This window comes from Bradyrhizobium iriomotense, assembly GCF_030160715.1.
Taxonomy (GTDB): domain Bacteria; phylum Pseudomonadota; class Alphaproteobacteria; order Rhizobiales; family Xanthobacteraceae; genus Bradyrhizobium; species Bradyrhizobium iriomotense.
The window spans coordinates 1-107,950 of record NZ_BSOW01000024.1 but is presented as its reverse complement, the minus strand read 5'-3'; the positions used below and the strand labels follow the sequence as shown (position 1 = coordinate 107,950).

120 protein-coding genes, 3 tRNA genes and 1 pseudogene (1 of these 124 cut by a window edge) are annotated in these 107,950 nt (G+C 64.9%); 39 read left to right on the top strand and 85 right to left on the bottom strand.

All coding sequences use genetic code 11. The annotated features are described in order from the left end of the window. The 3 genes from QQL28_RS30120 to QQL28_RS30110 all read right to left on the bottom strand — a co-directional run. Window positions 1-162 carry the start of a DsbA family protein gene (locus tag QQL28_RS30120; protein ID WP_284271341.1) on the bottom strand. Its footprint begins 501 nt before the window's first position, so only the first 162 of its 663 coding nucleotides appear in the window; it begins with the start codon at window positions 160-162; its stop codon lies off the left edge, out of view. Window positions 163-297: 135 nt separating this feature from the next. Beyond that, window positions 298-765: a PaaI family thioesterase gene (locus tag QQL28_RS30115; RefSeq protein ID WP_284271339.1), complete on the bottom strand. Its 468-nt coding sequence runs from the start codon at window positions 763-765 to the stop codon at window positions 298-300. 4 nt (window positions 766-769) lie between these two features. Beyond that, window positions 770-1,195 carry an acyl-CoA thioesterase gene (locus tag QQL28_RS30110; protein ID WP_284271338.1) on the bottom strand — a complete coding sequence of 142 codons (426 nt, stop codon included), beginning with the start codon at window positions 1,193-1,195 and terminating at the stop codon, window positions 770-772. 98 nt (window positions 1,196-1,293) lie between these two features. On the opposite strand from QQL28_RS30110, the gene QQL28_RS30105 reads away from it, so the two are divergent. Further along, window positions 1,294-1,848 carry a TetR/AcrR family transcriptional regulator gene (locus tag QQL28_RS30105; protein ID WP_284271337.1) on the top strand — a complete coding sequence of 185 codons (555 nt, stop codon included), beginning with the start codon at window positions 1,294-1,296 and terminating at the stop codon, window positions 1,846-1,848. Window positions 1,849-1,889: 41 nt separating this feature from the next. On the opposite strand, the gene QQL28_RS30100 is transcribed toward QQL28_RS30105, so the two are convergent. Then, complete coding sequence (locus QQL28_RS30100; protein WP_284271335.1) at window positions 1,890-2,384, bottom strand: hypothetical protein; 495 nt, start codon at window positions 2,382-2,384, stop codon at window positions 1,890-1,892. Window positions 2,385-2,582: 198 nt separating this feature from the next. Here QQL28_RS30100 and QQL28_RS30095 point away from each other — a divergent pair, with 198 nt between their 5' ends. Then, entirely contained in the window at window positions 2,583-2,852 is a 270-nt protein-coding gene (locus QQL28_RS30095) for a PsiF family protein (protein ID WP_284271333.1), read from the top strand. An 88-nt stretch (window positions 2,853-2,940) separates the two neighbouring features. After that, window positions 2,941-4,026, top strand: a complete 1,086-nt coding sequence (locus QQL28_RS30090; protein WP_284271331.1) for an AbrB family transcriptional regulator — start codon at window positions 2,941-2,943, stop codon at window positions 4,024-4,026. Window positions 4,027-4,162: 136 nt separating this feature from the next. On the opposite strand, the gene QQL28_RS30085 is transcribed toward QQL28_RS30090, so the two are convergent. Continuing rightward, complete coding sequence (locus QQL28_RS30085; RefSeq protein ID WP_284271329.1) at window positions 4,163-4,705, bottom strand: disulfide bond formation protein B; 543 nt, start codon at window positions 4,703-4,705, stop codon at window positions 4,163-4,165. A gap of 154 nt (window positions 4,706-4,859) precedes the next feature. On the opposite strand from QQL28_RS30085, the gene QQL28_RS30080 reads away from it, so the two are divergent. The 3 genes from QQL28_RS30080 (at window position 4,860) to QQL28_RS30070 (ending at window position 5,638) form a co-directional block, all read left to right on the top strand. Then, window positions 4,860-4,944 (top strand) — tRNA-Leu (locus QQL28_RS30080). A 174-nt stretch (window positions 4,945-5,118) separates the two neighbouring features. After that, on the top strand, window positions 5,119-5,352 hold the full coding sequence (locus tag QQL28_RS30075; RefSeq protein WP_284271327.1) for a hypothetical protein: 234 nt from the start codon (window positions 5,119-5,121) through the stop codon (window positions 5,350-5,352). 94 nt (window positions 5,353-5,446) lie between these two features. Continuing rightward, window positions 5,447-5,638 carry a helix-turn-helix domain-containing protein gene (locus tag QQL28_RS30070; RefSeq protein WP_284271325.1) on the top strand — a complete coding sequence of 64 codons (192 nt, stop codon included), beginning with the start codon at window positions 5,447-5,449 and terminating at the stop codon, window positions 5,636-5,638. Between the two features lie 38 nt (window positions 5,639-5,676). Here QQL28_RS30070 and QQL28_RS30065 read toward each other — a convergent pair whose 3' ends face one another. Then, entirely contained in the window at window positions 5,677-6,636 is a 960-nt protein-coding gene (locus QQL28_RS30065; protein ID WP_284271323.1) for an AraC family transcriptional regulator, read from the bottom strand. Window positions 6,637-6,926: 290 nt separating this feature from the next. On the opposite strand from QQL28_RS30065, the gene QQL28_RS30060 reads away from it, so the two are divergent. Further along, window positions 6,927-7,169: a hypothetical protein gene (locus QQL28_RS30060; RefSeq protein WP_284271321.1), complete on the top strand. Its 243-nt coding sequence runs from the start codon at window positions 6,927-6,929 to the stop codon at window positions 7,167-7,169. A 22-nt stretch (window positions 7,170-7,191) separates the two neighbouring features. Further along, complete coding sequence (locus QQL28_RS30055; protein WP_284271320.1) at window positions 7,192-7,443, top strand: GCG_CRPN prefix-to-repeats domain-containing protein; 252 nt, start codon at window positions 7,192-7,194, stop codon at window positions 7,441-7,443. A gap of 66 nt (window positions 7,444-7,509) precedes the next feature. Here QQL28_RS30055 and QQL28_RS30050 read toward each other — a convergent pair whose 3' ends face one another. Then, a complete protein-coding gene (locus QQL28_RS30050; protein ID WP_284271317.1) occupies window positions 7,510-8,475 on the bottom strand; it encodes an alpha/beta hydrolase in 966 nt (321 codons plus the stop codon). Between the two features lie 308 nt (window positions 8,476-8,783). Between QQL28_RS30050 and QQL28_RS30045 the strand changes: the two genes are divergently transcribed. Both QQL28_RS30045 and QQL28_RS30040 read left to right on the top strand, forming a co-directional pair. After that, window positions 8,784-9,467 carry a response regulator gene (locus QQL28_RS30045; RefSeq protein ID WP_284271315.1) on the top strand — a complete coding sequence of 228 codons (684 nt, stop codon included), beginning with the start codon at window positions 8,784-8,786 and terminating at the stop codon, window positions 9,465-9,467. After that, window positions 9,464-11,395 (top strand): sensor histidine kinase, encoded by a 1,932-nt coding sequence (locus QQL28_RS30040; RefSeq protein ID WP_284271313.1) that lies wholly within the window; start codon window positions 9,464-9,466, stop codon window positions 11,393-11,395. Before QQL28_RS30045 ends, QQL28_RS30040 begins: the two co-directional genes overlap by 4 nt. A 178-nt stretch (window positions 11,396-11,573) precedes the next feature. Here QQL28_RS30040 and QQL28_RS30035 read toward each other — a convergent pair whose 3' ends face one another. Continuing rightward, complete coding sequence (locus tag QQL28_RS30035; protein ID WP_284271312.1) at window positions 11,574-11,864, bottom strand: hypothetical protein; 291 nt, start codon at window positions 11,862-11,864, stop codon at window positions 11,574-11,576. Between the two features lie 238 nt (window positions 11,865-12,102). On the opposite strand from QQL28_RS30035, the gene QQL28_RS30030 reads away from it, so the two are divergent. Continuing rightward, a complete protein-coding gene (locus QQL28_RS30030) occupies window positions 12,103-12,348 on the top strand; it encodes a cysteine rich repeat-containing protein (protein WP_284271310.1) in 246 nt (81 codons plus the stop codon). 11 nt (window positions 12,349-12,359) lie between these two features. On the opposite strand, the gene QQL28_RS30025 is transcribed toward QQL28_RS30030, so the two are convergent. The 10 genes from QQL28_RS30025 to QQL28_RS29980 all read right to left on the bottom strand — a co-directional run bounded on the left by QQL28_RS30025 (window position 12,360) and on the right by QQL28_RS29980 (window position 20,036). Continuing rightward, window positions 12,360-12,953 (bottom strand): hypothetical protein, encoded by a 594-nt coding sequence (locus QQL28_RS30025; protein ID WP_284271308.1) that lies wholly within the window; start codon window positions 12,951-12,953, stop codon window positions 12,360-12,362. A gap of 116 nt (window positions 12,954-13,069) precedes the next feature. Then, window positions 13,070-13,741: a hypothetical protein gene (locus tag QQL28_RS30020; RefSeq protein ID WP_284271306.1), complete on the bottom strand. Its 672-nt coding sequence runs from the start codon at window positions 13,739-13,741 to the stop codon at window positions 13,070-13,072. A gap of 138 nt (window positions 13,742-13,879) precedes the next feature. Further along, window positions 13,880-14,128, bottom strand: coding sequence for a hypothetical protein (locus tag QQL28_RS30015; protein WP_284271304.1), 249 nt, complete (start codon window positions 14,126-14,128; stop codon window positions 13,880-13,882). Window positions 14,129-14,265: 137 nt separating this feature from the next. Next, on the bottom strand, window positions 14,266-15,039 hold the full coding sequence (locus tag QQL28_RS30010; protein ID WP_284271302.1) for a thioesterase family protein: 774 nt from the start codon (window positions 15,037-15,039) through the stop codon (window positions 14,266-14,268). Window positions 15,040-15,219: 180 nt separating this feature from the next. Beyond that, a complete protein-coding gene (locus tag QQL28_RS30005) occupies window positions 15,220-16,188 on the bottom strand; it encodes an NAD(P)H-dependent flavin oxidoreductase (protein WP_284271300.1) in 969 nt (322 codons plus the stop codon). A gap of 263 nt (window positions 16,189-16,451) precedes the next feature. Continuing rightward, complete coding sequence (locus tag QQL28_RS30000; protein WP_284271298.1) at window positions 16,452-17,852, bottom strand: aspartate ammonia-lyase; 1,401 nt, start codon at window positions 17,850-17,852, stop codon at window positions 16,452-16,454. Window positions 17,853-17,891: 39 nt separating this feature from the next. Continuing rightward, complete coding sequence (locus QQL28_RS29995) at window positions 17,892-18,431, bottom strand: hypothetical protein (protein WP_284271295.1); 540 nt, start codon at window positions 18,429-18,431, stop codon at window positions 17,892-17,894. Between the two features lie 64 nt (window positions 18,432-18,495). After that, window positions 18,496-19,098, bottom strand: coding sequence for a YqaA family protein (locus QQL28_RS29990; protein WP_284271293.1), 603 nt, complete (start codon window positions 19,096-19,098; stop codon window positions 18,496-18,498). Between the two features lie 60 nt (window positions 19,099-19,158). After that, entirely contained in the window at window positions 19,159-19,563 is a 405-nt protein-coding gene (hisE, locus tag QQL28_RS29985) for a phosphoribosyl-ATP diphosphatase (protein ID WP_284271290.1), read from the bottom strand. 119 nt (window positions 19,564-19,682) lie between these two features. Further along, complete coding sequence (locus QQL28_RS29980) at window positions 19,683-20,036, bottom strand: hypothetical protein (RefSeq protein WP_284271288.1); 354 nt, start codon at window positions 20,034-20,036, stop codon at window positions 19,683-19,685. 232 nt (window positions 20,037-20,268) lie between these two features. Here QQL28_RS29980 and QQL28_RS29975 point away from each other — a divergent pair, with 232 nt between their 5' ends. The 6 genes from QQL28_RS29975 (at window position 20,269) to QQL28_RS29950 (ending at window position 27,912) form a co-directional block, all read left to right on the top strand. Next, window positions 20,269-21,327 (top strand): ABC transporter substrate-binding protein, encoded by a 1,059-nt coding sequence (locus QQL28_RS29975; protein ID WP_284271287.1) that lies wholly within the window; start codon window positions 20,269-20,271, stop codon window positions 21,325-21,327. Between the two features lie 91 nt (window positions 21,328-21,418). Next, complete coding sequence (locus QQL28_RS29970; protein ID WP_284271286.1) at window positions 21,419-23,215, top strand: glucan ABC transporter ATP-binding protein/ permease; 1,797 nt, start codon at window positions 21,419-21,421, stop codon at window positions 23,213-23,215. A gap of 181 nt (window positions 23,216-23,396) precedes the next feature. Further along, window positions 23,397-24,869, top strand: coding sequence for a serine hydrolase (locus QQL28_RS29965; protein ID WP_284271285.1), 1,473 nt, complete (start codon window positions 23,397-23,399; stop codon window positions 24,867-24,869). A gap of 190 nt (window positions 24,870-25,059) precedes the next feature. Next, a complete protein-coding gene (locus QQL28_RS29960) occupies window positions 25,060-26,745 on the top strand; it encodes a long-chain fatty acid--CoA ligase (RefSeq protein WP_284271283.1) in 1,686 nt (561 codons plus the stop codon). A gap of 17 nt (window positions 26,746-26,762) precedes the next feature. Then, window positions 26,763-27,317 (top strand): DUF924 family protein, encoded by a 555-nt coding sequence (locus tag QQL28_RS29955; protein WP_284271281.1) that lies wholly within the window; start codon window positions 26,763-26,765, stop codon window positions 27,315-27,317. A gap of 109 nt (window positions 27,318-27,426) precedes the next feature. Continuing rightward, a complete protein-coding gene (locus QQL28_RS29950; RefSeq protein ID WP_284271280.1) occupies window positions 27,427-27,912 on the top strand; it encodes a peroxiredoxin in 486 nt (161 codons plus the stop codon). Window positions 27,913-28,076: 164 nt separating this feature from the next. On the opposite strand, the gene rnhA is transcribed toward QQL28_RS29950, so the two are convergent. The 3 genes from rnhA to ispH are packed head-to-tail and all read right to left on the bottom strand — an operon-like array spanning window position 28,077 to window position 30,496. Further along, window positions 28,077-28,541 (bottom strand): ribonuclease HI, encoded by a 465-nt coding sequence (gene rnhA / locus QQL28_RS29945; RefSeq protein ID WP_284271279.1) that lies wholly within the window; start codon window positions 28,539-28,541, stop codon window positions 28,077-28,079. Further along, on the bottom strand, window positions 28,538-29,521 hold the full coding sequence (locus QQL28_RS29940; protein ID WP_284271278.1) for a homoserine kinase: 984 nt from the start codon (window positions 29,519-29,521) through the stop codon (window positions 28,538-28,540). The genes rnhA and QQL28_RS29940 overlap by 4 nt, the downstream gene beginning before the upstream one ends. A gap of 6 nt (window positions 29,522-29,527) precedes the next feature. After that, window positions 29,528-30,496: a 4-hydroxy-3-methylbut-2-enyl diphosphate reductase gene (gene ispH / locus QQL28_RS29935; protein ID WP_284271277.1), complete on the bottom strand. Its 969-nt coding sequence runs from the start codon at window positions 30,494-30,496 to the stop codon at window positions 29,528-29,530. Between the two features lie 256 nt (window positions 30,497-30,752). Between ispH and QQL28_RS29930 the strand changes: the two genes are divergently transcribed. Then, window positions 30,753-31,445, top strand: a complete 693-nt coding sequence (locus tag QQL28_RS29930; protein ID WP_284271275.1) for a DUF1013 domain-containing protein — start codon at window positions 30,753-30,755, stop codon at window positions 31,443-31,445. Between the two features lie 343 nt (window positions 31,446-31,788). Here QQL28_RS29930 and QQL28_RS29925 read toward each other — a convergent pair whose 3' ends face one another. The 5 genes from QQL28_RS29925 to QQL28_RS29905 all read right to left on the bottom strand — a co-directional run bounded on the left by QQL28_RS29925 (window position 31,789) and on the right by QQL28_RS29905 (window position 37,006). After that, window positions 31,789-31,995: a DUF6494 family protein gene (locus tag QQL28_RS29925; protein WP_284271273.1), complete on the bottom strand. Its 207-nt coding sequence runs from the start codon at window positions 31,993-31,995 to the stop codon at window positions 31,789-31,791. 25 nt (window positions 31,996-32,020) lie between these two features. Then, window positions 32,021-32,290, bottom strand: coding sequence for a hypothetical protein (locus QQL28_RS29920; RefSeq protein ID WP_284271272.1), 270 nt, complete (start codon window positions 32,288-32,290; stop codon window positions 32,021-32,023). Window positions 32,291-32,519: 229 nt separating this feature from the next. After that, complete coding sequence (locus tag QQL28_RS29915) at window positions 32,520-34,442, bottom strand: propionyl-CoA synthetase (protein ID WP_284271271.1); 1,923 nt, start codon at window positions 34,440-34,442, stop codon at window positions 32,520-32,522. A 327-nt stretch (window positions 34,443-34,769) separates the two neighbouring features. Beyond that, window positions 34,770-36,167, bottom strand: coding sequence for a tetratricopeptide repeat protein (locus QQL28_RS29910; protein WP_284271270.1), 1,398 nt, complete (start codon window positions 36,165-36,167; stop codon window positions 34,770-34,772). A gap of 110 nt (window positions 36,168-36,277) precedes the next feature. Continuing rightward, on the bottom strand, window positions 36,278-37,006 hold the full coding sequence (locus tag QQL28_RS29905; RefSeq protein ID WP_284271454.1) for a tetratricopeptide repeat protein: 729 nt from the start codon (window positions 37,004-37,006) through the stop codon (window positions 36,278-36,280). A gap of 145 nt (window positions 37,007-37,151) precedes the next feature. Between QQL28_RS29905 and QQL28_RS29900 the strand changes: the two genes are divergently transcribed. Next, window positions 37,152-38,696: a cation:proton antiporter gene (locus tag QQL28_RS29900; RefSeq protein ID WP_284271269.1), complete on the top strand. Its 1,545-nt coding sequence runs from the start codon at window positions 37,152-37,154 to the stop codon at window positions 38,694-38,696. A 71-nt stretch (window positions 38,697-38,767) separates the two neighbouring features. On the opposite strand, the gene QQL28_RS29895 is transcribed toward QQL28_RS29900, so the two are convergent. From QQL28_RS29895 to QQL28_RS29875, 5 genes are all read right to left on the bottom strand, one after another. Then, the gene (locus QQL28_RS29895) at window positions 38,768-39,574 is read right to left on the bottom strand and encodes an SDR family NAD(P)-dependent oxidoreductase (protein WP_284271268.1); all 807 of its coding nucleotides are present in this window, start codon (window positions 39,572-39,574) and stop codon (window positions 38,768-38,770) included. A gap of 94 nt (window positions 39,575-39,668) precedes the next feature. Beyond that, window positions 39,669-40,082, bottom strand: a complete 414-nt coding sequence (locus tag QQL28_RS29890) for a DUF1850 domain-containing protein (protein ID WP_284271267.1) — start codon at window positions 40,080-40,082, stop codon at window positions 39,669-39,671. After that, window positions 40,043-42,151: a TRAP transporter permease gene (locus QQL28_RS29885; protein ID WP_284271266.1), complete on the bottom strand. Its 2,109-nt coding sequence runs from the start codon at window positions 42,149-42,151 to the stop codon at window positions 40,043-40,045. The genes QQL28_RS29890 and QQL28_RS29885 overlap by 40 nt, the downstream gene beginning before the upstream one ends. Before the next feature lie 112 nt (window positions 42,152-42,263). Further along, window positions 42,264-43,211 carry a TAXI family TRAP transporter solute-binding subunit gene (locus tag QQL28_RS29880; protein ID WP_284271265.1) on the bottom strand — a complete coding sequence of 316 codons (948 nt, stop codon included), beginning with the start codon at window positions 43,209-43,211 and terminating at the stop codon, window positions 42,264-42,266. A 211-nt stretch (window positions 43,212-43,422) separates the two neighbouring features. Then, window positions 43,423-43,899, bottom strand: a complete 477-nt coding sequence (locus QQL28_RS29875) for a hypothetical protein (RefSeq protein ID WP_284271264.1) — start codon at window positions 43,897-43,899, stop codon at window positions 43,423-43,425. Window positions 43,900-44,131: 232 nt separating this feature from the next. Between QQL28_RS29875 and QQL28_RS29870 the strand changes: the two genes are divergently transcribed. Next, entirely contained in the window at window positions 44,132-44,437 is a 306-nt protein-coding gene (locus QQL28_RS29870; RefSeq protein WP_431309662.1) for a hypothetical protein, read from the top strand. 178 nt (window positions 44,438-44,615) lie between these two features. On the opposite strand, the gene QQL28_RS29865 is transcribed toward QQL28_RS29870, so the two are convergent. Together QQL28_RS29865 and QQL28_RS29860 are read right to left on the bottom strand one after the other, a co-directional pair. Further along, the gene (locus tag QQL28_RS29865) at window positions 44,616-45,815 is read right to left on the bottom strand and encodes a hypothetical protein (protein ID WP_284271263.1); all 1,200 of its coding nucleotides are present in this window, start codon (window positions 45,813-45,815) and stop codon (window positions 44,616-44,618) included. Window positions 45,816-45,874: 59 nt separating this feature from the next. Next, window positions 45,875-46,502 (bottom strand): annotated as a pseudogene (locus QQL28_RS29860) (NUDIX hydrolase). A 75-nt stretch (window positions 46,503-46,577) separates the two neighbouring features. On the opposite strand from QQL28_RS29860, the gene QQL28_RS29855 reads away from it, so the two are divergent. From QQL28_RS29855 to QQL28_RS29845, 3 genes are all read left to right on the top strand, one after another. Continuing rightward, a complete protein-coding gene (locus tag QQL28_RS29855; protein ID WP_284271450.1) occupies window positions 46,578-47,003 on the top strand; it encodes a PaaI family thioesterase in 426 nt (141 codons plus the stop codon). A 217-nt stretch (window positions 47,004-47,220) separates the two neighbouring features. Continuing rightward, the gene (locus tag QQL28_RS29850) at window positions 47,221-48,231 is read left to right on the top strand and encodes an aldo/keto reductase (RefSeq protein WP_284271262.1); all 1,011 of its coding nucleotides are present in this window, start codon (window positions 47,221-47,223) and stop codon (window positions 48,229-48,231) included. 11 nt (window positions 48,232-48,242) lie between these two features. After that, window positions 48,243-49,556 carry a tetratricopeptide repeat protein gene (locus QQL28_RS29845; RefSeq protein ID WP_284271261.1) on the top strand — a complete coding sequence of 438 codons (1,314 nt, stop codon included), beginning with the start codon at window positions 48,243-48,245 and terminating at the stop codon, window positions 49,554-49,556. A gap of 10 nt (window positions 49,557-49,566) precedes the next feature. On the opposite strand, the gene QQL28_RS29840 is transcribed toward QQL28_RS29845, so the two are convergent. Continuing rightward, window positions 49,567-50,040: a DUF4188 domain-containing protein gene (locus tag QQL28_RS29840; RefSeq protein ID WP_284271259.1), complete on the bottom strand. Its 474-nt coding sequence runs from the start codon at window positions 50,038-50,040 to the stop codon at window positions 49,567-49,569. Window positions 50,041-50,414: 374 nt separating this feature from the next. On the opposite strand from QQL28_RS29840, the gene QQL28_RS29835 reads away from it, so the two are divergent. Beyond that, window positions 50,415-50,990, top strand: coding sequence for a hypothetical protein (locus QQL28_RS29835; protein WP_284271448.1), 576 nt, complete (start codon window positions 50,415-50,417; stop codon window positions 50,988-50,990). Window positions 50,991-50,994: 4 nt separating this feature from the next. On the opposite strand, the gene QQL28_RS29830 is transcribed toward QQL28_RS29835, so the two are convergent. The 3 genes from QQL28_RS29830 to QQL28_RS29820 all read right to left on the bottom strand — a co-directional run bounded on the left by QQL28_RS29830 (window position 50,995) and on the right by QQL28_RS29820 (window position 54,516). Continuing rightward, on the bottom strand, window positions 50,995-52,842 hold the full coding sequence (locus tag QQL28_RS29830) for an AMP-dependent synthetase/ligase (RefSeq protein WP_284271257.1): 1,848 nt from the start codon (window positions 52,840-52,842) through the stop codon (window positions 50,995-50,997). Window positions 52,843-53,019: 177 nt separating this feature from the next. Beyond that, window positions 53,020-54,138 carry a tetratricopeptide repeat protein gene (locus QQL28_RS29825; protein WP_284271256.1) on the bottom strand — a complete coding sequence of 373 codons (1,119 nt, stop codon included), beginning with the start codon at window positions 54,136-54,138 and terminating at the stop codon, window positions 53,020-53,022. Window positions 54,139-54,150: 12 nt separating this feature from the next. Then, on the bottom strand, window positions 54,151-54,516 hold the full coding sequence (locus tag QQL28_RS29820; protein ID WP_284271255.1) for a hypothetical protein: 366 nt from the start codon (window positions 54,514-54,516) through the stop codon (window positions 54,151-54,153). Between the two features lie 375 nt (window positions 54,517-54,891). On the opposite strand from QQL28_RS29820, the gene QQL28_RS29815 reads away from it, so the two are divergent. Next, window positions 54,892-55,185, top strand: coding sequence for a hypothetical protein (locus QQL28_RS29815; RefSeq protein WP_284271254.1), 294 nt, complete (start codon window positions 54,892-54,894; stop codon window positions 55,183-55,185). A 56-nt stretch (window positions 55,186-55,241) separates the two neighbouring features. Here QQL28_RS29815 and QQL28_RS29810 read toward each other — a convergent pair whose 3' ends face one another. The 4 genes from QQL28_RS29810 to QQL28_RS29795 form a co-directional block, all read right to left on the bottom strand. Beyond that, entirely contained in the window at window positions 55,242-55,676 is a 435-nt protein-coding gene (locus QQL28_RS29810; protein WP_284271253.1) for an EVE domain-containing protein, read from the bottom strand. 109 nt (window positions 55,677-55,785) lie between these two features. Continuing rightward, window positions 55,786-57,069 (bottom strand): flavin monoamine oxidase family protein, encoded by a 1,284-nt coding sequence (locus QQL28_RS29805; protein WP_284271252.1) that lies wholly within the window; start codon window positions 57,067-57,069, stop codon window positions 55,786-55,788. A gap of 8 nt (window positions 57,070-57,077) precedes the next feature. Beyond that, the gene (locus tag QQL28_RS29800; RefSeq protein ID WP_284271250.1) at window positions 57,078-57,803 is read right to left on the bottom strand and encodes a RibD family protein; all 726 of its coding nucleotides are present in this window, start codon (window positions 57,801-57,803) and stop codon (window positions 57,078-57,080) included. Window positions 57,804-57,822: 19 nt separating this feature from the next. After that, window positions 57,823-58,485 carry an FABP family protein gene (locus QQL28_RS29795; protein WP_284271249.1) on the bottom strand — a complete coding sequence of 221 codons (663 nt, stop codon included), beginning with the start codon at window positions 58,483-58,485 and terminating at the stop codon, window positions 57,823-57,825. A gap of 207 nt (window positions 58,486-58,692) precedes the next feature. Here QQL28_RS29795 and QQL28_RS46215 point away from each other — a divergent pair, with 207 nt between their 5' ends. Both QQL28_RS46215 and QQL28_RS46210 read left to right on the top strand, forming a co-directional pair. Then, window positions 58,693-58,923 carry a hypothetical protein gene (locus QQL28_RS46215; RefSeq protein ID WP_431309661.1) on the top strand — a complete coding sequence of 77 codons (231 nt, stop codon included), beginning with the start codon at window positions 58,693-58,695 and terminating at the stop codon, window positions 58,921-58,923. A 4-nt stretch (window positions 58,924-58,927) separates the two neighbouring features. After that, window positions 58,928-59,137: a PaaI family thioesterase gene (locus tag QQL28_RS46210; protein WP_431309660.1), complete on the top strand. Its 210-nt coding sequence runs from the start codon at window positions 58,928-58,930 to the stop codon at window positions 59,135-59,137. A gap of 193 nt (window positions 59,138-59,330) precedes the next feature. On the opposite strand, the gene QQL28_RS29785 is transcribed toward QQL28_RS46210, so the two are convergent. From QQL28_RS29785 to QQL28_RS29720, 14 genes are all read right to left on the bottom strand, one after another. Then, the gene (locus QQL28_RS29785; protein ID WP_284271248.1) at window positions 59,331-59,756 is read right to left on the bottom strand and encodes a hypothetical protein; all 426 of its coding nucleotides are present in this window, start codon (window positions 59,754-59,756) and stop codon (window positions 59,331-59,333) included. 519 nt (window positions 59,757-60,275) lie between these two features. Continuing rightward, entirely contained in the window at window positions 60,276-60,488 is a 213-nt protein-coding gene (locus tag QQL28_RS29780; protein ID WP_284271247.1) for a hypothetical protein, read from the bottom strand. Between the two features lie 434 nt (window positions 60,489-60,922). Then, window positions 60,923-61,321, bottom strand: coding sequence for a nuclear transport factor 2 family protein (locus tag QQL28_RS29775; RefSeq protein ID WP_284271246.1), 399 nt, complete (start codon window positions 61,319-61,321; stop codon window positions 60,923-60,925). Window positions 61,322-61,460: 139 nt separating this feature from the next. Next, window positions 61,461-62,270 (bottom strand): DUF2182 domain-containing protein, encoded by an 810-nt coding sequence (locus tag QQL28_RS29770; protein WP_284271245.1) that lies wholly within the window; start codon window positions 62,268-62,270, stop codon window positions 61,461-61,463. Window positions 62,271-62,318: 48 nt separating this feature from the next. Further along, window positions 62,319-62,951 carry a DUF1326 domain-containing protein gene (locus tag QQL28_RS29765; RefSeq protein WP_284271244.1) on the bottom strand — a complete coding sequence of 211 codons (633 nt, stop codon included), beginning with the start codon at window positions 62,949-62,951 and terminating at the stop codon, window positions 62,319-62,321. A 380-nt stretch (window positions 62,952-63,331) separates the two neighbouring features. Further along, a tRNA-Phe gene (locus QQL28_RS29760) sits at window positions 63,332-63,407 on the bottom strand. 185 nt (window positions 63,408-63,592) lie between these two features. Then, window positions 63,593-63,775 carry a DNA gyrase inhibitor YacG gene (yacG, locus tag QQL28_RS29755; RefSeq protein ID WP_284271243.1) on the bottom strand — a complete coding sequence of 61 codons (183 nt, stop codon included), beginning with the start codon at window positions 63,773-63,775 and terminating at the stop codon, window positions 63,593-63,595. A 181-nt stretch (window positions 63,776-63,956) separates the two neighbouring features. Further along, complete coding sequence (locus QQL28_RS29750) at window positions 63,957-64,586, bottom strand: Maf-like protein (RefSeq protein ID WP_284271242.1); 630 nt, start codon at window positions 64,584-64,586, stop codon at window positions 63,957-63,959. A 164-nt stretch (window positions 64,587-64,750) separates the two neighbouring features. Beyond that, window positions 64,751-65,221, bottom strand: coding sequence for an arsenate-mycothiol transferase ArsC (locus tag QQL28_RS29745; protein WP_284271241.1), 471 nt, complete (start codon window positions 65,219-65,221; stop codon window positions 64,751-64,753). A 6-nt stretch (window positions 65,222-65,227) separates the two neighbouring features. Next, window positions 65,228-65,722 carry a UPF0262 family protein gene (locus tag QQL28_RS29740; protein ID WP_284271240.1) on the bottom strand — a complete coding sequence of 165 codons (495 nt, stop codon included), beginning with the start codon at window positions 65,720-65,722 and terminating at the stop codon, window positions 65,228-65,230. Then, window positions 65,719-67,014 (bottom strand): histidinol dehydrogenase, encoded by a 1,296-nt coding sequence (hisD, locus tag QQL28_RS29735; RefSeq protein ID WP_284271239.1) that lies wholly within the window; start codon window positions 67,012-67,014, stop codon window positions 65,719-65,721. Before hisD ends, QQL28_RS29740 begins: the two co-directional genes overlap by 4 nt. 83 nt (window positions 67,015-67,097) lie before the next feature. Continuing rightward, on the bottom strand, window positions 67,098-67,541 hold the full coding sequence (locus QQL28_RS29730) for a DUF2948 family protein (protein WP_284271238.1): 444 nt from the start codon (window positions 67,539-67,541) through the stop codon (window positions 67,098-67,100). Window positions 67,542-67,629: 88 nt separating this feature from the next. Next, the gene (locus tag QQL28_RS29725) at window positions 67,630-68,289 is read right to left on the bottom strand and encodes a Rossmann-fold NAD(P)-binding domain-containing protein (protein WP_284271237.1); all 660 of its coding nucleotides are present in this window, start codon (window positions 68,287-68,289) and stop codon (window positions 67,630-67,632) included. A 26-nt stretch (window positions 68,290-68,315) separates the two neighbouring features. Continuing rightward, window positions 68,316-69,254, bottom strand: a complete 939-nt coding sequence (locus QQL28_RS29720) for an SDR family oxidoreductase (RefSeq protein ID WP_284271236.1) — start codon at window positions 69,252-69,254, stop codon at window positions 68,316-68,318. 86 nt (window positions 69,255-69,340) lie between these two features. Here QQL28_RS29720 and QQL28_RS29715 point away from each other — a divergent pair, with 86 nt between their 5' ends. Further along, window positions 69,341-69,982: a TetR/AcrR family transcriptional regulator gene (locus tag QQL28_RS29715; RefSeq protein WP_284271235.1), complete on the top strand. Its 642-nt coding sequence runs from the start codon at window positions 69,341-69,343 to the stop codon at window positions 69,980-69,982. Window positions 69,983-69,988: 6 nt separating this feature from the next. Here the strand turns inward: QQL28_RS29715 and QQL28_RS29710 are convergent, their stop codons facing one another. The 5 genes from QQL28_RS29710 to QQL28_RS29690 form a co-directional block, all read right to left on the bottom strand. Beyond that, entirely contained in the window at window positions 69,989-70,813 is an 825-nt protein-coding gene (locus tag QQL28_RS29710) for an alpha/beta fold hydrolase (RefSeq protein WP_284271233.1), read from the bottom strand. 109 nt (window positions 70,814-70,922) lie between these two features. Next, entirely contained in the window at window positions 70,923-71,432 is a 510-nt protein-coding gene (locus QQL28_RS29705) for a hypothetical protein (protein ID WP_284271232.1), read from the bottom strand. Between the two features lie 216 nt (window positions 71,433-71,648). Further along, a complete protein-coding gene (locus tag QQL28_RS29700; protein WP_254110112.1) occupies window positions 71,649-71,957 on the bottom strand; it encodes an EthD family reductase in 309 nt (102 codons plus the stop codon). Between the two features lie 229 nt (window positions 71,958-72,186). Beyond that, window positions 72,187-73,893: an FAD-dependent oxidoreductase gene (locus tag QQL28_RS29695; protein WP_284271231.1), complete on the bottom strand. Its 1,707-nt coding sequence runs from the start codon at window positions 73,891-73,893 to the stop codon at window positions 72,187-72,189. 24 nt (window positions 73,894-73,917) lie between these two features. Beyond that, window positions 73,918-74,115: a hypothetical protein gene (locus tag QQL28_RS29690; RefSeq protein WP_284271447.1), complete on the bottom strand. Its 198-nt coding sequence runs from the start codon at window positions 74,113-74,115 to the stop codon at window positions 73,918-73,920. 321 nt (window positions 74,116-74,436) lie between these two features. Here QQL28_RS29690 and QQL28_RS29685 point away from each other — a divergent pair. Both QQL28_RS29685 and QQL28_RS29680 read left to right on the top strand, forming a co-directional pair. Then, window positions 74,437-74,511, top strand: a tRNA-Thr gene (locus QQL28_RS29685). A gap of 47 nt (window positions 74,512-74,558) precedes the next feature. Next, entirely contained in the window at window positions 74,559-74,909 is a 351-nt protein-coding gene (locus QQL28_RS29680) for a RidA family protein (protein ID WP_284271230.1), read from the top strand. A gap of 20 nt (window positions 74,910-74,929) precedes the next feature. On the opposite strand, the gene QQL28_RS29675 is transcribed toward QQL28_RS29680, so the two are convergent. Both QQL28_RS29675 and QQL28_RS29670 read right to left on the bottom strand, forming a co-directional pair. Beyond that, window positions 74,930-75,142: a hypothetical protein gene (locus tag QQL28_RS29675; protein ID WP_284271229.1), complete on the bottom strand. Its 213-nt coding sequence runs from the start codon at window positions 75,140-75,142 to the stop codon at window positions 74,930-74,932. Between the two features lie 171 nt (window positions 75,143-75,313). Further along, window positions 75,314-76,201, bottom strand: coding sequence for a dienelactone hydrolase family protein (locus QQL28_RS29670; RefSeq protein ID WP_284271228.1), 888 nt, complete (start codon window positions 76,199-76,201; stop codon window positions 75,314-75,316). A 196-nt stretch (window positions 76,202-76,397) separates the two neighbouring features. Here QQL28_RS29670 and QQL28_RS29665 point away from each other — a divergent pair, with 196 nt between their 5' ends. After that, window positions 76,398-77,126, top strand: coding sequence for a helix-turn-helix transcriptional regulator (locus QQL28_RS29665; protein WP_284271227.1), 729 nt, complete (start codon window positions 76,398-76,400; stop codon window positions 77,124-77,126). A gap of 57 nt (window positions 77,127-77,183) precedes the next feature. Here QQL28_RS29665 and QQL28_RS29660 read toward each other — a convergent pair whose 3' ends face one another. Then, on the bottom strand, window positions 77,184-78,893 hold the full coding sequence (locus tag QQL28_RS29660; RefSeq protein WP_284271226.1) for a methyl-accepting chemotaxis protein: 1,710 nt from the start codon (window positions 78,891-78,893) through the stop codon (window positions 77,184-77,186). A gap of 260 nt (window positions 78,894-79,153) precedes the next feature. Here QQL28_RS29660 and QQL28_RS29655 point away from each other — a divergent pair, with 260 nt between their 5' ends. Both QQL28_RS29655 and QQL28_RS29650 read left to right on the top strand, forming a co-directional pair. Next, window positions 79,154-80,449 carry an O-acetylhomoserine aminocarboxypropyltransferase gene (locus QQL28_RS29655; protein WP_284271225.1) on the top strand — a complete coding sequence of 432 codons (1,296 nt, stop codon included), beginning with the start codon at window positions 79,154-79,156 and terminating at the stop codon, window positions 80,447-80,449. Window positions 80,450-80,468: 19 nt separating this feature from the next. After that, entirely contained in the window at window positions 80,469-81,251 is a 783-nt protein-coding gene (locus QQL28_RS29650; protein WP_284271224.1) for an alpha/beta fold hydrolase, read from the top strand. A 7-nt stretch (window positions 81,252-81,258) separates the two neighbouring features. Here QQL28_RS29650 and QQL28_RS29645 read toward each other — a convergent pair whose 3' ends face one another. The 11 genes from QQL28_RS29645 to phnG all read right to left on the bottom strand — a co-directional run bounded on the left by QQL28_RS29645 (window position 81,259) and on the right by phnG (window position 89,833). Next, window positions 81,259-82,212 (bottom strand): aliphatic sulfonate ABC transporter substrate-binding protein, encoded by a 954-nt coding sequence (locus QQL28_RS29645; protein WP_284271223.1) that lies wholly within the window; start codon window positions 82,210-82,212, stop codon window positions 81,259-81,261. Window positions 82,213-82,239: 27 nt separating this feature from the next. Next, the gene (locus tag QQL28_RS29640; protein ID WP_284271222.1) at window positions 82,240-82,449 is read right to left on the bottom strand and encodes a hypothetical protein; all 210 of its coding nucleotides are present in this window, start codon (window positions 82,447-82,449) and stop codon (window positions 82,240-82,242) included. 484 nt (window positions 82,450-82,933) lie between these two features. Next, entirely contained in the window at window positions 82,934-83,545 is a 612-nt protein-coding gene (locus QQL28_RS29635; protein WP_284271221.1) for a pyridoxamine 5'-phosphate oxidase family protein, read from the bottom strand. Window positions 83,546-83,561: 16 nt separating this feature from the next. After that, the gene (gene phnN, locus QQL28_RS29630) at window positions 83,562-84,158 is read right to left on the bottom strand and encodes a phosphonate metabolism protein/1,5-bisphosphokinase (PRPP-forming) PhnN (RefSeq protein WP_284271220.1); all 597 of its coding nucleotides are present in this window, start codon (window positions 84,156-84,158) and stop codon (window positions 83,562-83,564) included. Continuing rightward, window positions 84,155-85,312, bottom strand: coding sequence for an alpha-D-ribose 1-methylphosphonate 5-triphosphate diphosphatase (locus QQL28_RS29625; protein WP_284271218.1), 1,158 nt, complete (start codon window positions 85,310-85,312; stop codon window positions 84,155-84,157). The genes phnN and QQL28_RS29625 overlap by 4 nt, the downstream gene beginning before the upstream one ends. 11 nt (window positions 85,313-85,323) lie before the next feature. Continuing rightward, window positions 85,324-86,022 carry a phosphonate C-P lyase system protein PhnL gene (gene phnL / locus QQL28_RS29620; RefSeq protein WP_284271217.1) on the bottom strand — a complete coding sequence of 233 codons (699 nt, stop codon included), beginning with the start codon at window positions 86,020-86,022 and terminating at the stop codon, window positions 85,324-85,326. A gap of 8 nt (window positions 86,023-86,030) precedes the next feature. Continuing rightward, a complete protein-coding gene (gene phnK, locus QQL28_RS29615; protein WP_284271215.1) occupies window positions 86,031-86,825 on the bottom strand; it encodes a phosphonate C-P lyase system protein PhnK in 795 nt (264 codons plus the stop codon). Further along, entirely contained in the window at window positions 86,818-87,702 is an 885-nt protein-coding gene (locus QQL28_RS29610) for an alpha-D-ribose 1-methylphosphonate 5-phosphate C-P-lyase PhnJ (RefSeq protein WP_284271214.1), read from the bottom strand. The genes phnK and QQL28_RS29610 overlap by 8 nt, the downstream gene beginning before the upstream one ends. Beyond that, window positions 87,699-88,802, bottom strand: coding sequence for a carbon-phosphorus lyase complex subunit (locus QQL28_RS29605; RefSeq protein ID WP_284271213.1), 1,104 nt, complete (start codon window positions 88,800-88,802; stop codon window positions 87,699-87,701). Before QQL28_RS29605 ends, QQL28_RS29610 begins: the two co-directional genes overlap by 4 nt. 1 nt (window position 88,803) lies before the next feature. Continuing rightward, window positions 88,804-89,415 carry a phosphonate C-P lyase system protein PhnH gene (gene phnH, locus QQL28_RS29600; protein ID WP_284271212.1) on the bottom strand — a complete coding sequence of 204 codons (612 nt, stop codon included), beginning with the start codon at window positions 89,413-89,415 and terminating at the stop codon, window positions 88,804-88,806. Between the two features lie 4 nt (window positions 89,416-89,419). After that, window positions 89,420-89,833: a phosphonate C-P lyase system protein PhnG gene (phnG, locus tag QQL28_RS29595; protein ID WP_431309665.1), complete on the bottom strand. Its 414-nt coding sequence runs from the start codon at window positions 89,831-89,833 to the stop codon at window positions 89,420-89,422. Window positions 89,834-89,991: 158 nt separating this feature from the next. Here phnG and phnF point away from each other — a divergent pair, with 158 nt between their 5' ends. Continuing rightward, window positions 89,992-90,723: a phosphonate metabolism transcriptional regulator PhnF gene (gene phnF / locus QQL28_RS29590; protein ID WP_284271210.1), complete on the top strand. Its 732-nt coding sequence runs from the start codon at window positions 89,992-89,994 to the stop codon at window positions 90,721-90,723. 50 nt (window positions 90,724-90,773) lie between these two features. Here phnF and phnE (QQL28_RS29585) read toward each other — a convergent pair whose 3' ends face one another. The 4 genes from phnE (QQL28_RS29585) to phnC all read right to left on the bottom strand — a co-directional run bounded on the left by phnE (QQL28_RS29585) (window position 90,774) and on the right by phnC (window position 94,369). After that, window positions 90,774-91,622 carry a phosphonate ABC transporter, permease protein PhnE gene (gene phnE, locus QQL28_RS29585; RefSeq protein ID WP_284271209.1) on the bottom strand — a complete coding sequence of 283 codons (849 nt, stop codon included), beginning with the start codon at window positions 91,620-91,622 and terminating at the stop codon, window positions 90,774-90,776. Continuing rightward, window positions 91,619-92,503, bottom strand: a complete 885-nt coding sequence (gene phnE / locus QQL28_RS29580) for a phosphonate ABC transporter, permease protein PhnE (protein WP_284271208.1) — start codon at window positions 92,501-92,503, stop codon at window positions 91,619-91,621. Before phnE (QQL28_RS29580) ends, phnE (QQL28_RS29585) begins: the two co-directional genes overlap by 4 nt. Before the next feature lie 76 nt (window positions 92,504-92,579). Continuing rightward, the gene (gene phnD, locus QQL28_RS29575; protein ID WP_284271207.1) at window positions 92,580-93,509 is read right to left on the bottom strand and encodes a phosphonate ABC transporter substrate-binding protein; all 930 of its coding nucleotides are present in this window, start codon (window positions 93,507-93,509) and stop codon (window positions 92,580-92,582) included. A 50-nt stretch (window positions 93,510-93,559) separates the two neighbouring features. After that, window positions 93,560-94,369: a phosphonate ABC transporter ATP-binding protein gene (gene phnC / locus QQL28_RS29570; RefSeq protein ID WP_284271206.1), complete on the bottom strand. Its 810-nt coding sequence runs from the start codon at window positions 94,367-94,369 to the stop codon at window positions 93,560-93,562. 177 nt (window positions 94,370-94,546) lie between these two features. Between phnC and QQL28_RS29565 the strand changes: the two genes are divergently transcribed. The 3 genes from QQL28_RS29565 to QQL28_RS29555 are packed head-to-tail and all read left to right on the top strand — an operon-like array spanning window position 94,547 to window position 97,123. Continuing rightward, window positions 94,547-95,215: a transferase hexapeptide repeat family protein gene (locus tag QQL28_RS29565; RefSeq protein WP_284271446.1), complete on the top strand. Its 669-nt coding sequence runs from the start codon at window positions 94,547-94,549 to the stop codon at window positions 95,213-95,215. Next, complete coding sequence (locus QQL28_RS29560) at window positions 95,212-96,405, top strand: alpha-D-ribose 1-methylphosphonate 5-triphosphate diphosphatase (RefSeq protein ID WP_284271205.1); 1,194 nt, start codon at window positions 95,212-95,214, stop codon at window positions 96,403-96,405. Before QQL28_RS29565 ends, QQL28_RS29560 begins: the two co-directional genes overlap by 4 nt. A gap of 19 nt (window positions 96,406-96,424) precedes the next feature. After that, a complete protein-coding gene (locus QQL28_RS29555) occupies window positions 96,425-97,123 on the top strand; it encodes a DUF1045 domain-containing protein (protein ID WP_284271204.1) in 699 nt (232 codons plus the stop codon). A 226-nt stretch (window positions 97,124-97,349) separates the two neighbouring features. On the opposite strand, the gene QQL28_RS29550 is transcribed toward QQL28_RS29555, so the two are convergent. The 7 genes from QQL28_RS29550 to QQL28_RS29520 form a co-directional block, all read right to left on the bottom strand. After that, on the bottom strand, window positions 97,350-97,937 hold the full coding sequence (locus QQL28_RS29550; RefSeq protein ID WP_284271445.1) for a hypothetical protein: 588 nt from the start codon (window positions 97,935-97,937) through the stop codon (window positions 97,350-97,352). 83 nt (window positions 97,938-98,020) lie between these two features. Continuing rightward, window positions 98,021-99,421, bottom strand: a complete 1,401-nt coding sequence (locus QQL28_RS29545; protein WP_284271203.1) for a selenium-binding protein SBP56-related protein — start codon at window positions 99,419-99,421, stop codon at window positions 98,021-98,023. Window positions 99,422-99,689: 268 nt separating this feature from the next. After that, window positions 99,690-100,631 (bottom strand): dihydrodipicolinate synthase family protein, encoded by a 942-nt coding sequence (locus tag QQL28_RS29540; protein WP_284271201.1) that lies wholly within the window; start codon window positions 100,629-100,631, stop codon window positions 99,690-99,692. 128 nt (window positions 100,632-100,759) lie between these two features. Beyond that, a complete protein-coding gene (locus tag QQL28_RS29535) occupies window positions 100,760-102,841 on the bottom strand; it encodes a methyl-accepting chemotaxis protein (RefSeq protein WP_284271199.1) in 2,082 nt (693 codons plus the stop codon). 158 nt (window positions 102,842-102,999) lie between these two features. Further along, entirely contained in the window at window positions 103,000-103,770 is a 771-nt protein-coding gene (locus QQL28_RS29530; protein WP_284271196.1) for an enoyl-CoA hydratase, read from the bottom strand. 13 nt (window positions 103,771-103,783) lie between these two features. Next, complete coding sequence (locus QQL28_RS29525; protein WP_431309664.1) at window positions 103,784-104,152, bottom strand: MarR family winged helix-turn-helix transcriptional regulator; 369 nt, start codon at window positions 104,150-104,152, stop codon at window positions 103,784-103,786. 139 nt (window positions 104,153-104,291) lie between these two features. After that, on the bottom strand, window positions 104,292-104,951 hold the full coding sequence (locus tag QQL28_RS29520) for a TetR/AcrR family transcriptional regulator (RefSeq protein WP_284271194.1): 660 nt from the start codon (window positions 104,949-104,951) through the stop codon (window positions 104,292-104,294). 90 nt (window positions 104,952-105,041) lie between these two features. Here QQL28_RS29520 and QQL28_RS29515 point away from each other — a divergent pair, with 90 nt between their 5' ends. Then, window positions 105,042-106,292 (top strand): HlyD family secretion protein, encoded by a 1,251-nt coding sequence (locus tag QQL28_RS29515; RefSeq protein ID WP_284271191.1) that lies wholly within the window; start codon window positions 105,042-105,044, stop codon window positions 106,290-106,292. Further along, window positions 106,234-107,859 carry an MDR family MFS transporter gene (locus QQL28_RS29510; RefSeq protein ID WP_284271189.1) on the top strand — a complete coding sequence of 542 codons (1,626 nt, stop codon included), beginning with the start codon at window positions 106,234-106,236 and terminating at the stop codon, window positions 107,857-107,859. The genes QQL28_RS29515 and QQL28_RS29510 overlap by 59 nt, the downstream gene beginning before the upstream one ends. Window positions 107,860-107,950: the final 91 nt, after the last annotated feature.

The window sequence follows — 107,950 nt, the reverse complement described above, 5'->3', positions numbered from 1 at the left end:
CACGGGCACGTCGGGATCGCGCAGCACGGCGGCTTCGGTCAGAATGGTATCGTCATCGGCCGTCGCCGCGCAGCTGGTGCGGAGGCCGCCTGCGAGCACCGCGCCAGCCCCGATCAGCGTCAGCGCCACGCGCCGCGTTGGTTTGTCTTCAAGTCCGATCATAAACCCGTCCCAGTTCGGCCCCGTCGGTGCTTCTACGGCCTGAGGCGCAGAAGCGTTACGCACCAGCATATAGAGTGCGGCGCCGGTAATGACAGCCGAAAAAACGGTATACGGGCTATCCCAGCCGCATTTGGCTCAGGCAGGAGAGCTGGCTTGCGCCGCGTCGCGGCGGACCAGCGCCACCAGCGTGGCGGTCATGGTCGCAACCAGCGTCGTCGCACCGTCCTGCCGCGCGAAGGCCTTGGCCTCGCAGAAAGTGAGCGTGCGGCCCGGCTTGACCACCTCGGCCCTGAAGACGAAGCCCTCGCCCCGCGCCGGCGCGAGCAGGTTGGTCTTGAACTCGACGGTGAGGATGTCGGCTTGGCGTGGCATCAGCGTGAAAGCGGCAACGCCGCAGGCATTGTCGAGGCCTGCGGTGATGATGCCGGCATGCACGAAGCCGTTCTGCTGGGTGAAGCCGGCCGCATAATCCATCGCCAGCTCCGCCTCGCCCGGCGCAAGGCGCGCGAGCGAGATGCCGAGTGTGCGCATCACCGGCTGGCCGTCGAACAGTCGGGTTGCGGCCGCGCGAAAATCGGGATTCCTGGGCTCGAAGGTGGTCATCGCGTCACGCCATGACCGGCTCGGCGAGATGCCGCATTGCGGTCTCGCGGATGACGGCTTCGAACGGCGTCGACTTGCGCGCCGCTCGGTCCATGTGCACCGCGGTGATCTCGCAAGTTGCGGCGATCTCGCCGGTCTCGGCGTTGCTCATCTCGTGGCGGAAGCGGATCGATTTCTCGCGGAGCTCGAGCACAATGCTGCGAATCGCGATGATGTCGCCGGCGAGCAGCTCGCGCTTGTAGGTGATGTTCTGCTGCACCGCGGCCATACCGCGGCCTGAGCTGCGCAGATAGCTCGGCGTCAGCCCGAGGCGCGCGAACAGATTCCAGTTGGCCTCGTCGAACTTGCCGACATACCACATGATGTTCATGTGGCCGACATGGTCGCATTGCCACGGATAGACCGTGCCGCGATAGGTCGCCTCCTGCATCGCCGTTTCCCGCCTTTTGATTTTGATACGGTAGCGTATCAGGCCCATGGCGGGTTAGCAATACGGCACCGTATCAAACCTCGGTGAGAGGCGAATTCATGAGTGATGCCAAAGGCGATGTCTGGGTCGAGGCGGCCTTCGCGGAGCTTGCCCGCACCGGGGTCGAGGGCGTGCGGGTCGAGGTGCTCGCGAAAAATCTCGGCGTCACCAAGGGCGGCTTCTACCGCCGCTTCGCCGACCGCGCCGCGCTGCTGGGCGCGATGCTGGAACGCTGGCGCGAGGGACGCACGGAAGCGATCGCGCAGCAGACGAGCCTCGACGGACAAAGCCCGCGCGAGCGGCTGAAGGCGGTGATCCAGCTTTATTCCGAACGCATGAACCCGGCCGCCATGGCTATCGAGCTCGCGATCCGGCAGTGGGCGAGAGCCGACGAGACTGCGGCGTCAGCGGTGGCAAGCGTCGACGCGGCGCGTCTCAAACATGTCGCGGAGCTCTATCGAGCGACGGGCCTCGGCACCGATGAGGCCGATGCGCAGGCCTTCCTGTTCTACTGCTTCGTGTTCGGCCAAAGCCTGCTCTTCGTCGAGCGCGGCCCGCGCAAGCGAGCGCAGATGATTGCAAGGTCGGCAGAGAAGCTGCTCGCGAACGACTGAGCGGCCGGAGCGTTGCCCCGGCCGCCGATACGTTTCAAGCCTTACGCGGCGCCCTTCAGCCGCTTGTTGCATTCGCTGTAGTAGCCGCCGCCCTTCTCGATCCACTTCATGCCGCCATTGGCGTTGGTCGTCTTGTTGGAATTGTACTGGTCGACGCAGGTGTGCAGGCGGGCCTTGCCCGCGGTCTCCTTGGCATATTTCGGATCAACCGCGTTCGGGAAGATCGCGTTGCCGACCGGCATCGTCGGTGCGGGGGCCGCAGCGGGCGCGGCTTCCTTCTTCGCCTGTTTCGGCTCGGCCGGAGCAGCCGGCGCCGGTGCGGCGGCCGCGGGAGCCGCGGCGGGAGTTGCGTCCGCACCGCACTGCGCTTTGCGGAAATCATTCCACTTCATGCTGCCAAGCGTGCCCTCCTTCTTGGCCGCTTGATACTTGGCGCTGCATTCCTGCGTGGTCAGCGCCTTCGCCGGAGCCGTCGCGAGCAACGCCGCGACGCTCGATGCTGCAATTGCGCAGAACAATTTTGTCTGAATGGTCATCCTTCGTCTCCTCCTTTGACCTGCCCCGGGGAAGCAAATTGGGATCACTATCCTAGCGTGTCGGCGGCGTCCGACAAGGAAGCGATGCTTTTCGCGGCCAAAATTTAGTGATCGCGGCGCGCAGTCCATTCATGTGGCGTTCAGCAATGCGGGCCGACGTTCTCCGCCCTTCTCAATTTACAACCAAGAGTGCAACACATGACCCTCGCCTCGCGCCTCGCCGTCGTCGCCCTCGCCTCCCTGTTCGCCACCGGTACCGCCTTCGCGCAGACCGCCGCGCCGGCAGCCAAGAGCGATGCCGCGACCACCACGACCGACAAGAAGGCCCCGAAGGAGCGCTCGGCCGAATCGCAGGAATGCTCCAAGCAGGCCGATGCCAAGGGCCTGCACGGCAAGGAGCGCAAGAAATTCCGCTCCGACTGCATCAAGACCGCGAAGGCCGGCACCGCCGCCCCCGCCGCGAAGTAATTCCGTCACATTCGCTCTGAGAGGCGCGCGCATTGCGGCATGACATGGCTGCAATTGTGCGCGTCTTTCCGATTTGCCATAAGGCGGTGTGAAGCAAATCACCGCCTCCCTGCCCTTTCAGCTGCCGTCCCGCGCCAAGGTTTTGAGCGCCGTCGAGGCGCTGGTCATCGGCACAGTCGGCGGACTGGTCTTCCTGTTCGCTAACCTGCCGGGCGGACTGATCTCGGGCGCCATGATCGCGGTCGGGATCGCCGCAATCGCCGGCCGCCCGCTCGCGGTGCCGCCGATCCTGACGCAGACCGTGCTGGTGCTGCTCGGCATCTCCCTGGGGTCCGTCGTTTCGCGTCATCTGATCCAGCAGGTCAGCGCCTATCCGCTGACGATCGGACTGCTCGCGCTTGCGACCTTCTGCTCGACCTTCGGCTCGAGCTATTACCTGCAACGCATCCATGGCTGGGACCGCACCTCGGCCTTTCTCGCCGGAAGCCCCGGCGCGCTGTCGCAGATCACGATTCTGGCGGTCGAGCGCGGCGCCGATCTGCCGGGGATCGCAGTGGTGCAGACCATGCGCGTGATCATCCTCACCGCGGCGCTGCCGCTGGTGCTGGCGATCGCGGGCGTCGCGCCCTCGGCGGCGCCGTCGCTGACGACCACGATCGCCTCGCCGTTCGAGCTCCTGATTCTCGTCGTCGCCTCGCTCGCGCTATCGCTGCTGTTGCGGCTCGCCAAATTCCCCGCGAGCTGGATGTTCGGCGCGATGATCGCCTCAAGCGTGCTGCACGGGGCGGGATGGGTCGAAGGCGGCCTGCCGAACTGGGTGCGCGGCGTGGCGCTGGTCGGCATCGGCGCGCTGATCGGCAGCCGCTTTGCGCGGATGAAGATCAAGACCCTCGCCGGCCACATCAACGCGGCGCTCGGCTCGTTTGCGATCGCGATCGCGATCTCCGGCATCTTCGTCGCGATCGTCGTGCTGACGACCCATGTGAAGTTTTCCGACGTCATCGTCGCCTTCGCGCCGGGCGCGATGGACGCCATGCTGGCGCTGGCGCTGACCCTGCACATCGACCCGATCTTCGTCGGCGCGCATCATCTGTCACGCTTCGTGTTCGTGACCATCGCAACCCCCGGCATCGTGCACCTGTTCGGGCGCACGCAGGACGATGTGGATGATTGACAGCTTCGTAGGGCGGGCAAAGCGACTTGTCCGCCGTAGCTCGAAGAGCGAAGGCGGAAGCGTGCCCGCCACGTCTGCCATGCTCGGGGAAAGATGGTGGGCACGGCGCTGACGCGCCTTTGCCCCCTTACGGCAGCTACGCCCGCTTTGCCGTCGCCACAAATCCCCATGCCGCGATCGCCGCCATCGCGAGCGAGATCAGCACGTTGTAGCCGGCGAGGGAGAGGCCGAGAAAGCGCCATTGCACCTCGTCGCAGCGGATCACCTTCACCGTGTCGAGCCGCGACAACAGATCCTTGGCGCTGCCGAGATTGACGACGGGACCGGAGCAATCGGTCGGGCCCTTCCAAAAGCCCCATTCGACCCCGGCGTGGTAGGTGCCGAGGCCGACATTGGCCAGTGTCGCCAGCGCGAGCACGGCAAGCCCGACAAGCAGCAGCGGCCGCGACGCGCCACCTCTCGCGGCAAGCGCCGTGAGCGCACCGAGCGGGATCGCCAGATAGTAGGCGTAGCGCTGCTCCAGGCACAGCGGACAGGGCAGGATCTCAAGCACGAGCTGGAAGAACCAGGCGCCCGCAATCGTCGCGGCCGCGATCAGGGTGACGGCCGCCGAGGCCGTGAGCGCCGGATTGGCGGCGGCCGGGCGGGAGGCTGGTATTGCAGCACTATTCGTCGTCACGACGGCCTCAGAGGTGAAGGATTGGGTCTAGCCTCTAGCCTCCGCCGACGGCCCTGTCGAGAACGCCCGACATCACTTTGGCGCGGGTTGACCCCGTCTTTTCCATGGCTATAGTCCGCCGGCTTCGCGACGCCCAGCCACGGGCCGACCGAGGGCCCCTGTGGCGGAACTGGTAGACGCGCTCGACTCAAAATCGAGTTCCGCAAGGAGTGCTGGTTCGATTCCGGCCAGGGGCACCAGCCTTCGCTCGCTGCGCGAGCTACGGCTTGGCGAGCCGATGCCGCCTCTCGTAGCGAAGCGACGAAGCTTGCCCGGCGAAGCCTCTTGGCAAGACGGGCCATGGCCCCTCCCCTAGCAATCATCTCGCCCGCCTATATTCTCCCGCGATTGGTCTCCACCCAGCGAGCAGCTTGATGGCCAGACGACGCGCGACCGAAGGAGAAGCCGGCGACCTTCCCCGCTATTTCGTCTGGGTGCGCGGGCTCGAAGGCCCCGAGCCGCAGAAATGGATGACGATGGATTTTGGCGTCGACGGCTGGAAGCGGGCGCAGGTGCTGGCCTATCTCGAGCTGCCGCAGGAAGAGCGGCATCTGTCGCTGTCGATGCTGGCAAGGCGCTATCCGCCGCCGCGGGTGGAGGCGTCGTAGGGTGGGTTAACTTTGCTGTCTCAGGAGGTTGTCCATCTGGTCTGAACCGAGGAAGCTGAGGTTACGAAGCTTCAGTGTTCCAAGGAAAGACCAGATGAACGTCCACAAGAATGCGCCTTTGACGCCCAAAGGTCGAGAGGCGATGGTGCGAAGCGTGGTCGATGGCGGGCTGAGTAAGGCGGACGCGGCCGACCAGTTCAACACGACACCGAAGACCGTTGCCAAATGGGTCAAGCGGTTCCGCGCGGAAGGTGTCGAAGGGTTGCGTGATCGCTCCTCGAGCTGAGTTGCGCCTACGCCAACCCACGCGACGAAGCTCCCCGCTCACCTCCCCCTTGCCGCCGTCGGCGTCAGGCCAAAGCGGCGGCGGAAGCTGCGGTTGAAATAGGACAGATCATTGAAGCCACAGGCGAACACAATGTCGCTGATGCGCCCCTCGCTCCGGGCCAGCAGATCGGCGGCCTTGCGCAGGCGCAGCTCGTTCAAGCGCGTGGTGAAGCTGGCGCCGGCCTCAAAGAGCAGCTCGTTGACGTAGCGCTCGGAAAGACCGGCGGCCGCGGCGAGCTTGTGCGCGGAAAAATCCGGCTCATGGAAACGCGCTTGCAGGATCGCTAATACGGCCTGGAGCCGCACGGCGCGCAGGCCGCGCCGCCTTGCGGCGGACGCGACATCGGCACGTGCGCCGAGCCCGAGCGCCGCGAGATCGAGCAGATGAGCCGCAATCGCCATGCCGGCCTCGTCGACGGCGGCGGGATGGCGCAGGAGAAGATCGCTGTAGTCCATCGCCAGCGACAGCGCGCCGCCGGGCGCCAGCTCCTGTCCGACCAGCTCATCGACGTCGGCGACCATCGCGCGCAGCGTCGCGACCGGCAGATGCACGTTGGTGAAGCGCTTGTGGTTCGTGCCGTCAGCGGCGAAGAACGGCTCGTCGAGCTTGAGCAGCACCATCGACCCCGGCCGCAAGCTGATCTCGCGGCCGCGGTGGCCCACATAGGAGGCGCGATCGCCGGTGTTGCGCACGAGGCAGAAGCGGTCGTCGCCGGTCTCGATCACCTGCCGCTTCTCGCGCCGCACGGTGACGAAGCTGCCGTCGCAGCGGCCGAGCATGGTAGTGCCGATGTGGATCGAGTTCATCGCGGCGCGAAACGGCACGTCGGACGCGGGATCGAGCTCACCGGTGTTGGAGAAATGCTCGAACAATTCCGCAAAGCGGATGAAGCGCTGCCGCTCGGACAGGCCCTGCGGCAGCATATCGGTCGATAACGCTTTCCGGACGACGGGCATCGGGGAAGGAATTTTGGGGAAAGGACTTTGAAGAGATACTTGGCAAGAAACGAAGCAAGAAAGGGCACGAATTTGCCGGGCGCGGACTGAATGCCCGGTGAACAGCCCCGTCAGGCTATCAGCACGATGACGTGATTTAAACAGCGCCGGTCAGTCCAAACCCGGAATCGTTCGACGCCGGACAGTCCAAGACGGCGCGCTGGCTAGCGCCTTATTCAGGCCGCGGATGCGCCGGCGCATCCCGGCATCCGGGCGGCCGCCGCCTGACGCCCGCTGGAGGAGACAACGACATGCGAACTTCTCTACCCCGCAGCCTCACGCTCGGCGCGGCGATCGCCGCAAGCCTCGGCATCGGCTACGCAATCGGCGCCCAGCCGCATATGGACGAGAGCGTCACGATCCTGCAACAGGCCCGCGTCGAGCTAGCCAAGGCTCAACCGAACAAGGGCGGCCACCGCGAGAAGGCGCTCGGCCTGATCGACCAGGCGATCGCCGAAGTGCGCGCCGGCATCGCCTTTGCCGCCACGCATTGAGGCGCCGGACGGAGAACAGCACATGATGCGACACATCCTTGCCGCCGCCTTCGCGCTCGCCGCGATCACCGGCTCCGCCGAGGCCGTGCCCCTTGCGCCGGTCAGGGCCCTCGCGACGAGCGACATCGTCGCGGTCGCCGGCGGCTGCGGCGCGGGCTGGCATCGCGGCCCCTATGGTGGCTGCCTGAAGAACTACGCCAACCCCGCCGCCCACGCCTGCCCGCGCGGCTACCACGTCGGCCCCAATGGCGGCTGCCGCGGGAACGGAAGGTAAGTTGTCTGACGGACGCCCGGAGCATCTCGCCCGGGCGTCTGCCGGCCTGCCGCCGAAAGACGTCGCCTATGACGTCAGCGCCTGCGCGCCGGTCAGCGGCGCGATGTTGCGGGTCGGGATCAACGTGCGGTCGATCGCGCCTTTTAGCGTGGTCGCGAGATCACGGTGAAAGGTGGAGTCGGAGAAGTACCACGAATGCGAGGTCACTGCGTCGAGAGTGACGTTGCCGGTCGGGGGGTAGGTCGCGTGAAAGTGGTCCGAGCAATTGACGTTGACCGCCTTCGTCGGCGCATCGGCCGGCAATCCGACGCGACCGACGCGCGGCGACAGGCCGACGCGCTTCACGTTGGATATTTGCAGTATCTGATCATAGCCATTGAAGAAGTTGGTCAGACGGTAGCAGTGCCGGTAAGTGCTCTCGGTTTCCGGATTTCCTGCGGAGAACGACGACGCCGACACGTCGCCGGCGATCAGCACGAGCTGGCCGGCCGTCCACGCCGTCGCGGTGGCCTGTCCATCGTCGGCATGATCAAACGCCTCGCGAATGAGATAGGCCCCCGTTGAATGACCGAGAACGTGGACATTGATGTCGCACTTCTCCTTCTGGGTCCGTACGAACAGCTTAATCCCGGCGCTGACCAGCCGCACGGCGGTGATACGTGCGTGGTCGCGGTCCCTGAGATAGGCGAGCGCCAGATCACCTGAAGGCCAGTCGAAGCTGATCACCTGGCAGGCGAACTGGTTCGCCGTCAGCCCGGCCTGGATCTGCTTGTGACGCTGGTCGACAGTGGCAACGGTGTTGTTGTAGCCGTGCACGAAGAAGAGAACATCGCCGCTCGGCCCATCGTCGGGATAGTTCGGATCGGGTGGAAAGAGCGCCATGATCTGGCGAATCCACTGCGTCTGCGTGATCTGATGCTGGGGCCCGGGCGTTTCGTTGTCGGGCACTGCGAGATAGCGAGCCGGGCCGAGCTCGATCTCATCGGTGAATACGCCGCCGGACACCTTTCGCAAACTGATCCAGTACTTCATTGGACCCGTCTCACATGGTTGACGCTTTCCGGGAGAGCATCGATCAGGACGCAACGTCGAAGCAAAAAGCCCGAACGCCCGACGCGGCCCCGCGGTCGGTCTCGATCAAAGAGCTGACGGCCTTGCCGCCACAGAAACTTATCGCGCGCCGATCCGCGCCGTCAATTAAAACGTGTATCTTTCGTCTCGCACGCCCTGCGCGGCCCGCGCCGGTTTGCCTCCGCCCCATGATTATGGGTGTCGCAACTGGCACGGCGCGGCTAAGCTCGGTTTTGCGCCGCGGGGGACACGCGGTCGGGGTTTTTGCCATGACGGAACAGGACGAGGCTCCTGCAGGGATCACCATCCTCCTCGTCGAGGATGATGCACCGACCTGTTGGCGCTTGCAGGATGCGCTGATCAAGGCGGAGTACGAGGTGCGCACGGCCGGCACGCTCGGTGAAGCGCGCCAGGCCCTGAACTCACGCGCGCCGCGGGTGCTCCTGACCGACCTCCGCCTGCCGGACGGCCACGGCATCGAGCTGATCCGCGAGACGCGGCAGCGCTTTCCCGACACCGAGATCATGGTGATCTCCGCGCTCGGCGACGAGGAAAGCGTGATCTCCGCGATCACGGTCGGCGCCACCGGCTATCTGCTGAAGGACGCCTTCCCGACCGATATCGCCACCACCGTGCGCGAGCTCGTCGCCGGGCATTCGCCGATCTCGGCCTCGATCGCACGCTTCATCGTGCGCAGAACGCAAGGTACTGCGCAAACCACCGCCGAGCCGCCACCGGGGCCGGTGCTCAACACCGCAAGGCTCACCCCGCGCGAGATCGACATCCTCTGGGGCATTGCCAAGGGATTCAGCTACGCCGAGATCGCGAGCCATCTGGGCCTGTCGCGCCAGACCGTGCCCGGCCACATCAAGAACATCTATCGCAAGCTCGAGGTGCATACGCGCAGCGAGGCGGTGTTCGAGGCGGTGCAGCAGGGCCTGATCAAACTGTGAGCGAGGTCGCCGTAAAGCCGCTCGTGACGCCAAAAGCGCGCCGGCGGCTACAACTGGCGCGGCTCGTGCCCTATCTCCTGCTTCAGGCGCTGATCGTCATTGCCTGCATCCTGGTGCTGCGGCTATTGCAGCCCAGCGATCCCGACGATTTCGCGTTGAGCGAGTTCAGCTTGCAGGAAGACGGCGTGACGAGGGCGGTGACGTTGCCGCATTTCACCGCGTCGCGCTACTCGCTCGCGGATCCGCCGCTCTACAGCGGCAGCTTCACCTTCAGGACCGTCGACGCGTCGGCGGCGTGGTCGGTGTTCCTGCCACGCTTCAGCAACGCCGTGGAGGTCGCGGTCAACGGCGTGGTGATCCTCGATTCCCGGCGCGACCCTACCGCCAACCGGCCCGACCGCAATACGCCGGAGATCGCGCCGATCCCGTCATCGCTGCTCCGCGACGGCACCAACACCATCACGGTGCGGCTGTTCGTGTGGGGGCCGTTGAAGGGCTTTCTGGACACCGTCTATGTCGGGCCGGATGAGAACCTGCGAGGCGCCTACGAGACGCGCACGTTGCTGTTCGTCACGTTGCCCGTGGTGTTCTCCGCCTGGCAATCCATCCTGGCGGTCATCCTCGCGATCATGTGGCTGATGCGGCGCCACGAACCGGTCTATGGCGTGCTGGCGATCGCGATGGTCCTCGGCGTCATCCAGGCGTTCCTGCCGCCGCCGGTGCCACCCGCCCACTCGTCGCGACTCGCCGCCGTGCTGCTGGCCTCCGCCCCGATCGAGAGCGCGCTCATCGTGGTGTTCGCCGTGCTGTTCTTCGGCTGGCGCTGGCCGCGCTACGGCACGCTGCTGTTCGCGCCGGGCCTTGCCGTGTTCGTGGTCGGGCTGGTCGCAGGCCAGCCGCTGCCGCGCATCCTTTTCCTGTTCCTCGGCATCCCGACGGTCGGCATCTGCCTGCTGCTGATGGCCGGCGTCACGGCAGCGGCGGTGGTGCGGCGCCAGGATGCGGCGAGCTTCACGCTCGGCTGCGCGGTCACCATCGTGCTGACCTGCTGGGGCCACGACATGCTGTCGGTGTTCGAGATCCTGCCCAACGAACGCACCTTCATCTCGCGGCTGTCCTATTCGGCGATGCTGGTGGCGATCGGCGCGGGCCTGACCTGGCGCTTTGCCCGCGCGCTGAACCAGGTCGACAGTTTCGCAGGCCAGCTGATCGCCCGCGTGCGCGAGGCCGAGGAGCGATTGAAGGCAAGCTTTGCCCGCGAGGAAGAGCGCGCGCGGGCCGCAGCCCTCGCCAACGAGCGCACCCGGCTGATGCGCGACCTGCATGACGGCCTCGGCGGCCAGCTCGTCAGCATCGTCGCGCTCTCCGAACGCGGCAGCAACGGCGCGCCCATTGCGGACGCCGCGCGCGCCGCGCTGAAGGATCTGCGGCTCGTGATCGATTCGATGGACGACATCGGCGGCGATCTGATGCTGGCGCTCGGCTCATGGCGCGAGCGCGCCGCGGCACAGTTGCGCCCACACGACATCGCGCTCGACTGGCACGTGACGACGCCGCAGGGCCTGCCGCTGCACCCGGAGCTCAGGCCATGGCACGTCATCCAGATCGTGCGCATCCTGGACGAAGCCGTGACCAACGCTGTCAAGCACGCGAAGGCACGCAAGATCGCGGTAAGGATCGAGACGCTCGGCGGAGCGCCGCAAGATCGGCGCGGCGTGATCAGTATCGCGGACGATGGCCAGGGCTTTGCACTGGCCGGCAATGGCGAGGCGACGGGGGCGAGCCAGACCGCGCGAGGCCTGCGCAACATGAAGAGCCGCGCCTGCCGTTGTGGTGCCGAGCTCGAACTCGGCTCCTCCCCCTCGGGCACATCCGTGCGGCTGCAACTCCCGCGGCGCTTTCCCGACAGCGACGCGGCCTCAGGCTGAAAAAAGCCCCCTCCCCGAATGTGTGGGCGACGCGCGGAGAGAGGGGCGGGCGGGATTTATCCTGCGGAGGACGGGGGGTGCGCTCGCAAGCATACCTGCGCCCGAAATCTTCTTCCTTCCCCGCGTCCGCCTTCGCTAAAGCTTCGGCGCAAGAGCGGGGCGAGGTGAAGGAGCGCGCTCAGCGCACGCCGACGCGATTGACCGGGCCGCCGCGGGTCATCGGCGTGCCGGCACGGACACCGACCCCGGGTGCGCCGACGCCGGGGGCCGCCAGCGCGGCAGCCGCGACCGGCTCGGCCGGTACAACCACCACCGCCGCGGCCGGCCGCACCACGCAGCCCTTGGGCACGCCGACCGTCTTGCAATAGACCACCGCCTGCGCCGGACTCGTGCCCAGCGACACCATTGCTGCGCCCGCCAGCGCCGCAATTGCCAAGCCGATGCTCAGCGTTCCTGCTTTCCTTGCCATCTCAGCTCTCCTGCTTCCCGTTCGGCCTGTCGATGCAACCAGCGATTCTCGCAGCCGACGTGCAGGCTAGATGGCAAAGGATGGCGGGCCGATACATGCCATGAAGATGGGGGGCGCATCGGTGCCGCAGGCACTGAGGCATTCCGGCTGCCATGAACATGGCATGGACCCGCAGGCCGGCTGCACAGATGGTCGCGCCGCCTGGTTTCAAGCCGGACAACGAAACCCGAAGAGGTGAATGATGAAGACTTCAGCTATTGCCGCGCTCGTGCTCGCATCGATCGTCGTGCTCGCATCGACCGTTCTGCCCGTATCGGCGCAATCCGGCCCGACGCCGCAGGAGCAGATGGCCTGCCGCGGCGACGCCAGCAAGTTCTGCGCCGAACACATCGGCAAGCCGCCGCAGATGAACGCATGCCTGCGCGACAACAAGGCCAAGCTGTCGGACGCCTGCCGCAAGGTCATCGAGTCGCACGGAGGTTGATGCGGCGCGCGCTAATCGTCGTCGTCAGATCCGAACAGTCTGATCTGAGGGAAGCCGCGATTCTGCGGATAGCCACGGCGCGGGCCTGAGCCAAATTCGCGGGCATCGGCATCTTCGCGAACGTTGCGCCCGACGTCGTCCCAGTCGGGGCGATCGCGCATATCGTAGCGACGGCGCTCGGCCCAGCGCTGCCGCCGGTCGGCGCGATGCCGTTCCGACGCCGCGCGTTTCACATCGGTGTCCTTCGCTTTCGCATAGGCGTTCTCCGGTGAGACCGCCTGTTCGGTCGAGGCCTGCTGCTCCGCAGGCTTGGCCGGCGGCGCGGATGGCTCGGCATTGGCCGTGGCGGCCATCGCCGCGGCCTGGACTGGCAGCGCGACCACGGCGCCGAAGGCCTGCGATCCCATGAGATATTGCACGCGCTCGGATGGCGCATTGGTCGTCGCCGTCGACTCTGCACGCCGCTCCAGCCTGGCCGTATCGGGGCCGTGCTTGGGCGCGACGGGATTCATGATGTTGCCGGCGACGATGCCGCCGCCAAGACCGACGGCGACGGCTGCGACGATGGTTCCGCCGCCGACGAAATAGGCTGTCAAAACGCGCATCGGTCCACTCCCTCTTTCGAGCGAGCAACGCATCGCGCAATTTGATGTTCCGGGAACGAGGCGACGTTCGGGAAAATGCCGTAGTTCCGCCGCCAGGCGCGCGGAACTGCTACGCGTCAGATCTGCTGAGCGACCTTCTCGAGCCCGATGATGCGGGCGAGCTTGCGCACTTCCTCTTTCTGGTCGTCGCGCAGCTGGAACAGCAGCGGCATCGCGGCCGACTTCAGCTGCTGGACCTCATCGCAGTTCGGATCGATCGGCACGCCCTGCACCTGCGGATTGGAGAGCTTGTTCGCCTGAATCTTGCGCGCGACGTTGCGCAGCGCTGTCTCGACCGAGGGCCAGTAATATTCCTGCGACGACGACAGCTTCAGCCGGTCCTTGATGCCCGCGATCTGCACGTCGGACAGCAGCGAGTAGGATTTCTGCGGTTGCGGCTTGGCGACCGCCTTTGGCTTCGCGTCGGTTGCTGCGGCCGGTGCCTCGGATGCGCTCGCCTTGGGCGCCGGGGGGAAATCGGATGGCGTGGCGGCGGCGAAAGCCTGGCGCAGCTGCTCGGTGAGAACAGGCCTGTCGACCGGCTCGACGGCAGCGGAGGCCAGAGCGAGCGTAGGAACGTTCAGACGGTCGGCCTTGCTGGCGCGGTTGGCGGCGACCGGCTTTGGGGCGACCTGCGAGACCATGTCGCTGCCCGCGGCCGGCACGCTGTCACGGCCGAAAATGGCAGCTGCGGCGGCGCCGAGAACCAGGAAGCAAGTCAGCACGACGATGGTGATGGCTTTCGACAAACGTCTCTCCGCGTCCGGCTCTCGACCGCTCAATGCCCTGAAACTGAGCAGGAATTAAGGCCTAACCGTGCCACCGTAGCGGAAAACGCTGGGAAAACGTTGGGACGACGGCGACATCGACTGGAAAATTCAACGAAATCAGGCGGCTAGCGCCAGGTCGTAGGCGTCCTGGATGTCGGCGACGATCTCGGAGGCCTCCCACACCGCGCGCGGCTCGATCGCCTGGAGCGTCACGGTCCAGTTGCCGCCACGTCGCGTGCGGGGCACGCTGACGATGTCGAAGCGCACGTTGCGGCAGAGCGGGTGACGGGCGAGCGCATGCGCCACGCGGACGCGGATTTCATCCAGCGACGCCGACGTCTTGGCATTGAGAAATTCGTAGTCCATCGCCTGTCCCCTCTTCGTGCCCCATTGGCGGCTTTCGAAGGGGATTCTGGGAGCGCGATGGTTAATGCCGCGTTAAATGGCGGGTTGTTTCGGGGTTGCGCACGCGGCATGCGGCACCCGCCGATTTGCCGAGACCTTCAGCGCTTCTCGATCACGAGGCTTTGCACCGCGCGGCCGAAATAACCTTGCCGGTCGGCGAGTCGCGACATCGCGAGGCCGGTGCCATCTGCACCGATCCAGGATTCGCCGTCGAGCAGGATCCAGTCGCCGACCGGCTGCCGTGCAAAGCTCACGGTGAGGTCGGCGTTGATGTAGGTCCAGGCGCGAAAATCGAGCGTCGAGGCGGTGCCGTTGGAGAAGTCGGCGGCGACGACCGCGCGCGTGGCCTGCGAGACGGCCTGTCCCTCGATCAGCGGCTTGTCGACGCGAAACCAGATCGCGCCGGCGCCGGCCTGGCCGAAGCGGCCGCGCGCCGCGCGCATCGAGACCGAGCGCACGAACGGACTCGTGGCAGCGTGCCCGTCCTCGAGCAGCGACTGCTCCGGCGCCGGCAGGTCGACCTGAAGCTCCTTGACGTCGCCAGGCAGCGTCAGCGCCTGCCGCCTGATCTTCAGCACGGTCGCGCCGACCACGACCACGCCGTCTGCCAGCAGCTTGATGCCGCAGAGCTGGATCTTGCGACCTTCGCGCAAGACCTCGGTCGCGATCGTGAGGGACGCCACCGGAACCGGACGCATCAAATCAATCGTGACGCGCGCGATGTCCATCGGCACGGACGTCGCCATCCGCTCGGCCGCCCATACCACGAGCGAAGCCGGCGCCGAGCCGTGCTGCATGCGCGGGTCCCATGGTCCCGCGGCATCAGGGCTGGTGACGACGCTGTTGCCGTCGACGCGGTAGATGGCGGTCATGCTTACCCGATCTCCGTTGGAGTCCCCCGGACGCAGCGCAGCGCGCAAGCGGTGCGCTGCCGATCCGGGGTCCAGTTGCTGCAGCAATGGGTCCCGGCTCTGCGGAGCGGCACCATAGCGCGTCGAAGACGCGCGTAAGTGCGCTGGTGGCGCCGCACCGCGTCCGGGACACGAGAGCGATCACAACGGCGGATCTACCGCTTCGTCGTATTCCTTCTTGAAGCGCGCGATCAGCTCGGCGGCGGGCAGGATTCCCTCGACGCTGCCGATGCCCTGGCCCGAGCCCCAGATCTCCTTCCACGCCTTCGGCTTGGCGCGCTCGCCGGAAGCATCGGTGCCGAAATTCATCTTGGAGGGATCGGACGTCGGCAGGTTCTCCGGATCCATGCCGGCGGCGAGGATCGACGGCTTCAGATAGTTGCCATGCACGCCGGTGAAGAGATTCGAATAGACGATGTCGTCGGCGGTCGAAGACGCGATCATCTCCTTGTACTTCTCGACGGCGTTGGCTTCCTTGGTCGCGATGAAGGCCGAGCCGACATAGGCGAAGTCGGCGCCGAGGATGCGCGCGGCGCGGATCGCCTTGCCGTTGCCGATCGCACCCGACAGCGCGATCGGGCCGTCGAACCATTTGCGCGTCTCCGCGACGAAGGCCAGCGGCGAGATCGTGCCGGCGTGACCGCCGGCGCCGGCCGCGACCAGGATCAGGCCGTCGGCGCCCTTCTCGATCGCCTTGTGCGCGAACTTCTGGTTGATCACATCGTGGAAGACGATACCGCCCCAGCCGTGCACGGCCTGATTGAGCTCCTCGCGCGCACCGAGCGAGGAGATGATCATCGGCACCTTGTACTTGGCGCAGAGCTGCATGTCGTGATCGAGCCGGTTGTTCGACTTGTGCACGATCTGGTTGACCGCAAACGGCGCGGAAGGCCGCTCGGGATGGGCGCGGTCATAGGCCGCGAGCTCCTCGGTGATCCGTGCCAGCCACTCGTCGAGCAGCTCCGGCGGCCGCGCGTTCAGCGCCGGGAACGAGCCGACCACACCCGCCTTGCACTGCGCGATCACGAGATCTGGCACCGAGATGATGAAGAGCGGCGAGCCGATCACGGGGATCGACAGGCGCCCTTTGAACAAGGCAGGCATGGACATTGCGAAACGATCCTCTATTGGCGGACAAGTTGAAGGCTTGACGCCATACCAACAAGGCAATCTTTCCACTGTCAAGTATTGCGTTTTCACGCCGCCCGGCGGACGCCATACCGCAATTCCAACCCGCGGAATTCCTTCTCCCATCATTCCGGGCGACACGCAGCGTCGAGCCCCGAATCCATCGCGCCTCAGCGCGAATGGTGGAATGGATTCCGGGTTCGCGCTTTCGCGCGCCCCGGAATGACGAGGGGAGAGACCAGTGCCTACTCGCTCAAATCAGGGTTGATCAGCCGCTCGAAGGAGAACATCTCGTCCCACTTCTCCTGCGTCAGCAGCTTGCGCTCGACCACCACGATCTGGTGCAGCGACTTGCCGCTCTTGTAGCCCTCGCGCGCGATCTCGGCGCATTGCTTGTAGCCGAGCAGCGGCTTCAGCACGGTGACGATGCCGAGCGAGTTGAGCACCATATTGCGGGTGTGCTCCTCGTTGGCGGTGATGCCGACGATGCAGTTCTCGCGCAGGCTGTTGACGGCGCGCTCCATGGTGCGGATCGAGAAGAACAGCGCGAACGAGATCACCGGCTCCATGACGTTGAGCTGGAGCTGGCCGGCGGAGGCCGCGAGCGTCACCGTGGTGTCGAGGCCGATGACGAGGAAGCTGGTCTGGTTGACGACCTCGGGGATCACCGGATTGACCTTGCCGGGCATGATGGACGAGCCCGGCTGAAGCTGCGGCAGATTGATCTCGTTGAAGCCGGCACGCGGGCCGGAGGCCAGCAGGCGAATGTCGTTGCAGATCTTGGTGAGCTTGCTCGCGGTACGCTTGAGCACGCCGGACAGCTGCACATAGGCGCCGGTGTCCGACGTCGCCTCGACGAGATCGCCGGCGAGCACGAAGTCGACGCCGGTCAGAGCGCTCAGATGCCGGACTGCAAGTTTTGGATAGCCGACGGCCGCGGTGACGGAGGTGCCGATCGCGGTGGCGCCGAGATTGATCTCGCGTAGCAGCGCGCGAGCTTCCGAGATGCGATCGACCTCCTCGCCGATCGTGGTGCCCCAGCCGCGGAATTCGGCCCCTAACGACATCGGCACGGCGTCCTGCAGATGGGTGCGGCCCATCTTCAGCACGCGATCGAACTCGCGCCCCTTGGCGAAGAATGCCTCCTGCAACTGCCGCAGCGCCGTCATGTAGCTTTCGAGCCGCAGGATCAGCGCCAGGCGGAAGGCGGTCGGATAGGTGTCGTTGGTCGACTGGCCGTAATTGACGTGGTCGTTCGGGCTGACGTGCTGGTAGTCGCCCTTGCCGAAGCCGAGCGATTCCAGCGCGAGGTTGGCGATCACCTCGTTGGCGTTCATGTTGGTCGAGGTGCCGGCGCCGCCCTGGATGAAGTCGGTGACGAACTGATCCATCATGTCGCCGGCGATGACGCGGTCGCAGCCGAGGATGATCGCGTCCGCGACCTTGGCGTCGATCGCGCCGAGGTCGCGATTGGCCATCGCGGCGGCCTTCTTCACGTAGCCAAGCGCCTTCACGAAGTAAGGCTCCTGGTTCATCGGAATGCCGGTGATGTGGAAGTTCTCCTTCCCGCGGATGGTCTGGACGCCGTAGTAGATGTCGTCGGCGATCTCACGCTGTCCGAGGAAGTCCTGCTCCGTGCGGCTCATGGGCGCTCCTTTGGTTTGCTCGCGCGCGGTGTCATCGCCTCAGTTCTGGCACAGCGCGCTGGTGACGAACGTATCGGTGCGGCAGTCATCCGGCTTGCGGGGCCGACCGGGAATCAGGACCTTTGCCGAGCAGCTTTGCGCGGAGTCCGCGTTCAGGCTTTTGCCTTCCTTGTAGCCTTGGCCCTGGCAGAGCCTGTCGGCAGCCTGCTTGCAATCGGGCGCGCCGTTTGACGAGGCCGGACAGGCTACGCGCCCGGACACCATGGTCGATGGCTTTGCCATGCGCGACAGATCGTCGATGGTTTCGCTCGGACTTTTGATCGGCGGCAGGATCGAGGGCAGCTTGTCGAACAGCTTGCCCATTTCGTTGATCAGCCCGGGATTCTCCTCGCGTGCCGGTGGCGCGGACGATGGAGGCGTCGATTGTGGCGGCGGCGCCTGCGGTCCCGGCTCCTGAAGGCCGAGCGACGGCGCCGTTGATTGCGCCCGTCCCGGCCCCGCGGTGCCAGGCAGGACGAGAAGCACCGCTGACACAAGCATCCGGATGAGTATGACCGGGTTTCCGGATCGAACCATCATGTCGGAACCGTAGCCGAAGCTGGCGCGGCGGCAAAGCGCCTCGCGCGACGCTAGCTAAGCTTGATCAGATCAGCTTGATCGCGACCACGAAGCCGAGCACCAGCAGCGCGGCGCCGATCGCCACCCACAATCCGAGACGCTCCTCGAGCCTGTCCCGGATCCAGTCGCCGTAACGGTTGAGCAGCACCGCGGCGACGAAGAAGCGCCCGCCGCGCGCGACGATGGAGCAGAGGATGAACAGGCCGATATTGTAACCGGCGAAGCCCGACGTGATGGTGACCAGCTTGTAGGGGATCGGTGTGAGGCCCTTGAGCAGGATGATCACCGCGCCCCATTCCGCGTAGGAGGAACGGAACGCGTCGACCTTGTCACCGAGACCGTAGACCTGGATCAGCCAGTGGCCGACCGAGTCGTAGAGCAGCGCGCCGATGGCATAGCCCAAAATGCCACCCAGCACCGAGGTCGCAGTGCAGACGGCGGCGTAGACCCAGGCGCGCTGCGGGCGCGCCAACGACATCGGGATCAGCATCACGTCCGGAGGGATGGGAAAGAACGAGCTTTCTGCGAAAGCCACGGCGCCCATGATCCAGAGCGCATAAGGCTTGTGGGCGGCGTCGATGCACCAGTCGTAGATACGTTTCAGCATGGCGCCGCGATGAAGCACCATGGGAGGGATTTGTCCATGCCGAGATTGGATATGGCGAGATGGGGCCGATTTGTAGCGCTTCTAGTGGCGCTTGCGCGCCGTGCGGCCCTCGAGCGCGACAATTGGCCGCCGGGCTGCGACACGGGGCGAGGTGACTTTGGGCAACTTCATCGGCGATTTCGGCAGCTTCTCGGCGATGCCGAGCATGTCTTCCCGCCGCGCCATCTCGCGCCACACGTCCTCAGGCCGCACACCCGCCGAGGCCCAGAGCACGGTGAGATTGTAGAGCAGGTCGGCGCTTTCCCGGATCACGGCTTCGCTGTCGCCATGAACGGCGTCGATGACCACCTCGATGGCTTCCTCAGCCAGTTTTTTCGCCATTTTGGCCGGGCCGCGCTGAAACAGCCGGGCGGTACGCGATGTTGCCGGATCAAGATCCCTGGCCGCGAGCACAGCCAGATATAGCCGCTCAAGCGAATCACTCATGGTACTCAAAGTTACTCTAAACCAATGGCAGACGCGTTAACGTCCGACAATAAAAGCAAAAAACAGACCGGCGCGGCAAGCGCGACGGCCTGTTTTGGTCAACGTTTGGTGGCCGAAGGCTAGTAGGCTGGCGGCGGATTGGTGTAGCCGCCGTAGCGCGGCTCCTCGTAGCCGTAATAGCCCCTGCCGTAGTAGGCCGGGCCTCCGTAATAGACCGGGCCCCTGTAGTAGGCCGGCCCACCGTAGTAGGCGGGTCCACCGTAGTCATAGGCGTACGAATCGCGGGCGGCGGCAATCGCCAGGCCCGTGCCAACGATGCCGGCGAAGGCAGCGGCCGCAGCCGCCCCGCCGCCGCCATGCCAATGGCGGCCGCCCGCGAACGATGCCGAGGGTGCGGCAGTCGTCAGCGCCAGCACGGCGGCGGTGGCAAGGATGGCCTTGCGGCCAACAAATTTCGAAGCTCGGTCGAACATGACAAAAGGGCCTCCAACGGGTGCCTGCGGGCAGGCTTATTCCTAAAACCCCGGCATCCCATGTTGGGTTCCCCAACCCCAACACAAGCTGAACGGCGACAAATTCGCGCGGAGATTGCGAAATCGTGACGCATTCCGCTCATCAACCGTTCAGGTTTGATCGGCCAGGATGACCGCTGCCGGCGCTTTGCAGGCGTCACCAAAAAGAAACAACGCAGTCCGGCGTGAATTCATGCGCGCATGCCCGACATTCCTCTCCCGCGGCCTGTTGGCTCTCTGGATCGGGCTCACGGTACTGGCGTGTTCGCACCCGGGCGCGGCGAGCGCCGCGGATGACGCCGCGCGGCATGTCGCGATCCAGTTCAGTTTCGACCGCCCGATTGAAGCGAGCATGGCGCCGTTCTTCATGGCGGCCAAGGACGGGCTGTTCGGCGCCGAGCATCTTGTCGTGTCGTTCAATAGCGCCGCAGGCTCGCCGGACGCGCTTGCGCGCATCGCTAGGGGCGACATCGATCTCGCCCTCGTCGACATCAACGAATTGATCCGCTTTCGTGACAGAACGGACGCCGCGCCGATCAAGGCGGTGTTCGTTCTGTTCAACCGCGCGCCCTACGCGATCGTCGCGCGCAGGAGCCGCGGCATCCATACGCTGTCCGATCTCGAGGGCAAGACGGTCGGCGTTGCCGACAGCGATCTCTCGATCCGGCTGTGGCCGGCGCTCGCACATCAGAACGGGGTCAACGCGGCGCATGTGAGATTCTACAAGATGAGTGCCGCCGTGCGCGAGCCGATCCTGTCCGCCGGACAGGTCGATGCCGTCGCCGGCTTCAGCTATCTGTCGGCGGTGAATTTGCGCGACCGCGGCGTGCCGGCCGACGATCTCGCGGTGCTGCGCTATGCCGATTATGGCTGCGAGGCCTATGGCTTTGCCGTGGTCGTGAACCCGTCCTTTGCCGCGTCGAAGCCGGACGCCGTGAAAGGATTCGTGCGCGCGCTGATCGGCGGGCTCAATGCAACGGTCAAAGAGCCGGAGCGCGCAGTCGACGAGGTCGTCAGCCGGATGGAAGACGGCGTGCGCGATCTCGAACTCGCGCGGCTGTCCACCGTGCTGGCCGACAACATCCTGACCGACGAGGTCCGGCGCAACGGCCTCGGCGGCGTCGATCCCGTCCGCTTCGATCGTGCGATCGCCCAGATCGCGCAGGATTTCAAGTTCCGCAGGCGCCCCGCCACGAGCGATATTTTCGACGAACAGTTCCTGCCGCCGATGGCTGGCCGGTTGATCAATTGAATAAAACTGACGGCTTCGACTGTATCTTGCGGCCCATCCCAGATTAGAATGCCGCCTCGTTCGATCCCGCCTGTCCGAGTGCCGTGCGTTCATGTCGATCCTTCGTCTCTATACCCGCGTTCTCGAGCTGCTCGGCAAGGAGGCGCGGCTGGGCTGGCTGCTGGCGGTCGCCAATCTGCTGCTCGCGGCGGCGCAGTTCGCCGAGCCCGTGCTGTTCGGCAGGATCGTCGACGTGCTCTCCGGCAAGACCGTCGCCGGCTCGAACTCGGCATGGCCGTTCCTGCTCGCCTGGGTCGCGTTCGGGCTGTTCACGATCGGCTGTAGCGCGCTGGTGGCGCTGCATGCCGACCGGCTCGCCCATCGCCAGCGCCAGGCGGTGCTGACGAGCTATTTCGAGCACATTCTGCAATTGCCGCTGACCTTCCATTCCGGCACCCATTCCGGGCGGCTGATGAAGGTGATGCTCAACGGCACCGACGCGCTGTGGCGGCTGTGGCTCGGCTTCTTCCGCGAGCATTTTGCCGCGATCCTGTCGGTGATCGTGCTGCTGCCGCTGTCGCTCTATCTGAACTGGCGTCTCGCGATCCTGCTGTTCGCGCTCTGCGTCGTGTTCACGGCGCTGACGACCTTCGTCGTGCGCAGGACCTACGGCATGCAGATGACGGTCGAGGAGCACTATAGCGACCTTTCCGCGCGCGCCTCCGACGCGCTCGGCAACGTCGCGCTGGTACAGAGTTTCGTGCGCGTCGAAGCCGAGGTGCAGGGACTGCGCTTCGTTGCCGATCAGTTGCTCGCCGCGCAAATGCCGGTGCTGTCCTGGTGGGCACTCGTCACCGTGATCACGCGCGCCTCCACCACCATCACGGTGCTCGCGATCTTCACGCTTGGCATCGCGCTGCACGACCAGGGGCTGACGACGGTCGGCGAGATCGTGATGTTCGTGAGCTTTGCAACGCTGCTGATCCAGAAGCTCGAGCAGGTCGTGAGCTTCGTCAACAACGTCTTCATGGAAGCGCCGCGCCTGCGCGAATTCTTCAACGTGCTCGACGCCGTGCCTGCCGTACACGACGGGCCCAATGCGATCGACACCGGTCGCCTCTCGGGCCTCGTCGAATTCCACGACGTCACCTTCTCCTATGACGGCAAGCGGCCGGCGGTCGAGGACCTCTCCTTCACCGCACTGCCCGGACAGACCATCGCGCTGGTCGGCGCGACCGGCGCCGGCAAGTCGACCGCGATCGCGCTTCTGCACCGCGCGTTCGATCCGCAGTCCGGCTTCATCAAGATCGACGGCATGGACGTGCGCGGGCTGAAGCTCACGGCGCTGCGGCGGAACATCGGCGTGGTGTTCCAGGAGGCGCTGCTGTTCAACCGCTCGATCGCGGAAAACTTGCGCGTCGGCAAGCCGGACGCAACCGACGCGGACATGCGCCTCGCGGCCGAACGCGCGCAGGCGCTCGACTTCATCGAGCGCAGCGGCGGGTTCGAGACCAATGCCGGCGAGCGCGGGCGCATGCTGTCCGGCGGCGAGCGGCAGCGGCTGTCGATCGCACGTGCGCTGCTGAAGGACCCGCCGATCCTGATCCTAGACGAGGCCACCAGCGCGCTCGATGCCGTCACCGAAACCAAGGTGAATGCAGCTCTCGATGAAGTGATGCGAGGTCGCACCACGTTCGTGATCGCGCATCGCCTGTCGACCATCCGCCATGCCACCAAAATCCTGGTGTTCGACAGCGGCCGCGTGATCGAAAGCGGAACTTTCGATGAACTCGTGGCCAAAGGCGGCCATTTCGCCGCGCTCGCCAAGGCCCAGTTCATGGTGCAGGAAAATGCACGGGCGAGCGTCAGTGCCGCCGAGGCCGCTCCAACGGCCGTGAAGTCCCAGTAAGGACTGCCGAAATTCGGCCTATTTCATCGCTGAATACACGGCTTGGCCCCTGTTCTCGGTGAACGAGCCGGTATAGGTTTGCATCCGCCGCAAGCGGCGGCGCTGACATACGCTTCAAACCCGAACCTCAGATCATGAGAATCGCATTTTCGAGCGGCTCTCCAAGGACCGGAATCGGATAGTGCACTTCTTTCGCCCGCTGCTTCGCCTTGCCCCGTTGAACCTGGCCGTCGTAGCCGCCGCGCTGGTGTTGCTTGCGCCGCGTGATGCGCGCGCCGAGGCGCTGCTGCTGATCGAGGCCGAGAGCGGCAAGGTCCTGCAGGCCGACAATGCAACCATCCCCTGGTATCCGGCGTCCGTCACCAAGATCATGACCGCCTATGTCACGCTGAAGGCGGTGAAGGACGGCAAGCTCACGCTCGACTCGCTGCTGACGGTCTCACCGACAGCCGCTTCGCAATCGCCCTCGAAGATGGGCTTTCGTCCCGGCACGCAGGTCACCGTCGACAACGCGCTGAAGATGATGATGGTCAAGTCGGCGAACGACATGGCCGTGGTGCTCGCCGAAGGCGTCGGCGGTTCGATCGACGGCTTCTCCGCGATGATGAACCAGACCGCGCAGAAGCTCGGCATGACGCAGACGAGCTACGTCAATCCGAACGGCCTGCCCGCCGACGGCCAGATCACCTCGGCGCGCGATCTCGGAATCCTGGCGCGCTCGTTCCTGCGCGACCTGCCGGAATACGAATATTTCGTGCACATTCCGGCGATCCGCTTCGGCAAGCGCATCACGCCGAACTTCAACAAGCTGATCGGCCGCTATCCCGGCGCCGACGGTTTCAAGACCGGCTTCATCTGCGCCTCCGGCTACAACCTCGTGGCCTCGGCGTCCCGCAACGGACGGCGGCTGATCGCGGTGGTGCTCGGCGCCAATTCGGGCACCGCGCGTGCGATCAAGGCGGCGCAGCTTCTCGAGCGCGGCTTCTCGCAGGACAATCTGTCGTGGCTGCGTCCCTCGCTCGGCACGGTCGACAGCCTCGCGCCGGTCGACGCCTCGCCGCCGAACCTGCGCGACGAGATGTGCGGCGGCCACCGCAAGCGCCCGGCGAGCGACGACGACGATGCGCTGATCGCAACCAACGGCGGCAATGCCGACTCGGCATCCCCGACCGCCGGTGCAGCGCAGGTCACGTTCTTCACGGCAGGCCTCCAGCCGCCCCTCATGAAGGCCTCCGACCTGCTTGCCTCGGCGGCGACGCCGGCCGAGCCCGTCCCCGTCTATACCGGCCCGACCCGAAGCGGCGCCGCCCTGATTGCGGCGGTCGCGGCCGATGCCGACCAGCAGGTAACGCCGCGGGCGCGTGGCAAGAAGTCGCGCGTTGCGGCGAAGAAGCCTGAGGCGACCGACAAGCCGAAAGATGCGGGCAAGGACGCCAAGTCGAGCGCCAAGCTCAATGCCAAGCCGGATGCCAAGCCCGATGCGAAGGGCGAAGCCAAACCCGCAGCCAAGCCGGTCAAGCACGCCAATGCCAAGCCCGACACGGCTGCGAAGCCCGCGGAAAAGCCGGCGGCGAACAGCGATTCCGCTGCCAAACCGACCAAGCCGAAGGCGACCACCAAGCCCGCGGCCAAGCCTGCGCCCAATAACAGTTAACGGCGCGCCGGCCGACGGCCTCACCCGCACTTCGCAACTGCGGCAGCGCCGTTTGCGAGGATTCCAGTAGCCACTTCCGGACCTTTGTCCTAAGCCTCAACAGCTTGCCACCGGTTGCGGCAGGCTCGATACTGCGTGCAACGAGGCAAGCCTGAGACACATCGGGCTCTGGTTTAGGAGGGGAGTACCTATGGAGCGCATCTGGCTCAAACAATATCCGCCCGGCGTGCCCGCCGATATCGAGCCGACGCAATACGCATCGCTGGTCGATCTCCTGGAGGAGAGCTGTGCGAAGTTCGCCGACCGCAAGGCCTTCATCTGCATGGACAAGGCGATCAGCTATCGCGACCTCGACCAGATGTCGCTCGCGCTTGCTTCGTATCTGCAAAGCCGCGGCCTGCAACGCGGCGCGCGCGTCGCGATCATGATGCCGAACGTGCTGCAATATCCGGTCGCGACCGCGGCCGTGCTGCGCGCGGGCTTCGCGGTCGTCAACGTCAACCCGCTGTATACGCCGCGCGAACTCGAGCACCAGCTCAAGGATTCCGGCGCCGAAGCCATCATCGTGCTGGAGAATTTTGCCCATACCGTCGAGCAGGTGATCGCCAAGACGTCCGTCAAGCACGTCATCATGGCGAGCATGGGCGACCTGCTCGGCTTCAAGGGCGTGATCGTCAACCTCGTCGTTCGCCGCGTGAAGAAGATGGTGCCGGCCTATTCGCTGCCGGGCGCGATCGCCTTCAACGATGCGCTGGCGGCGGGCCGCGGCGCGACCTTCAACAAGCCGAAACTGTCGCCCGGCGACGTCGCCTTCCTGCAATATACCGGCGGCACGACCGGCGTCTCCAAGGGCGCTACGCTGCTTCACCGCAACATCGTCGCCAACGTGCTCCAGAACGACGCCTGGCTCCAGCCGGCGCTTGCCGCGCCGCCGCAGGTCGACCAGCTCCTGATCGTCTGCGCGCTGCCGCTCTATCATATCTTCGCGCTGACGGCCTGCTACCTGCTCGCGGTGCGCGCCGGCGGCTGCAATCTGCTGATCCCCAACCCGCGCGACATCGCCGGCTTCGTCAAGGAGCTGGCGAAGTACCAGGTCAACAGCTTCCCGGCGGTCAACACGCTCTACAACGGCCTGATGCACCATCCCGACTTCAGGAAGCTCGACTTCTCCAAGCTGAAGATCTCCAACGGCGGCGGCATGGCCGTGCAGCGCCCGGTCGCAGAGCAGTGGAAGGCGGTGACCGGCTGCTTCATCGCGGAAGGCTACGGCCTGTCGGAGACCGCGCCGACCCTCACCTGCAATCCGGCGACCACGACCGAGTTCTCCGGCTCGATCGGCATTCCCGTGCCCTCGACCTTGATCTCGATCCGCGACGACGACGGCAACGAGGTCGCGCTGGGACAGCCCGGCGAAATCTGCGCCAAGGGCCCGCAGGTGATGTCGGGCTACTGGAACAGGCCCGAGGAGACCGCCAAGGTCATGACCGCGGACGGCTATTTCCGCACCGGCGACATCGGCGTGATGGACGAGAAGGGCTACATCAAGATCGTCGATCGCAAGAAGGACATGATCCTGGTTTCGGGCTTCAACGTCTATCCGAACGAGATCGAGGAAGTGATCGCGAGCCATCCGGGCGTGCTCGAATGCGCGGTGATCGGCATTCCCGATGCGAAGTCGGGCGAGGCGGTGAAGGCGTTCGTGGTGAAGAAGGACCCGAACCTGACGGCCGAGGACGTGATCAAGTTCTGTCACGAGCAGCTCACCGGCTACAAGGTGCCCAAGCACATCGAGTTCCGGACCGATCTGCCGAAGACCAATGTCGGCAAGATCTTGCGCCGGCAGCTCCGGGACGAGAAGAAGGCCGAGGCGGCGTAAGCCACGGCTGTTTCGCTGTGACCGACGTCAGCGACATCACGCCAGGAGGCGTTCTCGCCTTCTGGCGCGAGGCCGGCGACGAGCGCTGGTACAAGCGCGACGATGCTTTCGATGCCGAAATCCGGAGCCGCTTTCTCGAACTGTGGCGGCGCGCGGCGAATGGGGACTTGTCGTCGTGGGAAGCGAGCGATGACGGCGCGCTGGCGCTCGTCATCGTGCTCGACCAGTTTCCCCGCAACATGTTCCGCGGCGACGCGCTGACCTATGCGAGCGATGAGCAGGCCCGCGAGGTGGCAGGCCGGGCGCTCGCCCGCGGCGCCGACGGGCGGGTCGATTCCGTCTTGCGCGAATTCTTCTACCTGCCTTTCATGCATTCGGAGCATCTGCCCGACCAGTTGCACTGCGTCGCGCTGTTCCGGAAAATCGACGACAGCGACAACCTGAAATACGCCGAGGAGCACGCCGACATCATCCGCCGGTTCGGACGCTTCCCTCACCGCAATCGCATCCTCGGCCGCGCGACCACGGCGGAGGAGCAGACGTTCCTGGATGAGGGCGGTTTTTCCGGCTGATGACATCACGGTGAAGGGCCTGCAAGTCCTGCCGCATTGGGCATCGGAAATATTGTGCGTCGCGGCCGCACGGTCTACAAAGCGGAACCGATTTTCAGGGAGACTGACGATGGCGATCCAAGTTGGCGACAAGCTGCCGGAGGCGAAATTCCGCGTGATGACGGCGGAGGGTCCGCAGGTCAAATCGACCGACGACATCTTCAAGGGCAAGAAAGTGGCGCTGTTCGCGGTGCCCGGCGCCTACACCGGCACCTGCCACAAGATGCATCTGCCGAGCATCTTCCTCAACGCCTATGCCATGAAGGACAAGGGCGTGAACACGATCGCCATCGTCTCCGTCAACGACGCCTTCGTGATGAACGCCTGGAAGCGCGACACCGACCAGCGCGACGAGGCCATCTTCCTCGCCGACGGCAATGCCGACTTCGCCAAGGCGATCGGCATGGAGCTTGACGCCTCCGCCAACGGCCTCGGCATCCGCTCCAAGCGCTACTCGATGCTGGTCGAGGACGGCGTGGTGAAGAAGCTCAACCTCGAGGCAATGCCTGGCAAGGTCGAGGTCTCCGGCGGCGATACGCTGCTCGGGCAGCTCTGAGCTTTACGCGCCGCTCTTAGCCACAAACGACACTGTCATGCCCCGCGAAAGTGGGGCATCCAGTATTCCAGAGGCCGCGAGATTCACAACGACCGCCGCGGCGTACTGGATCGCCCGCCTTCGCGGGCGATGACAGTTGAGAATGAGGCGGGTACGTCAACGCCCTACTCCCTAACCCGCGTCTGCAACCTTGCCTTCGCGATCCCGTCACGCGCCAATTGATCGGCGCGCTCGTTTTCGGGGTGGCCGGCGTGGCCCTTGACCCAGTGCCAGCGCACCTCATGCGCCTTCAACGCGGCGTCGAGGCGCTGCCATAGCTCGACGTTCTTCACCGGCTTCTTGTCGGCGGTGCGCCAGCCGTTGCGCTTCCAGCCGTGGATCCAGCCGGTGATGCCTTGCCGGACATATTGGCTGTCGGTGTAGAGATCGACGGTGCAGGGCTTCTTCAAGGCTTCGAGCGCCGAGATCGCCGCCATCAGCTCCATCTGGTTGTTGGTGGTGTGGCGCTCGCCGCCGTTCAGCTCTTTCTCCTTGTCGCCGAACTTCAGGATCGCGCCCCAGCCGCCGGGCCCGGGATTGCCCGAGCACGCGCCGTCCGTGAAGATCGTGACATTGGGCAGCTCGCTCACGCGACCAGTCCCGACGGCAAGAGGCCATAGTCGCGCACGCTCGAAACGCTCTGATGGAAGCGCAGCTTGCGGACATATTCCAGCGGGTCCTTGGGCTTGACCAGCGCGCCCGGCGGGACGTTGAGCCAGTCGACCAGCCGCGTCAGCAGGAAGCGGATCGCCGCCCCCCGCGCCAGCAGCGGCAGCGCGGCTTCCTCCGCCTCGGTCAACTTTCGCACGCGCCCATAGGCATTGAGGAAGGCGCGCGCCTTGGTGACGTTGAAGGAATGATCCGGCTCGAAGCACCAGGCGTTGAGACAGATCGCGATGTCATAGGCGAACATGTCGTTGCAGGCGAAGGTGAAGTCGATGATCCCGGAGAGCCGGTCGCCGAGGAAGAAGACGTTGTCGTTGAACAGGTCGGCGTGAATCACGCCCTCGGGCAGGTTGTTGGGCCAGACACCGCTCGAGAGATGGTCTAGCTCGGCTTCGAGGAACGCACGCAGACCCGGCTGCACCTCGTCGGCGCGGGCGGCAGCAGAATCGAACAGCGGCCGCCAGCCGGACACCGAGAGCGCGTTGGGGCGCCGGACCGCGAAATTGGCGCCGGCCACATGCATCTTCGCCAGCGCGTCGCCGACGCCCACGCAATGCGTGGCGTTCGGCTTGCGCGGCCAGACGCCTTCGAGAAAGGTGATGATCGCCGCAGGCCGTCCCGCAAGCTCGTGCAGCGCCTCGCCGTCCTTCGCCCTCACCGGCAAGGGACAGTTGATGCCGTGCTCGGCGAGATGCGTCATCAGCGCGAGGAAGAACGGCAGGTCGTTCTTCGCCACGCGCTTCTCATAGAGCGTGAGGATGAACGAGCCCTTGCTGGTGTGCAGCAGGAAGTTGGAATTCTCGACGCCCTCGGCGATGCCCTTGTAGGAGAGCAATTCGCCGAGATCGTATTGGCTCAGGTAATCCGCAAGCTCGTCGGCGGCGACGTCGGTGTAGACCGCCATACAAGACTACTCGGCAGCGGCTTCGGGGCGCAGCGAGCGCGGCAGCGGGAAGAACTCGTTCTCTTCCGCGGCCGACACCGTCTCCACATGCAGCGTGTAGCGCTCGGCAAAGGCGTCCATGATCTCCTCGACGATCACTTCCGGCGCCGAGGCGCCCGCGGTGATGCCGAGGCTCTCGATGTTGCCGAAGCGATCCCAGTCGATGTCGGCGGCACGCTGCGCCAGCACGGCGATCCTGCAGCCCTCACGCTCGGCAACCTCGCGCAGGCGCTGCGAGTTCGATGAGTTCGGCGCACCGACCACGATCAGCGCATCGACCACAGGAGCCACCTTCTTCACCGCGAGCTGCCGGTTGGTGGTGGCGTAGCAGATGTCTTCCTTGTGCGGCCCGTTGATGTTCGGGAAGCGCTCCTTCAGGAGCGCCACGATCTCCGCGGTGTCGTCGATCGACAGCGTGGTCTGGGTCACGAAGGCGAGGTTGTTCGGATCCTTCGGCGCGATGGTCTTGGCATCCTCGGCGGTCTCGATCAGGGTCACGGCGCCGACCGGGAGCTGGCCAAGGGTGCCGACCACCTCGGGATGATGGGAATGGCCGATCAGGAAGATCTCGCGGCCACGCTTGAAGTGGATCGCGGCCTCGCGGTGCACCTTGGTCACCAGCGGGCAGGTCGCATCCAGCGAGAACAGGTTGCGGGATTGCGCGTCGGCCGGAACCGATTTCGGCACGCCATGGGCCGAAAACACCACGGGAGCGGTGGTATTTTCCGGAATTTCGGCCAGCTCCTCGACGAAGATCGCGCCCTTCTTCTTCAACCCGTCGACGACATATTTGTTGTGCACAATTTCATGGCGAACATAGACCGGGGCACCATACATGGTGAGCGCCCGCTCAACGGTGTCGATGGCCCGCACCACCCCCGCGCAGAAGCCGCGGGGAGAACAAAGCACGATCTTGAGGTCTGGTTTGGCTGACATGAAGCGATCTCGAGACCGAATCACCCTCGGCCGACGGGCCCGGGAACGGTCGATGGATGGAATAAGCTTAGGTACGGACTGCTAGGGACTTCACAGGGACTTGGGCCCCCTTTCGGGCCCTGTCAAGGCACTATCTATAGCAGAACCATTGCGTGAGTGGCCCCTCACGGCGTATATAGGGGTTAATTCCCGTCATCGCTGATGACCCCCGGTTTCGCCTCCAAAGAGGTGGGCGAAGCACAAAGGAGATTTGCCCATGAGCAACGCACCTCTGATGCCCAAGGCGACCGCCGTCTGGCTGCTCGACAACACGGCGCTGACCTTCGATCAGGTCGCCGATTTCACCAAGATGCACCCCCTGGAGGTGCGCGCGATCGCCGACGGCGACGCCGCCCAGGGCATCAAGGGCATGGATCCCCTCTCCAACGGCCAGTTGACCCGCGAGGAGATCGAGAAGGGCGAGAACAACCCCGACTACCGGCTCCGCCTCCAGGAGAGCAAGGTGGTGCTGCCGCCCCAGCCCAAGCGCAAGGGGCCGCGCTACACCCCGGTCTCGCGCCGCCACGAGCGCCCGAGCGCCATCCTCTGGCTGCTGCGTAACCACGCCGAGTTGAAGGACGCCCAGATCATGCGCCTGGTCGGCACGACCAAGAGCACGATCGCGAGCGTGCGCGACCGCACCCACTGGAACACCTCGGCGCTGACGCCGATCGACCCCGTCACCCTCGGCCTCTGCTCGCAGATCGAGCTCGATTTCGAGGTGGCGCGCGCCGCCAAGGAAAAGCCGATCGACGCAGCCTATGGCGGCGCCACCCTGCTGCCGGCCTCCGAGACCACGAAGAAGGACGAATACGAGTCGGCCGAGAAGAGCAGCGACGATCTCAACGTCGACGCCGTGTTCGCCAAGCTGAAGACGCTCGGCGGCAAGAAGCAGGACGACGAGGAGTAGGTTTCGCTCCTCGGCTGAACGTCGAAGATCATTTCAACGCGGCGGGCCAACCCGCCGCGTTTTTGTTGGGCGCCCTCAGCCAAGCGCATCGGCGGTCTTGTGACAGCAACACGCCCCTGCTGTCGTCCTGGCGAAAGCCAGGGACCCATTACCTCGACTGCACGTTGTTGCGGCCAGCCGGGGCCAAAGGGTGTGTAGCAACATAGCCCTGGGATTATGGTCCTGGCTTTCGCCAGGACGACACTGGTGGAGACAGTGTGCCTCCACGTCGTCATGGCGAGCGCAACGTTGTGCTGGCATCTCGTCGGGATCTCAAACAGCGAACGCGCGCTCGCCCGTCAGATCAGCCCAGCTCGATCGCGTCGTTGACCTCGTGGACGAGCCCGACGCCATCGATGGTCAGCACCATCTTCGCGTTGAGCTTCTCGTGGCCTTTAATCCTGCCCGCCGCGATCGCATCGCGCACGGCCTTCTCGATCTCACGCTGCGAGGTGACGCCGACTTGCTTGAGGAATTTACGCAAGGACGTGTTGAACTGGTCTTCGTTCATGACCGCCTCCCTTGACCGGGACGGCTTACGGCCGTTCCGGATGGTTGAGCATGTACTCGCCGAGATCGCGCTGGCGGCGATCGGCACGGGCAGTCGCGGCGCTGCGCTGGACATCGCGGTCCTTGCGGCAGGCAACGTATTCGGGCGAGCCCTGCGCATAGCCGCGGCTCTGGCAGACGGCGTCGTCATCGTCGTTGCCCATCGCCACCGGCGCCTGGTTGCGCGCGGCGCAGGCGGAAAGGGCCAGCGCAAGCAGAGCAACAGTGAGAAGGCGCGACGCGGTCGTGATCGGCATAAGGGGTCCTCGATGTGCCGGCACTCTGTAGCGCGGAATGAGGAAAATGTAAGTCCCGCAGCACACTTTCGTCATTCCCCGCGAAAGCGGGGAATCCAGTATTCCAGAGACGTCCGAGATTCTCACAGCCGCCGCGGCGTACTGGATCACCCGCTTTCGCGGGTGATGACAGCGGGGATGAGGGCCGCGCCGCCGCGCCCCACTTGGCGCGCGCAGGACGCACTTCGCCTCACACCCTCCCCTTCAACGCATCCCCGATTTCATCCAGCACCTTGGGATCCTCGATGGTGGCCGGCATGGTCCAGGGCTCGCCATCGGCAATCTTCTTGATGGTGCCGCGCAGGATCTTGCCGGAGCGCGTCTTGGGCAGGCGGCCGACGGTGATGGCGAGCTTGAAGGCCGCCACGGGGCCGAGCTTGTCGCGCACCAGCGCGATGATCTCCTTCTCGATCTCCGCCGGCGCGCGCTTGACGCCCGCTTTCAGCACCAGGAAGCCGCAGGGCACCTCGCCCTTGATCGCGTCCTTGATGCCGAGCACGGCGCATTCGGCGACATCGGGATGCGAGGCGAGAATCTCCTCCATGCCGCCGGTCGACAGCCTGTGGCCGGCGACGTTGATGATGTCGTCGGTGCGGCCCATGACCCAGACATAGCCGTCCTCGTCCTTGTAGCCGGCATCCGAGGTTTTGTAGTAGCCGGGGAATTCGGTGAGATAGGCTTCCTTGAAGCGCGCGTCCTGATTCCACAGCGTCGGCAGGCAGCCCGGCGGCATCGGCAGCTTGATGACGATCGAGCCCATGGTGTTGGCGGCAACGGGCTTGGCCGCTTCATCGACAACGTCGACCTGGTAGCCCGGCATCGGCACGGTCGGCGAGCCGTGCTTCACCGGCAGCATGCCGACGCCCACCGGATTGCCGGCGATGCACCAGCCGGTCTCGGTCTGCCACCAATGGTCGATGACAGGCACCTTCAGCTGCGCTTCCGCCCATTCCACCGTCGGCGGATCGGCGCGCTCGCCGGCGAGGAACAGGGTGCGGAATTTCGACAGGTCGTATTGCCGGATGAATTGTCCGTCCGGATCCTCCTTGCGGATCGCACGGAAGGCGGTCGGCGCGGTGAACAGCGCCACCGCCTTGTGCTCCGATATCACGCGCCAGAACGCGCCCGCATCGGGCGTGCCGACCGGCTTGCCTTCATACATGACCGTGGTCGCGCCATGGATCAGCGGGCCGTAGACGATGTAGCTGTGGCCGACCACCCAGCCGATGTCGGAGCCGCACCACCACACCTCGCCCGGCTTGACGCCATAGAGGTTGAACATCGACCATTTCACCGCGACCAGATGCCCGCCATTGTCGCGCACCACGCCCTTGGGAATGCCGGTCGTGCCCGACGTATAGAGGATGTAGAGCGGATCGGTGGCCGCCACCGGCACGCAAGGCGCGCGCTTGCCGTCGTTCAGCGCCTTGCGGCGCAGGCTCGCCCAGTCATAGTCGCGGCTCGGCGTCAGCGCGCAGACGTGCTGCGGACGTTGCAGGATGATGCAGGCTTTTGGCTTCGCTGTCGCGAGCTTGATCGCCTCGTCGAGCAGCGGCTTGTACTGCACGATGCGACCCGGCTCGATGCCGCAGCTTGCGGAGAGGATCAGCTTGGGCTCCGCATCGTCGATGCGGGTGGCGAGCTCCTTGGCGGCAAAGCCGCCGAACACCACCGAATGCACCGCGCCGATGCGCGCGCAGGCGAGCATGGCGACCACGGCCTCCGGCACCATCGGCATATAGAGGAGGACGCGGTCGCCTTTCGCGACGCCGAAATCCTGCATGATGGCGCCGAGCGCCTGCACCTCTTTCAGGAGCTCGGCATAGGTAAATTTCGTGATGCTGTTCGTGAGCGGTGAATCGTGGATCAGCGCGAGCTGGTCGGCGCGGCCGCGTTCGACGTGGCGGTCGAGCGCGTTGTAGCAGGTGTTGACGACGGCACCGGTGAACCAGCGGCCATAGGTACCCTGGGTGGGGTCGAAAATCTTCTTCGCCGGCTCGATCCAGTCGATCTCCTGCGCGGCTTCGGCCCAGAAGCTCTCGGGATCGGCCAGCGAGCGCGCATGGACCTCGTGATATCGGCGCTTTCCTTCGAGGCTTCCTTGGACGTTCATAGCCGGCTCCCGTTTCCTCTTATTCGCTGGCTTTGACCTGACGGCGAAAGCGCTGTTCCGCCATGATCAGGGTCAATCGCCCGCGCTGTTTGGCGGGTATTTTCCCGGGAACGGGCCACGGTTCAAGCTGAAAAGGATGGGTCTTTTGGGCGAACGTGTGACGGCCGTGGGCTCCCTCTCCCCGTTCTTACGGGGAGAGGGTTGGGGTGAGGGGCAGCTTCCGCGAAAACGGTGACAGCTGTACTTGCGGAAGCTCCCCTCACCCGGAATCCGCGCTTCGCGCGCATTGCGGCCTCCCCCCGCACGCGGGGCGAGGTGAAGAGAACCTCAACTGTCCATCCCGTTCAGCCGCTGCAAACGTTCCTGCATGGCCTTCTTCAGATCGTAACCCGGCCGGCCGAAGCTCGTGTTGCGGGCACTCAGGAAATCGCGCTGGGTGCGGCGGAGATCGGCGGCGGTTCGGCCGCTCGACGATTTCAGCACGCGCGCATAGGTGTCGGCGATGTGGCGGTCGAGCACGCCCAGCTGCGGATCGGCGCAGATCACCTTCTCGACCTCGCGCTTGGCCGTGGCGCAATCGAAGGACGGGCCGCTGTCGTCGGCGGACCGCGCATGCAGCGGGCGCGCCGGCTGAGCGCCGAACTTGGCGATCTCCGCGATCATGGTGCGGCGACCGTCAGCCGCATTCTCGTTGCCGGGATCGAGCCGCAGCGCCGTCTCGTAATCGGCCAGCGCCTTCTTGCGCTCGCCCATCTTGCCGTAGAGCACGGCGCGGTTGTTGTAGGTGAGCGCGAAGTTCGGATCGAGCTTGAGCGCGGCATCATAGTCGCTGAGCGCAGCACCGAGCTCGCCTTTGAACTGGTAGGAATCGCCGCGGTTGGTGAAGAAGTTCGGGCGATGCTCCAGCTTGAGCGCCTGGTCGTAATCGGCGATCGCCTTGTCGTATTCGCCCTTTTCCGCATAGGACAGGCCGCGATTGTCGTAGAATTCCGCGTCCGTGGGATCGAGCTGGATCGCCTCGCTGTCGTCGGCAATGGCCTTGTCGAGCTGGCCGAGCTTCTTGTAGGCGGCGCCGCGGTTGGCGTAGCTGCGCGCGTGGTTCGGATCGAGACGAAGCGCTTCGCTGAGATCCCGTATCGCCTTCTCATGGTCGCCGCGCAGATACCAGGTCGCGCCGCGATCGGACCAGGCCTGGGCATCGTCGGGCTTCAGCTTGATCGCCTGGTCGTAATCGGCAATGGCGCGGTCGAGCCGGCGCTGATTGGTATAGACCACGCCGCGCAGCTCGTAGGCTTCGGCATCCTGCGGATCGAGCTCGATCGCCTTGCTGAGATCAGCCGCCGCGCGGTTGAGATCACCGCCGGCCTCGCGCAGGAGATCGCCGCGCAGGCGATAAGCTCGGGCGTTCCTGCCATCGAGCGCGACGGCACGGTCGAGATCCATCAGTGCGTCCGACGAGCCGCCGGAGGTTTTCGCATTGGCATCGGCGCGCACCACCAGCGCGGCGGCGCGGTCGACGGCCGGATTTGCGGTCTGGTCGATGATGGCGGTGCAGGCCGCGATCAGCCGCGGAATGGGCTCCTTGCTGCCGAGCACGCAATCGACCGCGCTACCGCCCGCCGCGGCGGGGCCGGCAGCAAGGGCGAGGCCGAGCGCAAGGCTGGCGCCAAGCAGCGCGGATCTGGCAAGGAACGAGAGTTGCGCGCAATGATGCGGACCGCACATGGCGATGGCTCCGTGACGACGGCTTTCTCCGTTGTCGCAGTCGCGCGGAGACAGGTTCAAGCGCGCGGGTTTTCTCCCTCTCCCCGTTCTTACGGGGAAAGGGGCGACCCTCAATACCCATCCACTCCGTTCAGCCGCTGCAGGCGATCCTTCATCGCCTTCTTCAGATCATAGCCCGCCCGGCCGAATTCAGTGTTGCGGCGGGCGATGAAATCGTCCTGCTCGCGCTGGAGGGTTTTGGCTTCCACAGGACTACGGGCCTCGCGCAAGACGCGCGCATTGGCAGCAAAGATCTCGCGGTCGAGATCGGCAAGCTCGGGACTGCCGCAGATCGCCTTCTCCACGGCACGGCGGGCGCGCGCGCAGTTGAAGCTCGGCTTGCCCGCGATCGCCATCTGCGCGCCGAGGCGCTCGAGCTCCTGCGCCATCGCCTTGTGGTTGGCCCTGGCCTTCCCGTGATTGGGATTGATCCGCAGCGCCGCGCCAAAATCCTGCACGGCCTTGGGCCGGTCGCCCTTCTTCAGCCAAAGCTCGCCGCGGGCGTTGAAGACGTCGGCGAGCGAGGGATCGAGCAAAAGCGCGCGGCTGTAATCGGCAATGGCGCGATCGATCTGGTCGTGCAGCGCAAGCAGCGCGCCGCGCGCGACCAGCGCCTTGACCAGATCGGGCTTGCCCGTCTTCTCGTTGTCGATCACGTCAGCGCAGGCGGATGTCGCCTTCTCGACGTCGTCGGCGCTCGTTGCAGCGAGGCACGGCGCAACGTCGACCTGCCCGACCGCAGCCGGCTCGCCGCCGGTCGCGGCCCGGCCTTGATGGGCCGACAGCGCGCACAGGATCATGGCGGCGCAAAGGCTCGGAATCAGAACGGGTGGACGCATCGTGGTTGTGGTCGGAAATGCTCGCTTGGTGAAGAGTTTGTCCATTATACATCCGGATAGATGCTAGCTTATCGCATCGCTCCGTTGAGGTTTTCAGGGATATCTCGTGTCGACCTTCGAATGGATCATCGCATTGCTGCTCGGCGCCGTTGCCTTATCGGCGCTGGCGCGGCGGATCAAGGTCCCCTACCCGACCTTTCTCGCCATCGGCGGTGCGGCGATCGCCTTCGTGCCGGCGAGCCCGAGCTGGACGCTCGAGCCTGACCTCGCTCTGGCTCTTTTTGTCGCACCGGTGCTGCTCGATGCCGCCTACGACACCTCGCTGCGCGATCTTCGCAACAACTGGGTTCCGGTCTCGACGCTGGTCGTGGCGGCGGTCGGCCTGACCACGGCCGGCGTGGCATTTGTCGCGCACCGGCTGATCCCGGACATGCCCTGGGCCGCCGCGGTTGCGCTTGGCGCGATCGTGGCGCCGCCGGACGCCGCCGCCGCAGTCGCGATCCTGAGCCAGGTGCGACTGCCCTACCGCATGGTGAAGGTGTTGGAGGGCGAAAGCCTGCTCAACGACGCAAGCTCGCTGCTCATCTATCGCATCGCGGTCGGCGCGGTCGCGATGGAGCATCTGAAGTGGAGCCAGATCGGGCCGACGGTCGCACTGGCGCTCGGCGGCAGCGTCGTCGCGGGCCTTCTCGCCGCGCGCGTAATGCCGCTGTTCATCACGCGGATCACGGAAGCGCCGAGCGCGATCATCGTGCAGTTCGCCACCACCTTCATGATCTGGATCGGCGCCGAGCATCTCGGCCTCTCCGGCATTTTGACCATTGTCGTCTACGCCATGACCATCGCGCGCATGGCGCCGGCGCGCATGCCGGCGCGGCTGCGCGTGCCCTCCTACGCGGTGTGGGAGACGACGGTGTTTGTGCTCAACGTGCTCGCCTTCATGCTGATCGGGTTGCAGGTGCAGCCGATCTGGTCGCGCCTCGCGCAGGAGGTGCGCTGGGAGTATTGCGTGGCCGCAGGCTGGATCCTGCTCACGATAATCCTGGTGCGGCTCGGCTGGGTGATGACCTATCGCACGATCCTGCGCGTGCTGATCGCGCACGGCATCTATCACCCGAAGGACCCGAACGCGGTGGCTTCGCCCAAGGGCGGCATCATCATCGCCTGGTGCGGCATGCGCGGGCTCGTGACGCTCGCCACCGCGTTCGCGCTGCCGGAACACTTTCCCTATCGCGACTTCATCGTCTTCAGCGCTTTTGCAGTGGTGCTGGGATCGCTGGTGATCCAGGGCCTGACGCTGCGGCCGCTGATCCTGGCCTTCGGGCTCAAGGACGACGATCCCGTCGGCGTCGAGGTCGCGCGCGCACGCGCGTTTGCCTATCGCGCGGCGCTGGATGCGATCGAGAGCGATCCGTCGGAGGAAGCGGAAATCCTGCGGCTGGAATATCGCGCCATCCTGATGCAGGCCGAGAACGATCCCGATGGCGGCGTCGCCAGCGGCGAGCTGCCCGCTGACCCCTTGCGCCGCCGCGCCATCGACGCGGCCCGCAAGACCATCTTCGACCTGCGCGCCACCGAGGTGATCGGCGACGATGCGTTTCACAAGCTCGAGGAGGAGCTCGACCGCGCGGAGCTGAGCGCTGGGGGATGATGCGCGCGGTGCTGCCGCATTCTCGTCGTCCTGGCGAAAGCCAGGACGACGGCGGAGTGTACGTCCGCCGCCTACGCCCCCGACTTGCAGGTGATACCGCCGTCGACGATGAGTTCGATGCCCGTCACGTATTTGGACTCATCGGATGCCAGGAACAGCGCGGCGTTGGCGACGTCCCAGGCATCGCCCATGTGGCCCATCGGCACCTGGGCATCACGGGCGCGCCACATCGCTTCAACGTCGCCCTTGGCGTAGCTGGCGGCGAGACCCGCGGAATGCTCGACCATCGGCGTCTTCATCAGGCCGGGCAGGATCGCGTTGACGCGGACATGGTGGCGCGCGAACTCGACCGCCGTGGTGCGCGTCATCATGTTCATGGCGGCCTTCGAAGTGCCGTAGGTGACGTAGGACAGGCCCATGTGGCGGATCGAGGCGATCGAGGAGATGTTGATGATCGAGCCGCCGCCCTGCTTTGCCATCACCGGGATCACCTGCTTCATCGTGAGATAGGCGCTCTTGAGGTTGACGGTGAAGACGCGGTCCCAGCTCTCCTCGGTCACCTCGACCACGCTGCCCATCTCGGCGATGCCGACATTGTTGTCGAGCACGTCGATGCGGTCATAGGCCTTGAGGCACGCCGCGACCATCACCTCGATGTCGCCCGCGCGCGAAACGTCGGCGGTGAAGGCGGCCGCCTTGCCGCCCTCGCTCGTGATGATCTTCGCCGTCTCCTCGGCAGCAGTGCCGCTGCGGTCGACGCAAAACACCGACGCGCCCTCGCGCGCAAAGGTCACCGCGGTCGCCTTGCCGTTGCCCCAGCCCGGGCCAATCGAGCCGGCGCCGACCACCATCGCAACCTTGCCCTTGAGCCGATCCATCGCGTCTGTCTCCCGTGTTGTTGTTTGTCGTAGCCCGGATGAGCGAAGCGATATCCGGGGCGACTGTTCCCGGATATCGCTTCGCTCATCCGGGCTACGGATCCTTGCAGACACTCATTTTTGTGACGTTAGCACCAATGGAATGCCCGACAATCTCCGAAAGAGTCTGGCAGGCACCATCATGGCACAACCGCCACTCGCCGGCCGCGCCGGAATTGCCGAGCACGACCTCCTGCATCGGCGGACGCTTCGGCTGCCACTGAAACCAGCCATCGACGAGCCGCGCCTCGGGCGGCGGCTCCATGCCGGCGCCGGAGCCCTTGACGCGCGCCTGTACCAGTTCGAGGCCAGCCGGCGTGACGCGCCAGTCTTCCTGCCAGTCGATCTTCTCGATCGAATGCGTCCACACCAGCGTGAATGCCGTGAGCGCCAGCGCCTTCACAGCTCCTGCGGATGCGAGGCAGAGGCTCACACCGCCTCGACCGCAGCCGGCGGGCGCTGCCGCCATTGCCAGAGCACGATCATTGCCGTCAGCACGAAGCCGATGGTGTCGCTAAGCGGAAACTCCCCGAGCAGGCAGAGCGCCGCGCCGAGCGCGAGCGCGCGCTCGACGAGCGTGAGGCGCGTGAACAAGAAGCCGATCGCGACCATGCCGAACAGGCCGATCGCCACCAGCGCCTTGAAGGTCGCGAGCGCCACCGCGCCGTAGAAGCCGAGCTTTGCCGCCATGGGATCGCCGGCCTGGAGCATCAAGGCCGGCGAATAGACGAAGATGAAGGGGATGACGTAGCCGGCGAGCGCGATGCGCATGGCCTCCCAACCGATCTTGTCGGGGTTCTCCTTCGCGATGGGCGCAGCGGCGAGCGCTGCGAGCGCAACCGGCGGCGACAGGTCGGCCATGATGCCGTAGTAGAACGCGAACATGTGGCTCGCGATCAGAGGCACGCCCAGCTTTGCCAGCGCGGGCGCGGCGAGCGCGGCGGTGATGATGTAGGTCGGGATCGTGGGAATGCCGGTGCCGAGCAGGATCGACAGCAGCATGGTCATGATCAGCGCCAAAAACAGGCTCTTCTCACCAAGACCGATCACCCAGCCGCCAAAGATGGTGCCGACGCCGGTCTGCGACATCATGCCGATGATGACTCCAACGATGGCGCAGGCCATGCCGACGGTGATGGCGGATTTGGCGCTTTCGGCCAGAGCATCGCGGCAGGCGCGCAGGGACGCAAGGCCGCCGCGGACGAAGGCAGTGATCACGATCAGCGCGACGACGACGCATGAGACCGGCACGATCTGGAGGCCGTCGCGTGACAGCGCGGCGACGACGAGCGCAAGCCCGATCCAGAAGATGTAGCGGATCACCATGGCCGAGGCACCCGCTGTGATGCTCGCTCCCAGGATCAGCGCCACCGTCAGAGCAAGGCCCATGCTGCCGGCATAGAGCGGCGTAAAGCCTTCGAACAGCATGTAGACGAGCGCTGCGAGCGGCAGCACGAGATACCAGCGCGTCACCAGCGCCTTCCAGGCGCTCGGGATCTCCGCGCGCTTCATGCCGGTGAGCCCGTGCTTGCCGGCTTCCAGGTGGACCATCCAGAACGCGGACGCGAAGTAGAGCACTGCGGGGATCGCGGCCGCCTTCACGATTTCCGAGTACTGGACGCCGAGCGTCTCCGCCATGATGAAGGCGACCGCGCCCATCACCGGCGGCATGATCTGCCCGCCCATCGAGGCGGTGGCTTCGACGCCGGCGGCAAAGGCGCGGCGATAGCCGAACTTGATCATCAGGGGAATCGTGAACTGGCCGACGGTCACGACGTTGGCAACGCCCGAGCCCGAGATCGTGCCCATCATGCCCGAAGCGAACACCGCCACCTTCGCCGGGCCGCCGCGGGTGCGGCCGAACAGGCCGAGCGAGACGTCGGTGAAGAGCTGGATCATGCCGGCGCGCTCCAGGAACGAGCCGAACAGGATGAACAGGAAGATGTAGGTCGCCGAGACGTAGATCGGCACGCCGTAGAAGCCTTCAGTGCCGAAGGACAGATGCGTGACGATCTGGTCGAAGTCATAGCCGCGATGGTTGAGCGGCGACGGCAGGTACTGGCCGAAGAACCAGTAGATGAGACACGCGCCGCACATCAAAGGCAGCGCCGCGCCCATCAGCCGCCGCGTGCCCTCGAAGATCAGCACCGCGAGCAGCGTGCCGACCACGAGGTCGGCTCGCGTCGGATCACCGTCGCGCGCGATCAGATCGGCATAGAAGATCCATTGATAGAGGCCGCACAGAAATCCGGCGCCGCCGATCAGCCAGCCGATCGCGCGGCCGACATCGCTTCTAGCAGTGAAGTTGCCGATCAGGCCGAAGGTCAGCAGCAAGAGGAAGCCGACATGGACGCCGCGCACCACCTGGCTCGGCAAATAGTTGAAGGCGGCGACATAGAGCTGGAAGGCCGCAAACGCGATGCCGATCCAGTAGGCAAGATGGCCCCACCAGCCCGGGCCGAATCCTTCCGGAAAGCCATGCTCGAAATTGTCGAATTCGACCTTGATGGGCGCCTCAGCGCCCTCCGCCTGCAACATCGATATGCCCCCGCGCCCTGAAATCGTCGTGCCCGGCCTTGACCCGGGCATCCATCAAAAGATGATTCATGGAGGATGGATGGCCGGGTCAAGCCCGGCCATGACACCTGTATTACTTGATCAGCCCCTTTTCCTTGTAATAACGGATCGCGCCGGGGTGCAGCGGAACCGGGCTGCCGGTGGCCGCCGTCTCGAGCTTGATCTCCTTGCCGGCGACATGCGCATTGGCGAGCTCCGGCAAGGACTCGTAGATCAGCTTGGTCATCTGATAGGCGAGATCATCCGAGACCGCGGAGCTCGTGACGAGATAGTTCACCACCGCCGCCGTGGGCACGTCCTTGTCCTGACCGGTGTAGGTGTTCGCGGGGATCACGGCAGAGATGAAAGGCGGGCCGATCTTGTCGATGGTCTCCTTGGGCACAGCGACCACCGTGATCGGGCTCGAGGTCGAGAGGTCCTTCAGCGAGGCAACGCCGAGGCCCGCCGATTGCAGCGTCGCGTTGAGCTGGCGGTTCTTCATGAGGTCGACGGACTCGGCAAACGGAAGATATTCCACCTTGCCGAGATCCTTGTAGCTCATGCCGGCAGCCGTGAGGATCGCGCGCGAGTTGAGCTCGGTGCCGGATTTCGGCGCGCCGACCGAGAGGCTCTTGCCCTTGAGGTCGGCCAGCGTCTTGATGCCGCTCTCGGCGGTCGCGACGATCTGGATGTAATTCGGATAGATCGCGCCGATGGTGCGGAGCTTGTCGAGCTTGTTCTTGAAGCCCGCCTCCTCCTCGCCGTCCCAGGCCGCCTTGAGGGAGTCGCCGAGCGTGAACGCCAGTTCACCGCGACCCTGCTGCAAGAGGATGAGATTCTCGACCGACGCCTTGGTGGCCTGCACCTGCGTCTTCACGTTCGGAATCTTGTCGCCGTAGATTTTTCCGATCGCGACCCCGAGCGGATAGTAGACGCCGGAGGTGCCGCCGGTCAGCACGTTGATGAACGATTGTGCCTGCGCACACGACACCGACGCCGCCAGAGCAAGAGCTGAGGCTGCGCCGATCAACTTCAATTTCATGATTTTTTATCTCCCCAAACCGGCGGCGAAAATGGCCGGATGAGGGGAGCGGGTCAACCCATCCAAAAGGCACAACAGGGCTGCACGAGACAGCCGTTTCGACGGGACTTTAAGGGAACTTCGGAAGGTGCGGCGACATGGCGCAGTGAGCGCCTCAAGGCGGCACGCTCGAACGCATCGATCGAGCGTGCCTCAACCTCACTGGCAAGTCTCACTGGAAGGTCATATCCAGGCACTTGGAGATGTCGGAGCCGAGGCCGGACGAAATGATGATGCAGCCACGGACCTTCTGCGTGGTCACGTCGGCGGCCCACACCGAATAACCGCCGGGGCCGAAGAACGAGTTGGTGTTCGGTGGCTCGGTCTCGGTCGCATCGAAATCGTAGTGGCCGTCGGTCTCGAAGATGCGCGGCTTCTTGGTGCAGCCGCCGTCGGTCTGCACGTTGATCACTTCCTTGTTGTCGCGGGTCAGCGCCAGCGAGACCTGGCAACGGAAATATTCCGAGGTCTTGGTGTTGAAGAGGTAGGTGTAGGACTTGCAGGTCGCGGTGTTCAGCTTGCCGGGAGCAAGACCGCGGCTACAGGAAATCCGCTGGTTGTGGCTGAGCTGGTAGTCGTCGGCATGGGCGACGGACGCGAGCGTCACCAGCGACGCAGCGGACAAGCAAATTTTTATGACATGGTTCATGCGAATCATCCCTACCCAATCTCTTTGTCGAATTGCGTTCTAGACGGAAAGCGGACCATAGTCGCGAGGGGACGAGGGGAAAATCACAAACTGCTGGGCAGGATGTGATTGGGCACGATGACCCGTTGGGCGAGACGTGGTGCATTGCGATCGAGGCGCGTATCGATAGACCGGCAAAGACCGTTCGTGATTTGTTCGGAACGGCAGCCAGGTGGTTATGGGGAGGATGAGGATGACTGGATTTCCAATGAAGGTCTTGATGGCCGCGGCGCTGCTTGGGGCGCTCGCCGCGCCGGCCATCGCGCAGACCGCCGCGACGCCGTGGGAGCTGAAGCCCGACACGGGCTATGCCTATGACAGGGACGGCAAGACCTTCTCCTACAAGATGGGCACCAGCAATGCCGGCGACCTCCTGAAGGGCGCCAAGAAGGTGCCGCGGGGCACGCTGTTCTTCATCGGCCAGAACGGCCAGCTCTACATGCGCACCGGCCCGTACCTCGAGGGCGACGGGCGGTTCAAGTTCGGCCCGGATCAGTAAGGGACGGCACGGCCGCGATGAATACTCGGCGTCATCACCCGCGAAAGCGGGTGATCCAGTATTCCAGAGACGTGATGGGATACGGAGAGGCCGCGGCGTACTGGATGCCCCGCCGGAGCCTGTCATCGGACTCGCCGAAGGCGAGACCCGGTGGCGGGGCATGACAGCGACCTTGGGGCTAGAAGGCCCCCGCCAGCTCCCTCGCCCCGGCGTTGCTGCTGTTCGAATCCATCCGCGCATCGGTCACCGCCAGCAGCCTTGCCACCGTGTTGTGGCGGATCGCGACCGGGTTGCGCTCGTAGCCGCCGCGCTGGAAGAAGTTCGAGGTCGGCACCTGCTCGCGCATGGCTTGCGGCATCGTCACCATGTCGAGGCCGGTACCGTCGCCGGTGAGATTCATCATCTCGAGCTCGGCGGCTGTGAGCGGGCGGGTATAGCCCTTGGCGCGCGCGAACAGCACCGAGGTCAAAAGCTTGTGGGTCTGAAGCATCGGCCCGACGTCGACGTCGAGCACCATGGCGTGCATCGCCCAGCCCTGCGCGGTGTCGCCGATCTTCTCATGCTCCGACCAGGTGTCCGGCACCGACTTCGCATGCGCCACCATGCGCTTCAGTACGCCAAGCTTGTGCTCCAGCGCGTTCCGCGCCGGCCCTGAGGTCCGCGCCACCTTCTCGCTGAGCGCACGGATGAATTCATGGCCCTGCTCGGCGAGCAGCTCGACGCTGTTTGTGGTCAGCAGCTGGTTGTAACCGACCGCGGTCGAGATCGCACGCCTGCCGCCATGCTCAATGCCCGCTTGCACGTCGTAATTGCCGGTGCCGCCGGTCTCGAACGAATAGACCCGCACCGCCTGCTCGCGCGTCAGCCCGAAAGCGAGCGCATAGCGCGCGTAGGCGCGCTTGAACTCGACCTCGGTCGCGGGCCGCTGCGGCGTGAACTGATAGAGCTCCTGCGCCGCGCGCAACAGATCCGCGACGACGGGGATCTGCTTGCGCGGGCGAGGCTCCGGCTCCTCGGTGGGCTCCGGATTCACCGGCCGCTTCGGCCCGTTATAGAGCGGCGGGTGCTCCAGCACGTAATCGTCGAGCGTGACCTGTTGCCCGCTGCGCCGCTTGGCGTTGCGGCCACGCCGCTTCTCCGCGATCTGGCTCCAATAGGCGCCGGCCTCCGCGTCGAAGGCGGCGCGCGCCTCCTGATACTCCGCGAGCTTGCGGCGATATTCGAGGATGGCTGCCGGCGAAGCCTGCGCCATCGCATTGCTGACGGCCGGCGGCAGTGCGGAGGAGTCGCGCGCGGGCGCGGGCGATGCGAAGAGGACGAGCGCGAGCGGTGCAAGCGCAAGGGTCTCAAGAGCGCGCCGAATCGGTTGGTGATGCATGGCACCGTCTTAGCAAGCGCCGCGTGACTGTCAGGTTAAAAAGCCGTTTACCTCTAAGGTCATTTCCAGGCGAACACGGGCTGTTCCAGCTCGGCAACGCGGGTTGCGCGCCCCGCCAGCACCTCACGGAACTGGTAGATCAGGGCGGCAGTCGGGGCGTGGATCAGGCTGCCTTCGTGATGGAAGCGAATCACGCGCCGCGCGCTCTCGGGGATCGCGACAAAGTCGAAGGCGTCCTCGCGCTCGATCGTGTCGAGCGCGATGCTATGCACGGAGGCAACCTCCTCCGGGTTCGGAACGATTGTCTCGCTGTCGGCGGCCCAAACCACGACCGGCGTGATCAGATAGCCGGAGCGGGTCGGGTAGTCGTCCAGGAGGCCGAGCACCGCGTCCGCGGTAAACCTCAAGCCGAGCTCCTCGTCGAGCTCGCGCAGCGCCGCCGCGACCGGCGTTTCGCCGGCATCGCAGCGCCCGCCGGGCAAGGCCCATTGCCCGCGATGGGCGCGCAAGTTTGATGCACGCAAGGTGAGCAGCAGCGCCGCGTCGCGCCCCCTCGCCTGCCGCCGTCAGCGCAATAGCGACTGCGGCACGCTTCAGCGCCGGCGGCGCGTGATCGTCGGGCAGGCGCGCAAACGCCGCGCAGGCGCCGGCGATATTCCGCCGTGTGGCATCGTCGAAGGGTCTCATGATGCTTGACTACACCAGGAGCGCGCTTGATGAAATGAGGCGCATATGCGCGCGCTTTCACAGACGGACCCGGACATGATCGACAAGGCTGCCGCAAGACTCAAGCATGACGGCTGGACCGCTGTCGAAACCACCGGCTTCATGCACCTGATCGGTCCCTTGTGGGAGCGCGAGGTCGACGGCCAGCATGAATATGCGTTGATCACGCAGGACAAGCATCACAACCGCCGCGGCATGGTGCAGGGCGGCGTGACGATGACCTTCGCCGACCGCACCTGCGGCATGACGGCGCGTTACGTGACGGGCAAGCAGTACATGGCGACGGTGCAGCTCGACACGCATTTTGTCGAAGCAGGAAAAATCGGCGACATCCTGGTCTCCCGCCCGCGCGTGGTGCGCTCGACCCGCAGCCTTATCTTCATGAGCACCGAAGTCACCGTCGACGACCGCTGCATCGTGATGGCGAACGGTGTGTTCAAGTTCCTGAAGGGGCCGGAGTAGGCCACGCGCGCACCACATACTCCGCCGTCGTCCCGGCGAAGGCCGGGACGACGTTGGGGAAGCGGCGGCGGTCAAACCAACACCGTCATTGCGAGGTGCGTAGCGACGAAGCAATCCAGCGTTTCCCGCGGGCGAATAGCTGGATTGCTTCGCTGCGCTCGCAATGACGGAGTTGGGCCGCTATGCTACCGCCCGCAAAAGCATCGAGGAATAGCGCATGCAATACCGCCAGCTCGGCCGCAGTGGCCTGAAGGTTTCGCCGATCTGCCTGGGCACCATGATGTTCGGCGGCCCCACCAATGAAGCGGATTCCGCAAAGATCATCGCGAAGGCGCGCGAGGCGGGCATCAACTTCATCGACACGGCCGACGCGTATTCCAAGGGCGGCTCGGAGGAGGTGGTCGGACGCGCGATCGCCAACAACCGTCACGCCTGGGTGCTCGCCACGAAACTCGCCAACCCCATGGGCGATGATCCCAATCGCGGCGGGCTGTCGCGGCGCTGGGTGGTGCAGGCGGCCGACGAAAGCTTGAAGCGCCTCGGCACCGATTTCATCGATATCTACTATCTGCACAAGGAAGATCACGCGACGCCGCTCGAGGAAACGGTGCGCGCGATGGGAGACCTGATCCGCGCGGGCAAGGTGCGCTATTTCGGCGTCTCGAACTATCGCGCCTGGCGCCTCGCCGAGATCTGCAACATCTGCGACCGGCTTGGCATCGACCGGCCCGTGGTGAGCCAGCCCTATTACAACGCGATGAATCGCATGCCGGAGGTCGAGCACTTTCCGGCCTGCGGCTATTATGGTCTCGGCATCGTTCCCTACAGCCCGCTGGCGCGCGGGGTGCTGACAGGCAAGTACCGCCCCGATGCGCCGCCCGACAAGGACACGCGCGCGGGCCGCAACGACACCCGCATGATGCAGACCGAATGGCGGCCGGAGTCGCTCAAGCTCGCGCAGGAGATCAAACAACACGCGGAGAAGAAGGGCATCACTGCCGGCCAGTTCGCGGTCGCCTGGGTGCTCAACTCGGCCTTCGTCATCTCGGTGATCGCCGGCCCGCGCACCGAGCAGCAATGGGACGACTACATCCGCGCGCTCGACTATCGCTTCACCGCCGAGGACGAAGCGCTGATCGATCGCCTGGTCACCTCGGGTCATCCCTCGACACCGGGCTACAACGACCCGGCCTATCCGATCGAGGGTCGGCGCACGCGGACGGCGTGACCGGAGCGACCATGGCGCATCAGGACCGCTACGGGCTTCCGCTTTCCACCGCATCCGATGCGGCGGCGAGCGCCTATCGCGAGGGCGTCGACCTCTTGCTCGCGGGCTGGACCGGCACCGCGGAAGCCTTGGAGCGCGCGACCGAGGCTGATCCTGATTTCGCGCTGGCGCACATCGCGCGCGCACGCGTGCATTCCTTCTATCAGCAGGGCGAGCTCGCGCGGAAGAGAGCGGGACTCGCGCGCGAGCTCGTGGCGAAGCGCGGCACGGAGCGCGAGCGCTCGCATGTCGAAGCGCTGGCGCTCGGGGTCGAGGGACGTCTGCCCGAAGCGCTGGCCGTGACCTTGAAGCATGTCGAGACCTGGCCGCGCGATGCGGTGGTGCTGGCGCTGCCGCTCGGCGCGTTCGGCCTGTTCGCGTTCTCAGGGATGGCGGATCACGACCGCGCGCGGCAGGATCTCTGCGCCAGCGTCGCGCATCACTATGGCGAGGACTGGTGGTTCCTCACGCTCTACGGCTGGGCGATCACGGAGAACGGCGACGTTGCGCGCGGCCGCGCTATGACCGAGCGCGGCTTTGGCCTGAAGCGCGAGAACGCGCATGGCGCCCACGCCGTGCTGCACGCGATGTTCGAGGACGGCTCGATCGACGAGGCGGATCGTCTCATCGACGAATGGATCGGCGGCTATGACCGTTCCGGAATCCTGCACGGCCATATCCGCTGGCACCAGGCGCTCGGCGCGCTCGAGTACGGCAATGCGGCGCGCGCGCTCGCCATCTATGCCGACGTGCTGCAACCGTCGATGACGCAGGCGCCGCCGCTCAACGTGATCAGCGACGGCGCCTCGCTGTTATGGCGCCTGTCGGCCTATGGTCACGCCGTGCCGAAGGAGCTCTGGACCGAGGCCGACGCCGCCGCGCAAAAACTGTTTCCGAAATCGAGCATCCCCTTCGCCGACGTCCACATGGCGCTGTTCGCAGCCGCTACCCAGGATCGCGACGCGCTTGCCGCGCGGCTTGCCGTCATCGAGCAGCGGCTCGCCGACGGCAAGCTGCCCGCGGGCCCCGTGGTGCCCGCGATCTGCCGCGCGATGACGGCCTTCGCCGACGAGGATTTTGCCGCTTGCGTGCGCGAGCTGACCCCGGTGCTGACGGACGTCGTCCGCATCGGCGGCAGCCATGCCCAGCGCGAATTGATCGAGGACACTTTCGTCGTCGCCCTGATGCGCAGCGGCGAGCTTGCGCGCGCCCGCGCCATGCTCGATGCCCGCCTGCACCGCCGCCCCTCGCTGCGCGATGCGCGCTGGCAGGCAACTCTCCAGTGAGATGCTGCGATCAGGCGGCGCCGAGCCGCTGCCGTGCACTGTCGTTGGTCGCGGTGACGCCGCTGGAGGCGCCGGCCTTGCCGAGGCCGAACGGGGGCATGCCGCTGTAGATCGCCTCATAGTCGCCGGCGTGAACCCGGTAGGTCTCGTGCCAGATGCCGACGTCGCCGCGGGTCTCCTTCATCCGCCGGTTGAAATCGACCCAGGCCGGCCAGTGCTGCGCGTCGTGCGCCCGGGCGTAGCGCTCCAGATGATCAAAGCTCCGCCAGTACTGCACCATGTTGAGCAGGCCGAGCTCGGTATGGCCGAGGAAGCCCACCTCCGGCGAAGCTTTTTCCAGCTCCTTGATCATCCTGGGCATGGCGAGCGCGACCGGCAGCCATTTGTGGAGCGCCCACGGCTTGTTGACGCGCATGCCGATCAGGAACACGACGAAATCGCCCTCGATCCGGCCGGCGACGCGGCTCGGGATGACCTTGGACATGCGAAGCCTCCCCCGTAGATGTCCGGAAAGACTGCCGGAGGGCGGTGGTGGCGACAAGCATTGCCACGAAAAAAACATGGCCCTGGCGGCAAGTGCCCGCCGGGACGGGGTTGAGGCGGTTTTCGCGAATCGCCTTAAAGCGCGATAAGATCGGGATCATCGTCATCGCGCTTTAAATTATTGTTCGGGCATGATCTTTTCGGAAAGCCGCTCCACACTTTTCCGGATCATGCTTCAGGGGCGCGAAGGGTGGCGCGGTGGTATTCAAGTCGGGCATGTGCTTCGCACAGCAAAGGGGATCGCAACCAATTGGTGGTTCGATGGTTGATGCACGGAATTTTTCCGTTTCCGCCACGCGCCATGCGAGCCCCATGATGCGCCGCCTCCGACCGGTTCTGGCCGCGAGCCTGATCGCTCTCGCAACTCCTTGTTTTGCCGGGTCTTCCGCCCCCATCCGGGTCAACCAGGCGGAGCCGCAGAACTCCTTCATCGACCTCCTGGCGCTGATGTCGGGCCAGTGCAAGACCTTGCGGATCGCAGGCCGCGAGTTCGCCTGCAAGACGGTGGCCTACGCCCATGGTGACAAGGGCCGGGTCAATTTCGCGGTCGCCGTCGACGACCCCACCGATGACAGCCATGTCGTCTCGTTCTCGGGCGAGAACGGCAAGCGCGCCGACGACAATTCCTATGAGCTGTCGATCGACCGCATGCTGCTCAATTCCAAGGACAGGCCCAGGGTCGACGGCCTGCCGGTGCCGGCCGAGCAAACCTCCACCGGCATCTGCCGCCAGACCGGAAATTTCGCCGCCCGGCAGGTCTCGAACATCACCTGCTCGGCAACCGACAATGAAGGCCGCAGGTACGAGCTGCTGTTCGTCTCCGACGGCACGCCGGTGAGCGTGCGCCGCGTCCGCCAGTCCTCGCCGTCGATCCAGGATCCGTTCAAGTAGGCGTTCACCTCTCGCTGCTTGCCGCAGGTGGTGGCTTGCGGGCATAGATCTGCTCGATCTCCGCGGCGAACCGATGCTCCAGTGCGGGGCGCTTGTTCTTCAGCGTCGGCGTCAGCAACCCGGCTGCGATCGTCCATGGCTCCAGCGACCACGACACCGCGCGCGGGGTCGCATAGGCCGGATAGTTCTTCACGGCCGCGGCGATCCGTAGGAGCAGAGCGGCACGCTCGGCGTCCTCGCCCCGCTTGCCAACTCCCGCGAGCCTCTGTTGCTCCTGCTCCCACGCCTTGGCGTTGAGCACCACGAGCGCCGTGAGGAAGGGACGCTGCTCGCCAACCACGAAGGCCTGCTCGAACAGGGGATCGGCGAGGATCGCGGTTTCGAGATCGACCGGGGCGATCTTCTCGCCGGTGGAGGTGACGAGGATGTCCTTGATGCGGCCGGTGATGGTGATGCGGCCGCGCTCGATGCGCGCCTGGTCGCCGGTGTGCAGCCAGCCGTCGACCTCCTTGACGCGACGCGTCTCCTCCTCCCGGTGCCAATAGCCAAGCATCACGCTCGGGCCGCGGACCAGCAGCTCGTCCTTCTCGCCGAGCCTGACCTCGATGCCGTCGAGGACATGGCCGACCGAGCGCGGGTCGTTCTCGTCAGGGGTGTTGACGGAGACGACCGGCGAGGTCTCGGTCATGCCATAGCCTTGCAGGACGTCGAGCCCCAGCGAGAGGAAGAGGCGGATGACGGGTTCGGCGATCGGCGCACCGCCCGAGACCGCAACCCGCAAGCGACCGCCGAACTGTGCGAGCACCTTGTCGGCGACGAAGCGCTTCAGGATCGGCCATGCCAGCCGGTCGAACAAAGAAGGCAAGCGCCTCCCCTGTCGCGCGTCAAAGCGCCGGCCGCCGACGGCGAGCGTGAGGTCGAGCAGCGCGCGCTCGACGCGGCCAGCCGCTTCGCGGTGCTGCATGATCAGCGCAAAGATGCGCTCATAGATCCGCGGCACCGAGATCAGCACCGTCGGCTGCACATGCTTCAGATCCTGCGAGAGTTGCGGCACCGAACGCGCATAGGCGACGCAGGCGCCCGCCGCGATCGGATAGTAATAGCCGCCGGTGCGCTCGAACGTGTGCGACAGCGGCAGGAAGGACAGGAAGAGATCGTCGGGCTCGGCGGCGATGCGCCGCGCGATCGCCTTCACATTCGCCACGACGTTGCCATGCGACAGCATCACCCCCTTCGGCCGTCCGGTGGTACCCGAGGTGTAGACGATGGCGGCAAGATCATCCGCCCGGACGGCAACATCGGCCATTGCGGAGCCGCTGGCCTGCGCGTCGAGCCAGCGATCCAGCGCGACGACACGGGCGTCGGCGGCCGCGCCCGATGTCCCGGACAGACTCGCGCAGACGACGCGCCTGAGATTGTCGAGGCGTTGACCGGTCGCGACGATCGCCTGCCAGCGCTCCAGCGTATCCACGAACAGCAACAGCGCGCCGGAATCATCGAGGATGTAGGCAATGCTGTCGGGGTTGTCGACGGCGTGCATCGGCACCGGCACGAGACCGCGCGACAGCGCCGCCTGGTCCATCGCGATATGCGCGATGCCGTTGGGCATCAGGATCGCAACCCGCTCGCCGGCCGCAAAACCCTCGGCAGCGAGCGCGCGGCGCCAGCGCTCGAACTCGGCGTCGATCTGTTGCCAGGAATAGCTTGCCCACCGCCCGGCCGTCGCATCATATTGGCGATAGGCCTCCCCGCCCGGCGTCAGCGCGACGCGCCAGCGCAACAGACCCGGCAACGTCATCACCTCCGCCAGCGGGCGCGGACGATCTTGCGTCTTAGTGATCTCGTCTGGCATAGGGTGGTTTCCCTGTACGCGCGATTGCCTCGTCGTCCCGAGGCCGATACCTGGCTCGGCCAGCCGCGCCCGATATTGATCGTCAGCAAAGCCGCCAGGCACCGGCGCCAAGGTGCAAGGCGCACATCAATCCTGCAAAACAATTCATTTGCAATATCGGCTGTCAAATCCCATCGCCTATCGCAGGCGCGTGAGGCGGTTGCGAATCTCGCGGAGATCAGGCCTGAGTTTCAGGGCCCGGGCGTAGTCGGCGCTCGCATGGGCGAAGTCGCGGAGCTCTTCGTATGCCTGGCCGCGCGCGGCGAGCGCATCGACATCGTCGGCGTCGATGCGCAGCGCCTGTGAATAGTCGGCGATCGCACTCGTATAGTCGCGCTTGAAGGCGTGGGCGCTGCCGCGGTTGAGGTAGGCGGTCGCATCGTTCGGATCGAGCGCGATCGCCTTCGTTGTATCAGCGATCGCGGCATCGAAATCGCCGGTGCGGACATAGGCGGCCGCGCGATTGTGCAGGGCGAAGATGTTTTTTGGATCGACCGCGAGCACCGCGCTGTAGTCGGCGATCGCCGCAGCGAAATTGCCCATCTCCTGATAGGCGCGGCCACGGCCGATCAGCGCCGCGCCATAATGCGCGTCGATCCGCAGCGCCTCGCCGTAATCCCTGATGGCACGATCGAACTCGCCCTTGTCATGAAAGGCGTCGGCACGATTGGCGAGCCCGATGGCGTTGTTCGGATCGAGCGCCAGCGCCGCATTGAAGCCCGCGATCGCGGCATCGAGCTCGCGGCGCGCATGATGCACCAGCGCGCGGCCATAGAGCGCGGTGAGCTGCTTCGGATCGAGCGCCAGTGCGCGGTCGTAATCGGCCATCGCGCGATTGAGATCGCGCATCTCCTGCCAGGTCCGGCCGCGGTTGGCCGGGAAGATCGCATTGGCCGGCTCGAGCCGCATCGCCGCGTCGAAATCGGCCAGCGCCTTCTCATAACGATGCTGTCGGCGAAGGGCGACGCCGCGACTGTTGAACGCGGCGGCAAAGCTGGGGTCGGCCGCGATCGCCGCGTCGAGATCGGACAGCGCGCCATCGAGATCATCGGCGCGCATCGTGTTGCGCCCGCGCTCCCAGAGCACGCTAGCGAGATCGCGCGGCGTCGCCATCTCGCTCGTCACGGCCGCGCGGCAACGGGCGATCGCCGCATCATCAACCGTCTCGTGGCAGGGCTTTTCGTCAGCCGCCATGGCCAGGCCTGAGAGTGCGATCGACGCCATGATGGCCGTTGCCAGAACAAGGGATGCGCGCATGCATCGGGTCCGCTACCCCTTCACCTTGCAGGTGACGGGGCCATTGTCGAGCATGAGCTGATTGCCGCCGAGGTCGGTCACGATCTGCCCGGCGTAGATGCCCTTGGCCTTGTCGCGCTGCGCCGAGATCACCACCCGGACGCGGCTCTTGTCCGACTCGTCCATGGCGACGACCAAGAGATTGTCGTCGCGGAAGCTGAACAGCGTGACCTTCGACGGGTAGTCGAAGTCGATCGGCGGCAGGCCGCCCTGCTTCTTCGGCACCTCGAAGGTCAGCTCCTGGTCCGCCGGGTAGGAGCAGGTGATCGACTTCGCCATGGCGGCATTGGCGTGAAGGGCGAGCAGCAGGGTAATGCAGATGATGGCAGCGCGTTTCATGACAGGATTCTTGGCAGGATTCTCGGCGAGACCCGTGACGGGACAATCATGCATCTGTCGCAGCTGGCGGGCATTGCGTTCAGATGTCGGCGGTGAAAGCGTTCGGTCATCGCGCATGCCCGCGCCCCAAATGCCGGTGTCATGCCCCGCGAAGGCCGGGCATCCAGTACGCCGCGGCTCATCGATCTCATCATCACCGTCTCGGAGTACTGGATCGCCCGGTCAAGCGAGCGATGACAGTGAGGAATGCCGCGCATCAATCTTTGCGGCGATTCTGCGCCGGCAAAGCGCTGGGCAAGGCGGCACTTTGTCGCCGGAACGCACGAGCGCGTCATTCCGTTATCCCCGCACACATCAATTGGAGTGAGTGACGGAATGAAGAGTCTCTTTGTGGCAATAGCTGTTGCGGCTGCGGCGCTCGCAGGTTCATCCGCGGCGAATGCCGCCGGCAAGGGCGCGGCCAAATTACACGACAAGCCGCACACGCAGTCCCGCCAATCGACCGACTTCAGCGCGCAAGGCCGGCATCATCACTGGCACGGTCCGCGCCATCATCATTGGCGACCGCACGGCTACTCACGCCCGTACTACCGCAGTTACGGCTATTATCCGCGACCGCATGTCTACCACGGCAGGCCGCACGGCTATTACGGCGGCCACCGCTGGTGAGACGAAAAGCCCGCAGTGATGCGGGCTTTTTGTTTGAGGGATCTGCGTCGCGGCGTTCAAGCCAGCTGCAGCGGCCGGATCGACGTCGCCACATGGCGGATCAGCTCCATGTCCTCGCCCAAAATCTCGAACAGGCCGAGACGCAGCTTGTAGCCCCAGTTCGGATTGTCGCGCGTGAAGGCGAGGTTTTCGAGCAGCGGCCGGATCGGCACCTCGGCGGCGTCACTCCACGCGACGTCGCGGCGGAACGGGTGGAAGCCGCCGCCCATGTCGGCCTGGTAGGGCACGCCCGGCTTGACCACGCCGATCGCGGTAAAAGCCTGGAGCCGATCCTTGCCGCCAAAAGTTTCAGTCGGCGAGTAATAGGCGACGTGATCGCCCGGCGAGATCCGCCGCAACGGCCCGCCCTTGCCGTGGCAGACCTGCATGAAGCCGTGTGCACGCCCGATCCGGACATGCTGGGCCGAGGCGACGGCGATCCAGTGCTTCATGTGAGGTCCTCCAAAATGCCGCTGTTGGGCACTGGTGGAAGGCTAGCAGCAGGCAGTGTCAGATATTGGCAGCAGTCTTGGGGAGGAGAGGCTCGCCGCGGCCGCGCTACTACCTGACACACCCCTTCAAAATGACCGCCGCGGTCTCCCGCCCACTCGCCAGCGCCGCCTCGACCGTGCCCATGTCCCGGCCGCGGTAGAGGGCTTCGCCGGAGAACAGCACGGCGGTGCCATCGGCGCTGGCGAGGATCGATTGCGCATCGCGCGTCTGCGGCGTGGCCCAGGAATAGGCGCCGCGCGCGTAGGGATCGTGCGCCCAGTTGATCGCCCGCGCGGCGATCAACCTTAGCGCCGGATCGTTCGGCGACAGGCCGAAGATGCCGGCCAGCGAAGCAAGACCGGCCTCGATCAACTCCGGCTCAGTGAGGCCGGCAAGGCTGGCCGTCTGCGGGCCGCCGAACCAGCCGGTGAGCACGGCATCGCCGGCCGGATGCTGCGTCCACCACACCGGGATTTTCTCATCCGACAGCAGGAAGGTCAGGTCGGTGATATCCGCCTGCCGGTCGAGCCACCAGCGCCGCTCGAAACGCAGCAGGATCTTGATGACGTTGCCGAAGCCGATATCCGCCGCAACCGCGGCCTTCTCGCGCGCTGCGCGCGGCAGCGCGATCTCCTTCAGCAGCGGCACCGGCACCGTGAGGACCGCAGCATCGCCGCGATGCACCTCGCCGTTGCCGCAACGGATAACGACGCCACCATCGGCCTCTTCGACTCCTGATACGATGGAGCCGAGACGGATGTCGACGCCGCGGGCGCGGCATTCGGCCTCCAGAAACTCGATGAGCGCGCCATAGCCGCCGACGATGCGCCCCTGCGCATGCCGCCCGCCGGCCATCCATTCGTCGCGCAACGCGAGCACGCTGGCGCGCGCGGGATCGGCGGCGTCATAACCTTCCACCATCCGCGTGACGAACTGCCGGAGCGATTCGTATTGGCTGTCAGCAAAATAGCGGCGCAGGAATTCATCGACGGTCAGGTCGTCCTTCACCTCCTTCACCACCTGGTGAAGCTCGACCTCGTGCGGATCGTGGCGCGCCTCGCGCGAGAGCTTTCCGCCCTCAACGCTCCATTGCGTCCCTGCGATCGTGGCCAGCGAAAGCCCGGCTTCGGCGAGCAGAGCGCGCGTGACCGGCGCCTCGCCATGGACGAACTCGGCGCCGCCGGCCGCTTCATATCCGAACTCCGCGGCGGAAAGCGGAAGAATCCGCCCGCCGCAGCGCATCCGCGCTTCGAGGATCGTCACGCGCCGGCCGGCACGGGCGAGCTCGCGCGCCGCCATCAGACCGGCCGCGCCCGCGCCGACGACCACGATATGCTCTGATGTGTCCGACATGCCCTGCTTTACTGGCCCGCGGCGTTCGGATCGTTCTTGAGGAGATAGCGCAACAGCAATACGCCGCCGCCGAGCGGCTTTGTGCTCTCGAGCGTCATCGCGATGACCGGCGCACGCTGCTCACTCTCGGCTTCGGTCGAGTCGAACACGATCGGCGCGCCCCTGGCGCCGTCCACGGCCGGACAGAGGATCAGGTTCAGCTCGTCGATGAGCCCCGCGCGCAAGAATGCGCCGTTGGCAGCGCCGCCGCCCTCCAGCAACAGCCGCTTCACGCCGAGCTCGCGATTGAGAATGTCGAGCGTCAGCGAAAGATCGATCTCCGACTTGCCGGCAAAGATGTAGGACACGCCCTCGCCGCGAAGCCCCGCGAGATGCGCATCCGACACGCCCTCGGTCAACACCACGACGATGGGATCGCCGCCGATATCGGAGCGGCCCCAGCCGATCTTGCCATGCGCATCGAGCACGACACCGTAGGCCTTGATATCAGAGGTCTTGGCGTCGCGCCGCGCAAACCAGTTTTCGCGCGGAAACGTCGCGTTCGTCGTCGTGGGATACGGCTTGCCTTTGGCGAATTCCGAACCGGTGACGCGGCCGATCAGCCAGGCATCACCGCCGAGCTCGTCATGGATCCGCTCGAACCACTCCGAGCCCGCGCCCTTCGGCCGCCAGCGGCTGTGATGCGTGCGGCCATCGACGCTCGAGGCCATCAGGCAGATGACGTAGGGCTTCATGCAAATCTCCGGGATACTTTCAAGCCGCCGGCCCACTGCCCTTGGCGCGATCGCTCAGGATCACCGCGAGCGGGTTAAGCTTTGGCGGCGCGACGAGCTTGAGCGTGTTGCTGTCGTGATGATTGAACGGCGCGCCTCTCACGAACAACTCGGTCTGGATCAGATAGGTCCAGCTTCCATCATCGTTGAAGGTGATGTCGCAGCGGTAACTGTCCGTGCGGAAGGCTTGTTCCAGAAAGTCGGTCGAGCAGATCCCGTAGTTCGTCTCGCCACGTTTCGCCGTGACCGAGATCTTCTTGTCATCCGGCTTGGCCTTGCCCGAAGCAAGCAACACCTGGCCGCGCGGTATGGCCAGCGTCTGCATGATGAGTCCGGTCGCAGGCTCCCACAGCCAGTAGCCGACCTGGTCGTGGAAGGTGATGTCTTCCTCGGGCGTGTTGATGTGGATGTGATAGCGCAGCCCATAAAACAGCTGCGGCCCGTTGGCCTGCGGATCGATCGGGTCCATCCGGATATGCTCGACGAACGTCCGCCGCTCCGGCCCTTCGGCCTTCGGATTGATGTCGATGCCCTTGTCCGCTTGCCAGACCCCGGCGAGACGGCGGAGCGGTCCGAGATTGGCGAGGCCGTCGGGGGAGACGTCGTCGGGTTCTGTGAAGATGTCGGCGGGGATGGGGAGCATGGGGGCGGCCTCCGCGGGGGTACGGGGAGCAGCAATAGCATGCGGGTGGCGCGCATGGTTCGGCACGTGCTTCACAAACGCGAGTGGGCAAGGGCCCCCACCGAGAAAGCCAGCGCGGCCAGCGAGTCAGGTTTCGGGTGGCTCTCGGTGACACCTTGCGGTTGGATGTCATCCGCACAGTCATTGCTGAGAGAATTGAAGGTAAACATGGCCAACAGGACCTACGGGACGGTCTGTCCCGAGCGACAAAAGGAGATGAGCGGGCTGGAGTTCGTCAAAGGCCTCGCCAGCGGAGCGCTACCCCTGAACACGATCGCGCAGACCTTGGGCTACGACGTGGTCGAGGCCGAAAGCGGTCGGGTCGCTATCACGCTCGATCCAACAGGCGCGCACCTGGGGTACGGTGCATGGCGGTCTGACAGCGACGCTTCTCGATAGCTGCATGGGCCTCGCCATCCAGTCGATGCTCGAAAGAAGCGTCGGCAGCACGACGCTCGAGTTCAAGATCTCGCTGGTCCGAGCCATCACGCTGGAGACCGGCCAGATCCGGGCCGAGGGCAGGGTCCTGAACTGCGGCCGTCGTGTCGGGACGGCAGAAGGCCGCGTAACCGACACCAAGGGACGTTCGCGCATGGCACGACGACCTGCCTGATTTTTCCGAGCTAACGTTGTCGCAGCCGCGGTCGACCAGGCGTGTCTGTCGGTCCAGGAGCGCACTGTCACAGTACGTAGCCCGCATGAGCGAAGCGACATGCGGGATGAGCTAGTCCAAGACCCTTACCTGTGACAATCAACTCGAGCCCACCCCATTGAAGCCAAGAACATACGTTGGCTTGCCGTGCCGCCTATAGCTTTTTTTCTCCAAGCAACTTGATGGCATCAAGCATCGCCTGACCATACTGATCAGCGAAAATCCGAATGGCTGCTCGTACGCTTTCAACCGAAAATCCATTTCTCCAGCGTGACGGGTCGTCGACAATCTGCTTTTTCCAAAACAGGAATTTCTGATCAATGAGCGCCTGATTGTTATCAGCAGACATGTCGATGACTAAGACCAGCTTATCAGGCGCTCCTCTCACGTTAGAAGGCGACCAGCCAACCAAGTAAGGTCCCTCCCCGTCAAAGTTTGCTTGCTGAAGCCGAGCGTCCCTAATGGCAGCTTCGGAGGCATTGAGATCGTAGTGTTCTACTGCGTAGTCGCAGCTGTCTTTCCTGGCTTGGTTTGCGTCGGGATTGTCGATCGGCCAGACAGTTATCATCTGGTCTTTCAATGGAACGCTCGATGTTTCATTGCGAGGAAAGAACGCGACGAAGGCGTTACAAACCATCTTCAACTTGGATCGATTAGCCGAGGTGGCCTTGGAATGAAAAACGACGAGACCGTACGCGCCCGCTCCGACAGGAGGTATTTCCTTTGCCCGCAGATATGCGCGCACCGGCTGAAGGGGCGCAGACGCATTGCTAACTGTCCCCCCAGAATTCCTGCCGACCTGATGGATGCCAGCACCGTTACCGTTGCCGTACTGAATGATCTGGCTGTCGTTGCTACGACCACGCTGGAACGTCGCGACGCCGCCGTAGCTTCCATCAGTTGGAGAGCCCCTGCACCGCCGGCGGCGGAGCCGCCTTCTCCCCCGCCTCCTGCGCAGCAGGCGGGACTGACCGTAGGGCTCGGTCTGTCAATGGTTTGGCCGCCCGCACGCGCGCCTTTGCATTCAGGATCATTGGGATCACATGCAGCATCAGCACCGCAAGAAACGCTGAACATAATCAGAGATGCCAATAGAAACCTACATGATATCATTTTTTTCTCCGGCCGAGCGCCCCCTAGCTTTTGCGAATACCTTGCCAAGAAAGGACAGCACGACACCCGAGACCAAACAAAACGTCGTGGCTACGACTACGATAAAGGCTGCTCCAGCGTTGGTGTCGGGACGAACCCACCAAACGATCGCAATTCCCAGGAACAGTCCGCTAGCCGCAGCAAAGACGTAGCTGTTCAATGTTCGGCTCCCGCGCCAATAATATCTTAACAAAGATGCAATTACCGCGCGAGTGTGCATCAAGACCCGTATGAGGTGCAAGATGCAAACCAAGCGTTGTCGCCGACCCTTTTAGGGTGGCATCGTCGATCTTCGAGCGCCGAAATAGAAGCTTTCGCCTCTACGACTGATGCGGCTTATGGATCCTCCTCGCTTGCAGCGAGACTAGTCCGATGAGATTAGTATGAATCGACATCGCGCTTTAGGTTGTTGTTTGTGCATGATCTTTTCGGAAAACCGCTTCACACTTTTCCGGATCATGCTTTAGCGCCAGATTTCTATCTCCACTGGCCGCTCGCGGCGCTCGCTCGCGCGCAAGGCGCGTTCGATCGCAGCGAAAGCCGGCAAACCTGAAGGGCGCCACTCGGCGCCCTTCGCGATCCTCACTCCTGCCGTCACGACATCGCGGCGACTTCCGCTGACGTGTCGTAATATTCCTGGAAGAACACCAGCTTTCCCTGGCGGTATTTCAGCACGTGGGCCCATTCGTTCTTGCTGACCTTGCCTGTCTTCTTCATCCGACCGGCGGATGAGCCCAGGACAACAACCGTGTCGCCCTTGTCGATCATCTCGCGCGGCGCAAACTCGGAGAATTCGATATTCTCCGCGATTTTCGTGAAGAATCCGGCAACCCCCTGCTTTCCCCTGAATTGGCCAGCCCAGGGCAATTTGTCCTTCGGGCCAGGCGATATCCAGGTGCAGTCGTCGGCGACCATGTCGTTGACGAGCGTTGCAATGTCGCCCTGCTGGAAAAGCTCATAGCCCTGCTTTGCGATCTCGAGATTGGTGGCCATAGGACCTGCTCCTTGCATTGAAGGTGGTTTTCACGCGATGACATTCGAAAAGAAATCCGCGCTCGCTAATTCGTGCAATCACCTCCTCTCGGATCGAAATGAAACGCCGTGGCGGGCACGGCACCTTGCATCGTGCATCTCACGCCGTCCGCGCGAGCAGAATCGCACCCGCTATGATGAGGGTCGCTCCGGCCGCATGGCTGAGCCTGCGGCCGAACGGCAGCAGCTTCTCGCAGGCGACATAGAGTGCGATGGCGATGATCCAGGCCAGATTCATCACGCCGCTGACGAACAGCAATGCCATCAAGAACCAGCAACAGCCGACGCAATAGCTGCCGTGGCGAACTCCCATGCGGAGCGCTCCGCTTCTGCCGGCCCGCCAGTACCTGCTCAGGAACAGCAGCGGGCTTTGACAGTAGCGAAGGCAGGCACGCTTGAGCGGTGTGAACTGGTAGAGCCCCGCGGCCAGAAGAATCATGCCGCCCAGGATGGCGCTCGTGCTTGCCATCGCCATCGACAAGAGCCCGGCTCGTTCGAGCACCCATTGTGCCAGAACCGCGACGAGACTGAAGGCGGCCCATGCCAGCAGATAGCCGGCGAGAAAGATCCAGACCTCCTTCGCTCCGCCTGACGCAGTCTCCTGCCTGCGCTTGACTGTCGCGTACAAGAGGACGGTGGGCCCCGCGCTCGGCACCATCATCGCGATCATCATCACCCACCACATCGCGAACAACAGCACGGCGTAGAGCGGTGTCCATGGCATCGGCGCCATGTCCGGCATGTCGGCCATCATGTCGGTGTCCATGCCGGCGCCGACCGCCAGATAGGCCCAGGCGAGCGCCACCACCGCGACAAGCCCGACCGCAACGACCAGGCGGTCGCGACGCAGCACCTGTTCGAGCACGCCTTGTTCGAGCACGCTTGGTTTGAGCACGCTTGGCTCGGTCATGAGCCCCTCGCTGGCAGCGCGGCAAGTTGGAACGGCGAATTCAGCGCCTCAGGCGGCAACGCCGTCGGGCGTCTGCACCACCTTGGCGAGCGAGCTGTGCGTGCCTTTCGTTTCGAACTTGATCGCGCCGTTCGAGCGGATGTTGGAAGAGGCGACCTCGGCGGCCCGGTGCTCGAAGCCCTCGGGCATGACCACCTGAATGCGATGCGGCGCACCCGTCACCGGATTCTTGATCGGTTCGACCTCAGTCTCCAGCACGCCCTTGACCACGAGCCTGGCGACGCGCCCGTCCTTGTCGAAGGAAAATTCGAACGGCGCAAAGACGGGATCGTGAATGGTCGTCACGATCAGGCTGAGGATGTGGAACAGCGTACCCTCGGCGGAATGCTTGCCGGAGAAGATGTCAAACAGCGCCTGGCGCTGTTCCGGCGTTGCACGCTCATCGACGATCGGCTGCATTTTGCCGTTGCCTTCATGCAGCGCGCCTGGGAAATCGACGGTGGCCGCGAAACAGAGCCCATCGAGCTTGGTGCCCGCGAAATGTCCCTTGGTGATCCTCATGCCGACCATGCCCTTGCAATAGCCCTGGGTCGGCAGGGCGTTGAAGTCGCAGGGGCAGCCAAACGCACAAGTGCAATTCTTGATCCATTCGCCTTCGAGACGCCAGTCCGATGCAGCCATGGCACATCTCCCAGTGTGAGGAGGACGAGGCAGCCGCGAATGAATTTCTTTCAGCGTAAAATTCGTTGAGCGTCAAAAAAGCGCGAGCGGGATCGATATCCGATCAGAAAGCCACATCGCCGCGAAGTCTGCTTGCGGACTGCAATTACTGTCCTGATGGAGGAAGCATATCAGCCGCGGTCTGACGCGGTACACACGATGGGTTGAACGAAGCGAGACCTCATGACGCGGAGCCGAGGTATCTCGCTGCGCGTGCCACGTGAAGATAGCCTGCTGAGCCAGTCCGCGTCCGCCAAGGCTCCGGCGCGACAGCCTTTGCCGCTTCGCTAGGAGAGAGGGGAGTTTGGCTCGCCGAGCCGTAGCTGCGAAGCAGCGAAAGCTGGTGCCCAGGGGCGGAATCGAACCACCGACACTGCGATTTTCAGTCGCATGCTCTACCAACTGAGCTACCTGGGCGTGCTCCAACAGAGGGGCCAAGGCCCATCGAGCGGGCGGTTTATAGTGGGCTCGGGGCGGCCTGTCCACCCACGCTTCGCCTTTGGCTTCGCGGGGCGCGGCCCGGCTGTGTACAAGGTGGGGCGGGGCTGGGATGGGGCCGCCAGCGGCCCCGTCAACTTCAAGTAAGTAATTGATATTATTTATTATTCTATGTCGTCGACTTCATCGTCGCGGCCGGGGATGACGTAGGAGCCCTTGAGCCAGCGGTTGAGGTCGACGTCGCGGCAGCGCGAGGAGCAGAACGGGCGGGTGGCCTGGGACTGGGGCTTGCCGCAGATCGGGCAGGTCTTGAGCGGGGGAAGCGGCTTTTTGGATTGATCGTCCATCGGGCAACTTTACACCACGTCGAGGGTAAATGGGCTGTACGGCGGGAGTTCCTTGACGGCTACGACGGGACTCGCGGCTACCCCCTCCCCAGCCCTCCCCCGCAAGGGGGGAGGGAGCGCACCGCCAGTGCGCCCGACTCCTTTGCATGGGGTTGTTTTCGAGATTTTGGTGGGAGGGGGTTCAGACGCCGACGGCGTTGAGCCAGCCGAAGCGGATGGGGAAGCCTTCGCCGCCCAGAAGCGTGGTGGTCTCGTAGAGCGGCAGGCCGACGACGTTGCTGTAGGAGCCGACCATCTTGACCACGAAGGAGCCGGCGATGCCCTGCACCGCGTAGCCGCCGGCTTTGCCGCGCCATTCGCCGGAGCCGATATAGGCCTGGATATCGTCCTCGGAGAGGCGCTTGAAGCGGACGCGGGTCTCGACCAGGCGCTGGCGGAAGGCCTCACGCGGGGTAACGAGGCAGATCGCGGTGTAGACGCGGTGGTTGCGGCCCGAGAGCAGCCGCAGGCACTGCGCGGCCTCGTCCACCAGATTGGCCTTGGGCAGGATGCGGCGGCCAACCGCGACCACGGTGTCGGCCGAGAGGATGAAGGCGCCGCGCAGCTCATCGTCGAGCTGCACCGATTTGAGCGCCGCATCGGCTTTTGCCCGGGCGAGGCGATTGGCGCAGGCGCGCGGCAGCTCGCCCCGCTTCGGCGTCTCGTCGACATCGGCCGGCCGCAAGGCATCGGGCTCGATGCCGGCCTGATTGAGCAGCGACAGGCGCCGTGGCGAACCGGAGGCAAGAACGAATTTGGGGCGGCCGAGCATCAGGTGATTTTGGGGGACGAAGCAGGGGGTGAATTGCGCGCGGAACCTATCGGAAGGGGGCCGGTTTCACAACCCGGGAACCCGGACTTTAGCGATTCGAGGGGGACACAAGATGCGTGTGCCTGCGGTCTGTGACGCGGGTGTTACGGCCCCTTCGCCTCGCCCTACCCGCTCGCGGCCCCCGCCTTCGCAAAGCGCTTGCGGATGCGGAGCAGGAGCTGGTCGCAGACCTCGCGATAGGCGGCGAGCTTCTGGTCGCGGCTGCCTTCGGTGCCGGTCGGATCGTGCGTCGGCCAGTATTCGACGTCGGCGGCGAGCGTGCGCGTCAGCTCCAGCGCCTTGTGATGGGCCTCGGGCGAGAGCGTGATGATGAGGTCGAAGTTCAGCCCCTCCCAATCCTCCAGCTCCTCGAAGGTCTGCGGCTTGTGGGTGGAGATGTCCTGCCCGAGCTCGGCCATCACGGCGACCGCGAAGGAATCGAGCTCGCCCTTCCTGGCGCCGGCGGATTTGACGTAGAGCCCGTGCGGAAACATGTGCTGCAACAGGCTCTCGGCCATTGGCGAGCGCACGCTGTTGAGCGCGCAGGCAAACAGCACCGATTGCGGATCGCGTGCGCGTGGGGGCGCCGCTGCCATCCGCGATCAGCCTTTCCAGTGCAGGACGGTGATGAGCGTGAACAGCCGGCGCGAGGTCTCGAAATCGACCCGCACCTTGCCCTTCAGCCGCTCCTGGAGCGTGCGTGATCCCTCGTCATGGATGCCGCGGCGGCCCATGTCGATGGCCTCGATCTTGTCCGGCGTCGCGGTCCGGATCGCCTGGTAGTAGCTGTCGCAGATCATGAAATAGTCCTTCACGATCCGTCGGAACGGCGTCAGCGACAACAGATGCGCGACCACGGGCGTGGCGTCCTCGCGACGGATGTCGAACATCAACCGATTGCCGGTGATGCCGATATGCAGCGTGAACGGGCCCTGGCCGTCGGCGCCTTCCGGCGCGAACAGGTTCTGCTCGATCAGATCGTAGATCGCGATCGCGCGCTCATGCTCGATGTCAGGCCCGGAGCGGCCGATCGATTCCTCGTCGAGCGTGACGCCGACGATGCGATTCTGCGTGTCGTCCTGTGCGGTCTTGTTCATGACAGATTGAGGCGCAATCCCACCGAGCGGGCATGGGCATCCAGCCCCTCCGCTTTGCCGAGCGTCATCGCGGCGGGCCCGAGCGCACGGAGCTGATCGGGACCGCATTTCAGGATCGAGGTGCGCTTCATGAAGTCGTGCACCGAAAGCCCCGAGGAGAAGCGCGCCGAACGCGCGGTCGGCAACACGTGGTTGGAGCCGCCGACATAGTCGCCGATCGCTTCCGGCGTGTGCGCGCCGAGGAACACGGCACCGGCATTGCGGATCTTTGCGGCGAGCGCGTCCGGGTCCGTCGTCATGATCTCGAGATGCTCGGCGGCGATGGCGTCCGCGAGCGGGATGGCGTCGCTCAGGCTCTTCACCATGATGACGGCGCCGAAATCGGCCCATGAGGCGCCGGCGATCGCCGCGCGCGGCAGCGTCTTCAACTGCGCTTCGACCGCCTTCTCGACATCGGCGGCGAGCCGCGCGGAATCGGTGATGAGGATCGACTGCGCGCTCGTATCATGCTCGGCCTGAGCCAGCAGGTCGGCGGCGATCCAGTCGGCATTGCCGGTGTCGTCGGCGATGACCAGCACCTCGGAGGGACCGGCGATCATGTCGATACCGACCTTGCCGAACACGAGCCGTTTTGCGGCGGCGACATAGGCGTTGCCGGGACCGACGATCTTGGCCACCGGCGCGATCGTCGCGGTGCCATAGGCGAGCGCGGCGACGGCCTGTGCGCCGCCGACGCGGTAGATCTCGCTGACGCCGCCGAGATGGGCGGCCGCCAGCACCAGCGGATTGAGCTTGCCGTCGGGCGACGGCACCACCATCACGAGGCGCGCAACGCCAGCGACCTTGGCCGGCACCGCATTCATCAGCACCGAGGACGGATAGGCCGCGGTGCCGCCGGGCACGTAGAGGCCGGCCGATTCGATCGCCGTGTAGCGCCAGCCGAGCTCGACGCCGAGCGGATCGGTGAAGCGCTCGTCCTTCGGCAGCTGGCGGGCGTGGTAGGTCTCGATGCGGTCGCGGGCGAGCTTCAGCGCATCCAGCGTTGCGGCATCGCAGGCTTTCGTCGCGGCCTCGATCTCGGCGGCGGAGACGCGCAAGGAGGCCGCATCGAGCTCGAGCCGGTCGAACTTGCGCGTCGCCTCGATCAGCGCGGCGTCGCCGCGCCTTGCCACATCATCGACGATCGCGCGCGCGGCGGCCTCGACGTCGGCCGAGACCTCGCGCTTGGCGGCGAGGAAGGCCGCAAATCGCTGGTCGAAATCGGCGCTGCTGCGGTCGAGGCGAATGGGCATGTTGCGACGGTCTTTTGGCTGGTCTTTGGGGGTGGATCGGGCTCACCAGGTCCCCTGCTCAATGGCGCGGCGGGCCACCGCCGTCAACCCTTGGGAGCTGTCGTCCCGACCTCCCCTGTCCCCAGCTCGTCCGTTCCGAGGTCGGTCAGCTCGCATTCCAGGCATTCGACGTCGAGCCGGATCGCGCCGCCATGGGCGAACAGGAGGAGTGCGCTGCCGCCCGGGGCGTTTTGGCCATGAAACTCGATGCCGACGAGGTCCAAGACCCGCTCGGGCGCGGCGAGGTCGATATTGCGCGACTTGCAGGCGAGGACGCGGTCGAAGCGGAGTGCGGAGACCAGCCGGCGCGGCTCGGTCTCGCCTTCCAGCGTCTGTTCCCAGTCCAGCCGGTTCATGCCGACCACCAGCCGTTTCTCGCCCTGCCGCCAGATGATGTCGGAGGTCTGCACCCGCGCGTCCTGCACATGGGTGGAGATGACGGCGAGGTCGTCGGCATCGAGCGCAATCAGTTTGAGCTGGGGCGGCATCGGCCTGCACCTCTCATGGGCGTCGCGGGGCTGCGCCTCAACGCAGCCAGACCGCTGGCAGTTTCCGAGAGGCTACCCGGGCGGCGGCCTAGAGGCCATTGATATCCCGGCTCTCCAGCACGGGCCTTGGATAGCCCCGGCGGACAACGGCGATCATGGCGCGGCCCATCTGCTCGGTCGTGGTCATGATGCCCGGAGCAAGCCGGCGCAGCACCGACAGGAGTGGTGAGGTTGCGACGTAAAATGCCTGCACCCAGGCCGTCTTCGAACGGATGCCGTGCAGGGGCTGGATGCCCGCGGGACGGAACATATAGGCGGCCTTGAACGGCAGCTTCAAAAGATCGTTCTCGGTCTTGCCCTTGATGCGCGCCCACATCCGGCTGTCCTGCTCGGTCGAGTCGGTGCCGGCGCCGGTGACATAGACGAAGGTCATGCCGGGATTGAGCTCTGCAAGCGTCGTCGCCGCGGCCAGCGTAATGTCGTAGGTGAGATGGCGGTAGCGCTCCTCGCTCATGCCGATCGAGGAGACGCCGAGGCAGAAGAAGCAGGCCTCAAAGCCCGAAAGCTGCGGCGCGATGCGGCGATAGTCCAGGAAATCGTCGTGGACGATCTCCTGGAGCTTGGCGTTGCGCAATCCCGTGGGGCTGCGCCCGACCACCAGCACGCGCTCGACCCCGGCATCGATCAGGCATTCGCGCAAAACACCCTGCCCGACCATGCCGGTTGCGCCGAAGATGATGACGTTCATCCGACCATCCTCCCCGAGGGCCCCGGTCAGGCGGCGACCGCAAACTCGTCGAAGGATATGCCGGTCAGCGTCGCCGAGGCATCCCACAGCATGGCGGCCGACGCGAGATCTTTTGCCTGCGGCATGATCTTCGCCGGCGCAGGCGCCCCCTTCAATTCGTAGAAGCCGTTCGGGCCGTAATAGCCGCCCGCTTGCGCGGCGGGCGCGGTTGCGGCGAACAGCGTCGGCAGCGCGCCCTCGGCCGCAGACTGGCTGACATAGGGCTGGATCAATTGCCCGATGCGCCACGACAGCGTACCCGTGCCCGGACCATTGGCGATCAGCTCGGTGCGCGCGAAGCCGGGATGCGCGGCAACGCTCGTAAGCCCCCAGCCGGCAGCATTGCTGTGGCGCTGCAATTCCAGCGCAAACATCAGCATCGCGAGCTTGGACTGGCAGTAGGCGCGCCAGGGCCGGTAGGAGCGCTTGCTCTGGAGATCGTCGAAGTCGATTCGACCGGAGCGATGCGCAAGGCTTGCGAGCTGGAGCACGCGCGCGCCCTGGGCGCGGCGGAGCTGCGGCAACAGATGCGCGGTCAATGCGTAGTGGCCGAGATAGTTGATGCCGAGCTGCATCTCGAACCCGTCGGCGGTCTCGCAGCGTTTCGGCAACGCCATCACGCCGGCATTGTTGATCAGGATATCCAGCCGGTCGTGCATGGCGGCAATCCGCCTGGCAAAATCGGCGACCGAACCAAGCCGCGCGAGATCGAGCTCCTCATAAGCGACCAGGGCGTTCGGGAAGCGGTTGCAGATCAGCTCGAGGGCACGCTGGCCCTTTGCCTCGCTGCGGCCGGCGAGTATGACGGTAGCACCGGCACCGGCGAGCGCCAGCGCGGTCTCATAACCGAGCCCGCCGCTTGCGCCGGTGACGATGGCGGTCTTGCCGTCAAGCGAGGGAATATCGGCCGTGGTCCAGTCGGGCATGCCAGTCTCCAGCACGTTTGTCTCATTGAAGCGCCCCGCGACCGCTCTAAATGTGCACTTAGTGCAACTTTGCAAGAGGTGAAAATTTGACCGCCGCGAAGACGGCCAGAAGCCGCGCCAAGCCATTGTCGCCGAGGGGAAAATCCTCCCCCACACCCGGCCTTCGGCAGCGCAAGCGCAAGGCGACGCAGGAGCGGCTGACCGGGGCCGCGATGGCGCTGTTCCTTCAGCGCGGCTTCGAGGCGACGACGATCGACGATATCGCCGCGGCCGCCGAGGTGTCACGCCGCAGCTTCTTTCACTATTTCGCGAGCAAGGAGGACGTGGTCTTCGCCTGGCAGGAGGATATCGCCGCCTCGCTCACCGAGGAGGTCGCCGCACGCCCTGCAAGCGAATCCCTGCTGACGGCCGCAGAAAATGCCATCGCGGCGGCGACGAAACGGCTCGATCCGAGCGAGGCGCTCGCGATGGCACGGCTCAAGCGCAACAATCCGGGCCTGCAGGCGCGCGACCAGCTCAAATATGAGCGGCTCGAACGCGCGCTTGCCGATGGGCTTGCCCGGCGCACGAACAAAAAGTCCGACAAACTCCGCGCCCGTCTCGTCGCGATGATCGCAACCGGCGCGATGCGCGTCGGCGGCGAAGTCTGGATCACCGAAGACGCACGCGAAAAGCCGGAAGCCTTCGTCAAGCGCATGTTCGACGCGATCAGAGGGATTTTGAAGTGAGACGCTTCACCCTCTGAAAAAAGCCAGCAGATCGGCGTTGATCGTCTCCGCTTCCGTGGTCGGCATGCCGTGCGGAAAACCCTTGTAGGTTTTCAGCGTACCGTTCTTCAGAAGTTTTGCCGAGAGCGGCGCGGAATCGGCGTAAGGTACGATCTGGTCATCGTCGCCGTGCATGACGAGGACGGGCACGTTGATCTTCTTCAGGTCCTCGGTGAAGTCGGTCTGCGAGAAGGCGACGACGCCGTCGTAGTGCGCCTTCGCGCCGCCCATCATGCCCTGGCGCCACCAGTTCTGGATCACCGCTTCCGACGGTTTTGCGCCTGGACGGTTGTAGCCGTAGAACGGGCCTACGGGGAGATCGCGATAGAATTGCGAGCGATTGGCCGCGAGTTGCGCCTGCAAATCATCGAAGACCTTCTTCGGCAGGCCGCCGGGATTACTCGGCGTCTGCACCATCAAGGGCGGCACTGCGGAGAGGATCGCGGCCTTCGCTACGCGGCTCTCGCCATGGCGGGCGATGTAGTGCACGACCTCGCCACCGCCCGTGGAATGGCCGACATGAATGGCGCTCTTGAGATCGAGATGGGCGGTGACCGTCGCGAGATCGTCGGCGTAGTGGTCCATGTCGTGGCCGTCGGCGACTTGGCTGGAGCGGCCGTGACCGCGGCGGTCATGGGCGATGACGCGGTAGCCGTGGTTGAGGAAGAACAGCATCTGGGTATCCCAATCGTCCGACGACAGCGGCCAACCATGGCTGAACACGATCGGCTGGCCCTTGCCCCAATCCTTGTAGAAGATCTCGACGCCGTCTTTGGTGGTGATGGTGGGCATGGCTGCTCCTTCTTGCTTCTTGGTGATTGCTTGCGCGAGATTCCGGGCGCGATGCTCCGCATCGCCCCGGAATGACAGAGGCGGGCGCGCGCCCGCCGGATGATGAAAATCAGGCGAACGCCATCGGCCTGAAGCGGCGCCAGGCGCCGATGATCACCAGCACGAAGAACACCAGCACGATGCCCTGCACGACCGCGAACACCGGGCCGGACGGCGGAGCGGGTGGCACGGCCGGCGCCAGCGCCGCCAATGCCGGCACCTTGAGGAACGACTGGATGATCAGCACGAAGACGTTGAGGTAGAGCGACGTCATCGCCGTCACCACATAGATCGGGCGCCAGGCACCCGAGAGCTTCACGCCGTAGAGCGCGATGCAGGCGATCGCGAGCAGCACCAGCGAGAGGATGCCGACCATGTGCGACGGCAACAGCTCCTTGAACGGAAACAGGAAGCCGGTGACGCTGGTCAGAATCGTGAAGAGAAGGAAGATCGCGGTGAGGCCCGGCATCGGCTTCGAGCCGAGCAATCCGAACATCACGACGAGACCGCTGACGATCGCGATCAGGCTGATGATGACATGGAGCATCGTGAAAGCAGGCAGGCTCAACCCAAGGACCATGGCAGCTCTCCTCATTGAGAAGATCAGGATGGTATTACTGTCCTCATTGGATTGCCACATGTGATGTTGCCACCGGCAAGCATTGAGCCATGCGTTCGCCGTTTATACGACGAACGCATGCCTTGATTTTGCACGTCTGGCACACGTGACAGCCGTCAAGGGGGCATTGAATCAATTGAGAAGCAGCGGTCGGCAGGTCGCAGATCGCTTCTCGCGTCACACGACTTTGGTATCGAAGATGAGCAGGTCGGCGCCGCCGCTGGCAAATTTCGGGACATCGCCTCCAGCTGCCCTGCCCTCAGGGCTGGCAAAGCCCGCCTGGATGTCGGCAACGCTGTCGAACGTCAAAATGGCGACGAGATGGACTCCGGAAGGTCCGGCAGGCGTTCCGACGGGTCCCGTGCTGATCGCGTATTTCTTCAGGCCGGGAATCTTCTTGGCAAGCGGGATATGCGTTTCGGCGTAGTACTTGTCGAAGGCAGCAGCATCCTTGGGCGTCTTGTAGAGCACGACGACTTCAGCCATTTAGTCCTCCCTTGAACCTTGTCGTTTTGTCGATCCTCATGGTGAGGAGTGTGCGAAGCACACGTCTCGAACCATGCAGGCCCCGCTGTTACATTGCGGCCTTCATCCTTCGAGACGCCACGTTCCGCGGCTCCTCAGGATGAGGGGATAGTCCGCAGTTGCCGGCTAGATGGCAAGTCACATTCGCCCAAGTCGGATTAGCCTCGGCTCTTCGGTGTCCTATGCTTGTCTAAAGCGCCGGTTTCGCGGCATCGCCAAGGAAACCGTGCAGGGAGGCCACGACCTGCGCGCCCTCGCCGATGGCGCCGCCGACGCGCTTGACCGAGCCGGAGCGCACATCGCCGACGGCATAGACGCCGGGCACGGAGGTTTCGAGCGGCGCGACGAGCCGACCCTGGTTCTGCTCGGATTGCGCGCCGGTGACGACGAAGCCGCCGCGATCGAGCGTGACGCCGCAGCCGTCGAGCCAGCCTGTCGCGGGATCGGCGCCGACGAACAGGAAGAGGTTGCGGACATCGGCGGCGTCCTCGTCGGTCGACAACCGGCTCTTCCAGCGGATACGGCGGAGCAGCGAGGCCTCGTCGCCCTCGAGCGCCGTGATCTCGGTGTTGAACAAGAGCTCGATATTCGGCGTCGCCTCGATGCGCTCGATGAGATAGCGCGACATGCTGGCCCCTAGGCCACCGCCGCGGATGATCATCAGCACTTTCTTCGCGTGGCCCGACAGGAACACGGCGGCTTGCCCGGCCGAATTGCCGGCGCCGACGAGGGCCACCTCCTCGCCGGAACAGAGCCGCGCCTCGACCGGCGAAGCCCAGTACCAGACGCCGCGGCCCTCGAATTTTTCCAGATTCTCGATTCCCGGCCGGCGATAACGCGCGCCGCTCGCGACCACCACCGCGCGTGAGTGCAAGGTGTCGCCGCAGTCGAGCGCCAGCGCGAACGTGCCGTTGGGGCGCGAGCAATCCAGCGACTTCGCCGACATCGGGATCATGATGTCGGCACCGAACTTCTGCGCCTGCGTAAAGGCGCGGCCCGCGAGCGCCTGGCCGGAAATGCCGGTCGGAAAACCGAGATAATTCTCAATGCGCGCGCTGGCGCCGGCCTGGCCGCCGAAGGCCCGCGTATCGAGCACGGCAACCGAGAGGCCTTCGGAAGCCGCATAGACCGCGGTCGCAAGTCCCGCAGGTCCGCAGCCGACGATCGCGACGTCATAGATGCGGTCGCCCTTGGGTCCGCCGACCATGCCGATGGCGCGCGCGAGCTCCATCTCGCTGGGATTGCGCAGCACGGTGCCGCCAGCCGTGACGACCAGCGGCCAGTCCTCGGGGCTCGGCGAATAGCGCGCGATCAGTTCGGCCGCGTCGTGCTCGCGATCAGGATCGAGCAGATGATGCGGCTGGCCATTGCGGGTGAGGAAGCCCTGGAGGCGCACCACGCCGGCCGAATTCGAGGGGCCGATCAGCACCGGGCCACCGACGCCGCCTTGGATCATGTTGACCCTGCGCAGGATCAGCGCGCGCATGATGCGTTCGCCGAGCACGGCTTCGGCGACGAGCAGGGCGCGCAGGCGATCCGGCGGGATCAGGAGCGTTTCGACATCGCCATCGGCCTGGCCATCGACCAGCGCCGGCCTACCTGAGAGCTGGCCGAGCTCGGCCAGGAATTGCCCGGGCCCCTGATAGATCACCGGCGTCACATGGCCGAGTCCGTCGCGCTGGGTAATGGCAACATGGCCGGACAGCACGACGAACATGCCCGGCCCCTGCTTGCCAGTCTCGAACAGGAGCTCGCCGCTCTCATAACGTCTGATCTCGCCGAACTGGCGCAGGCGCTCGATCTCGGCGAGCGTCAGCGCCGGAAACGTCTGCTCGGGGCGAGAGAAGCGCGACAGAAGCGCGTCCCTGTCGGTTCGATCCGGTCCGTCCTGCGCCATCACCGCTCTCACGCATTCCAAAATCTAGCCGCCGGCCTTTCCGGCGATCCCCTCATCTAGGGATGGTTCGTCCTCCCGCGAGGGGCCAGCCGCCCCGGCGCGCTCGCGCGCCTGCGCCTTGCGCCGCTTCAGGTTCTCGCGCAGCGCAGATTTCAGCCGATCCTGCCGGGTGTCCCCCGATCGCGTCTTGTCGTTGTCTGTCTTGTCGTTGTCTTGGGTCATCACGGGCCCATCATCATGATCGACGGCAGGATGCCATCGAACGAGGCCAGCTCAAGGGGCGGCGGCCGCCAAAAGCAACGAAGCGGCCAGAATTGGTCGAATTCAGGGTTGCGGCCAACTGGCCAGTTGGCGAGGGATCTTTTGCGGAACCAAATCGTCCCCAAAGCGGGTCATTTCGGGTCGAATTGCCCCGGTTAGGCGCGCAACCGGGTCGATTTATCGATTTCGCGGGGCAAGCGCGCTTGCACAGAAGGGGGGCTTGTGGCAGACATCGCCCCGCTTGGCGGGCCCATGTCGCGGCCCGATTCCTTGCCAGCATTTGCTGCCGTAGCTCAGTGGTAGAGCACTCCCTTGGTAAGGGAGAGGTCGACAGTTCAATCCTGTCCGGCAGCACCAGCTTCACTCGCCGACGATGTCTCGTCCTGCCCCTCAAGGATGCCATCTTGATCAAGCGTTCCCTGCCCTATGAAGGACTGCTCCACGAAATCGTCGAGCATAATGGCGTGCTCTATCTCGGCGGCGTCGTTCCCGAGAATGCCGGGCTCGACATGGCGGGTCAGGCCGACGATGTGTTTCGCCAGTTGAAGATTCTGCTCGAAGGGGCCGGCTCAGATATCTCCTGCGTTCTGCAGGTGACGATCTACATGACCGATCTCGCCGACAAGGCGGCGCTCAACCAGGTGTGGAAACGCTATTTCACCGCGGAACATCTGCCGGCGCGTGCCGCGGTCGGGGTCGCGGATCTCGGCCCGGGCGTCAGGCTGGAGCTGACGGCGATCGCCGCCCGCCGCTAGGCTCTTCCGAACTGCATCTATCAGGCATTCTCATCGATGGCGACGATGGTCTCGTCGCGCGGCAAGGCGCACACGACCCGCGTGGAGTTCCGCAGAGTGATCGTGAGCCACAATGTCTCATGGTCGTGCGCACCGATCGCGACGAGGGCTTCGAGGTAGGCCGCTTCGTGGTCGTCCGCGACGGAAAAGCCGGCACGCTTCAGAGCACCGCGCTCCTGTTCGTCAAATTTCACAATAGTCGTCTTGGTCTTAAGGAAGCCCGCCGCTCACCCTTCTATCCGAGGTCGGCGCTGAAGCCTCGTTAATTTCCAGCAACAAAAGCGGCACCGACAACGGCATTACCGCGAACAGCATCAGACGCGCGGGCGGCACATGACGCCGCCCGCGCGCGACGCACGTAGCCGTCAGCTCAGCACGCCATGTTTCTTGAACCAGGCCTGCATCTGGGCCCAGGCATCTTCCGCAGCGACCTTGCGATAGCTGGGGCGGTAGTCGGCGTGGAAGCCGTGCGGAGCGTCCTTGTAGATCTTGAACTCGGCCGTCTTCTTGTTCTGCTCCAGCGCCGCCTTCATCTGCTCGACTTGCGCGACTGAAATGCCGGTGTCGGCTTCGCCATAGAGGCCGAGCACGGGCGCCTTCATCTCGGGTGCGAGCTGGAGCGGGCTCTTCGGCCACACCGGATTGGCGGGATCGACGAGCGAGCCATAGAACGCCGCGGCCGCCTTCAGCGCATCGCTATGCGCGGCATACTCCCAGACGTAGCGTCCGCCGCGGCAGAATCCGATCATGCCAAGCCTGCTGGTGTCGCCGCCTTGCGACGCGGCCCAGGCGACCGTGGCGTCGAGATCGGCGAAAAGCTCGGCATCCGGCTTGGCGTTGACGACGGGCAGGAGCTCCTTGGTGTCGGTAATCTTGGTGAGATCCGGTCCCTTGTTGAAGTAATAGTTGGGCGCGATCGCAAAGGCGCCGAGCTTGGCGAGGCGCCGCGTCACGTCCTTGATGTATTCGTGCAGACCAAAAATCTCCATTGCCACCAGGACCACCGGCGGACGGCTGACGCCGGCCGGGCGTGCATAATAGCCGGGCATTTCGCCCTCGCCGACCTTGATCGTGGCATCTCCAGCCTGAAGGCCAGTCGTATCTGTGGTGACGACTTCGGCACGAACGGGTCCCGCAGCAAGCGTGTAACCCGCGGCGGCCGCCGCGGTCGCGCTCATGAAGGCGCGGCGCGAGACCGGAGCTATCCTGGTCAACCCGATTACGTCGGCAGTCATAGTGATTTCGGCAGTCATTCGGCTTGTCCCTTTTGTCTGATTTTCGAGCGCGACGAATTTCATCGGCAATTCGGGACCGAAACGCAAGTCACCAGCCCGCGAGGACTCGCGCGCTATCGCTCTCGCTCAGATTGCCGGCGCTGCATCGCCGTCCTACACTCGCCAGCCGGGACGGGTCGAGAGATCCGTCAAGGCCCGCTCGGAGAATCCGTCGATGGACCTGATCCGCAGTCGCGCGTTCGAATTCGTCGAGCAGGTCGGGTCGCTTCCCGACGCGGCGGGCGTTGTTGACGCAATGGGCCGCGTGCTCGGCCAGTATGGGTTCGATTATTTCTGCTGCGCCTACGTCGCCCCTCTGTCGACCGAGCCTGCGCGCGACGCTGTTCTCGCCGAACGGCTGCCGGCCGGCTTCCTGGATATGTATTCGGAGGGGCAATATGTCTGGGACGATCCGGCGCTGCGCTATTGCAAGGCGACGGTCCGTCCCTTCCGCTGGTTCAGGGAGGCGCCTTACGATCCGGAGCGGGAGCCGCGCGCCGCGGAGCTGGTGCAGCGGGCCCGCGATTTCGGAATGGTGGACGGCTTCATGATCCCGGTCGCCTCGCCCACGGGGCGCATGGGACAAGTCTATTTCGGCGGCGCCGCGATCGAACTGCCGGAACGCGAACTGCCCGCACTCCATCTCATGGCGCTCTACGCGTTCGACCGGGCGCTGCGGCTGCGCGGCCTGCCTGCTGTCCCGCAGCTCGTGCTGTCACTGCGCGAGCGCGAGGTGCTGACGCAGGCAGCCCTTGGCCGATCCACCGACGAGATCGCCGATGCCCTGAACATCACGGGGCGCACCGTGAAGGCCCACGTCAAGAGCTGCTGCAAGAAGCTCGGCGCGGCGACCCGCACGCAGGCCGTGATGATCGCCATGCGCGACCGCCTTATATCGCCATGACGCCGATGGCGTGGGGACGCCTCCGTGCATGACTTCGGTATCGAGCGACGCTGACCGTCACGCCGCCCGGATCGAGCTCATGAAGCTTGCGACGCCGCGCTTGAGCCGGTCGCTCTCATTCGCCAGCGACTGCGCGGCCGATTGCACCTGCGCGGAGGCGCCGCCGGCTTCCGCCGCGCCGCGCTGAACGTCCGCGATGCTGGTTTCGACCTGCGAGGTGCCTGCGGCGGCGGACTGCACGTTCCGCGAGATTTCCTGGGTGGCCGAGCCCTGCTGCTCGACCGAACTTGCGATGGTGGCCGAAATCTCCGAGATACGCGCGATCGTCGCGCCGATCTCCTTGATCGCCGCGACCGAATCCTGGGTCGCCGACTGGATGTCGGCAATCTGCTGGCTGATCTCGCCGGTTGCCTTCGCGGTCTGCTCCGCAAGCGACTTTACTTCCGAGGCCACCACCGCAAAACCCCTGCCGGCGTCGCCGGCACGGGCCGCTTCAATCGTCGCGTTCAGCGCCAGGAGATTGGTCTGCCCGGCGATGGTCTGAATGAGATCGACGACGTCGCCGATCCGGCTCGCCGCCCTCGACAGCTCGCTGATGCGGGTGTCGGTCTTCTGCGCCTGCGTCACGGCTTCGCCGGCGATGCGCGCGGAGGCCTCGACCTGGCGACTGATCTCGCCGATCGAGGACGCGAGCTCCTCGCTCGCCGCCGCCACCGAATGCACGTTGGCGGAGGCTTCGCCCGACGCGTTGGAGGCCCGATTGCTGACCTGCTCGACGGTCGCGGAGGTCATCGACAGGGTCGTCGACGACTGTTCGAGCTGGCCGGCTGCGACCGACACGAGCTCGATGATCTCGCCGACCTCGCTTTCAAACTGGTCCGCGAGACGGTGCATGTCGACCTTGCGCGCTTCGGCCTGACGCTGCTCCGTCGCAGCCTGCTCCTCGCGCAGGCGGTTGGTCTCGCGCATTGCGTCGCGGAACACCTGCACCGTCCGCGCCATTTCGCCGATCTCGTCGCGGCGATCGGCATGGACCACGGGCGCATCGAGTTGGCCGTCGCTGAGCAAGGCCATGCGATCCTTCAAGCCCGCCAGCGGCTTTACCACGCTGCGGGCAACGGCCCAGGAGATCGCGATCGAGATCAGCATCAGCACGGCGATGACCATGAACGCGGTCTGCGCCATCGACCAGAAGGAATTGTCGACCTCCAACATGTATTCGGTCGAGGTAATCGTCATATTCCACGGCGCGAAGCCGCGCGTGAAAGCGACCTTTTCGAGCGGCGTGGGATCGGTGCCGTTGCGGCGGAACGAATAGCGCAGCGTACCCTGCCCTTTCCTCGCAATGTCCATCAACGCGACCGCGAAGAGCATGCCGTTGGCGTCCTTGTTCCCACGCATGTCCTTGCCGACGAAATTCGGAATACCGGGGTTGGAGACGCAAAGCCCGGTCTCGTAATCATAAATGAAGACGAAATTGACGCGGTTTTCCTGCCAAACCTTGTCGTTAGCATCGAGAAAGCGTTTCTTGGCCTCGTCTTCGGTCATCAGGCCGGCCTTGTAGGCCTTGTAGTAGCCATCGGCCAGATTCCAGATCGAATCAACGGCCGTATGCGCCTTCTCGACGCGCTCCACGACGAGTTGATTGCGGGCGATCCACAAAATCGTGGAGGCGACCAGGATCATACAAACGGCACTGACAACGTTCATGAGGGCGAGCTTGGCGCCGATCGAACGAAGCGAAAACAGTTTCTTGAAACTCGGCATTCTGCCTCTTCGGTGTTGCAGGGCACCCTCACTGGATCCAAGTGGCAGGCGCGAGGTTACTAGAGGCAAAATGAAGCAAATTCGTTAAGAACCGAGTTACGCGGCGCGGCCCAGGGCTCGACTTGGCAGCTCGACTTGGCAGCTCGACTTGGCAGCTCGACTTGGCGCAAGACCGTCAAAATGCTGCTGTCAACGGCTGACGGGCAGCCCCGATCTGTGGCAAACCTTCGGGTCTTACCGAGAGATTAACGAGGCCAAGCATGCCCGCACCCAAGCCGCCTGCTTTCGAAACCCTGAGCCTGCATGCGGGCCAGCATCCGGATCCCGCGACCGGCGCCCGTGCGGTGCCGATCTATCAGACCACGTCCTACGTGTTCCAGGACACGGACCATGCGGCGGCGCTGTTCAATCTCGAGCGCGCCGGGCACATCTATACGCGGATATCGAATCCGACCACGGGCGTGCTGGAGGAGCGGCTTGCGGCGCTGGAGGGCGGCGTCGGCGCAATCTGCACCTCCAGCGGCCAGGCGGCGATGCATCTGGCGATTGCCACACTGCTCAATGCCGGCGACCACATCGTGGCGTCGAGCTCGCTCTATGGCGGCACCATCAACCTGCTGGCACACACGCTGCCGCGCTTCGGCATCACCACGACGTTCGTAAAGCCGCGCGACCACGATGCGTTCCGTGCTGCGATCAGGCCGAACACCAGGCTCGTGATCGGCGAGACCATCGGCAATCCGGGGCTGGAGGTGCTTGATATCCCGAAGGTCGCGGGCATCGCGCATGATGCGAAAATTCCGCTCCTGATCGACAACACTTTTGCCACGCCCTATCTCAGCCGGCCGATCGAGTTAGGGGCCGACATCGTCATGCATTCGGCGACCAAGTGGATCGGCGGCCATGGCATCGCGATCGGCGGCGCGGTCGTCGATGGCGGCCGCTTCGACTGGCGCGGGTCGGGCAAGTTCGCCGTGCTCACCGAGCCCTATGCCGGCTATCACGGCATGGTCTTCGACGAGCAGTTCGGCACGGCGGCCTTCATCATGCGCGCGCGCACGGAAGGATTGCGCGACTTCGGCGCCTGCATGTCGCCGACCAATGCGTTCCAGCTCTTGCAGGGCGTCGAGACGCTTCCCGTGCGCATGGACCGTCACATGCAGAATACGCACTCCGTGCTGGAAGCGCTGAAAGCCAACAAGGCCGTCGACTGGGTGCTACATCCCTCGCTGGAGACCCACCCGGACTATCAGCTCGCAAAGCAGCTGCTGCCGCGCGGTGCCGGCTCGATCGTTTCCTTCGGCATCAAGGGCGGCCGCGCTGCGGGGCGCAAGTTCATCGAACAGCTGCGCATGATCAGCCATCTCGCCAATGTCGGCGACGCCAAGACCCTGGTGATCCATCCCGCGAGCACCACGCATCAGCAGATGGATGCCGAGCAGCTCAAGGCGGCCGGCATCGGCGAAGAGCTGGTGCGCCTGTCGGTCGGCATCGAGACGGCCTCCGACATCATCGACGATCTCGCCCAAGCGCTGCGCATCTCGCAAAAGGTCTGAAGCCAAAAGGTCTGAAGTCATGAAGCTCTCCGTCAACGGCGCCGAGGTGTTTGTCGCAACCGGCGGCCGCGAATTCGACAAGTCCCTGCCCGCCGTGGTGTTCATCCACGGCGCCGGCTTCGATCACTCGACCTGGGCCCTGCATACGCGCTGGTTCGCCCATCACGGTTTTGCCGTGCTGGCTCCCGACCTGCCCGGCCACGGCCGCTCGACTGGCCCGTCCCTGTCCAGCATCGCAGAGATGGCCGACTGGACCGCCGCACTGCTCGGAGCGGCCAGCGTTGCGAAAGCGCACCTGATCGGACATTCGATGGGATCTCTGATCTCGCTGGAGACCGCGGCGCGCCACCCCGACAAGGTCTCCGCGCTGAGCCTGATCGGCACGGCCGCGACCATGACGGTCGGGCCTGATCTGCTAAAGGCCGCAGAGGCCAACGACCAGGACGCCATCGACATGGTTTCGATCTGGGGCCTCGGCTTCAAGGCCGAGCTCGGCGGCAGCCTCGCGCCGGGGCTATGGATGCATGGCGGAGCCCAGGCCGTGCTGAGGGATTGCGAGCCAGGCGTGCTGTTCAAGGATTTATCGGCCTGCAACTCGTATGGCAACGCACTCGCTGCTGCGGCGAGCGTGAGGGTGCCGACCACGCTGATCCTCGGCGAACGGGACATGATGACGCCGGCGAAAGCGGGCAAGGTGCTCGCCGCCGCGATCCCGCAGGCGCGGACCATCGTGGTGCCGGGCGCGGGTCATATGATCATGGCCGAGCGCCCGGATGAATTGCTGGCCGCGCTGAAAGGCTGAGCCCTGATCAGGAACCCGGATTCCACTTCCAGACGATGCTGGAGACGTCGATCGACTTCGGGATCAGGCCGAGCCGCGCGAAGCGATCGGCGATCGCCTGCTGGCTTTTGATCACCTCCGCATCGAGCGGCACGACGCGATAGTTGGAGCGATCGACGAAGCGCCTGATCGCCTCGATATCGACGCCGGTCGCCTCGGCCTGCGCCTTGGCGACCTCCTCGTGATGGCTCTCCGCCCAGACGCCTTCGGCCGCGAAAGCTGCGTTGAGCTTTGCGACCAGCGACGGATATCTTTCGACGAAGTCGGAGCCTGCAATGTAGAACGAGTTCGGCTTGTGCACGTCCTTGTCGAGGACCAGCACGCGTGCGTTCTCCTTCAGCTCAGCAAGTGCGAAATAGGGGTCCCAGATCGACCATGCATCGACCGAGCCCTTCACGAAGGCAGCCGTCGCGTCCGCCGGCGCGAGCGGCGCCGGAGTGATATCGTTCCACGTCAGGCCGGCCTTCTCCAGCGCGGCAACCAGGAGATTATGCGCACTCGAGCCCTTGCCAAAGGCGACGCGCTTGCCCTTGAGATCGGCGAGCGAATGGATGGGCGAATCCTTCGGCACGACGATCGCTTGCGACGTACCGTCCGATTTCACCGCCGCCACATAGCGAATCTTGGCGCTGCCGGCCTGCGCGAAGATCGGGGGAGCATCGCCCACGAAACCGAAATCGACGCTGCCGACATTGATGGCTTCCAGCAAGGGCGGACCGAACTGGAAGTCGACCCATTTGATCTCGATTCCGAGCGGCCGGAAGGCGCCCTCGATCGTGTGACGCTGGCGGACCGCCGGGAAGAAGCCGCCCTTCTGTGTGCCGATGCGGATTTCGGTCGGCTTGTCTTCGGCGCGCGCAGGAGCGGCCAGCACGGTTGCAAGCAGCAACGCGGTGCTCAGGATATATCGTCGTGTGATCATGGCAGATGATTCCTTTCGAGCATCGCTTCAGATTGCGAAGAGCGATTGGTTGAAGAGATGGCGCCGTTCGGAGAACACTGCGCGCGCGGCGCGCTCGGCATCGCGGGCCGAGCGGAACTGGCGGCCTTCGAGGCTGTCGAACAGGCGCTCGGAGGAGAAGAAGCGGAAACCGTGCGCATCGCGTGCGATGATGCCGGCGGTGCGGTCGTGGACTTCGATGATGTAGGCTTTGGTCATGACTGCTCGTTCGCCGGGAGTTCCGGCGTTCCTGTCTCTGGAATTTGCGATTGCGGTGCGGCTGAAGTGACGATCAGCAGCAACAACACGGGCCGGTCGCCGCAGAGAAGCAGCGACGCGTCATGCGCTTGCGCATGTCGCTTTGAACTCGCTGGTCATTCGTTCTCATGCTGCGGCCTTCGGCATCGCGGGAGCAGTTTCGGTACGTCCAATATCGGGCGATCGACGCGATCGGTCAATGAAATGGGTATCCATATTTCGCGTGGCGGCGCATGCGGGCTTCTCCGCGTGCAAGCACCGGCAAATGGAATCATCTCGCGGCGAAGTCACCTCGCCCCGCTTGCGGGGAGAGGTCGGAATTCAAGCGAAGCTTGAATTCCGGGTAAGGGCCTTCCGCGAGTCCTATATCACCGTGATTGAGGATAGAGCCCCTCACCCCAACCCTCTCCCCGTAAGAACGGGGAGAGGGAGGAGTTGGAAAGAATCACCACATCGTCGCGGCCGCGCGGGCGGGCCAGGCGCGGTCGTACTCTTCGCCGCCGACCTTGTTGTCGCTCATCTCGGCGAGGATCTGACCGGGCGTCGGCAAGGTCTTGGGGTCGACGCGCTTGTCGGGATTCCAGAGGTCTGAGCGGACGATGGCGCGGGCGCACTGGAAATAGAGCTCATCGACGGTCATGACCATGACGCTGCGCGGCGCCTTGCCGTCGACCTCAAAGGAGGCGAGCAGCTCCGGATCGACCGAGACGTGCGCCCGGCCGTTGACACGGATCGCGTTGCCGGAGCCGGGGATCAGGAACATCAGGGAGACGCGCGGATCGCGAACGATGTTGCGCAAGGAATCGATGCGGTTGTTGCCGCGACGATCGGGCAACATCAGCGTCTTCGGATCATGGATGCGCACGAAGCCGGGCAGATCACCGCGTGGCGAGCAGTCGATGCCCTCCGGGCCAATGGTGGCCAGCGCGGCAAAGGGCGACGTCTCGATGAAGACGCGGTAGAGCGGCGTGACATGATCGGCGACCTTCACGGTCGAGGCATCGTTGGTGACGCCATAGATGGCCTCGAGCTCCTCGACCGTCGCAATCACCGTCATTCCACCTGCTCCTTTGCTACTCGCGCCAGCATTCGTTGCGGATCACACGGACGAGCTGGCGACTGTGATAATCGGCGCTGCCGGCATTGACAATCGTGACGTCGGCACGCGCCGAAGCGTCGTCGACATGTCGTTCGAGCCGCTCCTGGATATTGCCATCGCTGCGGCGCGCCCGCGCTGCGAGACGCTGGGCGAGGACGTCAGGCGGCGCCGTAATCGCGACCACCACGACGTTGCCATAGGCCTGGCGCATCGCGCCGATCACCGTACGCGAGACGTTGACGACGACCGTGCGGCCGGCGCGGATATCGTCATTGATCTCGATCGGCAGCGCATATGAGAGGCCATGCGCCTCCCAATGCGCAGCGAAATCGCCGTGGTCCAGTCCGCGGCGGAATTCATCCGAAGTCAAGGACACGTTGTCCTCGGCGGCGGACGCCTCCCGCGTCACGATCCGACGCGGAAAGACGATGTCGTGGTCCTCGGCGAGGGCAGCTTTGGCAAGACCAAGCAGCGTATCCTTCCCGGCACCGCTGGGACCAACGACCAGAACCAGGCGTCCGGGCCCGATCACCGCGGTCTGTTGTGGCGCAATCGACGGGCTCTCGCTCATGCGACGCGGCCTCCTTCCCGCCAGACGCTGCGGACCACAGGCACGCTGCCTGCGACATGGACGCGGATCAGATCGGCGCGCTTGCCGACCGCGATCTCGCCACGATCGGAGAGCCCGACCGCCTCGGCCGGCGCCTTCGTCACCGTGCGAATCGCGGCCGGGAGGCTGATCGCCGGCGCATGCTGCGGCAGTTGCAGCGCGGCCATCAGGAGGCTCGACGGGATGTAGTCCGACGACAGGATGTCCAGGAGCCCTTCGCGCGCGAGATCCACCGCGGCGATGTTGCCCGAATGCGAACCGCCGCGCACCACGTTCGGCGCGCCCATCAAGATGTCGATGCCGGCTGCGTGCAGGCCGCGCGCAGCTTCCACCGTGGTCGGAAACTCCGCGACCGCGATGCCGTCGCGGATCGCGTCGGTGACGTTCTCCTCGGTGGTGTCGTCGTGGCTCGCCAGTGGAATCCCGTATTCCTGCGCCAATGCGACGATCTCGCGCATGTTGGTGGCAGCATAGGTCTGCTGGTACGTGAAGCGCCTGGCAAAGAGCTCATCGAGCTGGGCGTCAGTCATGCCACCGCCCTTGCCGCGGTAGTAGTCGCGCAGCTTGACCTCGTCGCGGAACTGGCGCTGGCCCGGCGTGTGGTCCATCAGTGACATCAACCGGACATCGGGGCGGCCGACCAGCTCCCTGGCCTCCTCCACCACGCTCGGCATCGGAATCTCGCAGCGCAGATGCAGGAAGTGATCGGCCCGCAAGAGATCGTGCTCGCGTGCGTTGGCGATCGCAGCGGCGAGCGTGCCGGCACGGCCGTCGACCTCCTCGGCGCCGTCCTCGCGCCAGACCCTTAAGGAATCCAGCACCGTGGTGATGCCTGACGTCGCAAGCTGCCCGTCATAGGAGATGACGGCGGCGACGGGATCCCAGAACACCTTTGGACGCGGCACGTAGTGCGCTTCGAGATGATCGGTGTGCAGCTCGATCAGGCCGGGCGTGATCAGATCGCCGCCGGCATCCTCGGCGCCTGCTGGCGCCCTGCCCTCGCCGATCTCGGCGATGTGCCCCTCGCTAAGCGCGATCCAGCCTTGCTCGATCACGCCGTCAGCCAGCACGATCCTGGCGTTGGCGATCACGGTTTCATTCGGCTTGGCGTTCATTTCCAGGTCCTTCAGGCCGCGGCGGCAAAACTTGTGACGTCGACGATGCGATCGGCGATCAGATGGCGGATCTCGTCGTCGTGGACGATCGCGACCATGGCGACGCCGTGGTGCTTTTTCTCGGCGATCAGCTCGACGACGACGGCGCGGTTCGCCGCATCGAGCGAAGCGGTCGGCTCGTCAAGCAACAGGATCGGCAGCTCCGGAATGAAGCCGCGCGCGATGTTGACGCGCTGCTGCTCGCCGCCGGAGAAAGTCGCCGGCGGGAGTTGCCAGAGACGCTCGGGGATGTTCAGCCGATGCAGTAACGCCCCCGCGCGCTGTTGTGCCTCGGGCCGCGCCACGCCGCTCGCGATCAGCGGCTCGGCGACGACGTCGACGGTCGCAACGCGCGGCACCGCGCGCAGGAACTGGCTGACATAGCCGATCGTGTCGCGCCTGACGTTGAGGATCTGACGCGGTTCGGCGCTGGCAAGATCGATCAGCGCGCCGCGATGGCGGATGCCGATGCGGCCGCCGTCGCAACGATAATTGCCGAAGATCATTTTCAGGATCGACGACTTGCCTGCACCCGACGGGCCCGACAGCACGACGCATTCGCCGGGATTGACGTGGAACGTCACGCCCCGCACGACGGGCAGCTCGACGCCACCCTGAAGGTGCATCGTGAAGGTCTTTTGCGCATCGGCGACGTCGATCATGGCGGTCATCGGGCGGCTCATGGCGGCAGAATCGAGGAGACGAGGAGTTGAGTATAGGGCTCGCGCGGGTCGTCGAGGACCTGGTCGGTCAGGCCGGTTTCGATGACGCGGCCGCCCTTCATCACCATCACGCGATGCGACAACAGCCGGGCCACCGCGAGATCGTGGGTGACGATGATGACGGCGAGATGCAATTCGGCAACAAGGTTGCGCAAGAGATCGAGCAGGCGCGCCTGCACGGAGACATCGAGGCCGCCGGTCGGCTCATCCATGAAGACGAGGCGCGGCTCGGTGACGAGGTTACGGGCGATCTGGAGACGCTGGCGCATGCCGCCGGAATAGGTACGCGGCGCGTCGTCGATGCGCGCGACGTCGATCTCGACGCGCTCCAGCCAGTTTGAGGCGGTGTCGCGGATGCGGCCGTAGTGGTTCCATCCCACGGCCATCAGCCGTTCGCCGACATTGGCGCCGGCTGAGACCGCCATGCGCAGGCCCTGTGCGGGATCCTGGTGCACATAGCCCCAATCGGTGCGGAACAGGAAGCGCCGCTCGGCCTCGCCGAGCGTTGCGAGATCACGCGTCACGCCGTCGCGCATCCGGTAGGAGACGCAGCCGCTGCTTGCGGCCAGCTGGCCCGACAGGAGCTGCAGCAGTGTCGACTTGCCCGAGCCGGATTCGCCAACGATCGCCAGCACCTCGCCAGGATAGAGTGCGAAGGAGACGTCGCGACAGGCCGCGATCCTGCCGTAGGATTTGCCTAAGGCGTCCGCGACCAGCAGCGGCTGATCGTTCTCAAGCATAGGCTCAGCCATGCGCCTTCTCCTTGTACGGCGCGGCGCTCAGGCTGCCATGGTGGCCGGCCGTCTGACGTTCCTCGCAAAAATCAGTGTCGGAGCAAACGAACATGCGTCCGCCCTTGTCGTCGGTGACGATCTCGTCGAGATACGAATTCTCGGCGCCGCACAGCGCGCAGGGCGCGTTGAAGCGGTAGGGCTCGAAGGGGTGATCCTCGAAATCGAGCGACACCACCTGTGTGTAGGGCGGGATCGCATAGATGCGCTTCTCGCGGCCGGCGCCGAAGAGCTGGAGCGCCGGGCAATTGTCCATCTTTGGATTGTCGAATTTCGGCGTCGGCGACGGGTCCATCACGTAGCGCCCGTTCACCTTCACCGGATAGGCGTAGGCGGTGGCGATATGGCCGAACCGGGCGATATCCTCGTAGAGCTTGACGTGCATCAGGCCGTATTCGGCGAGTGCATGCATGCGCCGGGTCTCGGTCTCGCGCGGTTCGAGGAAGCGCAGCGGCTCCGGGATTGGCACCTGATAGACCAGCACCTGGTTTGGCCCGAGCGCCGTTTCGGGAATGCGGTGACGGGTCTGGATCACGGTCGCATTCTCAGTCGCAGTCGTGGTGGCAACGCCGGCGGTCTTGGCGAAGAATTTGCGGATCGAGATCGCGTTGGTGGTGTCGTCGGAGCCCTGGTCGATCACCTTCAGCACGTCATCGGGTCCGAGGATCGCGGCCGTGACCTGCACGCCGCCGGTGCCCCAGCCATAGGGCATCGGCATTTCGCGGCTGGCAAACGGGACCTGGTAGCCGGGAATCGCGATCGCTTTCAGGATCGCGCGGCGGATCATCCGCTTGGTCTGCTCGTCGAGATAGGCGAAATTGTAGGCAGGCGCGTTCATTCCGCGGCCTCCTTCATCGGCTCGGCGTCATTGGCCTCGGCGAATTCCTGACGCAGCTTGCGCAGGAGACCAAGCTCGGACTGGAAGTCGACATAGTGCGGCAATTTCAGATGCTCGACGAAGCCGGTCGCCTGGACGTTATCCGAATGCGACATCACGAATTCCTCGTCCTGCGCGGGCGCCAGCACCTCCTCGCCGAGCTCACGGGCACGAAGCGCGCGATCGACCAGCGCCATCGACATGGTCTTGCGCTCGCTCTGGCCGAAGGCGAGGCCATAGCCGCGGGTGAAGCACGGCGCTTCCGTGGCCGACCCCTTGAACTGGTTGACCATCTGGCACTCGGTCAGTTCGATCGCGCCCAGCGGCACGGCAAAGCCGACGTCTTCGGCGAAGAATTCGACCTCAACCTCGCCGAAGCGGATCTCGCCGGCGAAAGGATGGTTGCGGCCATAGCCGCGCTGGGTGGAATAGCCCATCGCCAGCAGAAAGCCTTCGTCGCCGCGCGCGAGATTCTGTAGCCGAAGATCTCGATCGGCCGGAAAATTCAGCGGCTCTCGCGTGAGATCGCCGACGGGTACGCCATCTTCTGCTTGCGGTGACGGTTCGATCAGGCCGTCGCGACCCAGAATATCGGTCACGCGCGGCGTCGCCGCAGGCGAGGCATCGGCTGTGGCGGGCTCTTCCGGCACGAAACCTTCGGCAAGAGCCGGATCGAGCAGGCGATGGGTGTAGTCGAAGGTCGGCCCGAGAATCTGGCCGCCCGGAATATCCTTGAACGTCGACGACACCCGCCGTTGCACCCGCATCGCGCCGGTGTCGACCGGCTCGCTTGCGCCGAAACGCGGCAGCGTGGCGCGGAAGGCGCGAACCAGGAAGATCGCCTCGATCAGGTCGCCGCGCGCCTGCTTGATCGCGAGCGCCGCGAGCTCGCGGTCATAGAGCGAGCCTTCGCTCATGACGCGATCGACGGCAAGGCCGAGTTGCTCCGAAATCTGGTCGAGCGTGACTTCGGGCACGCGTTGGTCGCCGCGCCGCGCATGCGCCAGCAGGCGATGGGCGTTCTCGATGGCGCGTTCGCCGCCCTTGACTGCGACATACATGCTACCGGCTTCCCTTGCTCAGGACACGCGTGGTGCGCGGGATCGCAACCACGGCGTCATCGGCGACCAGCACCACGTCGATGCCACGCGGAAACAGCGCCTCGTTGATGCGCAGGCGCTCGAACAGGTCGGCTGGCCTAATCGCCGCATGGAGCGTCGTCACGCCGTCGATGCCCGGGCCACGGAGCTCGAAGGCCACCCCTGCGTTGAGGCCCTCGACTTGCAGGATCAACGTAGTCGAGCGATCCGGATATTCGTTGCTGCCGAGCGCAAAGCGCTCGAGCGAAGGAAGCGCGGCAGCATCGGCGATCAGCGCAAAGCTCGCGATCGAGGAATCCTGGATTACCGGCGCGCCGGTGTGGAACTTCAGCCATTTCAGCACGTCGGAGCTTTCCGACATCCGCGCATCGAGCCAGAGCGGCGTATCGTGGTCGAACAGCGTCAGCGCGATCGCCGCCGTGCCGCGCATCATGGCTCCGGGCGTGCCCGCGACGGGAACGATTCGCTGCACCGCGCCGGGCCGCGCCATCGCGTCCATGACCGATCTGAAGGTCGATTGCGCCGACAAAACCTTGTCGGCGAACCCCGGGGGCAGCTCCGCAATCGTGGTCATGGCCTCACCCCTCACCGCGCACCATGGTGTAGAAATCAACCTTCGTTGCCGCCGTTTGCGCGGCGCGCTGCGCTTGCCGCGCATGCAGCTCCGCACGCAACGGCGCAATGACATCGTGCTCGAGGGCGCCCGCGAACTCTTCCGACTGCACCAGCGCGTCGCAGAGCGCGATCAGCCGCGCCTTCTCACCGTCGCGGCCGAGCGTGTAGCCGAAGCCGACCTCGCCGGTCGCAAGCCGCACCGCGGCGCGCGACACGGTGGCCTCGCCCAGGTTGAATGGCGCGCCGTCGCCGCCGACGCGGCCGCGCAGCATCACGAGGCCATTCTCGGACAGGCGCAGATCGTCATGCCGCGGCAGGGCGATAGTGCGAAGACGGCCGGCGATATCGCTTGCATCCGCCTGCACCAGCACGGCCATCGCCGCCTTGCGCCGGGTCTTGAGGCTGTCTTGCGTGGTCACGTCATTCACCAGGCTTGCCGAATTCAAGTTGTCTATGATAATAGACAACTTGATAATGATGCGCCATGACTGTTTCGTGACAATCGTGTGATTTTGGAGATAGGCTTCCGATCGATATGAGCCTTCAGGACACCGCCTCCTCCGGCGTCGCGCTGTGGCGACTGGTCGCCGACGGCATCGAGCGCGGCATCGCCGACGGCCGCTTTGCCGCCGGCGAGAAGCTGCCCGGCGAGATGGAGATCGCCGAGACCTATCGCGTGAACCGCCATACGGTGCGGCGCGCGCTGGCGGCGCTCGCCGAGCGCGGCCTGGTGCGCGCCGAGCGCGGCAGCGGCACCTATGTCGAGGCGCAGAAGCTCGCCTATCCCTTGCGCTCGCGCACGCGCTTCTCGGAGATCGTCGGCGCCGGCGGCCGCGAGCCGCGCGGACAGTTGATCGAGGCGTCGGAGGACGTGGCGAGCCGGGAGCTCGCACGGGAACTCGGCGTGAAGACCGGCGCGCGGCTGGTCCGGATCGAATCCGTGCGCTTTGCCGATCGGACGCCGATCTGCGTCTCGACGTCCTGGCTGTCAGCCGAACTCTTTCCTGATGCGGGTGCGGTGTTCGCCGCCACGCGCTCGATGACAAAACTGCTCGCGCATTACGGCGTCCGCGACTACCGCCGCGGCTCGACCCGGATCACGGCCGGCATTGTCGATGCAACCGACGCCGCGCGGCTAGATCTCGCGCTCGGGCGCCCGATCCTGGTGGTCGATTCCACCGACGTCGATCCCGATGGCAAGCCGCTGGTGACGAAGCGCTCGCGCTTTGCGGCGGAGCGGGTTGAGTTTCTGGTGGAGAATGGGTGAGGCGTTGCTCTCCCTCTCCCCGCAAGCGGGGCGAGGCGAAGAGCGGCCTCCTAAGTCACAGCCCTTCGCCCGATGATGGCGAAGCGGAGTTTTCCGGAGATGAAGTCGATCGCGGCGACCGCAACCAGGATCATCAGCACGAGGAACGACACTTTCTGCCATTCCAGCACGCGGATCTGCTCGGCAAGCTGAAGCCCAATTCCGCCGGCACCGACGATGCCGATGATGCTGGCCGAGCGCGTGTTCGATTCGATGAAGTAGAGCACCTGGCCGGCAATCACGGGCAGCACCTGCGGCATCAGGCCGAATCGAATCTCATGAAGGGCACTACCGCCTGACGCCCTGATGCCCTCGACCTGCTTCTTGTCGGCCGCCTCGATCGCCTCCGAAAACAGTTTTCCGAGCGCGCCGAAGTCCGAAACCATGATCGCGAGCACGCCGGCGAACGGGCCGAGGCCGACGACGTTGATCCAGACCAACGCCCAGATCAGGGTATCGACGCCGCGGATCGAATCGAGGAAGCGCCGCACCGGAAAGCGGATGATGTTCGGCGGCACGATATTGCGCGCCGCGAGCAGGGAGACCGGCAGCGCCAGCGTTGCGGCGAGCGTTGTGCCGAGCAGCGCGATCGACAGCGTCTCGCCCAGCGCCTTCAGATAGAGCGGCAGCGACGTTCCGGGATCAGGCGGGATCATCATCATGGTGATCCAGCCGAGCTGCTTGAGGCCGGCGATGAACTTTGCCGGCTCGAAGCCGAGATCGTGCAGGCCAAACATGAAGACGGCGAGCGCCGCCACGATCATGGCGGGCGTCGCGAGACGCGCCGCCGCCGGCCGCTCGAAGGCATCGGGGTATTTCGCCCGCAGAGCCGCAGTGTCCGGCCGTTCCAGCTCCTTCATGACCGCGCATCCTTGCCGAACAGCCGCGCGCGCAGCCAGCCCGTGGTGATATCGATGATGAAGATGGTGACGACGATCATCAGCAGGATCGCGCTGACGTCCGAGTAGTAGAATTTCCGGATCGCGACCACGAGCTCCTGGCCGATACCGCCGGCCCCGACGAAACCCATCACAGAGGATTCGCGGACGTTGATCTCGAAGCGCAGCAGCGCGTAGCTGACGTAACCGGCGGAGACCTGCGGCAGCACGGCAAAGCGCATGCAGGACAGCCAGCTCGCCCCGGTCGAGCGCACGCCCTCGACCGGTTTCATGTCCGCATTCTCCACGATCTCCGCGAACAGTTTTCCGAGCGCGCCGGTGGAGTGAATGGCGATCGCCAGCACGCCGGCCATCGGCCCGAGCCCGAACGCCATGACGAAGATCAGGGCAAACACGATGCCCGGCACGGTGCGGGCGAATTCGAGCAGGCGCCGAACGGTAAAGCGCAGCCATGGTGCCGGCGAAGTGTTCTCAGCCGCGAAAAAATTCAGGCAGAAGGCACAGACCGCGCCGATCAGCGTACCGACATAGCTGATCAGCAACGTCTCGCCGAGCAGCTTCAGCCATTTGTACCAGCCCCACAGCCACTCGCCGGGATCGGTCCAGACGCGCTGGCCGCTGTCGAGGGTGAGGATGCGGTCGAAATAGCTGACGAAGTTGCCGAAGTAGGCGAACAGCGTCCGCAAATTCACTTCAGCCCCGATCGCAGCAAGGATCAGCGCGGCAATGAACAGCACAGCGCCGGCGAACAGCCGCAGGCGCTTGCGCGCCACCGCCTGGCGATAGGCTGCGTTCAGCGCCGCCAGCTGCTGCTCGGGAAGGATCGATACCGCAATGGTCATGGGGTCAGCGGACAAGGCTCGACATAGAAAAGAGCCGGGTCGATTGACCCGGCTCCAGTGCGTGGTCCCGACGCGATCAGGACGCCTTCTTACGCAGATTGTCGACGAATTTGATTAGCTCGATCGTCTTGTTGTAGTCGTCGGTGGCGATCGGCTCCCAAGGCTTGTTCTTGCCGTCGGAGAGCTTGTTGAACGCCTCGGGATCCTTCTGCGCCGCCTCGAGGAAGGCCTTCTTGATCGCGGCCTTCATGTCATCAGGAAGGTCGCTGAGATAGGCGTAGGGCGAGTTGATGATGAGGTCGGACTTCACGACGATGCGGAAATCTTCCTTTTTCATCGGCGTGCCGTCGGCCGATTTCACCATGCCCTTGTTGAGCATGCGGGTCAGGTTGGAATCGTCGTCGGCGTTCCACCAGTTGGCGGCAACATCGACGGTGCCCTGGGCAAGCGCCAGAACGGCGTTCTCGTGGCTGCCGGTGAACACGACCTTGGAGAAATAGGCGTCGGGATCGATGCTCATCTGGTTCAGCTTGAAGCGGGGCATGTTGTTGCCCGAGGTCGAGTTCGGATCGACCAGGCCGAGATTCTTGCCCTTGAGGTCCTCGATCTTCTGGTACGGCGACTTCGCCAGCACGTAGAACACCGAGTAGTAGCCCTTCGAGCCGTCGGAGTTGACGTCGATGACGAAGGCATCGGTCTTCACACCGGTGAGACGGGCGCGCGCAAAGGACGCCGGACCGTAATAGCCGATGTGGATGTTGCCGGCGCGCTGGCCCTCGATGAGGGCCGCGTAGTCATTGGCGACACGCAGCGTGACCTTGATGCCGAGCTCCTTCGACAGGTAGTTGATGAACGGCGCGTAGCGCTCGGTGACGCCCGAGCCGTTCTCGGCAGGAATCGCGGCGAAGGTGATCTCGGGATATTTGGCTTTCCAATCCTCGGCGGAAGCGGAGGCGGAGAAGGCCAGCGCAGCGGCGCCGGCAAGAACGAAGCGACGAGTGATCATGATACCCTCTTGATCGGTTGGACGCGATGAACGCAAAAACTGGTAGCGGCTCAGGCGGCGGCGGCCGTCCCCAGCGCGGGAACGCCTTCCGGTGCGGGCAGCGGCACGCCGCCCATGACTTCACTGGCTTCGAGATCGTAGAGCTCGCGCGCGACGTGCTCGGTGAGCGCGGACGGCGCGCCGTCGAACACCACGCGGCCCGCCGCCATGCCGATCAGGCGGTCGCAATAGCTGCGCGCCAGATCCAGCGAATGCAGATTGCAGATCACGGTGATGCCGAAATGCTTGTTGATGCGCAAGAGCGCGTCCATCACGATCTTGGTGTTGCGCGGGTCGAGCGAGGCGATCGGCTCGTCGGCGAGAATGAGATCGGGCTGCTGCACCAATGCGCGGGCGATCGCCACGCGCTGCTGCTGGCCGCCGGAAAGCTGATCGGTGCGTTGCGCCGCGAGCGAGGCCATGTCGAACTGCTCCAGCGCGGACATCGCCAGCGCCTTGTCTTCCTCGGGCCAGGTCTGCGTCAGCGAGCGCCAGGCGGGCATCGCGGCGAGGCGCCCCATCAGCACATTGGTGAGAACGTCGAGGCGGCCGACGAGATTGAACTGCTGAAAGATCATCGCGGCACGGGCGCGCCACTGCCGCAGCTCCTTGCCGCGCAGCGCGGTGACGTCGACGCCATCGAACAGGATGCGCCCCTCGGTGGGCGTGGCCAGACGATTGATGGTCCGCAGCAAGGTCGACTTGCCGGCGCCGGAACGGCCGATTACGCCAACAAAGCCGCCGGGGGCGATTTCAAACGACGCACTGTCCACCGCAGCTTTTGTGCCGAAGCGGCACGTCAGACCTTCAACCACCAGCATGCAGGGGCTCCCAACTAGCTGGGCCCAACCGCTAACGCCGCCGCTTTACATTTGTGTGACAGCGGCGCTGCCGTGCGGCGATGCTACGCATGTCGTCCCCCGTCATCTTCGCGTCATGACATCGTCATGAAGGCGCTCGAAGACGAACGCCCCTCCCCTTTTGACGGACACACCATCATGGTCGCCAAGGCGCTTTCGGTCCAACCGACCATCGATCCCACCGCCAAGCTGCACGAGATCAGGCTCGGCGCCTATTGCGAGATCGGCGCACGCACGATCCTGCACGAGGTGACAATGGGCGATTATTCCTACGCCGTGAACGATTCGCAGATCACTTACACGACGATCGGAAAATTCTGCTCGATCGCGGCGATGACGCGCATCAATCCCGGCAATCATCCGATGCAACGCGCCAGCCAGGCGCATTTCACCTATCGTGCGAGTGCCTATTTTCCGGGCGAGAGCGACGAGGCCGAGTTCTTCGACTGGCGGCGCCAGCATCACGTCCATATCGGCCATGACGTCTGGATCGGCCATGGCGCGATCGTGCTGCCGGGCCGCAATATCGGCACTGGCGCCGTGGTGGCCGCAGGCGCCATCGTCACCAAGGACGTGCCCGCCTACACCATCGTCGCGGGCAATCCGGCCCGCCCGGTCCGACGGCGCTTCTCCGACGAGATCGCCGGCCGCCTGGCAAAGCTAGCCTGGTGGGACTGGGATCACGAAAGCTTGCGCAAGGCCTTGCCTGACTTTCGCAAGCTTGAGATTGAAGATTTCCTCGCAAAGTACGAAGCACGGATCGTTGCCAACCAGTCCCATCCCAGCAAGCGAAGCATCCCCGCGTGACCGAAATATTCCTTGAAGGCGGCCGGGTCCTGATCGACTCGGAGATCGTCGAAACCTCACTCGTCGTCTCCGGGCAGGATATCGCAGCGATCGATCGCGGCCGCGCACGCGCGCCGCTTGCGATCGACGCCCGTAATCTTTTGGTCCTGCCGGGCATCGTCGACCTGCATGGCGATGCCTTCGAACGGCAGATGATGCCGCGCCCGGGCGTCGACTTCCCGATCGACGTGGCGCTCACCGACAGCGACCGGCAGGCCGTCAGCAACGGCATCACCACCGTCTTCCACGGCACGACCTGGTCATGGGAGCCTGGCCTGCGCTCTGGCGATAATGCGCGACGCTTGCTGGAGGCGATCGAACGGCTGCGGCCACAATTTGCCGCCGACACCCGATTCCATCTGCGGCACGAGACCTACAATCTCGACGCGGAGGACGAGATCGGCCAATGGCTCGCCGAAGGACGGATAGATCTGTTCGCCTTCAACGATCACATGGCTGCGACTATCCGCGATCTGGCGAAGCCGAACAAGCGCGGCCGCCTGGTTGACCGGACCGGCCTGCCCGACGCGGCCTTCGAGGAGCTGGTCGGTCGTGTCGCCGCTCGCGCAGCGGACGTCCCGGCATCGACTGCGCGGCTTGCTGCGGCGGCGCGCGCGGCCGGGGTGCGGATGCTCTCGCATGACGACGCGACACCGGCGATGCGCAAGGCGTATCGTGACATGGGCGCCACGATCGCCGAGTTTCCGGTCAACGAAGAGACGGCGCGCGCGGCCGCGGCGGCCGGCGACGCCATCATTTTTGGCGCGCCAAACGTGGTCCGTGGTGGCAGCCATACCGGCTGGACCAGGGCGTCCGACATGATCGCCAAAGGGCTCTGCTCGGTGCTGGCATCGGACTATTACTATCCGGCGCAGCTGCTCGCCGCCTTCCGGCTCGCGGCTGATGGCGTGCTTCCGCTGGCGCAGGCCTGGAAGTTGATCTCGGAAGCACCGGCGGAGGCCGCAGGCCTGTCCGATCGCGGCATGATCAAGGAGGAACGGCGCGCCGACATCCTGCTGGTCGACGACACCCTGCCACTGCGGCCGCGGCTGGTCGCGGTGATCGCCGCGGGCAGGCTGGTGCATTTCACCGATGCAACGCGCCTGCTCGGCTCTGCCCCGGCATCGCGCGAGGCTGTCGTCGCCGCCTGAACCGGCTATATGAGAGGCGATGACAGATTTTCCCCGCTACGCGATCTACTATGCCGCCGACGCCGAGAGCGCGCTCTCGCGCTTCGGCGCCGAGCTGCTCGGCTATGATGCCCAGAGCGGCCGTGAGTTGCCCTTTCCCACGGAAGCGCTGCACCTTGCAGCCGACTGGCACGACGTTACGGCCGATCCCCGCAAATACGGGTTTCACGGCACGCTGAAGGCGCCGATGACGCTCGCGAGCGGCAAGACCGAAACCGAGCTGGTCTCGGCGTGCGCAGCGTTTGCCGGCAAGCCGCGATCGATCCCCGTGATTCGTCCGGTCGTAGATTCCATCAGTGGCTTCATTGCGGTGATCCCGGCCGAGCCCGTCAGCGAACTGATACAGCTCGCCGCCGATTGCGTGCGCGAATTCGATGCGTTTCGTGCACCGCTGACGGCGGGGGATCGTGCAAGGCGCAACCCGGAAAAGCTGACCGAGCGGCAGCGCGACCATCTCGACCGCTGGGGCTACCCCTATGTGATGGAAGAATTCCGCTTTCACATGACGCTCACCGGCCGGCTCGATGCGAGGCGACGTGGGCCGATCGTCGAGATGTTGCGGAGGCGGTTTGCGGAGCTGCACATTGAGACGCTCGCGATCGACCGCATCGCGCTGTTCCGACAGGAAAACGCGGCGGCACGCTTTCACATCATCGGCGAGTGGCCGTTAAGACGTTAGTCGCCCGGATACTCCGTCATTGCGAGCGAAGCGAAGCCATCCAGACTCTTTCCGCGTGAAAAGTCTGGATTGCTTCGTCGCTTCGCTCCTCGCAATGAGGCTAAAGCGCGATGAGATTAGGATGAATCGTCATCGCGCTTTAGATTATTGTTTGAGCGTGATCTTTTCGGAAAACCGCTGCACACTTTTCCGGATCATGCTCTAGTGGGGCGTGCTCGTATCAACGTCAATTCGTGAGATTGAACACTAGCGCGATGGCACCGACCAGGATCAAGCTGATCGCCCAGACCGCATCCAGATTCAACCAGCTTCGCGATACGAATTTAAGACCGAGATAGCGGTAGACCAGCCACGCAAGGCAACCACCGGCGACGACCATCGCAACGACGTGCGCAAGCGAAACCAGCACCGCCATTGCAAGATTCGTCGAGACGAGCGCGCCGGCAGCCCGGTGACTGGCATCGAGGTCAGCGGCCTGGCACAGCCCGAGATAGATCGGCAACAGCATCAACGCGGCGCCGTGGGCAATGGCGACTGCGAATGACCAAAGCGCCAATTGCGACGGCGGTATCCGCGCCAGCGCCCGCGGATGGCGCCGATCGACGAGACGGTACGCCCCGAAGCCGATCACGAGCAGGCTCGCGGCGAGCTGGATCGGACGCTGCCACTCGGCCAGCGTCAGTAACAGCGCGAACGGCAGCAACACCAGGAACGTTGCCAACAGATGTCCAGCCGACAAGGCGCCCAACGCGCCAAACAGCGCGCGCGGACTTCGTTCCAAGAGCCCTGCCGAAACCGCGAGCGGCCATCCCATTCCAGGGTTGACGCCGTGATAGATGCCGCTCGCAAGGAGAGCGAGCCAGAGCCAGGCAAGGGTCCGGCTCGCCTCTCCCCAATCTAGGCCGACGGATAGCAAAAGGAGTCCGTTGAACAGTCGCCGCCCTCCAGCCTGATCTGGTGGGCCCGGTATCCTTCGGGGAAGCTGACAAAATAGTCGCTGGCAAGCTCGAGGCCGCCGTTGCGACCGACATTGGCCATCACTTCGACGCCGGGAACGCCATCAGGATAGAACTGGTCGTCCCAGGTCGAGTAGAGCGAGTTGGTCCAGTACACGCGCTTGCCGTCGCGGCTGATCTCGACCATCTGCGGACCACCTGCATATGCCTTGCCGCTCGGATGCGGCGCGCGGCGCACGATGCCTCCGGTGTGCACCGAACCCGCAAGCTTGGGTTTGCGGGGATCACGGACGTCGTACTGACGCATCTCGCCGGTGCCCCAGCAGGAAACGTAGAGGAATCTGTCGTCCATCGACAGATCAATGTCGGTCACCAATGGCGGGACGGCACCAAAGCCCTGCAGAAGCGGTGGAAGCTTTTCCTTGGCTGCGGGCTCCGGCGGGATCGTCGCAGTCTTCTCGGCATGGAATTTTCCGCCCTCGCGCCACCAGGTCCAGATCGAGGCTTCCAGATTGGTGGTGTCCACCACCACGCCGACGAAACCGTATTCTCGAACCGGATCGTGGGCGGGCCGCACCTCCAGCGCCATCTGATGGTTGGCACCGAGGTCGATGGTTTGAACATTGCGCCGGGCCCGGAGATCCCAGAAATGGAGCCGGTGGCCATATTTGTTCGACAGGAGATCCTCGGGAACGATCCCGTTCTCGAACTGCGGCGGCAGCGCCCATTCACTCGTCACCATGTAGTCGCGCGGCAGATTCCACCAGAAGTCATAGTGCAGCGTCTGCGGACCGCGATCGATCTCCCAACGGCCGAGCACCTCGAACGTCTCGCAGTCCATGATGAAGACCCCGGGCGGCCCGCTCGTGCCGTCCTTGCCGCCACCGCCGAGCGTGCTGACGTAGACGCCGTCTGGGCCGCAATGGATGGTGTGCGGCCGCGAGTAGCCGGTCTTCTTGAAGACTTCCTCCGGCTCGATGATCTTGTGAATTTTCGCTTTGGTCGGATCGGGCTTGGTATCGACGATGTAGATTCGCGACGAGCGGAGTCCTGGAATGATGAGATAGCGCCGCTCGATGAAGGCGTGCCCGGCGAGCGGAGACAATGCCGACGAGCAGGCATTCCAGCCGAAATGATGAAACTCGTCGCCCTTGTTGGGCATCGTCACTGTATGGACGATCTGGCTGTAGGTCGGCGATCCCGGCTTGGCGTCGATCACCGCAAGTGCGTCGGGCTTTGAGAAATCCGGGCTGAGCAGCAACGTATAGGCGAAGTTTTCGGGCGGCGCTTCCATCGCGAGCTTTGGCGATGCGTGGAAGGTCGGATCTGGCCGCATTGTCATGGCACTGCCTCCCTGTTTGCGTCGGCTTGCGCCAACCTGGCTCGGGATAACGGCATAATGAAGTGCTGACGCGTGATGTCTCGAGGTGTTCCGCAGGTTCGGTTGGCGCGGAAACATTACGTCATCGCGCAGCCGGGCGAAACCTCACCGAAGCGCGCCAATTCGACGCTTGCGGTCGGATGGGGCCCGCCCAAATGAGCGCAGCGAGCGCGCCTTAATGCGGTGTCGTCCTGGCGAACGCCAGGACGACGTTGGGAGAGAGCTGCGCCTACTTCCCCCAGCGCAGCGCCAGCGCGTCGCGTTCCTTGGCGAGCTCGATCAGGCCTGCGCGCGTGGCCGGGTGCAGCGGTTGCAGGGGATGGCGCACGGCGTCGGACTTGATCACGCCGCCCGCCTGCATCATCGCCTTGCAGGCGATCAGGCCGCACTGGCGGTTCTCGTAGTTGATCAGCGGCAGCCAGCGCTCATAGGCGGCCTTGGCCTCCTCGCGTTTGCCGGCAAAATAGGGATCGACGATCTGGCGGATGCCGTCGGGATAGCCGCCGCCGGTCATCGCGCCGGTGGCGCCGGCGTCGAGATCGGCCATCAGCGTGATTGCCTCCTCGCCGTCCCAGGGACCTTCGATGGCGCTGCCGCCCGCCTCGATCAGGCTGCGCAGCTTCGCGGCTGCGCCGGGCACCTCGATCTTGAAATAGCGGATGTTGGAAAACTCCCACGACAGCCGTGCCAGCAATTCCACCGACAGCGGCGTGCCCGCGACCGGCGCGTCCTGGATCATGATCGGAATCTCGATCGCCTCCGACAGCACCTTGAAGAACTCGACGATGCCTTTCTCTGGCACGCGGAAGGTCGCGCCGTGATAGGGCGGCATCACCATCACCATGGCGGCGCCGGCGGCCTCGGCCTGCTTGCTGCGCGCCGCACACACGGCCGAGGAGAAATGGGTGGTGGTCACGATGACGGGGACGCGGCCGGCGACGTGCTCCAGCACGGCATGCATCACGGTCTCGCGCTCGGCGTCGGTCAGCACGAACTGCTCGGAGAAGTTGGCCAGGATGCAGATGCCGTTCGAGCCGGCGTCGATCATGAAGTCGATGCAGCGGCGCTGGCCTTCGAGATCAAGTTCCCCGCGCTCATTGAAGATCGTCGGGGCGACGGGAAAGACGCCCCGGTACGGACGCTGGACTTTGCTGTGGGGCGTGGACGGCATCGAACTCTGTCTCCCTGATCTTCTGGTGCCTGCCGCATGGCGGCGTCTGGCGCCGCCTACCATGTACTAGGCAAGCACCTTCGCGGCAATGCCGTTCGCACCGCCACGGAACCGCAGATTGAGGTAGCTCAGGCCGTGCGCACCGCGCCCAGGAAGCCTTCGACCGCCACGCGCAGGCGATCGGCATCGGCCGACATCTTCTTGACCGACTCCGTGAGCACAGTGCCGGCATTGCCGGTCTCGCGGTTGAGGCTTGCGACGCTGCCGATGGTGTCGGTCACCTCCCTGGTGCCGAGTGCGGCCTGCTGGAAGTTGCGCGAGATCTCGGTGGTCGCCGCGCGCTGCTCCTCGACGGCCGCGGCGATCGCCGTCATCTTCTCGTCGATGCCGCCGATCGCGCCGCCGATCGACCGGATCGCGGACACCGCCTGCCCGGTCGCGGACTGGATCTCCGCGACCTGGCGCGAGATCTCTTCGGTCGCGGTCGCCGTCTGCGACGCGAGGTTCTTGACCTCGCCGGCAACGACCGCGAAGCCCCGGCCCGCCTCCCCGGCGCGCGCAGCCTCGATGGTGGCATTCAGCGCCAGCAGGTTGGTCTGCCCGGCGATGGCACTGATCATCTTCACGACCTCGCCGATGCGAGCGGCCGTCTGGTCCAGGATCTCGACGGTGCCGTTGGTCCGCTCAGCCTGCGCGACCGCCTCGCGCGCGTCGCGCGCGCTGGCCTGCACCTGCGCCGAGATCTCGCCGACCGATGCCGACAGCTCCTCTGTTGCGGCCGCAATGGTCTCGAGATTGTTGGTGGCCTGTTCAGCCGCGGACGACACCGCGGCGGTCTGGTTGCTGGATTCGGACACCAGCGAATGCACGCCGGTCGCGGTGGCGTCCAGCTCCCTCGTCGATTCGGCAACGCTGTGGATCACCGCCTGCACGGTGTCATCGAAACGCCGGCAGGCCGCGTCGACCGTGCCGGAGCGCGCGAGCTGCTGGGCCTGTTGCGCCTCGCGCTCCTGGCCGAGCCGTTCCGCGGTCGCCGCGCTCTCGCGCAGGCTCTCGAGCGCTGACGCCATCGTGCCGAACTCGTCAGGATATTTCGACTGCGGCACGGGCGTTGCGTAGTCGCGGGCGCTGATCCGCGCGATCGCCGCCATCAGGGATTGCACCGGCCGCACCAGGCGATTGCGCACAACGAACACGCCGGCCAGGGTCACACTCAACGCCGCGAGGAAGGCCAGCGACTGCACCACGAGCTTGGTCAGCGCCGCCTCCTGCACGGCTTCGGCGCGCGCGATCGACTGGTCAAGCGCCTTGGTCGCGATGGCCACGATCGGGGCGAACGGCGCCTGGCAGAGTACGTTCCATTCCTGGGGGGCGACCGCGGGACGGCCGCTGCCGTCGAAATTCTTGGTAAGCTGCGAAATCTGCTGCACGGCAGAGTCGGTCTTCGCACGCGCCTCCTTGGCCGTGGAGACGAGGTCCGCGCTCGCATCAGGCGCAGCGAGCAACTCATCGAGCCCGGTCCAGCCCGCGCCGACGATGCCGTTCAATTGCGCCAAATTCAGCTTCTGAGGCTCGTCGAGCGGCTTGCTGGTGTTGACGTTGGGGCGAAGTGCCGAGCACTGGATGCCATAGCGGTCGCGCACCTGCCAGGCGAGACGGCGAACCTGGATCATTCGGGCAATGAAAGGATCGTTCATCCAGGCGCGGTTCGAGACCGCGGTCGAGGCGAGATTCGCCGTCTCGATGGTCTTTGTGACGGCCTCGTACCAGGGGTTGGTCCGCTCGATCTTGCGTTCGCCGCGCGGACGCGCGGCCTCGTCGAAGAACAGGCGAAATTGCGGCGCGGCCTCGCCCCAGTGCTGTTTCAGCTTGCTTGCGATCTCGTCGCGGCGTGCGAACTCGACGGTCTCGATGGCCGCGATGATCGCCTCATAGCCGGCCTGCTCGCGCTTCTCGACATCGGCGATCACGGCGCGCGGATCGTCCTCGCCGAGGAGAGCGCCCTGGGCATCGCCGCGGTTGGTCCGGAGTGCTAGCACGCCATGGAAGATCGCCTTATCGGCGGCAGCCAACCGTCCGGTCTCCTGGCTGTCGCGATAGCGGCCGATGGCTCCGGCCATCTGCATCGCCGTGCTGGTCAGAGCACCAACGGCCAGCAGGGCCATCAGCACCAGGAGAAGCGTGCTTACCGATTTCTTAATCATCGTCATTGCCAAGGGCGCCCGGATTGCGCGCCACTCTGCCGGGCGACCTGCCAATGTTTGGTTAAGTTTTTAGTCGAATTGGCGAGAACGCAATTTACCGCAACGGAAAGTTGGCATGGGCGAATGACAAGCATGGCCGGGGCGCCGCGCCGGCCATGCGTAGATCATGACACTTTCGTGAAATCCGGCGGGCGGCGCTCGGCGAAGGCCATGAAGGCCTCGCGGGCCTCGGCGGTGCGCAGGCGCTGCGCGAACTGCTCGCTCTCGGCCGTCATCTGCGCGACCAGCGCCTCACCGTTTCGCATCAACCGCTTGGTCGCGATCAGCGCACCGGCAGGCTGCCTTGCGAGGCGCTGCGCGAGCGCGGCAGCCTCGGCGTCGAGCTTGTCGAGCGCCACGACGCGATTGGCGAGGCCCCATTCGAGCGCGGTCTTCGCCGGCACGGCTTCGCCAAGTGCAAACATCTCGTAGGCGCGGACGTGACCGATGCGCAGCGGCATCAACAGGCTCGAGGCAGCCTCCGGCACCAGCGCGAGGCTGACGAACGGCGTCGACAGCAGCGCATCGTCGGCCAGCACAACGAGATCGCAGTGCAGCAGCATCGTTGTGCCGACGCCGACCGCGCGGCCCTGGACGGCGGCGACCAGCGGGCGCGTGCAGCGCGCCAGTGACTGGATGAACCTGATGACGTTGCGGCTGCCCTCGGATTTGCCGGTGGCGACCGCGGCGAATTCGCCCACGTCGTTGCCGGCCGTGAACATGTCGCCTTCACCGCGGATCAAGAGCACGCGGACCGACGGATCGGTCTCGGCGCCCTCGATGGTATCGGCGAGCTTGCCGTACATCGCGTCCGTCAGCGCGTTCTTCTTGTCGGGGCGCGCCAGGGTCAGCGTCAGCACGCCATTGGTCATTTCGGTCCGGACATGCTCGGTCATGGGACAAATCCTCTCATTCATCAGCTGTTCGTGGAAACTTGGTTTGAATGCTCGTCAGCCAGCGCGCGACGATGTCGATCTCGGCGCTGGAAAATCCTTCCGTCAACGCGGCGTTGATTTCCGTCGCGGCCGCCTTCGCCCGCACCTCGACCGCACGGCCCTTCGGCGTGAGCCAGACGCGCCAGGCGCGGCCGTCTTCGCGGTCGGCCCGCCGCTCGACCAGCCTTGCCGCGGCCATCCGGTCGACGAGGCCGGAGATGCCCGCCGGCCCAAGATCGAGCGCGGCCCCCGCCTCGCCCATCAGGACGCCGTCCTGTCTGCCGAGGATGAACAGGAGGCCTGCCTGGGATGGCGTCACCTCGCTCTCCGGCTGCGCCGCCATGTAGCGCTGCAGCCGACGCTGCGCGACGTTCAGGAGGTAGATCAGCCGATGGTGTCGTGCCGCGGTCACGCGCGATCCAATTTATTTCGCATGCGAAGCAAATAACCCGGCAAGGCTTGTTTGTAAAGCGGCGCGGGCGTCATGCCGTTGGGGCGCGACAGCCGTCCAGGAAAAGAACGGCCGCGGAGCGGACGCGGCGCTCGATCTCCATGCGCGAGGGCAGCGGCACACCGCCATAGATCGCGGCGCGCTGAGGGGCCGAGACGGCCATGCCGATCAGCATGCCCGCGGCCTCCTCCACATTGTCTAGCGCGAGGCGTTCAGCCTTCACCTGGACGCGCAGCCAGCGCGCCAGAGCGGCCACCGTGCGCGCGATGCCATTGCGATAGAAGGCGACGGCAAGATCCGGGAACGCGGCAGATTCCTGGAGCACGGTGCGTTGCAAAGCGACGACCTCCGGATCGAGCCCGAGGTCGGCGCAGGCGAGCAACGCCGTGGAAAGAGCCTCTGCAATGTCCGCGTGATCGATGCCCTTGAGCTGGACGTCGGAGACCTGCCGGTCGAGCCGGTCGGCGACCATAGCCTCGAACAGTGCCGCCTTGGCCGGAAACAGCCGATAGAGCGTCTTGGTGGAAATGCCGGCGCGGCGGGCCAGCTCTTCGGTGCTGGTCGCCGCGTAGCCGTTCTCGGCAAAAGCGTGCCGTGCGGCGTCGAAGATGATCTGACGCGTCTCGCCGTCGTCGCGCAGTGGCGGCCGTCCACGGGAACGGCATTCGCTGGAAGATTTTGCTGGAGCCATGTTTTTAGATGATGCCTGTCATTCTATTGACAGTTCTGAAGCTAGTCCTATTTTGGAAATCGTCAAGTTTCCTAATTCAGGGAGCCGGCCATGACCGTCCACACCACCCCGTCGAAGATCGAATCCACAGTGGTTCCCGCAAGCACGCCGGAGGATCTGTTGCCGGCCACAACTGCCGCCGCGCGACCCAGAAAGCTCAGCTTTCGCAAGCTGTTGCTTGCAGGCGTAGCCGCCGCGGCGCTGGCCGGCGCGAGCTGGTACGGCTACGGCTACTGGACCGTCGGCCGCTTCCTGGTGTCCACCGATGACGCCTATGTGAAGGCCGACAACACCACCATCGCGCCGAAGGTCAGCGGCTACCTGATCGACGTGCTCGCGCAGGATAACGAGCACGTGAAGGCGGGCCAGGTGCTCGCCCGGATCGACGACCGCGACTTCAAGGTCGCGCTCGACCAGACCAGGGCCGATGTCGCCGCAGCGAATGCGACGGTAACGAGCAAGGAGGCTCAGCTCGACGTCCAGCAAGCCGTGATCGCGGCAGCGAAAGCGACCATCGATGTCGACAATGCCGCAAAGACGTTCGCCCAGCAGGAGAACAAGCGCTATTCGGATCTCGCCGCGACCGGCTATGGCAGTGTGCAGAACGCGCAGCAGGCGCAGGCACGCGATGCCGGTGCCGACGCCGCGATCCAGCGCGACACCGCCAATCTCGCCTCAGCCCTCAAGCAAGTCGAACTCCTGAAGGCCGAGATTGCGCAGGCCAGGGCCGCCGCCGCCCGCGCGGCCGCGCTTCAGCATCAAGCCGAGCTCAATCTCGGCTACACCACGATCGTCTCTCCGATCGACGGCGTCATCGGCAACCGCACGCTTCGGGTCGGACAATATGTGCAGGCCGGAACGCAGCTGATGTCGATCGTGCCGACCGAGGGCGCCTATGTTGTCGCCAATTTCAAGGAGACCCAGCTTACGCATGTGCGCGCGGGCCAGCAGGTCGAGATCGAGGTCGACACGTTCCCGGGCCAGGTCGTGCACGGTCACGTCGATTCCATCGCGCCGGCCAGCGGTCAGGAGTTCGCCCTGCTGCCGCCGGACAACGCCACCGGCAATTTCACCAAGGTCGTGCAGCGCATCCCCGTGAAGATCGCGCTGGATGCCGAAACGCAGCCTGCGATCGAGCTGCGGCCCGGCATGTCCGTGATTCCGACGATCGCAACCCGTTCGGCGCCGACCGCGCAAGCGGCAACGACGCCCAAAGCAAAGCCTGTTTCCGGAGGATCGCGCCATGTCAAACAGCCTCTCGATATCAACGCCCACGCGCCTAATTCCGGCCGCGACGCCTGATCGCGCCGTCGCCGATCCGAACCGCGCCACCGCCACGATCTGGGTCGCCGTCTTTGCGGCGATGATCGGCGCCTTCATGGCGATCCTGAACATCCAGATCACCAACGCCTCGCTGCTCAACATCGAGGGCGGCATCGGCACCGGCGTCGACAACGGCTCGTGGATATCGACCTCCTACTTGATCGGCGAGATCATCGTCATTCCGCTCACCGACTATCTGTCGCGGGTCTTCTCGTTCCGCAACATCATCCTGAGCTTCGCGACGCTGTTTGCGGCATTCTCGGTCGCCTGTGCTTTCACTCACGATCTGCCCTCGATGATCGCGATGCGCGGCTTCCAGGGCTTCTTCGGCGGCGTGCTGATCCCGATGGCCTTCACGCTCGTCTTCACCAAGCTGCCGAAGGGCCAGCAGCCGATTGGGCTGGCGATGTTCTCCCTCGCGGTGACCTTTGCGCCCGCGATCGGCCCGACCATCGGTGGCTATCTCACCGAGAATTATGGCTGGCAGACCATCTTTTTCGTCAACGTGCTGCCCACCGCGGTCATGGTGACTACCCTGTTCTTCACGCTGGAGCGCCAGCCGCTGAATCTGGGATTGTTGCGCGAAGGCGACTGGTTCGGCATCGCGACCATGGCAGTCGGCCTGGCATCACTGCAGGCCGTGCTGGAAGAAGGCAACAAGGACGACTGGTTCGGCTCGCCCTTCATCGTGCGGCTTGCGATCATCTCTGCGATCAGCCTGTCGCTGTTCATTTATAATGAACTGGTGGTCGAGAAGCCGCTGCTGCGTCTGCGCCTGCTGACGCAGTGGAATTTCGGCGTCGGCACGTTCGCCTCGATCTTCCTCGGTTTCGCGCTGTTTGGCTCGGTCTATCTTCTGCCTGCCTATCTTGGCCAGGTGCAGGGCTACAACGCCGAGCAGATCGGCAACGTGTTGGCCTGGACCGGCCTGCCGCAGCTGCTGCTGATTCCACTAGTGCCGAAACTGATGCAGCGGTTCGATATTCGCTATATCGCGGCCGTCGGCCTGCTCCTGTTCGCCGCGAGCTCGTTCATGAACATCCAGATGTCGCTCGACTATTCAGGCGATCAGTTGCTGGTGCCTAACATCGTGCGCGCCGTCGGCCAGGCGCTGACGCTGGCGCCGATCTCGGCGCTCAGCCTCGGCAGCGTCGCACCGCAGGACGCGCCCGCCGCCTCCGGCATCTCCAACATGATGCGCAACCTCGGCGGCGCCATCGGCACCGCGGTGCTCGCAACCATCGTCACCAAGCGCGAGCAGTTTCACTCCAACATCATCGGCCACTCCGTGACGCTCGGCCGCGAGGAAGTCCGCACCCGCATCGCGCAGACGACGGACTACTTCATCGCCCACGGCGTGCCCGACCCCAACGCCGCACGCGAGCAGGCCATCATCGCGCTCGGCAAGACGGTGAAGCGCCAGGCGCTGGTGATGGGCTTTTCCGACACTTTTGCCGTGATCGGCGTGGTGCTGGTGCTGGCCGCGATCGCCGTGCTGCTGACGCGGCCGGTGAAGGCGGCGGGTGGCGGAGGTGGTGCGCACTAAAGCGGGATGGGGTTAAGTTGAATCGATTTGGGATTCCCAAATCAGCCCGTTTCTGATTCACCATGCTGGCTGGAAGGAGGCCAGCATGGAT

Excerpts from the sequence above, each read along its gene's own strand:
- QQL28_RS29885 (WP_284271266.1), bottom strand. The coding sequence starts at position 42,151 with ATGTTGCAGGCGGAGGGCGCTGAGGCGCCCATCAAGGTCGAATTCGAC.
- QQL28_RS29825 (WP_284271256.1), bottom strand. The coding sequence starts at position 54,138 with ATGCGCGCATCCCTTGTTCTGGCAACGGCCATCATGGCGTCGATCGCA.
- QQL28_RS30010 (WP_284271302.1), bottom strand. The coding sequence starts at position 15,039 with ATGACCGCCATCTACCGCGTCGACGGCAACAGCGTCGTCACCAGCCCT.
- QQL28_RS29655 (WP_284271225.1), top strand. The coding sequence starts at position 79,154 with ATGCCCGCACCCAAGCCGCCTGCTTTCGAAACCCTGAGCCTGCATGCG.
- QQL28_RS29805 (WP_284271252.1), bottom strand. The coding sequence starts at position 57,069 with ATGTCGGACACATCAGAGCATATCGTGGTCGTCGGCGCGGGCGCGGCC.
- QQL28_RS30030 (WP_284271310.1), top strand. The coding sequence starts at position 12,103 with ATGATGAAGACTTCAGCTATTGCCGCGCTCGTGCTCGCATCGATCGTC.
- QQL28_RS29610 (WP_284271214.1), bottom strand. The coding sequence starts at position 87,702 with ATGAACGCGCCTGCCTACAATTTCGCCTATCTCGACGAGCAGACCAAG.
- QQL28_RS29665 (WP_284271227.1), top strand. The coding sequence starts at position 76,398 with ATGGACCTGATCCGCAGTCGCGCGTTCGAATTCGTCGAGCAGGTCGGG.
- QQL28_RS29550 (WP_284271445.1), bottom strand. The coding sequence starts at position 97,937 with ATGGGATGGCCGCTCGCGGTTTCGGCAGGGCTCTTGGAACGAAGTCCG.
- QQL28_RS29870 (WP_431309662.1), top strand. The coding sequence starts at position 44,132 with ATGACTGGATTTCCAATGAAGGTCTTGATGGCCGCGGCGCTGCTTGGG.
- QQL28_RS29720 (WP_284271236.1), bottom strand. The coding sequence starts at position 69,254 with ATGCCCGACTGGACCACGGCCGATATTCCCTCGCTTGACGGCAAGACC.
- QQL28_RS29910 (WP_284271270.1), bottom strand. The coding sequence starts at position 36,167 with ATGTGCGGTCCGCATCATTGCGCGCAACTCTCGTTCCTTGCCAGATCC.
- QQL28_RS29705 (WP_284271232.1), bottom strand. The coding sequence starts at position 71,432 with ATGGTCCTTGGGTTGAGCCTGCCTGCTTTCACGATGCTCCATGTCATC.
- QQL28_RS29745 (WP_284271241.1), bottom strand. The coding sequence starts at position 65,221 with ATGGCAGCGGCGCCCCCACGCGCACGCGATCCGCAATCGGTGCTGTTT.
- phnE (WP_284271208.1), bottom strand. The coding sequence starts at position 92,503 with ATGACCATTGCGGTATCGATCCTTCCCGAGCAGCAGCTGGCGGCGCTG.
- QQL28_RS29775 (WP_284271246.1), bottom strand. The coding sequence starts at position 61,321 with ATGGCCACCAATCTCGAGATCGCAAAGCAGGGCTATGAGCTTTTCCAG.
- QQL28_RS29625 (WP_284271218.1), bottom strand. The coding sequence starts at position 85,312 with ATGAACGCCAAGCCGAATGAAACCGTGATCGCCAACGCCAGGATCGTG.
- phnC (WP_284271206.1), bottom strand. The coding sequence starts at position 94,369 with ATGCTGGTGGTTGAAGGTCTGACGTGCCGCTTCGGCACAAAAGCTGCG.
- QQL28_RS30100 (WP_284271335.1), bottom strand. The coding sequence starts at position 2,384 with ATGACCATTCAGACAAAATTGTTCTGCGCAATTGCAGCATCGAGCGTC.
- QQL28_RS29545 (WP_284271203.1), bottom strand. The coding sequence starts at position 99,421 with ATGACAATGCGGCCAGATCCGACCTTCCACGCATCGCCAAAGCTCGCG.
- QQL28_RS29530 (WP_284271196.1), bottom strand. The coding sequence starts at position 103,770 with ATGACCGAGCATGTCCGGACCGAAATGACCAATGGCGTGCTGACGCTG.
- QQL28_RS29815 (WP_284271254.1), top strand. The coding sequence starts at position 54,892 with ATGAAGAGTCTCTTTGTGGCAATAGCTGTTGCGGCTGCGGCGCTCGCA.
- QQL28_RS29770 (WP_284271245.1), bottom strand. The coding sequence starts at position 62,270 with ATGACCGAGCCAAGCGTGCTCAAACCAAGCGTGCTCGAACAAGGCGTG.
- QQL28_RS29555 (WP_284271204.1), top strand. The coding sequence starts at position 96,425 with ATGACAGATTTTCCCCGCTACGCGATCTACTATGCCGCCGACGCCGAG.
- QQL28_RS29700 (WP_254110112.1), bottom strand. The coding sequence starts at position 71,957 with ATGGCTGAAGTCGTCGTGCTCTACAAGACGCCCAAGGATGCTGCTGCC.
- QQL28_RS29605 (WP_284271213.1), bottom strand. The coding sequence starts at position 88,802 with ATGTATGTCGCAGTCAAGGGCGGCGAACGCGCCATCGAGAACGCCCAT.
- QQL28_RS29645 (WP_284271223.1), bottom strand. The coding sequence starts at position 82,212 with ATGATCACACGACGATATATCCTGAGCACCGCGTTGCTGCTTGCAACC.
- QQL28_RS29525 (WP_431309664.1), bottom strand. The coding sequence starts at position 104,152 with ATGGCGGCGCAGCCGGAGAGCGAGGTGACGCCATCCCAGGCAGGCCTC.
- QQL28_RS29925 (WP_284271273.1), bottom strand. The coding sequence starts at position 31,995 with ATGAACGAAGACCAGTTCAACACGTCCTTGCGTAAATTCCTCAAGCAA.
- QQL28_RS29535 (WP_284271199.1), bottom strand. The coding sequence starts at position 102,841 with ATGACGATGATTAAGAAATCGGTAAGCACGCTTCTCCTGGTGCTGATG.
- QQL28_RS29765 (WP_284271244.1), bottom strand. The coding sequence starts at position 62,951 with ATGGCTGCATCGGACTGGCGTCTCGAAGGCGAATGGATCAAGAATTGC.
- hisE (WP_284271290.1), bottom strand. The coding sequence starts at position 19,563 with ATGAGTGATTCGCTTGAGCGGCTATATCTGGCTGTGCTCGCGGCCAGG.
- phnD (WP_284271207.1), bottom strand. The coding sequence starts at position 93,509 with ATGATCACTCGTCGCTTCGTTCTTGCCGGCGCCGCTGCGCTGGCCTTC.
- QQL28_RS29710 (WP_284271233.1), bottom strand. The coding sequence starts at position 70,813 with ATGCCCACCATCACCACCAAAGACGGCGTCGAGATCTTCTACAAGGAT.
- QQL28_RS30070 (WP_284271325.1), top strand. The coding sequence starts at position 5,447 with ATGAACGTCCACAAGAATGCGCCTTTGACGCCCAAAGGTCGAGAGGCG.
- hisD (WP_284271239.1), bottom strand. The coding sequence starts at position 67,014 with ATGCCCATTCGCCTCGACCGCAGCAGCGCCGATTTCGACCAGCGATTT.
- QQL28_RS29510 (WP_284271189.1), top strand. The coding sequence starts at position 106,234 with ATGTCAAACAGCCTCTCGATATCAACGCCCACGCGCCTAATTCCGGCC.
- QQL28_RS29895 (WP_284271268.1), bottom strand. The coding sequence starts at position 39,574 with ATGGATCGGCTCAAGGGCAAGGTTGCGATGGTGGTCGGCGCCGGCTCG.
- QQL28_RS29920 (WP_284271272.1), bottom strand. The coding sequence starts at position 32,290 with ATGCCGATCACGACCGCGTCGCGCCTTCTCACTGTTGCTCTGCTTGCG.
- QQL28_RS29640 (WP_284271222.1), bottom strand. The coding sequence starts at position 82,449 with ATGACCAAAGCCTACATCATCGAAGTCCACGACCGCACCGCCGGCATC.
- QQL28_RS29840 (WP_284271259.1), bottom strand. The coding sequence starts at position 50,040 with ATGTCCAAGGTCATCCCGAGCCGCGTCGCCGGCCGGATCGAGGGCGAT.
- QQL28_RS29725 (WP_284271237.1), bottom strand. The coding sequence starts at position 68,289 with ATGAACGTCATCATCTTCGGCGCAACCGGCATGGTCGGGCAGGGTGTT.
- QQL28_RS29980 (WP_284271288.1), bottom strand. The coding sequence starts at position 20,036 with ATGTTCGACCGAGCTTCGAAATTTGTTGGCCGCAAGGCCATCCTTGCC.
- QQL28_RS46215 (WP_431309661.1), top strand. The coding sequence starts at position 58,693 with ATGGCCAACAGGACCTACGGGACGGTCTGTCCCGAGCGACAAAAGGAG.
- QQL28_RS29875 (WP_284271264.1), bottom strand. The coding sequence starts at position 43,899 with ATGAACCATGTCATAAAAATTTGCTTGTCCGCTGCGTCGCTGGTGACG.
- QQL28_RS30055 (WP_284271320.1), top strand. The coding sequence starts at position 7,192 with ATGATGCGACACATCCTTGCCGCCGCCTTCGCGCTCGCCGCGATCACC.
- QQL28_RS29995 (WP_284271295.1), bottom strand. The coding sequence starts at position 18,431 with ATGATGGTTCGATCCGGAAACCCGGTCATACTCATCCGGATGCTTGTG.
- phnK (WP_284271215.1), bottom strand. The coding sequence starts at position 86,825 with ATGGCTGAGCCTATGCTTGAGAACGATCAGCCGCTGCTGGTCGCGGAC.
- QQL28_RS29670 (WP_284271228.1), bottom strand. The coding sequence starts at position 76,201 with ATGACTGCCGAAATCACTATGACTGCCGACGTAATCGGGTTGACCAGG.
- QQL28_RS29515 (WP_284271191.1), top strand. The coding sequence starts at position 105,042 with ATGACCGTCCACACCACCCCGTCGAAGATCGAATCCACAGTGGTTCCC.
- QQL28_RS29540 (WP_284271201.1), bottom strand. The coding sequence starts at position 100,631 with ATGCCGTCCACGCCCCACAGCAAAGTCCAGCGTCCGTACCGGGGCGTC.
- QQL28_RS30015 (WP_284271304.1), bottom strand. The coding sequence starts at position 14,128 with ATGGACTACGAATTTCTCAATGCCAAGACGTCGGCGTCGCTGGATGAA.
- QQL28_RS29975 (WP_284271287.1), top strand. The coding sequence starts at position 20,269 with ATGCGCGCATGCCCGACATTCCTCTCCCGCGGCCTGTTGGCTCTCTGG.
- QQL28_RS29650 (WP_284271224.1), top strand. The coding sequence starts at position 80,469 with ATGAAGCTCTCCGTCAACGGCGCCGAGGTGTTTGTCGCAACCGGCGGC.
- QQL28_RS29690 (WP_284271447.1), bottom strand. The coding sequence starts at position 74,115 with ATGACCCAAGACAACGACAAGACAGACAACGACAAGACGCGATCGGGG.
- yacG (WP_284271243.1), bottom strand. The coding sequence starts at position 63,775 with ATGGACGATCAATCCAAAAAGCCGCTTCCCCCGCTCAAGACCTGCCCG.
- QQL28_RS30095 (WP_284271333.1), top strand. The coding sequence starts at position 2,583 with ATGACCCTCGCCTCGCGCCTCGCCGTCGTCGCCCTCGCCTCCCTGTTC.
- QQL28_RS29950 (WP_284271280.1), top strand. The coding sequence starts at position 27,427 with ATGGCGATCCAAGTTGGCGACAAGCTGCCGGAGGCGAAATTCCGCGTG.
- QQL28_RS29565 (WP_284271446.1), top strand. The coding sequence starts at position 94,547 with ATGGTCGCCAAGGCGCTTTCGGTCCAACCGACCATCGATCCCACCGCC.
- phnF (WP_284271210.1), top strand. The coding sequence starts at position 89,992 with ATGAGCCTTCAGGACACCGCCTCCTCCGGCGTCGCGCTGTGGCGACTG.
- QQL28_RS30050 (WP_284271317.1), bottom strand. The coding sequence starts at position 8,475 with ATGAAGTACTGGATCAGTTTGCGAAAGGTGTCCGGCGGCGTATTCACC.
- QQL28_RS29800 (WP_284271250.1), bottom strand. The coding sequence starts at position 57,803 with ATGAAGCCCTACGTCATCTGCCTGATGGCCTCGAGCGTCGATGGCCGC.
- QQL28_RS29810 (WP_284271253.1), bottom strand. The coding sequence starts at position 55,676 with ATGAAGCACTGGATCGCCGTCGCCTCGGCCCAGCATGTCCGGATCGGG.
- QQL28_RS29930 (WP_284271275.1), top strand. The coding sequence starts at position 30,753 with ATGAGCAACGCACCTCTGATGCCCAAGGCGACCGCCGTCTGGCTGCTC.
- QQL28_RS29830 (WP_284271257.1), bottom strand. The coding sequence starts at position 52,842 with ATGCCAGACGAGATCACTAAGACGCAAGATCGTCCGCGCCCGCTGGCG.
- QQL28_RS29940 (WP_284271278.1), bottom strand. The coding sequence starts at position 29,521 with ATGGCGGTCTACACCGACGTCGCCGCCGACGAGCTTGCGGATTACCTG.
- QQL28_RS29880 (WP_284271265.1), bottom strand. The coding sequence starts at position 43,211 with ATGAAATTGAAGTTGATCGGCGCAGCCTCAGCTCTTGCTCTGGCGGCG.
- QQL28_RS29635 (WP_284271221.1), bottom strand. The coding sequence starts at position 83,545 with ATGACGGTGATTGCGACGGTCGAGGAGCTCGAGGCCATCTATGGCGTC.
- QQL28_RS29820 (WP_284271255.1), bottom strand. The coding sequence starts at position 54,516 with ATGAAACGCGCTGCCATCATCTGCATTACCCTGCTGCTCGCCCTTCAC.
- QQL28_RS30000 (WP_284271298.1), bottom strand. The coding sequence starts at position 17,852 with ATGAGCCGCACGGAGCAGGACTTCCTCGGACAGCGTGAGATCGCCGAC.
- ispH (WP_284271277.1), bottom strand. The coding sequence starts at position 30,496 with ATGTCAGCCAAACCAGACCTCAAGATCGTGCTTTGTTCTCCCCGCGGC.
- QQL28_RS30025 (WP_284271308.1), bottom strand. The coding sequence starts at position 12,953 with ATGCGCGTTTTGACAGCCTATTTCGTCGGCGGCGGAACCATCGTCGCA.
- QQL28_RS30105 (WP_284271337.1), top strand. The coding sequence starts at position 1,294 with ATGAGTGATGCCAAAGGCGATGTCTGGGTCGAGGCGGCCTTCGCGGAG.
- QQL28_RS46210 (WP_431309660.1), top strand. The coding sequence starts at position 58,928 with ATGGGCCTCGCCATCCAGTCGATGCTCGAAAGAAGCGTCGGCAGCACG.
- phnH (WP_284271212.1), bottom strand. The coding sequence starts at position 89,415 with ATGACCACGATTGCGGAGCTGCCCCCGGGGTTCGCCGACAAGGTTTTG.
- QQL28_RS30045 (WP_284271315.1), top strand. The coding sequence starts at position 8,784 with ATGACGGAACAGGACGAGGCTCCTGCAGGGATCACCATCCTCCTCGTC.
- QQL28_RS30060 (WP_284271321.1), top strand. The coding sequence starts at position 6,927 with ATGCGAACTTCTCTACCCCGCAGCCTCACGCTCGGCGCGGCGATCGCC.
- QQL28_RS29970 (WP_284271286.1), top strand. The coding sequence starts at position 21,419 with ATGTCGATCCTTCGTCTCTATACCCGCGTTCTCGAGCTGCTCGGCAAG.
- QQL28_RS29795 (WP_284271249.1), bottom strand. The coding sequence starts at position 58,485 with ATGCTCCCCATCCCCGCCGACATCTTCACAGAACCCGACGACGTCTCC.
- phnE (WP_284271209.1), bottom strand. The coding sequence starts at position 91,622 with ATGAAGGAGCTGGAACGGCCGGACACTGCGGCTCTGCGGGCGAAATAC.
- QQL28_RS29855 (WP_284271450.1), top strand. The coding sequence starts at position 46,578 with ATGATCGACAAGGCTGCCGCAAGACTCAAGCATGACGGCTGGACCGCT.
- QQL28_RS30110 (WP_284271338.1), bottom strand. The coding sequence starts at position 1,195 with ATGCAGGAGGCGACCTATCGCGGCACGGTCTATCCGTGGCAATGCGAC.
- QQL28_RS29520 (WP_284271194.1), bottom strand. The coding sequence starts at position 104,951 with ATGGCTCCAGCAAAATCTTCCAGCGAATGCCGTTCCCGTGGACGGCCG.
- QQL28_RS29960 (WP_284271283.1), top strand. The coding sequence starts at position 25,060 with ATGGAGCGCATCTGGCTCAAACAATATCCGCCCGGCGTGCCCGCCGAT.
- QQL28_RS29835 (WP_284271448.1), top strand. The coding sequence starts at position 50,415 with ATGCGCCGCCTCCGACCGGTTCTGGCCGCGAGCCTGATCGCTCTCGCA.
- QQL28_RS30115 (WP_284271339.1), bottom strand. The coding sequence starts at position 765 with ATGACCACCTTCGAGCCCAGGAATCCCGATTTTCGCGCGGCCGCAACC.
- QQL28_RS29990 (WP_284271293.1), bottom strand. The coding sequence starts at position 19,098 with ATGGTGCTTCATCGCGGCGCCATGCTGAAACGTATCTACGACTGGTGC.
- QQL28_RS29660 (WP_284271226.1), bottom strand. The coding sequence starts at position 78,893 with ATGCCGAGTTTCAAGAAACTGTTTTCGCTTCGTTCGATCGGCGCCAAG.
- QQL28_RS29730 (WP_284271238.1), bottom strand. The coding sequence starts at position 67,541 with ATGCCGCCCCAGCTCAAACTGATTGCGCTCGATGCCGACGACCTCGCC.
- QQL28_RS29845 (WP_284271261.1), top strand. The coding sequence starts at position 48,243 with ATGGCGCATCAGGACCGCTACGGGCTTCCGCTTTCCACCGCATCCGAT.
- QQL28_RS30075 (WP_284271327.1), top strand. The coding sequence starts at position 5,119 with ATGGCCAGACGACGCGCGACCGAAGGAGAAGCCGGCGACCTTCCCCGC.
- QQL28_RS29695 (WP_284271231.1), bottom strand. The coding sequence starts at position 73,893 with ATGGCGCAGGACGGACCGGATCGAACCGACAGGGACGCGCTTCTGTCG.
- QQL28_RS29740 (WP_284271240.1), bottom strand. The coding sequence starts at position 65,722 with ATGAACAAGACCGCACAGGACGACACGCAGAATCGCATCGTCGGCGTC.
- QQL28_RS29905 (WP_284271454.1), bottom strand. The coding sequence starts at position 37,006 with ATGATCCTGTGCGCGCTGTCGGCCCATCAAGGCCGGGCCGCGACCGGC.
- QQL28_RS30005 (WP_284271300.1), bottom strand. The coding sequence starts at position 16,188 with ATGTCCATGCCTGCCTTGTTCAAAGGGCGCCTGTCGATCCCCGTGATC.
- phnL (WP_284271217.1), bottom strand. The coding sequence starts at position 86,022 with ATGACCGCCATGATCGACGTCGCCGATGCGCAAAAGACCTTCACGATG.
- QQL28_RS29865 (WP_284271263.1), bottom strand. The coding sequence starts at position 45,815 with ATGCATCACCAACCGATTCGGCGCGCTCTTGAGACCCTTGCGCTTGCA.
- QQL28_RS29890 (WP_284271267.1), bottom strand. The coding sequence starts at position 40,082 with ATGGCGGCAGCGCCCGCCGGCTGCGGTCGAGGCGGTGTGAGCCTCTGC.
- phnG (WP_431309665.1), bottom strand. The coding sequence starts at position 89,833 with ATGGCCGTGCTGGTGCAGGCGGATGCAAGCGATATCGCCGGCCGTCTT.
- QQL28_RS30035 (WP_284271312.1), bottom strand. The coding sequence starts at position 11,864 with ATGGCAAGGAAAGCAGGAACGCTGAGCATCGGCTTGGCAATTGCGGCG.
- phnN (WP_284271220.1), bottom strand. The coding sequence starts at position 84,158 with ATGAGCGAGAGCCCGTCGATTGCGCCACAACAGACCGCGGTGATCGGG.
- QQL28_RS29850 (WP_284271262.1), top strand. The coding sequence starts at position 47,221 with ATGCAATACCGCCAGCTCGGCCGCAGTGGCCTGAAGGTTTCGCCGATC.
- QQL28_RS29915 (WP_284271271.1), bottom strand. The coding sequence starts at position 34,442 with ATGAACGTCCAAGGAAGCCTCGAAGGAAAGCGCCGATATCACGAGGTC.
- QQL28_RS29750 (WP_284271242.1), bottom strand. The coding sequence starts at position 64,586 with ATGCTCGGCCGCCCCAAATTCGTTCTTGCCTCCGGTTCGCCACGGCGC.
- QQL28_RS30065 (WP_284271323.1), bottom strand. The coding sequence starts at position 6,636 with ATGCCCGTCGTCCGGAAAGCGTTATCGACCGATATGCTGCCGCAGGGC.